At 69.9% G+C, this 110,189-nt stretch carries 107 protein-coding genes, 1 pseudogene and 1 riboswitch (2 of these 109 cut by a window edge); of the genes and pseudogenes, 43 read left to right on the top strand and 65 right to left on the bottom strand.

The window, feature by feature from the left end; translation table 11 throughout:
• The 3 genes in view from MMF98_RS20420 to MMF98_RS20410 are tightly spaced (each overlapping or abutting the next) and all read left to right on the top strand, a layout consistent with a single transcriptional unit that may run on beyond the window.
• On the top strand, positions 1–613 hold the 3' portion of the coding sequence (locus MMF98_RS20420; RefSeq protein WP_243309149.1) for a crotonase/enoyl-CoA hydratase family protein. The gene continues 173 nt to the left of window position 1, outside the view; 613 of the gene's 786 nt are visible here — the last part of the coding sequence; the start codon falls outside the window, past its left edge; it ends in the stop codon at positions 611–613.
• Positions 613–1,575 carry a Bug family tripartite tricarboxylate transporter substrate binding protein gene (locus MMF98_RS20415; RefSeq protein ID WP_243309148.1) on the top strand — a complete coding sequence of 321 codons (963 nt, stop codon included), beginning with the start codon at positions 613–615 and terminating at the stop codon, positions 1,573–1,575. The genes MMF98_RS20420 and MMF98_RS20415 overlap by 1 nt, the downstream gene beginning before the upstream one ends.
• Complete coding sequence (locus MMF98_RS20410) at positions 1,553–2,788, top strand: CaiB/BaiF CoA transferase family protein (RefSeq protein ID WP_243309146.1); 1,236 nt, start codon at positions 1,553–1,555, stop codon at positions 2,786–2,788. The genes MMF98_RS20415 and MMF98_RS20410 overlap by 23 nt, the downstream gene beginning before the upstream one ends.
• Positions 2,789–2,799: 11 nt before the next feature.
• Here MMF98_RS20410 and MMF98_RS20405 read toward each other — a convergent pair whose 3' ends face one another.
• From MMF98_RS20405 to MMF98_RS20380, 6 genes and pseudogenes are all read right to left on the bottom strand, one after another.
• Positions 2,800–3,222, bottom strand: coding sequence for a hotdog fold thioesterase (locus MMF98_RS20405; protein WP_243309145.1), 423 nt, complete (start codon positions 3,220–3,222; stop codon positions 2,800–2,802).
• 228 nt (positions 3,223–3,450) lie between these two features.
• A complete protein-coding gene (locus MMF98_RS20400) occupies positions 3,451–4,737 on the bottom strand; it encodes a solute carrier family 23 protein (RefSeq protein WP_243309144.1) in 1,287 nt (428 codons plus the stop codon).
• Between the two features lie 119 nt (positions 4,738–4,856).
• A pseudogene (locus tag MMF98_RS20395) lies at positions 4,857–5,763 on the bottom strand (alpha/beta hydrolase).
• Between the two features lie 201 nt (positions 5,764–5,964).
• The gene (locus tag MMF98_RS20390; protein ID WP_243309142.1) at positions 5,965–6,567 is read right to left on the bottom strand and encodes a TetR/AcrR family transcriptional regulator; all 603 of its coding nucleotides are present in this window, start codon (positions 6,565–6,567) and stop codon (positions 5,965–5,967) included.
• An 88-nt stretch (positions 6,568–6,655) separates the two neighbouring features.
• Positions 6,656–7,120 (bottom strand): hypothetical protein, encoded by a 465-nt coding sequence (locus MMF98_RS20385; RefSeq protein WP_243309140.1) that lies wholly within the window; start codon positions 7,118–7,120, stop codon positions 6,656–6,658.
• A gap of 108 nt (positions 7,121–7,228) precedes the next feature.
• A complete protein-coding gene (locus tag MMF98_RS20380; RefSeq protein WP_243309138.1) occupies positions 7,229–8,863 on the bottom strand; it encodes an adenylate/guanylate cyclase domain-containing protein in 1,635 nt (544 codons plus the stop codon).
• 53 nt (positions 8,864–8,916) lie between these two features.
• Between MMF98_RS20380 and MMF98_RS20375 the strand changes: the two genes are divergently transcribed.
• Complete coding sequence (locus MMF98_RS20375; protein ID WP_243309137.1) at positions 8,917–9,633, top strand: Crp/Fnr family transcriptional regulator; 717 nt, start codon at positions 8,917–8,919, stop codon at positions 9,631–9,633.
• Between the two features lie 12 nt (positions 9,634–9,645).
• On the opposite strand, the gene MMF98_RS20370 is transcribed toward MMF98_RS20375, so the two are convergent.
• From MMF98_RS20370 to MMF98_RS20270, 21 genes are all read right to left on the bottom strand, one after another.
• Complete coding sequence (locus MMF98_RS20370; RefSeq protein ID WP_243309135.1) at positions 9,646–10,122, bottom strand: DoxX family protein; 477 nt, start codon at positions 10,120–10,122, stop codon at positions 9,646–9,648.
• A gap of 208 nt (positions 10,123–10,330) precedes the next feature.
• A complete protein-coding gene (locus MMF98_RS20365) occupies positions 10,331–10,732 on the bottom strand; it encodes a phage holin family protein (protein WP_243309133.1) in 402 nt (133 codons plus the stop codon).
• 90 nt (positions 10,733–10,822) lie between these two features.
• Positions 10,823–12,166 (bottom strand): fumarylacetoacetase, encoded by a 1,344-nt coding sequence (fahA, locus tag MMF98_RS20360; RefSeq protein WP_243309131.1) that lies wholly within the window; start codon positions 12,164–12,166, stop codon positions 10,823–10,825.
• Positions 12,167–12,240: 74 nt separating this feature from the next.
• A complete protein-coding gene (locus MMF98_RS20355; protein ID WP_243309129.1) occupies positions 12,241–13,047 on the bottom strand; it encodes a cyclase family protein in 807 nt (268 codons plus the stop codon).
• 26 nt (positions 13,048–13,073) lie between these two features.
• Positions 13,074–13,859: an ABC transporter permease gene (locus tag MMF98_RS20350; RefSeq protein WP_243309127.1), complete on the bottom strand. Its 786-nt coding sequence runs from the start codon at positions 13,857–13,859 to the stop codon at positions 13,074–13,076.
• Positions 13,860–14,001: 142 nt separating this feature from the next.
• A complete protein-coding gene (locus tag MMF98_RS20345) occupies positions 14,002–14,760 on the bottom strand; it encodes an ABC transporter permease (protein WP_243309124.1) in 759 nt (252 codons plus the stop codon).
• Positions 14,761–14,762: 2 nt separating this feature from the next.
• On the bottom strand, positions 14,763–15,527 hold the full coding sequence (locus MMF98_RS20340) for an ABC transporter ATP-binding protein (RefSeq protein ID WP_243309122.1): 765 nt from the start codon (positions 15,525–15,527) through the stop codon (positions 14,763–14,765).
• A 16-nt stretch (positions 15,528–15,543) separates the two neighbouring features.
• A complete protein-coding gene (locus MMF98_RS20335; RefSeq protein WP_243309120.1) occupies positions 15,544–16,518 on the bottom strand; it encodes an ABC transporter substrate-binding protein in 975 nt (324 codons plus the stop codon).
• Entirely contained in the window at positions 16,515–17,240 is a 726-nt protein-coding gene (locus MMF98_RS20330; protein WP_243309118.1) for a TetR/AcrR family transcriptional regulator, read from the bottom strand. The genes MMF98_RS20335 and MMF98_RS20330 overlap by 4 nt, the downstream gene beginning before the upstream one ends.
• A gap of 93 nt (positions 17,241–17,333) precedes the next feature.
• Positions 17,334–18,491 (bottom strand): alpha/beta hydrolase family protein, encoded by a 1,158-nt coding sequence (locus MMF98_RS20325; protein ID WP_243309676.1) that lies wholly within the window; start codon positions 18,489–18,491, stop codon positions 17,334–17,336.
• Between the two features lie 33 nt (positions 18,492–18,524).
• On the bottom strand, positions 18,525–19,328 hold the full coding sequence (locus MMF98_RS20320; RefSeq protein WP_243309116.1) for a cyclase family protein: 804 nt from the start codon (positions 19,326–19,328) through the stop codon (positions 18,525–18,527).
• Between the two features lie 13 nt (positions 19,329–19,341).
• Positions 19,342–20,316 carry a Bug family tripartite tricarboxylate transporter substrate binding protein gene (locus tag MMF98_RS20315; RefSeq protein ID WP_243309114.1) on the bottom strand — a complete coding sequence of 325 codons (975 nt, stop codon included), beginning with the start codon at positions 20,314–20,316 and terminating at the stop codon, positions 19,342–19,344.
• A 35-nt stretch (positions 20,317–20,351) separates the two neighbouring features.
• Positions 20,352–21,356 carry a tripartite tricarboxylate transporter substrate binding protein gene (locus MMF98_RS20310; RefSeq protein WP_243309112.1) on the bottom strand — a complete coding sequence of 335 codons (1,005 nt, stop codon included), beginning with the start codon at positions 21,354–21,356 and terminating at the stop codon, positions 20,352–20,354.
• 26 nt (positions 21,357–21,382) lie between these two features.
• Positions 21,383–22,369 (bottom strand): NAD-dependent epimerase/dehydratase family protein, encoded by a 987-nt coding sequence (locus MMF98_RS20305; protein WP_243309110.1) that lies wholly within the window; start codon positions 22,367–22,369, stop codon positions 21,383–21,385.
• A complete protein-coding gene (locus MMF98_RS20300) occupies positions 22,366–23,358 on the bottom strand; it encodes a fumarylacetoacetate hydrolase family protein (protein WP_243309099.1) in 993 nt (330 codons plus the stop codon). The genes MMF98_RS20305 and MMF98_RS20300 overlap by 4 nt, the downstream gene beginning before the upstream one ends.
• Before the next feature lie 35 nt (positions 23,359–23,393).
• Positions 23,394–24,143: an SDR family NAD(P)-dependent oxidoreductase gene (locus tag MMF98_RS20295; protein WP_243309087.1), complete on the bottom strand. Its 750-nt coding sequence runs from the start codon at positions 24,141–24,143 to the stop codon at positions 23,394–23,396.
• Positions 24,140–25,429 carry a histidinol dehydrogenase gene (hisD, locus tag MMF98_RS20290; protein ID WP_243309085.1) on the bottom strand — a complete coding sequence of 430 codons (1,290 nt, stop codon included), beginning with the start codon at positions 25,427–25,429 and terminating at the stop codon, positions 24,140–24,142. Before hisD ends, MMF98_RS20295 begins: the two co-directional genes overlap by 4 nt.
• Positions 25,430–25,467: 38 nt before the next feature.
• Positions 25,468–26,412, bottom strand: a complete 945-nt coding sequence (locus tag MMF98_RS20285; protein WP_243309084.1) for an ABC transporter substrate-binding protein — start codon at positions 26,410–26,412, stop codon at positions 25,468–25,470.
• A gap of 22 nt (positions 26,413–26,434) precedes the next feature.
• The gene (locus tag MMF98_RS20280; RefSeq protein ID WP_243309082.1) at positions 26,435–27,217 is read right to left on the bottom strand and encodes an SDR family NAD(P)-dependent oxidoreductase; all 783 of its coding nucleotides are present in this window, start codon (positions 27,215–27,217) and stop codon (positions 26,435–26,437) included.
• A gap of 8 nt (positions 27,218–27,225) precedes the next feature.
• Positions 27,226–28,254: an SMP-30/gluconolactonase/LRE family protein gene (locus MMF98_RS20275; RefSeq protein WP_243309080.1), complete on the bottom strand. Its 1,029-nt coding sequence runs from the start codon at positions 28,252–28,254 to the stop codon at positions 27,226–27,228.
• Positions 28,247–29,365 carry an amidohydrolase family protein gene (locus tag MMF98_RS20270; protein ID WP_243309077.1) on the bottom strand — a complete coding sequence of 373 codons (1,119 nt, stop codon included), beginning with the start codon at positions 29,363–29,365 and terminating at the stop codon, positions 28,247–28,249. Before MMF98_RS20270 ends, MMF98_RS20275 begins: the two co-directional genes overlap by 8 nt.
• Before the next feature lie 129 nt (positions 29,366–29,494).
• Between MMF98_RS20270 and MMF98_RS20265 the strand changes: the two genes are divergently transcribed.
• The 7 genes from MMF98_RS20265 to MMF98_RS20235 all read left to right on the top strand — a co-directional run bounded on the left by MMF98_RS20265 (position 29,495) and on the right by MMF98_RS20235 (position 38,421).
• Positions 29,495–30,451, top strand: coding sequence for a LysR substrate-binding domain-containing protein (locus tag MMF98_RS20265; RefSeq protein WP_243309075.1), 957 nt, complete (start codon positions 29,495–29,497; stop codon positions 30,449–30,451).
• 50 nt (positions 30,452–30,501) lie between these two features.
• Positions 30,502–31,494: a LysR family transcriptional regulator gene (locus MMF98_RS20260; protein WP_243309073.1), complete on the top strand. Its 993-nt coding sequence runs from the start codon at positions 30,502–30,504 to the stop codon at positions 31,492–31,494.
• A gap of 108 nt (positions 31,495–31,602) precedes the next feature.
• Positions 31,603–32,628: an ornithine cyclodeaminase family protein gene (locus MMF98_RS20255; RefSeq protein ID WP_243309070.1), complete on the top strand. Its 1,026-nt coding sequence runs from the start codon at positions 31,603–31,605 to the stop codon at positions 32,626–32,628.
• Between the two features lie 42 nt (positions 32,629–32,670).
• On the top strand, positions 32,671–33,690 hold the full coding sequence (locus tag MMF98_RS20250; protein ID WP_243309068.1) for a dihydrodipicolinate synthase family protein: 1,020 nt from the start codon (positions 32,671–32,673) through the stop codon (positions 33,688–33,690).
• Complete coding sequence (locus tag MMF98_RS20245) at positions 33,684–35,168, top strand: NAD-dependent succinate-semialdehyde dehydrogenase (RefSeq protein WP_243309066.1); 1,485 nt, start codon at positions 33,684–33,686, stop codon at positions 35,166–35,168. The genes MMF98_RS20250 and MMF98_RS20245 overlap by 7 nt, the downstream gene beginning before the upstream one ends.
• Positions 35,169–35,213: 45 nt before the next feature.
• Complete coding sequence (locus MMF98_RS20240; protein WP_243309064.1) at positions 35,214–36,185, top strand: Bug family tripartite tricarboxylate transporter substrate binding protein; 972 nt, start codon at positions 35,214–35,216, stop codon at positions 36,183–36,185.
• A gap of 130 nt (positions 36,186–36,315) precedes the next feature.
• Positions 36,316–38,421: an acetoacetate--CoA ligase gene (locus MMF98_RS20235; protein ID WP_243309062.1), complete on the top strand. Its 2,106-nt coding sequence runs from the start codon at positions 36,316–36,318 to the stop codon at positions 38,419–38,421.
• Between the two features lie 24 nt (positions 38,422–38,445).
• On the opposite strand, the gene MMF98_RS20230 is transcribed toward MMF98_RS20235, so the two are convergent.
• Entirely contained in the window at positions 38,446–39,876 is a 1,431-nt protein-coding gene (locus MMF98_RS20230) for an aldehyde dehydrogenase family protein (protein ID WP_243309061.1), read from the bottom strand.
• A gap of 102 nt (positions 39,877–39,978) precedes the next feature.
• Here MMF98_RS20230 and MMF98_RS20225 point away from each other — a divergent pair, with 102 nt between their 5' ends.
• Complete coding sequence (locus MMF98_RS20225; protein WP_243309059.1) at positions 39,979–40,884, top strand: LysR family transcriptional regulator; 906 nt, start codon at positions 39,979–39,981, stop codon at positions 40,882–40,884.
• A 6-nt stretch (positions 40,885–40,890) separates the two neighbouring features.
• On the opposite strand, the gene MMF98_RS20220 is transcribed toward MMF98_RS20225, so the two are convergent.
• Positions 40,891–41,532 (bottom strand): HD domain-containing protein, encoded by a 642-nt coding sequence (locus MMF98_RS20220; RefSeq protein WP_243309057.1) that lies wholly within the window; start codon positions 41,530–41,532, stop codon positions 40,891–40,893.
• A 126-nt stretch (positions 41,533–41,658) separates the two neighbouring features.
• On the opposite strand from MMF98_RS20220, the gene MMF98_RS20215 reads away from it, so the two are divergent.
• Positions 41,659–42,642, top strand: a complete 984-nt coding sequence (locus MMF98_RS20215; RefSeq protein ID WP_243309055.1) for a GlxA family transcriptional regulator — start codon at positions 41,659–41,661, stop codon at positions 42,640–42,642.
• Between the two features lie 10 nt (positions 42,643–42,652).
• On the opposite strand, the gene MMF98_RS20210 is transcribed toward MMF98_RS20215, so the two are convergent.
• From MMF98_RS20210 to MMF98_RS20200, 3 genes are read right to left on the bottom strand one after another with little or no spacing between them, the layout of a single operon-like run.
• Positions 42,653–43,546, bottom strand: a complete 894-nt coding sequence (locus tag MMF98_RS20210; protein ID WP_243309052.1) for a DMT family transporter — start codon at positions 43,544–43,546, stop codon at positions 42,653–42,655.
• A gap of 59 nt (positions 43,547–43,605) precedes the next feature.
• Positions 43,606–44,025, bottom strand: a complete 420-nt coding sequence (locus tag MMF98_RS20205; protein WP_243309050.1) for a MarR family winged helix-turn-helix transcriptional regulator — start codon at positions 44,023–44,025, stop codon at positions 43,606–43,608.
• On the bottom strand, positions 44,022–44,465 hold the full coding sequence (locus MMF98_RS20200) for a flavin reductase family protein (protein ID WP_279343783.1): 444 nt from the start codon (positions 44,463–44,465) through the stop codon (positions 44,022–44,024). The genes MMF98_RS20205 and MMF98_RS20200 overlap by 4 nt, the downstream gene beginning before the upstream one ends.
• Before the next feature lie 116 nt (positions 44,466–44,581).
• Between MMF98_RS20200 and MMF98_RS20195 the strand changes: the two genes are divergently transcribed.
• From MMF98_RS20195 to MMF98_RS20180, 4 genes are read left to right on the top strand one after another with little or no spacing between them, the layout of a single operon-like run.
• A complete protein-coding gene (locus tag MMF98_RS20195) occupies positions 44,582–45,631 on the top strand; it encodes a 2,5-dihydroxypyridine 5,6-dioxygenase NicX family protein (RefSeq protein WP_243309047.1) in 1,050 nt (349 codons plus the stop codon).
• The gene (locus MMF98_RS20190) at positions 45,628–46,413 is read left to right on the top strand and encodes an alpha/beta fold hydrolase (protein ID WP_243309045.1); all 786 of its coding nucleotides are present in this window, start codon (positions 45,628–45,630) and stop codon (positions 46,411–46,413) included. Before MMF98_RS20195 ends, MMF98_RS20190 begins: the two co-directional genes overlap by 4 nt.
• An 8-nt stretch (positions 46,414–46,421) precedes the next feature.
• Positions 46,422–47,657 carry a serine hydrolase domain-containing protein gene (locus tag MMF98_RS20185; RefSeq protein ID WP_243309042.1) on the top strand — a complete coding sequence of 412 codons (1,236 nt, stop codon included), beginning with the start codon at positions 46,422–46,424 and terminating at the stop codon, positions 47,655–47,657.
• Positions 47,658–47,674: 17 nt separating this feature from the next.
• Positions 47,675–48,931, top strand: coding sequence for an acyl-CoA dehydrogenase family protein (locus MMF98_RS20180; protein WP_423837656.1), 1,257 nt, complete (start codon positions 47,675–47,677; stop codon positions 48,929–48,931).
• Positions 48,932–48,955: 24 nt separating this feature from the next.
• Here the strand turns inward: MMF98_RS20180 and MMF98_RS20175 are convergent, their stop codons facing one another.
• On the bottom strand, positions 48,956–49,714 hold the full coding sequence (locus tag MMF98_RS20175; RefSeq protein ID WP_243309040.1) for a zinc ribbon domain-containing protein: 759 nt from the start codon (positions 49,712–49,714) through the stop codon (positions 48,956–48,958).
• A 135-nt stretch (positions 49,715–49,849) separates the two neighbouring features.
• On the opposite strand from MMF98_RS20175, the gene MMF98_RS20170 reads away from it, so the two are divergent.
• Positions 49,850–50,575: a M14 family murein peptide amidase A gene (locus MMF98_RS20170; RefSeq protein WP_243309039.1), complete on the top strand. Its 726-nt coding sequence runs from the start codon at positions 49,850–49,852 to the stop codon at positions 50,573–50,575.
• Between the two features lie 10 nt (positions 50,576–50,585).
• Here the strand turns inward: MMF98_RS20170 and argC are convergent, their stop codons facing one another.
• Positions 50,586–51,557 carry an N-acetyl-gamma-glutamyl-phosphate reductase gene (gene argC, locus MMF98_RS20165; RefSeq protein ID WP_243309037.1) on the bottom strand — a complete coding sequence of 324 codons (972 nt, stop codon included), beginning with the start codon at positions 51,555–51,557 and terminating at the stop codon, positions 50,586–50,588.
• A 96-nt stretch (positions 51,558–51,653) separates the two neighbouring features.
• On the opposite strand from argC, the gene MMF98_RS20160 reads away from it, so the two are divergent.
• Complete coding sequence (locus MMF98_RS20160) at positions 51,654–52,538, top strand: LysR family transcriptional regulator (protein WP_243309035.1); 885 nt, start codon at positions 51,654–51,656, stop codon at positions 52,536–52,538.
• A gap of 362 nt (positions 52,539–52,900) precedes the next feature.
• A complete protein-coding gene (locus tag MMF98_RS20155; RefSeq protein ID WP_243309033.1) occupies positions 52,901–55,219 on the top strand; it encodes a xanthine dehydrogenase family protein molybdopterin-binding subunit in 2,319 nt (772 codons plus the stop codon).
• A gap of 43 nt (positions 55,220–55,262) precedes the next feature.
• Here MMF98_RS20155 and MMF98_RS20150 read toward each other — a convergent pair whose 3' ends face one another.
• Positions 55,263–55,829: an NAD(P)H-dependent oxidoreductase gene (locus tag MMF98_RS20150; protein WP_243309032.1), complete on the bottom strand. Its 567-nt coding sequence runs from the start codon at positions 55,827–55,829 to the stop codon at positions 55,263–55,265.
• Between the two features lie 155 nt (positions 55,830–55,984).
• Between MMF98_RS20150 and MMF98_RS20145 the strand changes: the two genes are divergently transcribed.
• Positions 55,985–57,646 (top strand): tannase/feruloyl esterase family alpha/beta hydrolase, encoded by a 1,662-nt coding sequence (locus tag MMF98_RS20145; protein WP_243309030.1) that lies wholly within the window; start codon positions 55,985–55,987, stop codon positions 57,644–57,646.
• Between the two features lie 28 nt (positions 57,647–57,674).
• Here the strand turns inward: MMF98_RS20145 and MMF98_RS20140 are convergent, their stop codons facing one another.
• Positions 57,675–58,982 (bottom strand): D-amino acid dehydrogenase, encoded by a 1,308-nt coding sequence (locus MMF98_RS20140; protein WP_243309028.1) that lies wholly within the window; start codon positions 58,980–58,982, stop codon positions 57,675–57,677.
• Between the two features lie 75 nt (positions 58,983–59,057).
• Here MMF98_RS20140 and MMF98_RS20135 point away from each other — a divergent pair, with 75 nt between their 5' ends.
• Positions 59,058–59,963, top strand: coding sequence for a LysR family transcriptional regulator ArgP (locus MMF98_RS20135; protein WP_243309026.1), 906 nt, complete (start codon positions 59,058–59,060; stop codon positions 59,961–59,963).
• Between the two features lie 21 nt (positions 59,964–59,984).
• On the opposite strand, the gene MMF98_RS20130 is transcribed toward MMF98_RS20135, so the two are convergent.
• Complete coding sequence (locus tag MMF98_RS20130; protein ID WP_243309025.1) at positions 59,985–60,536, bottom strand: hypothetical protein; 552 nt, start codon at positions 60,534–60,536, stop codon at positions 59,985–59,987.
• A 157-nt stretch (positions 60,537–60,693) separates the two neighbouring features.
• Between MMF98_RS20130 and MMF98_RS20125 the strand changes: the two genes are divergently transcribed.
• Entirely contained in the window at positions 60,694–61,323 is a 630-nt protein-coding gene (locus MMF98_RS20125; RefSeq protein ID WP_243309023.1) for a TetR/AcrR family transcriptional regulator, read from the top strand.
• 165 nt (positions 61,324–61,488) lie between these two features.
• On the opposite strand, the gene MMF98_RS20120 is transcribed toward MMF98_RS20125, so the two are convergent.
• Entirely contained in the window at positions 61,489–62,388 is a 900-nt protein-coding gene (locus MMF98_RS20120) for a LysR family transcriptional regulator (protein WP_243309022.1), read from the bottom strand.
• 110 nt (positions 62,389–62,498) lie between these two features.
• Here MMF98_RS20120 and MMF98_RS20115 point away from each other — a divergent pair, with 110 nt between their 5' ends.
• From MMF98_RS20115 to MMF98_RS20105, 3 genes are all read left to right on the top strand, one after another.
• Positions 62,499–63,734: an NAD(P)/FAD-dependent oxidoreductase gene (locus tag MMF98_RS20115; protein WP_243309021.1), complete on the top strand. Its 1,236-nt coding sequence runs from the start codon at positions 62,499–62,501 to the stop codon at positions 63,732–63,734.
• Between the two features lie 58 nt (positions 63,735–63,792).
• Positions 63,793–64,803, top strand: coding sequence for a tripartite tricarboxylate transporter substrate binding protein (locus MMF98_RS20110; protein WP_243309020.1), 1,011 nt, complete (start codon positions 63,793–63,795; stop codon positions 64,801–64,803).
• Positions 64,804–64,926: 123 nt separating this feature from the next.
• Positions 64,927–65,322 carry a RidA family protein gene (locus tag MMF98_RS20105; RefSeq protein WP_243309019.1) on the top strand — a complete coding sequence of 132 codons (396 nt, stop codon included), beginning with the start codon at positions 64,927–64,929 and terminating at the stop codon, positions 65,320–65,322.
• Between the two features lie 35 nt (positions 65,323–65,357).
• On the opposite strand, the gene MMF98_RS20100 is transcribed toward MMF98_RS20105, so the two are convergent.
• Positions 65,358–66,218: a metallophosphoesterase gene (locus MMF98_RS20100; protein WP_243309018.1), complete on the bottom strand. Its 861-nt coding sequence runs from the start codon at positions 66,216–66,218 to the stop codon at positions 65,358–65,360.
• Between the two features lie 154 nt (positions 66,219–66,372).
• Between MMF98_RS20100 and MMF98_RS20095 the strand changes: the two genes are divergently transcribed.
• Positions 66,373–66,549, top strand: coding sequence for a hypothetical protein (locus tag MMF98_RS20095; RefSeq protein WP_243309017.1), 177 nt, complete (start codon positions 66,373–66,375; stop codon positions 66,547–66,549).
• A 61-nt stretch (positions 66,550–66,610) separates the two neighbouring features.
• On the opposite strand, the gene MMF98_RS20090 is transcribed toward MMF98_RS20095, so the two are convergent.
• A complete protein-coding gene (locus MMF98_RS20090; RefSeq protein WP_243309015.1) occupies positions 66,611–67,582 on the bottom strand; it encodes a LysR family transcriptional regulator in 972 nt (323 codons plus the stop codon).
• 110 nt (positions 67,583–67,692) lie between these two features.
• Between MMF98_RS20090 and MMF98_RS20085 the strand changes: the two genes are divergently transcribed.
• Both MMF98_RS20085 and MMF98_RS20080 read left to right on the top strand, forming a co-directional pair.
• A complete protein-coding gene (locus MMF98_RS20085; RefSeq protein WP_243309013.1) occupies positions 67,693–68,238 on the top strand; it encodes a hypothetical protein in 546 nt (181 codons plus the stop codon).
• Positions 68,239–68,277: 39 nt separating this feature from the next.
• Positions 68,278–68,520, top strand: a complete 243-nt coding sequence (locus MMF98_RS20080; RefSeq protein ID WP_243309011.1) for a hypothetical protein — start codon at positions 68,278–68,280, stop codon at positions 68,518–68,520.
• Positions 68,521–68,624: 104 nt separating this feature from the next.
• Here the strand turns inward: MMF98_RS20080 and MMF98_RS20075 are convergent, their stop codons facing one another.
• From MMF98_RS20075 to MMF98_RS20050, 6 genes are all read right to left on the bottom strand, one after another.
• A complete protein-coding gene (locus MMF98_RS20075) occupies positions 68,625–69,722 on the bottom strand; it encodes a hypothetical protein (protein ID WP_243309009.1) in 1,098 nt (365 codons plus the stop codon).
• Positions 69,719–70,321, bottom strand: coding sequence for a hypothetical protein (locus MMF98_RS20070; RefSeq protein WP_243309007.1), 603 nt, complete (start codon positions 70,319–70,321; stop codon positions 69,719–69,721). The genes MMF98_RS20075 and MMF98_RS20070 overlap by 4 nt, the downstream gene beginning before the upstream one ends.
• Before the next feature lie 197 nt (positions 70,322–70,518).
• The gene (locus MMF98_RS20065) at positions 70,519–72,369 is read right to left on the bottom strand and encodes a phosphoenolpyruvate carboxykinase (GTP) (RefSeq protein WP_243309004.1); all 1,851 of its coding nucleotides are present in this window, start codon (positions 72,367–72,369) and stop codon (positions 70,519–70,521) included.
• A 493-nt stretch (positions 72,370–72,862) separates the two neighbouring features.
• Positions 72,863–73,003: a hypothetical protein gene (locus tag MMF98_RS20060; protein ID WP_243309001.1), complete on the bottom strand. Its 141-nt coding sequence runs from the start codon at positions 73,001–73,003 to the stop codon at positions 72,863–72,865.
• Between the two features lie 90 nt (positions 73,004–73,093).
• Positions 73,094–73,498 (bottom strand): PaaI family thioesterase, encoded by a 405-nt coding sequence (locus tag MMF98_RS20055; protein WP_243308999.1) that lies wholly within the window; start codon positions 73,496–73,498, stop codon positions 73,094–73,096.
• On the bottom strand, positions 73,495–74,697 hold the full coding sequence (locus MMF98_RS20050; RefSeq protein WP_243308998.1) for a threonine ammonia-lyase: 1,203 nt from the start codon (positions 74,695–74,697) through the stop codon (positions 73,495–73,497). Before MMF98_RS20050 ends, MMF98_RS20055 begins: the two co-directional genes overlap by 4 nt.
• A gap of 133 nt (positions 74,698–74,830) precedes the next feature.
• Here MMF98_RS20050 and MMF98_RS20045 point away from each other — a divergent pair, with 133 nt between their 5' ends.
• Positions 74,831–77,131 carry an ATP-binding protein gene (locus MMF98_RS20045; RefSeq protein WP_243308995.1) on the top strand — a complete coding sequence of 767 codons (2,301 nt, stop codon included), beginning with the start codon at positions 74,831–74,833 and terminating at the stop codon, positions 77,129–77,131.
• 55 nt (positions 77,132–77,186) lie between these two features.
• Here MMF98_RS20045 and tcuC read toward each other — a convergent pair whose 3' ends face one another.
• From tcuC to MMF98_RS20030, 3 genes are all read right to left on the bottom strand, one after another.
• Positions 77,187–78,491 carry an MFS transporter gene (tcuC, locus tag MMF98_RS20040; protein WP_243308993.1) on the bottom strand — a complete coding sequence of 435 codons (1,305 nt, stop codon included), beginning with the start codon at positions 78,489–78,491 and terminating at the stop codon, positions 77,187–77,189.
• A 95-nt stretch (positions 78,492–78,586) separates the two neighbouring features.
• A complete protein-coding gene (locus MMF98_RS20035; protein WP_243308991.1) occupies positions 78,587–80,200 on the bottom strand; it encodes an MFS transporter in 1,614 nt (537 codons plus the stop codon).
• 111 nt (positions 80,201–80,311) lie between these two features.
• On the bottom strand, positions 80,312–81,211 hold the full coding sequence (locus tag MMF98_RS20030) for a LysR family transcriptional regulator (protein WP_243308989.1): 900 nt from the start codon (positions 81,209–81,211) through the stop codon (positions 80,312–80,314).
• 416 nt (positions 81,212–81,627) lie between these two features.
• Between MMF98_RS20030 and MMF98_RS20025 the strand changes: the two genes are divergently transcribed.
• From MMF98_RS20025 to MMF98_RS19995, 7 genes are all read left to right on the top strand, one after another.
• Positions 81,628–82,116, top strand: coding sequence for a nuclear transport factor 2 family protein (locus MMF98_RS20025; protein WP_243308986.1), 489 nt, complete (start codon positions 81,628–81,630; stop codon positions 82,114–82,116).
• 19 nt (positions 82,117–82,135) lie between these two features.
• The gene (locus tag MMF98_RS20020; RefSeq protein ID WP_243308985.1) at positions 82,136–82,579 is read left to right on the top strand and encodes a nuclear transport factor 2 family protein; all 444 of its coding nucleotides are present in this window, start codon (positions 82,136–82,138) and stop codon (positions 82,577–82,579) included.
• Between the two features lie 11 nt (positions 82,580–82,590).
• Positions 82,591–84,273: a thiamine pyrophosphate-binding protein gene (locus MMF98_RS20015; RefSeq protein WP_243308982.1), complete on the top strand. Its 1,683-nt coding sequence runs from the start codon at positions 82,591–82,593 to the stop codon at positions 84,271–84,273.
• Positions 84,274–84,284: 11 nt separating this feature from the next.
• Positions 84,285–85,433 carry an amidohydrolase family protein gene (locus MMF98_RS20010; protein WP_243308980.1) on the top strand — a complete coding sequence of 383 codons (1,149 nt, stop codon included), beginning with the start codon at positions 84,285–84,287 and terminating at the stop codon, positions 85,431–85,433.
• A 27-nt stretch (positions 85,434–85,460) separates the two neighbouring features.
• The gene (locus tag MMF98_RS20005; protein ID WP_243308978.1) at positions 85,461–86,423 is read left to right on the top strand and encodes a Bug family tripartite tricarboxylate transporter substrate binding protein; all 963 of its coding nucleotides are present in this window, start codon (positions 85,461–85,463) and stop codon (positions 86,421–86,423) included.
• Positions 86,424–86,436: 13 nt separating this feature from the next.
• Complete coding sequence (locus MMF98_RS20000; RefSeq protein WP_243308976.1) at positions 86,437–87,327, top strand: isocitrate lyase/PEP mutase family protein; 891 nt, start codon at positions 86,437–86,439, stop codon at positions 87,325–87,327.
• Between the two features lie 100 nt (positions 87,328–87,427).
• Positions 87,428–88,432, top strand: coding sequence for a porin (locus MMF98_RS19995; protein ID WP_243308974.1), 1,005 nt, complete (start codon positions 87,428–87,430; stop codon positions 88,430–88,432).
• A gap of 30 nt (positions 88,433–88,462) precedes the next feature.
• Here the strand turns inward: MMF98_RS19995 and MMF98_RS19990 are convergent, their stop codons facing one another.
• Positions 88,463–90,394, bottom strand: a complete 1,932-nt coding sequence (locus tag MMF98_RS19990) for a RecQ family ATP-dependent DNA helicase (RefSeq protein WP_243308971.1) — start codon at positions 90,392–90,394, stop codon at positions 88,463–88,465.
• A gap of 60 nt (positions 90,395–90,454) precedes the next feature.
• Complete coding sequence (locus MMF98_RS19985) at positions 90,455–90,847, bottom strand: rhodanese-like domain-containing protein (protein WP_243308970.1); 393 nt, start codon at positions 90,845–90,847, stop codon at positions 90,455–90,457.
• A gap of 48 nt (positions 90,848–90,895) precedes the next feature.
• Between MMF98_RS19985 and MMF98_RS19980 the strand changes: the two genes are divergently transcribed.
• Positions 90,896–91,942: a homocysteine S-methyltransferase family protein gene (locus tag MMF98_RS19980; protein ID WP_243308968.1), complete on the top strand. Its 1,047-nt coding sequence runs from the start codon at positions 90,896–90,898 to the stop codon at positions 91,940–91,942.
• A 30-nt stretch (positions 91,943–91,972) separates the two neighbouring features.
• Here MMF98_RS19980 and MMF98_RS19975 read toward each other — a convergent pair whose 3' ends face one another.
• Positions 91,973–92,872 (bottom strand): LysR family transcriptional regulator, encoded by a 900-nt coding sequence (locus tag MMF98_RS19975; protein ID WP_243308966.1) that lies wholly within the window; start codon positions 92,870–92,872, stop codon positions 91,973–91,975.
• A gap of 100 nt (positions 92,873–92,972) precedes the next feature.
• Here MMF98_RS19975 and MMF98_RS19970 point away from each other — a divergent pair, with 100 nt between their 5' ends.
• Entirely contained in the window at positions 92,973–93,413 is a 441-nt protein-coding gene (locus MMF98_RS19970; protein WP_243308964.1) for a PACE efflux transporter, read from the top strand.
• Here the strand turns inward: MMF98_RS19970 and MMF98_RS19965 are convergent.
• From MMF98_RS19965 to MMF98_RS19940, 6 genes are all read right to left on the bottom strand, one after another.
• Positions 93,410–93,670 carry a hypothetical protein gene (locus MMF98_RS19965; RefSeq protein WP_243308962.1) on the bottom strand — a complete coding sequence of 87 codons (261 nt, stop codon included), beginning with the start codon at positions 93,668–93,670 and terminating at the stop codon, positions 93,410–93,412. The genes MMF98_RS19970 and MMF98_RS19965 overlap by 4 nt on opposite strands.
• Before the next feature lie 61 nt (positions 93,671–93,731).
• Complete coding sequence (locus tag MMF98_RS19960) at positions 93,732–93,953, bottom strand: hypothetical protein (RefSeq protein WP_243308961.1); 222 nt, start codon at positions 93,951–93,953, stop codon at positions 93,732–93,734.
• 75 nt (positions 93,954–94,028) lie between these two features.
• Complete coding sequence (locus tag MMF98_RS19955; RefSeq protein ID WP_243308959.1) at positions 94,029–94,901, bottom strand: transglutaminase-like domain-containing protein; 873 nt, start codon at positions 94,899–94,901, stop codon at positions 94,029–94,031.
• A gap of 10 nt (positions 94,902–94,911) precedes the next feature.
• A complete protein-coding gene (gene infA, locus MMF98_RS19950; protein WP_243308958.1) occupies positions 94,912–95,169 on the bottom strand; it encodes a translation initiation factor IF-1 in 258 nt (85 codons plus the stop codon).
• A gap of 47 nt (positions 95,170–95,216) precedes the next feature.
• The gene (locus tag MMF98_RS19945) at positions 95,217–95,465 is read right to left on the bottom strand and encodes a hypothetical protein (protein ID WP_243308956.1); all 249 of its coding nucleotides are present in this window, start codon (positions 95,463–95,465) and stop codon (positions 95,217–95,219) included.
• Between the two features lie 354 nt (positions 95,466–95,819).
• Positions 95,820–96,419 (bottom strand): cyclic nucleotide-binding domain-containing protein, encoded by a 600-nt coding sequence (locus tag MMF98_RS19940; protein WP_243308954.1) that lies wholly within the window; start codon positions 96,417–96,419, stop codon positions 95,820–95,822.
• A 52-nt stretch (positions 96,420–96,471) separates the two neighbouring features.
• A riboswitch (S-adenosyl-L-homocysteine riboswitch) is annotated at positions 96,472–96,555 on the top strand.
• 44 nt (positions 96,556–96,599) lie between these two features.
• Here MMF98_RS19940 and metH point away from each other — a divergent pair.
• Positions 96,600–99,314 (top strand): methionine synthase, encoded by a 2,715-nt coding sequence (metH, locus tag MMF98_RS19935; protein WP_243308952.1) that lies wholly within the window; start codon positions 96,600–96,602, stop codon positions 99,312–99,314.
• Between the two features lie 193 nt (positions 99,315–99,507).
• Entirely contained in the window at positions 99,508–100,206 is a 699-nt protein-coding gene (locus MMF98_RS19930; protein WP_243308946.1) for an outer membrane lipoprotein, read from the top strand.
• 112 nt (positions 100,207–100,318) lie between these two features.
• Here MMF98_RS19930 and MMF98_RS19925 read toward each other — a convergent pair whose 3' ends face one another.
• Positions 100,319–101,551 (bottom strand): MFS transporter, encoded by a 1,233-nt coding sequence (locus MMF98_RS19925; protein ID WP_243308945.1) that lies wholly within the window; start codon positions 101,549–101,551, stop codon positions 100,319–100,321.
• Positions 101,552–101,608: 57 nt separating this feature from the next.
• The gene (locus MMF98_RS19920; RefSeq protein WP_243308944.1) at positions 101,609–102,559 is read right to left on the bottom strand and encodes a fumarylacetoacetate hydrolase family protein; all 951 of its coding nucleotides are present in this window, start codon (positions 102,557–102,559) and stop codon (positions 101,609–101,611) included.
• An 89-nt stretch (positions 102,560–102,648) separates the two neighbouring features.
• On the opposite strand from MMF98_RS19920, the gene MMF98_RS19915 reads away from it, so the two are divergent.
• Complete coding sequence (locus MMF98_RS19915; RefSeq protein WP_243308943.1) at positions 102,649–103,440, top strand: IclR family transcriptional regulator; 792 nt, start codon at positions 102,649–102,651, stop codon at positions 103,438–103,440.
• 23 nt (positions 103,441–103,463) lie between these two features.
• Here the strand turns inward: MMF98_RS19915 and MMF98_RS19910 are convergent, their stop codons facing one another.
• The 5 genes from MMF98_RS19910 to MMF98_RS19890 form a co-directional block, all read right to left on the bottom strand.
• Positions 103,464–104,429 (bottom strand): Bug family tripartite tricarboxylate transporter substrate binding protein, encoded by a 966-nt coding sequence (locus MMF98_RS19910; protein WP_243308941.1) that lies wholly within the window; start codon positions 104,427–104,429, stop codon positions 103,464–103,466.
• A gap of 23 nt (positions 104,430–104,452) precedes the next feature.
• Entirely contained in the window at positions 104,453–105,664 is a 1,212-nt protein-coding gene (locus MMF98_RS19905) for a CaiB/BaiF CoA transferase family protein (protein WP_243308940.1), read from the bottom strand.
• A complete protein-coding gene (locus MMF98_RS19900; RefSeq protein ID WP_243308939.1) occupies positions 105,665–106,456 on the bottom strand; it encodes an enoyl-CoA hydratase/isomerase family protein in 792 nt (263 codons plus the stop codon).
• 280 nt (positions 106,457–106,736) lie between these two features.
• The gene (locus MMF98_RS19895) at positions 106,737–107,510 is read right to left on the bottom strand and encodes a ferredoxin--NADP reductase (protein ID WP_243308938.1); all 774 of its coding nucleotides are present in this window, start codon (positions 107,508–107,510) and stop codon (positions 106,737–106,739) included.
• A 256-nt stretch (positions 107,511–107,766) separates the two neighbouring features.
• Entirely contained in the window at positions 107,767–109,308 is a 1,542-nt protein-coding gene (locus MMF98_RS19890; protein ID WP_243308937.1) for a YifB family Mg chelatase-like AAA ATPase, read from the bottom strand.
• 229 nt (positions 109,309–109,537) lie between these two features.
• Between MMF98_RS19890 and MMF98_RS19885 the strand changes: the two genes are divergently transcribed.
• Positions 109,538–110,189, top strand: partial view of a TorF family putative porin gene (locus tag MMF98_RS19885; protein WP_243308936.1) — the 5' portion only. Its footprint extends 131 nt past the window's final position; 652 of the gene's 783 nt are visible here — the first part of the coding sequence; its start codon is at positions 109,538–109,540; the stop codon falls past the right edge of the window.

Here is a 110,189-nt window from a genome sequence, read left to right as displayed (position 1 = left end):
GGGCCAGGCCTTCTGCTCCGGCGGCCACGTCAAGGACCTGCGGGCGAAGAAGGGCCTGGGCGAAGGCAGCGCCCACGCCATCCAGAACCGCTACCGCGAGAGCGTGCAGCGCATGGCGCTGGCGCTCTATCGCCTGCAGGTGCCGGTCATCGCGGCCGTCAACGGCCCAGCCTACGGCGCAGGCTGCGACATCGCCACGATGTGCGACATCCGCATCGCCTCCACACGGGCGGCCTTCGCCGAGAGCTTCGTGAAGTTGGGCCTGGTGGCGGGCGACGGCGGCTCCTGGCTGCTGCCGCGCGCCATCGGCATGTCCCGCGCGGCGGAGATGACCTTCACCGCCGAGCCCATCGACGCCGCCACCGCGCGCGAGTGGGGCCTGGTCTCGCGCGTGGTCGAGCCCGAACGGCTGATGGACGAAAGCCGCGCCCTGGCCCACCGTATCGCCGCGCACCCCGGCACCGCCCTGCGCATGGCCAAGCGGCTGTTGCGCGAGGGCCAGCGCACGGGCCTGGAGACCCTGCTGGAGATGACGGCGGCCTACCAGGCCATCGCACACCACACGCCCGAACACGATGCCGCCATGCAACGGCTTTTTGAAAGGACCTCCTGATGCATCGACGCACCCTCCTGGCGGCCACCGCCGCCGCCTGGACTGTCTCGCTCCCCGCCCTGGCGCAGAGTTGGCCCGAGCGGCCGATCCGCCTCGTCATCCCCTTCGGCGCCGGCGCCGCGAGCGACATGGTGGCGCGCCGACTGGGCGAGCGCCTGCAGACCGCGCTCGCCCAGCCCGTGGTGGTCGAGAACAAGGCTGGCGCATCGGGCCAGATCGCGGCCGACCTGGTGGCCAAGGCGCCGCCGGACGGCTACACCCTGTTTCTCACCTCCAATACCACGCACTCGGCCAACCCCTTCCTGTTCAAGAAGCTCGGCTACGACCCGGTGAAGGACTTCACGCCCATTGCGCGGGTCTGCGCCTTCCCCTTCGTGCTGGTGGTCGAATCGCGGTTGCCCGTGGCCAGCGTGAAGGAGCTGGTCGCCTATGCGCGCAAGGCCGGCAACACGAGCTACGGCTATGGCAATAGCACAGGGCAGGTCGCGGGCGCGGCCTTCAGCCGCCTGATGCGCATGGACTCCGTCGCAGTGCCCTACAAGAGCGTGCCCCAGGTCGTCACGGACCTGCTGGGCGGCCAGGTGCAGTTTGCCTTCGTGGACATCGCCAACGCCCTGCCGCACATGCAGGCCGGCAAACTGAAGGCGTTGGCGGTGTCCAGCGCGGCGCGCAGCGCCTTGCGGCCCCAACTGCCCACCATCGCCGAAGAGACGGGCCTGCAGGGGTTCGATTTGACGGCCTGGGGCGCTGTCTTCGGCCCGGCCGGCATGCCTCGGCCCATCGTGGAGCGCCTGAGCGCCGAGCTGGCCCGGATCACCACCGACCCCGACTTCCGCGACAGGCTGCGCCAGGCGGGTGTCGAGGCGCAGACCAGCACGGCTGACGAGCTGCGCGCGTTTGTGGACCAGCAGCTCGTCGTCTGGGGAACGAAGGTCAAGGATGCACAGATCCAGCCCGAATGAGCGCACGGGCGGCCCGGGGCCGCTGACGGGCCGGCGCCTGATCGACTTCAGCCAGGGCGTGGCCGGCCCATCATGCGCCATGCTGCTGGCCGACCTGGGCGCGGACGTGATCAAGGTCGAGCCGCCCGAGGGCGACTGGGCGCGCGGCGTGGGCCACCAGGTGGCGCCCAGCGAAAGCAGCGCGCACCTGAGCCTCAACCGCAACAAGCGCAGCATCTGCCTGGATCTGAAGCACCCCGAGGGCCGCGCCATCGCCGCGCGGCTCGCGGCGCGCAGCGACATCGTGGTGCAGAACTTTCGTCCGGGCGTGATGGAGAAATTCGGGCTGGGCTACGACACGCTGGCCGCGGCCAACCCGAGGCTCGTCTACGCCAGCATCCACGGCTTCGGCGAAGACGGCCCGCTGGCCGGTGCGCCCGCCACCGATTCGACCATGCAGGCGTTCGGTGGCCTCATGAGCATCAACGGCGATGGCGACGGCCCGCCGCTGCGCATGGGGAACATGGTGTCGGACATGCTGGCAGGCAGCTACCTGTGCCAGGGCGTGCTGGCGGCGCTGCTGGCCCTGGTCGGCACGGGGCGCGGGCAGCGCGTGAACGTCAGCCTGCTCGATGCGCTGGTGGCCTTCCAGGCGCCGCCGGTCACGGAATACGCGCTCACGGGCATCGTCCCGCAACGCAGCGGCCGCCAGCACCCGATGATCGTGCCCTCGGGCACCTACGAGGTGCGGGACGGGTTCGTCACGCTGGTGGCCACCCAGCCGCTGTGGCGCAAGTTCTGCACCGCGATCGGCCAGGGCGCGCTGGCGGACGATGCGCGCTTTGCCACCGCGCAGGCGCGCCTGGACAACCGTGCGCAGTTGCAGGACATCATCGTTTCGTTCTTCTCCCAATTGACCCAGACTGAGGCGCTGCAACTGGCCCGGCAATACGATCTGGTGTGCGCGCCCATCAACGACTACGCGGCGCTTCTGGCGCACGAGCAGGTTGCCGCCAACCGCCTGGTGGGCCAGTGGGAACACGCTGCGCTGGGCACGGTGCCGGGCATTCGCAACCCGATCCGCTACGGCGGCATCGAGGCGCCGTGGTCGCCGCCGCCGATGCTGGGCGAACATACCCGGCAGGTGCTGGCCGCCGAGCTGGGAATGGCAGGCCATGAAATCGATGCGCTGACGGCCCGCGCGGCCGTGGTCGAAGGCGACATGCGCCGCTGATCCGGCAAAGATCAGCGCGGCAGCAGCATCGCCATCGTGATGCGCGAGACGCAGGTCATCTCGCCGGCCTCGTTGGTCAGGTCGATCTGCCAGACCTGGGTGCTGCGGCCGATGTGCACCGGGCGCGCAATGCCGGTGACCCAGCCGCTGGTGGCGCCCTTGAGGTGGTTGGCGTTGATGTCGAGCCCGACCGAGCGGTGGCCCCCGGGGCTGGCGTAGTGCGCGCCGCACGAGCCCAGCGTCTCGGCCAGCACCACCGACACGCCGCCGTGCAGCAGGCCGTAGGGCTGGCGCGTGCGGCCGTCCACCGGCACGCGCGCGCGGATGAAGTCGTCGCCGACCTCGAGGAACTCGATGCCCAGGTGCAGCACGGCGGTGTCGTCGTGCAGCCGGGTCAGTTCGTCGACGCTGATGGGTTTCTTCCAGATGGACATGGCTTGAATCTCTTGCTGGGCGGGGTGGTGGAGGCGGGCGCGCATCGGGGGCGGCCCGGCCTGGACGGGGGTCCATCGATTATGAAGGGGATCGCCATGGCCGGCAGGGGCGCGCGGCGCGGACGGCCCGCCGGGCGTCGCCGCAGCCTCCGTTTTGCCAAATTTCAATGAAAAATGGCCGGAGGTCCAGGCCCTCCGGCCGTTTCATGCTATTGATTTGGTAGCGGCTCAGCTCTTGCGGTTGAGCAGCGCGTACAGCAGGATGGCGCCGAAGGTCGCGGTGCCGATGCCGCCCAGCGCGAAGCCGCCGAACTTGAGCGTGAAGTCGCCGGTACCGAGGATCAGCGTGATGGCGGCCACGATCAAATTCTTGTTGTCGGCGAAGTTGACCTTGTTGTCGACCCAGATCTTGGCGCCGGCCACCGTGATCAGGCCGAACACCACGATGCTCACGCCGCCCATCACCGGCAGCGGAATGGCCTGGATCACCGCGCCGAACTTCGGCGAGAAACCCAGCACCACGGCGATCACGGCCGCCGTCACGAAGACCGCGGTGGAGTAGATCTTGGTGGCGGCCATCACGCCGATGTTCTCGGCGTAGGTGGTCACGCCGGTGCCGCCCGCGCTGCCGCTCACGATGGTGGCGACGCCGTCGCCGATGAAGGCGCGGCCCAGGTAGGGGTCGAGGTTGCGGCCGGTCATCGCGGTCACGGCCTTCAGGTGGCCCAGGTTCTCGGCCACCAGGATGATGGCCACCGGCGCGATCAGCAGCATGGCGTTGCCGCTGAACACCGGCGAGCTGAAGCCCGGCAGCCCGACCCAGGCCGCGCTGGCGATGCCCGAGAAATCGATCGGCTTGCCCAGGCCCATGCCGTTGGTCAGCACGCCGTAGATGATGCTGGCCAGGATCAGGCCCACCAGGATCAGCAGGCGCTGCACCATGCCGCGCGTGAACACGGCGACCGCGCCCACGCTCACGAAGGTCACCACCTGCATCCACGACTCGAAGTTGTTGGCGGCCATGTTCTTGACCGGGATGCCGGCCAGGTTCAGGCCGATCACCGCCACCACCGCGCCCGTGACCACGGGCGGCATGAAGCGCTCGATCCAGCCGGTGCCGACGGCCTGCACGATGAAGCCGATGATGGCGTACACCACGCCGCAGGCGATGATGCCGCCCAGGGCCACGCCGATGTTGGCGTTGGGCCCCTTGCCCGCATAGGCCGTGGCCGCGATCACCACGCCGATGAAGGCGAAGCTCGAACCGAGGTAGCTCGGCACCTTGCCGCCGGTGATGAAGAAGAAGATCAGCGTGCCGATGCCGCTCATCAGGATCGCGATGTTGGGGTCGAAGCCCATCAGGATCGGCGCCAGCACCGTGGCGCCGAACATCGCGATCACGTGCTGCACGCCCATCGCCGCGGTCTGCGGCCAGGGCAGGCGCTCGTCCGGCGCAATCACCCCGCCCTGGCTCAGCGTCTCCGCCGATTTTTCGGTCCAGTCAAACATTCCCATCGCTCGCTCCTTCTTGAAAGTGGAGCGATGCTACGGGCAATGGGCGTGCCGCACAAGCGGCGGTGCAGCAGGAACGAAGCCGCGGCCTCAGCAGCGTTCGAGCACGGTCGCGAGGGGGATCAGGGCTGGGCCGGGCGCGGGTCCTCGGCGAAGGCGGCGACCGCCTGCAGCACCTGCGGGTCCTTGAGGATGCGCCGGTGGCCCAGCCCCCGGGTGTCGAGCAGGCGCGCGCCGGCAATGGCCTCGCGGTAGGCCAGGCCGTCGGCGAAGCGGTTGATGCTGTCCTCGTGGTCGTGCACCACCAGCGTGGCGGCGCGGATGCGCGGGCCCACGGCCGCGGGCTCGAACTGCGGCATCAGGATGCCTTCGCGCGCCTCGATGCGCCGCTGCAGGGCGGCGCGCGTGGCTTCGCTCAGGCCGAACACATGGGCAAAGAGCCGCGTGTACTCGCGCGGCGAGGCCGGCGGGGCCAGCAGCACCAGCCGGGCCGCCGGCAGGCCGCGGCCCGCCGCATACGCGAGCGCATTGGCCGCGAGCGAGTGCGCCACCAGGGTGTCCAGCGTGTGGCCCTGTTGCTGCAGGCGGGCCGCCACGTACTCGATCGCGCGGGCGAACTGCGGCAGGTTGCTCACCGAACCCGCGCTGCGGCCGTGCGCCGGCATCTCGACGATCACGGGCCGCAGGCCGCGCGCGGCCTGCGGCCTCGGCCAGCGGCAGCATCTGCCCGGCGTGCCCGCCCCAGCCGTGGAACAGCAGCACCGTCGGGCCGTGCGGCGCCACCGGGTGGGTGTACACGGTGAGCCCGGCGTTCTCGAACGGCCAGCGCTCGATGTGCCAGCCGGCGGGCCAGGCCTTGCGGCGGCTCAGCCAGGCCGGCGGCAGCGGCGTGCCGAACAGGCGGTAGGCCGCGCGCACGGCGAGCGCGGGCCACAGGCGCTGGAAGGCGCCCAGGCCCCAGCGGAACACCCGCGTGGCGGGGCTGGCGTCATAGTAGGCCGAGGTGGCCTGTAGCGAGGTGCGTGTCATGGCGGCGCCTCAGTACCAGATCCAGTCTTGCGGATGGCGCGGCAGGCTGCGCACGGTGGAGATGATGGCGAGTACGCCGCGCACGGCGAAAAACAGGCCCAGCAGGGCGGCAAGGATCAACATGGCAGTTTCCTTTCTTCGCACGATTGTGCGAAATTGAGAGAAGCGAAAGAACGGAGAAACGCTTTCATCAGGGGCCACTCAGGTTTGGTAGCTTGCAACCAGGCGGCGCCAGCTGGCCTGGGCGCGCTCGGCAGCGCGGTGGTCGCGCAGGAAGCGCGCGTCATGCAGCAGGCCGATGGCGAGGCTGCTGATCTCGGCCACCAGCTGTTCGGGGTCGGTGTCGGGCTTGAGGTGGCCGGCTTCGACGGCCTGCATCACGGTGCGCCGCAGCGCGGCGCGCCAGCGCGTGACTTCCTGCAGCAGCAGGTCGCGCAGCTCGCCCTCGCGGTCGTCCAGCTCGAAGGCGCCGGCGGTGTAGAGGCAGCCGCTGTGGACTTCCACGTCGCGCATGCGGGTGATCCAGCGCTGCACGATGCTGTCCAGGCGCGGCAGGCCCTTGGGCAATTGCATGGAGGGCACGAACACGTCCGCCAGGAAGCGCCGGCCGAACTCCTCGATGACGGCCTTCTGCAACGTCTCGCGCGAGCCGATGCGCGAGAACACGCCGCTCTTGGACAGGCCGATGCGGTCGGCCACCGCCTGCAGCGTGATGGCTTCCAGCCCCTGCTCGGCAGCCAGATCCAGCGCCGCGCCGACGATGGCGGCGCGGGTCAGTTCGCTTTTCTGGGTCTTGGCGTCCATGCGTGCATATTAGCACGCATGTGCGAAATTGCAAGCGGCCCCGTGCGCGGCCCGCGCGGCTGCGGGCCGTGCGCTGGAGCCGGAAGCATCAATTGGCGCTCGGGACGGCAGAGGTCTCGGCGCTGGCCACGGCGTGGTTGCGCGCGCCCTCGATGCGGCGCACTTCGGCCAGGAAGGCCGGGCCGCTGCGGGCTTGCTGGTAGGCGCTCAGGCTGCGGGCGTAGGCGGGGCTGGCGAAGTCGGTGCCGTCGCCCTGGTCGTAGGCGGCCATGCCGGCCTTGTTCCACAGGCTCAGGTCGGCCAGGACTTCGGCGCGGCTCATCGTGCCGGCGGGCAGAGCTGCGCTGGCGACGGTGCCGGCCCAGGCTTCCTGCGGCGCCTGCGCGACCGAGCGGGCCTGGTTCAGGTCGGCGATGACCTGGCTGCGGCTCAGCGTGCTGACGCTGTCGGGAACCGGTGCGCCGGCCCATTCTTCGGCCGGGACGGGGCGGGCCGACGCGATGCCGGCAACGAGGAGGAGGGCGGACAAGCCGAGAAGCTGCTTGGTTTGCATGATGAATTTCCTTTGAACTGCGGTGTGTGACGGCTGGGATCGCTGTCATCACGGCCTCCAGTGTGGGCGCGCGGCGCGGTTCAGGATGTGCGTTTGCGCACAGATTCCTCAAGCTGGCGGCGGGGCCAGGTGCAGCACCTCGAGCGGCTCGGTGCGCCCGCGCACCGTGATCGTCTGCGCCTCGCCGAACCGGTGTTCGAGGCCAGCCTGGCGGGCCGCGAACACCGAGATGACCAGCCGCGCCGCGGCCACCTTGGAGTGGTCCTGCAGCCGGCTCGCGGTGTTGACCACCTCGCCGATCGCGGTGAAGCTGGTGGTGTCTTGGTAGCCCACCTCACCCACGGCGGCGCGCCCCGCGTGCAGGCCCATGCCGAAGTCCAGGCGCTGGCCGAACTGGGCCTGGAAGCCTTGGTTCCAGGCGTCCATGCGCTCGCCGATCAGCTCGGTGGCGCGCACCGCCTGGCGGCAGGCCGCGGGCAGGTCGGTGTCGAGGCCGAAGATCGCCATCACGCTGTCGCCGATGAACTGGTTGGGCAAGCCGCCGGCCTCGCGCACCGCGGCGCCCACCAGGGCGAAATAGCGATCGAGCACATAGGCCAGGTCGACCGGCCACTGGCGCTCCGACAGGCCCGACCAGCGCCGCAGGTCGACGAACAGGATGGCCACGTCGCGCTCGCGGCCCAGGCGGCGGGCCTGGCCGGGCGCGCTGGGCGCGAACAACGGCGTGACCGCCAGGTCGCCGCGCGGGCGCAGCTGGCAGGCCAGCCGCACGTCCTGCGGCGCGCGCACGCGCTCGAGCGTGCGGCGCTCGTCGCGGCCCGGGCGGTCCATGAGCGACGCGGGGCCGAGCACCTGCACGCGGCAGGTGGAGCAACGCGCGCGGCCGCCGCACATCGACAGATGGGCGATGCCGTGCGCCCGGCTGGCTTCGAGCACGCTCCAGCCGCGCGGCACGCGCACCGTGCGCTGCGGGTAGCGCAGCTCGATCGAGGGCCGGCCCGACAGGCGCTCGTACCAGCCGCGGCCGAAGCGCGCCGCGAGCAGCGCCGCCAGGGCCAGCGCGTAAAGCCAGCGCGCGCCGCGCTCGGTGGCGTCGAGCGCCAGGCCCTGCGCTTCGGACGGCGGGCGCAGCGGCGCCACGGCGGTCCATTGCAGCTCGCGGCCCATCGCCAGAAAGCCGAGCGCGGCCAGCGCCGGCAGCAGCAGCGCCGCGGCGAACAGCCAGTGGAACTGGCGCCGGTAGCCCGGGCGGGCGCGCAGCGCCAGGTGCAGGCCGAGGCAGCCATGGGCCCAGGCGGCGCACATCATGGTGAGCTGGAAGGCCGAGCCCTCCAGACTCCACAGGCCCCGCACCACGCGGGCGTACGAGGGATCGATGCCGTAAGCCTGGTAGGCCCAGCGCATCGCCGTGAGGTGCGCCGCCAGCAGCAGCGGCAGCGAGAAGCCCAGCAGCAGCCGCAGGGCCTCCATCGGGGGCATGCGCAGGCTGCGGCGCTCCCACAGGGCCAGCGCTGCCAGCCCCACGTGCACGGCGGCTGCGCCGTACAGCAGCACGCTGCCGGCCAGGCTGTGCCAGACAGCGGCCGCGGCGCGCAGCGCGGCTTCAGCGGTTGCCAGCGACACCAGGCCGAGCGCATGGTTCACGAGATGCGCCGCCGCGTAGGCCAGCAGGATGACGCCGCTGCCCCACCGCAGGTCGCGCCGCGAAGGCAGGCTCAATCGGAGTGGGGAACGGCGGTCCATGGGCGGGCTCAAAGCACGAGCCCCAGTGTAATTGGCGTACTCTTTGGATCCGTATGACCGAGCTTCCTCCACACCGTTCCAGTCTCGCCCTGCGCAGGGTCCCGCTGCTGCAGGGCCTGTCCGAGCCGCGCCTCGACCAGCTCGCCCAGGCCTGCGGCTGGCACAGCGTGGCGGCGGACCAGCCGCTGTTCGTGCGTTCGCAGGACCGGGGCGAGGTTTATTTCCTGCTGTCGGGCCAGGTGCGCATCACCACCTACTCGGCCAACGGGCGCCAGGTCACCTTCCGGGATTTCGGCGAGGGCGAGCATTTCGGTGACATCGCCGCCATCGACGGCGGGCCGCGCTCGGCCGACGTGGTGACGCTCTCGCCCTGCGTGGTGGCCAGCCTGGAGCGCGCCGCCTTCCTGGCGCTCTTGCGCGAGGAGCCGCTGGTGGCCGAGCGCGTACTGCGCGACCTGGCCTCGCTGGTGCGCCAATTGTCGGAGCGCGTGATCGACCTCAGCACCCTGGGCGTGCAGAACCGCCTGCACGCCGAGCTGCTGCGCATGGCGCGCGCGGCGGGCATCAGCGGCAACCGCGCGCGGCTGGAGCCGGCCCCGCGCCATGCGGCGCTGGCCGGCCAGATCAGCACCAACCGCGAGCAGGTCACGCGCGAGCTCAATGTGCTGGTGCGCGACGGCGTGCTGGCCAAGGACGGCAAGGCGCTGGTGGTGGCCGACGCCGAGCGGCTGGCCCGCATGGTGGCCGAGGTGCGCGGCGGCGCGGCCTGAGGGGGCTGGGGCTCAGTTCCAGCGGCCGGCCCGGCCGCCCAGGCTGTAGCGGCCCGCGCCCAGCAGGGCCGTGGCCAGCGCGCCGAACAGGTACAGGCCCTGCAGCTCCAGCGCCCAGCCGCCCTGCTTGCCCAGGGAGAACAGCGCACCCAGGTGCACCAGCCCGAACGCCACCAGCATGTTGAAGGCGATCACGCCGGCCGCTGCGCGCGTCCAGACGCCGGCAATCACCAGCAGCGGCGCCAGCACCTCGCCCACGTAGACCAGGTAGCCAAGGCCGCCCGGCAGGCCGGCGCGCTGCAGCGCGCCCACCACGAAGCCGGGCCCGGTGCCCAGCTTGTCGAGGCCGTGCAGCAGCACGAGAAAAGCCACCGAGACGCGCAGCAGCAGCTTGCCGGCGTCATCGAGCAGGGTGGCGGAGAGGCTGCTGGTGGATCGGGCGGCCGCCAGAGGGCGGGAGGCGCTGGCGGCGAGCGCGGAGGTGTTCATTCGTCGGTCCTTTCGGGGCGGTGGAGGGCCGGCCGCCAAGGGGCGCCGGTCAGGCACCGAGTCTGCAAGGGCCGAGGGCGCGGGTCGGTGCGTTTACGCACATTTTGGAGCGATGGATCGTCCTGGCGGGAGGTGGCTGTGGGACGAGGTTGCTATCAATTCAATAGCTAGCGAGGACCGCTGGACGCGGACTCGGGTCCGCTGGGGCTTACAACCAGACGCCGTCGTGCGGCATCTGGATCGTGGTGGCCGGGTCGCTGCCGCCCAGCAGCGAGCCGATCACGATGCTCAGCAGCGAGATGAAGATGCTCGCGAAGAACGCGGTCCAGAAGCCCGAAACCTTGAAGCCGCGCACCAGCGCTGCCACGAGCATGATCATCAGCGCGTTGATCACCAGCAGGAACAAGCCGAAGGTCAGCAGCGTCAGCGGCAGCGTGAGCACGATCAGCAGCGGCTTGACGATGGCGTTGGCAAAGCCCAGCAGCAGCGCGGAAACCACCAGCGAGGCGGTGCTGTCGAACTTCAGGCCGCTGAAAAGGTAGCTCGCGACCCAGAGGGACAGGGCGGTGATGGCCCAGTGCGTCAGGAAGGGGGCGAGGTTGTTCAGCATGATGGTGAGGTGCGGCAGTGTGATGGCCTGTCCATCATACGGGCAGGCGCTGTCTCTGCGTCACTCTGCGCGCACCTTTCGGGGCGCGGCTCAGCCGATCGCCGGCAGCACCTGGCCCCGGCTCTCGCCGAAGCCGATGCGCGCGAAGCCCGGCTTCTCGCACCAGCCGCGCAGGATCACGGCGTCGCCGTCGTGCAGGAAGGCGCGCTGCTCGCCGCTGCCGGCCAGCGTGATCGGCTCGCGCCCGCCCTTGGTGAGTTCGATGATGGCGCCAGCCTGCTCGGGTGTCGGGCCCGAGATGGTGCCGCTGCCGAACAGGTCGCCGCTCTGCAGGTTGCAGCCGCCCATGGCGTGCTGTGCCACCATCTGCGCCACCGTCCAGTACTGGTGGCGGAAGTTGGTGTGCGACACGCGCGCCGGCGCCAGGCCTTTCTCGCGCAGGGCGGCCGATTCGATCAGCACCTCCAGCTCGATGCTCAAGGCGCCCTGGGCGCGGTTGCCGGCATCGTCGAGGTAGACCAGCGGCTGCGGCTCGTCGGCCGGCCGCGTGAACGGCAGGCGGTAGGGCGCCAGCGCCTCCTGCGTGACGATCCAGGGCGAGATCGTGGTGCAGAAGTTCTTGCCGAGGAAGGGGCCGAGCGGCGCCATCTCCCAGAACTGGATGTCGCGCGCCGACCAGTCGTTGAGCAGGCCATAGCCAAAGATGTGGTCCTCGGCCTGCGCCAGCGGAATCGGCGTGCCCTGGGCGTTGCCCTGGCCGATCCAGATCGCCAGCTCCAGCTCGTAGTCCAGGCGCGCGCAGGGGCCGTAGACGGGCGCGGCGGCGCCGGGCGCCATGGCCTGGCCCATGGGCCGGCGGAACGGCTGGCTTTGCGAGCCCGAGCCCACGCCGATGCTGGAGGCGCGGCCGTGATAGGCGATGGGGATCCACTGGAAGTTGGGCGTGAGCGGGTCGTCCGGCCGCGCGATGCGGCCGACGTTGCGCGCATGGTGGATCGAGGTGTAGAAGTCGGTGTAGTCGCCGATGCGCGTGGGCACCGTGTGCTCGATGTCCTGCAGCGGAATCAGCGCGGCCTTCACCGCATCGGCGGCGGCGCCGCTGGCGCCGGCCTTGAGCGCGCCGAACAGCGCATGGCGCAGCGCGCTCCAGGCTTTGGGGCCGAGCGCCATGAAGCCGTTGAGCGTGGATTGCGCGGCGGCCTGGACCGCTTCACCGGCGAGGCCGGGCAACGCGCCGCTGGCGGCCACCGCGCCCAGGCAGATCACCTGGTCGCCAATGGCGACGCCGCCGCGGAAGGCTTCCGGGCTTCCCTGGCGGCGGAACACCGAGAACGGCAGGTTCTGGATCGGGAAATCGGCGCCCGGGGCGTTGGCTGATTCAAGCCAGCTGCGGGCGTTGGCGTCGTGGGTGGCGTTGAGAGGGGTGGTGCTCATGGAAGTCGATGCTCTTGAATTGATAGCAAACAATGACCGCCCCACCTGGACGTTGGGCGGATTGGATTCAAAAATCAGGCCGAGGCCATCAGCGCGTCGTCAAAAATGGCCACGGCGCGCGTCCAGCCGGCCGAGGCGCCGCGGATCTTGTGCGGAAAGCAGCTGATGAAGAAGCCGTCGGGCGGCAGCGCCTCCAGGTTGTGCAGCTTCTCGATATGGCAGTAGCCGATGTCGCGGCCGGCCTTGTGGCCTTCCCAGATCAGGCCGGCGTCGTGCGTCTGGCCGTATTTCTGCGCCGTGTGCACGAAGGGGGCGTCCCAGCTCCAGCCGTCGGTGCCGGTCAGGCGCACGCCGCGCTCCAGCAGGTACATGGTGGCCTCATAGCCCATGCCGCAGCCGGCCGACACGTAGTCGGGCTGGCCGTAGCGCTCGCCGGCGCGGGTGTTCACCACCACGATCTCCAGGGGCTTCAGGGTGTGGCCGATGCGCTTCAGTTCGGCCTCCACGTCGGCGGCCGTGACCACGTAGCCGTCGGCGAAGCGGCGGAAGTCCAGCTTCACCGCGGGCTGGAAGCACCATTCCAGCGGCACCTCGTGGATGGCGATGGCGGGTTTCTTCTCGCCCAGCGCCTTGTCCATCGTGGAGTGGAAGTGGTAAGGCGCGTCCAGGTGCGTGCCGTTGTGGGTGGTCAGCTGCACCTTCTCCACGGCCCAGCCTTCGCCGTCGGGCAGGTCCTCTTTTTTAAGGCCGGGGAAGAACGGCGTGATCTGGTCCACCGTGTTCTCGTGCGTGAAGTACTCAATCTTCGGCGCGAAGGGCGGCGGGTCCGACAGCACGTCGTTTTCCAGGAAGATCGACAGATCGACGAAGGTGCGGGGCATGGTTTTCTCTCCAGGATGAATAGGGCTCAGGGGTTTTGCCAGCGAAGCAGTTTCTTCTCGGCCACGGCCAGCAGCGCATTGCTCAGGAAGCCGATGGCACCCAGCAGCACGATGCCGGCGAACAGCTCGCTGGCGCGGAACGAGCGCGCGGCCAGCAGGATGGCCTGGCCCAGGCCGCTTTGCGAGGCAATCATCTCGCCCACCACGGCCACGATCAGCGAGACCGTCATCGACAGCCGCATGCCCGAGAGGATGTCGGGCATGGCGCTGGGCAGGCCGATCTTCCAGATGAAGGCGCCGCGCGACATCTGCAGCGCGCCGGCCACCTCGCGCAGCCGCGCCTCCACGCTGGCGAAGCCGTGGATGGTGGCCAGCAGCACCGGCCACATGGCGCCGAAGGCCACCACGAACAGCACCATCGCGGGGTTGAGCCCGAAGATCGAAATCGCCAGCGGCATGATGGCCGAGGCCGGCAGCGGCCGGATGAATTCCAGCGTGGGCAGCACCCAGGCGCGCGCCGTGGCCGAGATGCCCACCAGCGCGCCCAGCGCCATGCCGGCCAGCGAGGCCAGCAGCCAGCCCAGCAGCATGCGCTGCACCGTGCTAGCCGTGAAGCCGCCGAGCTCGCCCGGCGCGTCCGAGGGCACGAGGTTGAGGCCCTGCGCCAGGCTGGCCAGCGTGGCCTCGGGCGTGGGCAGGAACACCTTGCTCACCCATTGCTGGTGGCTGGCCAGCCACCACAGCGCCAGCAGCGCGAGCAGCACGGCGGCCGATTCGAGCGTACCGCGCAAGCGTGAGACGGATGCGTTCATACCCGCTCCTCCGTTCGAAGGGCCGCAGAGCAGGCCATGCCAGGGCACCCGCGGAACGGGCTTGGCCCGGCCGCTGGGTGCGCCCCCTTCGCGTAGCGGAAGGGGGTTGGCGTAGCGCGCAGCGCGTAGCCTGGGGGTTGTTTCATATCACCACTCCCATGCGCCGGGCTACTGCTGTTTGCAGACGCAGCGCCAGCGCGTTGACGAGAAAGCCCACCACGCCGATCCAGAACAGCCAGGCCAGCATCAGCGCGGGCTCCAGGCTCTGCTGCGCGATCATGATGGCGTAGCCCATGCCGTTGGGGTTGGCCGCGATCTCCACCGTCACCGCCACCACCAGCGCGATCGCCACGCCCAGGCGCAGCGCCACGAACAGGCGCGGCACCATGGCCGGCACGATGATCTTGCACACGCGCGCCGCGGGCGACAGGCCGAGCGCCGTTGCCACTTCCAGCAGCCGCGGCTCGACCTGGCGCGCGGCGGCCTGCGACAGCACCAGCATCGGCCAGAAGGTGGCGAAGGCCACCACGCTCACTTCCAGCGCCAGCCCGAAGCCGAACACCAGCATGGCCAGCGGAATCAGTGCCACCGAAGGCACGGGCCGCAGCAGCTCCACCGACAGGAAGCTCATGCGCGCCGCGCGCGGCGACAGGCCGAAGGCGATGCCCAGCAGCAGCCCGCCGGCGGCGCCGATCAGCAGGCCCAGCGCGGCGCTGCCCAGCGTGAAGCCCGTGGCGAGCCACAGGCTGCCGTCGGCCGCGGCCTTCCAGAAGGCCTGCAGCGCGGCGCTGGGCGGCGCCAGCGCATCGCTGCCGGCGCCCACGGTGCGCGTGTAGGCCTCGAACGCGCCCAGCAGCACGGCGGGGAACACCCAGGGACGCAGGAGTTTCAGCGCGCCCATCGTCAGTGGTGTCCTAAAAATTGGTACAGCTCGCGCCGCAGCCGCAGGAAGTCCGGGTGCTCCTTGGTCGAGAGCTGCTCGCGCGGGCGCGGGATCGGCACGTCGATCATGGCCGCCAGGCTCGGGTGTTCGGGCGTCGGGTTGGCTCGCAGCGCGATCACGCGGTCGCCCAGGTAGATCGCCTCCTCCAGGTCGTGCGTGACGAACAGCACCGTGAGGCCGCTGTCGCGCACCAGCCGCGCCAGCTCGTCCTGCAGGCCCTCGCGGGTCATCGCGTCGAGCGCGCCGAAGGGCTCGTCCATCATCATCAGCTCGGGCTGCTGCGCCAGGCAGCGCGCGATCTGCACGCGCTGCTGCATGCCGCCCGACAGCTGCACCGGGAACTTGTGCGCATGCGCGGCCAGGCCCACGGTCTTGAGCACCTGCGCGATGCGCGCGGGCCGCTCGGCGGCCGGCACGCCCGCGGCCTCCAGCGCCAGGCTGATGTTGCCTTCCACCGTGCGCCAGGGCAGCAGCGCGCGGCCGTAGTCCTGGAACACGAAGGCCACCTCGCGCGAGGGGCCGGTGATCGGCCTGCCGTGGCGCAGCGCGGCACCCGCGCTGGGCGTGACGAAGCCGGCCGCGGCGCGCAGCAGCGTGGTCTTGCCGCAGCCCGAGGGGCCGATGATGCACACGAACTCGCCCCGGCCGACCTCGAAGCTGGTGGGCGACAGGATCTCGCGGCCGCCCAGGTGAATGGCGACGCCGTCAAAACGCAGCAGGCTCATCGGGATGTCTTCTTCCTCACTTGGCGATGAGCTGCGCCACGTTGACCGGGCTCTTGAGCATGTTCTGCTCCTTCATCATGTCGACCCAGTAGGTGAGCTGCTTCTCGTTGATCAGCGGGCCGGGCGGGCCGATCTGGATGGTGGCCAGCACCTCGGGCGGCAGCTTGATGTACTTGCCGAGGTGCTCGCGCACCTTCGCGTTGTTCTTGGGGTTGTTGATGAAGGCCGCGGCCTCCACCGTGGCCTCGCGGAAGGCCTTGACCGCCGCCATGTTCTTCTGCGCCCAGTCGCGCCGCGCGGTGTAGAGGATGGTGGGCATGCCGTCGGGCTGGAAGGTGGTGTAGTACGAGACCACGGAGCCCGCGCCGCTGGAGAGGATGCGCGCCATGAACGGGTCGGCCGTCACCACCGCGTCGAGCGAGCCGCCGCGCAGCAGGTCGCCATGCTGCGGGAACGAGGCCTCGACGAAGCTGACCTTGGCGGCGTCCACGCCGTTGGCCTTGAGCCAGGCGCGGAAGGTCACGTGCAGGTAGGCGCCCAGGCCGGGCACGCCGATCTTCTTGCCCAGGCAGTCCTGCGCGTTCTTGATGCCGCTGCCGGCGCGCGCCACCAGGCCCACGCCGGTCATGTTCTTGGCGGTGGTGCCGCCGCCGCCGACCACCACGTGGTCCAGGCCGCCGTCCACCGACTGCAGGTAGACCGAGGGCGTGGGGCCGCCCATCTGCAGCGAGTCCGACTGCACGGCCGCGGGAATGGACGGGTTCAGCGGAATGAACTTGGGCTCCACGTCCAGGCCGCGCTTGCCGAAGTAGCCCTCCTCCTTGGCCACGAACAGCGTGGCGAAGTCGGTCACGGCGGTGTAGCCGAACACGATCTTGGTGCTGCTGCCCTGCGCGCGCAGCGGCAGCGCGGCGGCGGCCGCCAGGGCGCCGGCCAGCACGGTGCGGCGGCGCAGCGCGGGGGCATGGGAACGGGGGAACAGGGGGGTCATGAAGGTCTCCTTTTTTCTCGTGATCGGGGGGTGGCTCGGGGGGAGGGGGCGGGCGCCGGCAGCGCGGCCAGCACGCCGCGGATGCCGTGCACGATGAACTCGACCAGCAGCGGCGCGGCCTGCGGGTCGTTGGGCCGGCAGGCGTCGTGCGACAGCCGCGCCACGCGCCGGTCGCTCAGATGGTGCGACAGCGCGCCCAGCGCGAACTGGTAGCACCAGGCCACGGCGGCGCGGTCGGCCTGCGGCGCCTCGTGGCGCAGCGTGTCGTGCAGGGCCGTGATGAAGGCGTCGGCCAGCGGGTCGAAGAACTCGCGCAGCACGCGGTCGGCCTCGTCCTGCTGGCTGCCCAGGCCCTGGGTGATCAGCAGCGCGTAGTACTCGCCCTCGGGGCTGGCGCGCAGCCGGATCACCGGGCGGATGAAGGCCTGCACGATGCGGCGCAGCTTGTCCATGTCGTGCGGCTCGCGCTCGACCGCGCGCAGCCCCGCCAGCCGCTCCTCGATGGTGCCGGACCAGTGCGTGAAGATGGCGTGGAACAGGTCGTGCTTCTGGCCGAAGTAGTAGGCCACCAGCGCCGGAGGCACTCCGGCTTCTTCCGCGATCTGGCGCACCGACACCGCGTGGTAGCCGCGCTGCGCGAACAGCTTTTCCGCGGCCAGCAGGATGGCCCCGCGCCGGTCGGGGCGGGAGGGGGCGGGCGGGCGGCGGACAGGTGGCTCCATGCCTGGAATTGGACAGTTGATAAAAGATTTGAGCATCCGGTAAAACCCTGATCGGGTATTCCGGCACCGCCGCCGTCCGTGCCGCCTGTGGCGTCATCCAGTGCGGCCGCCCAGGCGCTCGGCCACCCAGTCGGCGATGTAGGCACCGGCGTTGGCCATGTTGTCCAGGCTCACGTGGTGCACGCCGCCTTCGCGCTCGGTGAAGATCTTGAGTTCGCGGTCGGGGCTGTTGACGAGCTGCTCGTAGCTGCGGTGCGCGTACTCCAGCGGAATCTGTTTGTCCTGCTCGCCGTGGGTCACCAGGAAGGGCACGCGCACGCGGTCCAGCACGCCGTCCAGGTGCATGCGCTCGGCGATGGCCATGAAGTCGTCCATGTCCCGGGCGCCGAACACCCAGCGCACATGCTCCCAGTAGTGCGGCACCGGGTTTTCGCCCTCGCGCCGCAGGCGGCGCTTCTGCACCTCGCGCCAGTCGTGGTTGGCGCCCCAGACCACGCCGAGCGCGAAGCGCGGCTCGAAGGCCACGGCGCGCGGGCAGTAGTAGCCGCCCAGCGAGACGCCGGCCAGGCCGATGCGCTCCGGGTCGATGTCGCCCCGCTGCTGCAGCCAGTCCATCACCGGCGTGGCCCACTGCTCCGTCTCGGGCACGGCGGCGAGGCCGTGCAGGCGCAGCGCCTCGCCGCTGCCGGGCTGGTCCAGGTAGAGCACCGAGATGCCGCGCTGCGTGAGCTGCTGGGTGATCGCGTTGGGGTAGATCATCTCCTTGGTGCTGTCCAGGCCGTTGAGCATCACCAGCAGCGGCGAGCGTGCCGGCGCCGAAGGGGCGCGCACCAGCAGGCCCGCGATGTGCGCGTGGGCATAGGGGATCTCGATGCGCGTGCAGGAGGACTGCATGAGCACCTGCGCCCGCTGGAAGCAGTCGAGCAGCTGCCGGTACATGGCCTTGCGCGGCGCGAAGCCGTGCGCCTGCAGCCGCTCGGCGGTCTGCAGGTACAGCGCGGCGCGCTGCAGCTTCTCGCCGGCGGAAAAGCGCCGGCCGCGCGCCTCGTCTTCTTCGGCCAGAACGATCAGCTTGTCGGCCATTGACTGCCAGGCATGGAAGAAGGCCTCGGTGCCCGGGTCGTCGCCCTGGCGCGCCACGTCGAGCAGCGGGCGGCAAGCCTCGTCGATCTCGCCGATCTTGGCGCCGGCCTCGAGCGCGCCGCAGACGGCGAGGCTCCAGACGTAGTTGGTGGGGAAATACTGGAACATGGACATGGTGAGACGTTTTCCTTTTTCTTCTTTCTATTCAGCCGCGTCGGGGTCGCCGAAGATGGCGACGGCGCGCGTCCAGCCCGCGGACGCGCCGCGGATCTTGTGCGGGAAGCAGCTGATGATGAAGCCGTCGCCCGGCAGGGCCTCCAGGTTGTGCAGCTTCTCCAGGTGGCAGTAGCCGATGTCGCGCCCGGCCTTGTGGCCCTCCCACAGCAACGAGGTGTCGCCGGTCTCGGCGAACTTCTGCGCGGTGTACTGGAACGGCGCGTCCCAGCTCCAGGCGTCGGTGCCGGTCAGGCGCACGCCGCGCTCCAGCAGGTACATGGTGGCCTCGTAGCCCATGCCGCAGCCGGCGCTCACGAAGTCGTTGTGGCCGTAGCGCGAGCCGGCGCGGGTGTTGACCACCACGATGTCCAGCGGCTTGAGCACGTGGCCGATGCGCCTGAGCTCGGCCTCCACGTCGGCGGCGCCGGCCACGTAGCCATCGGGGAAGTGGCGGAAGTCCAGCTTCACGCCGGGGCGGAAACACCAGTCCAGCGGCACTTCGTCGATGGTCATGGAGCGGCGCGCGCCGCCGGCCTTCTCGTCCATGGTGGAGTGGAAGTGCCAGGGCGCGTCCAGGTGCGTGCCGTTGTGCGTGGTCAGCGTCACCCACTCCGCGGCAGCGGCCTCGCCGCCGGGGAAGTCCTCGGCCTTCGTGCCGGGCAGCATCTGCAGGAATTCGGGCAGCGTGTCGGCGTGCTGCTGGTAGGTGATCTTCGGCGCCAGCGGCGGCGGATCGGACAGCACGTCGTTTTCGAGGTAGATCGACAGATCGACGAAGCGGCGGGGCATGGCGGGCTCCTCGTCAATCGAGCCTGATGCCGGTGCGCTGCACCACCGGAATCCACTTGGCCTGCTCGGACCTGATGAAGGCCGCGTACTCGTCGGGCGTGTTGCCCACGGGCGCGCCGCCCAGCGCCTTGTAGCGCTCGATGGACTCGGGCATCTTCGCCACCTGCGCGCAGGCGGCGGAAACGCGCTGCACGATGGCCGCGGGCGTGCCGGTGGGCGCCATCAGCCCGAACCAGGTGAAGGGCTCGAAGTTGGCGATGCCCTGCTCGCGGTAGGTCGGCACCTCGGGCAGCAGCGGCTGGCGCTGTGCGCCGGTCACGGCCAGGGCCTTGAGCTTGCCGCCCTGGATGTTGGTCATGGAGGCGGGCAGCGCGTCGAAGATGAGCTGCGTGTCGCCGGCCAGCACGCTCGCGAACGGGCTGGAGGTGTTGTAGGGAATGAACTCGACCGAGGCGCCCGTGGCCATCACGAACCACTCGCCCACCATGTGCGAGAAGCTGCCCACGCCCTGCGTGGCCGCGCGAATGGTGCCGGGCCTGGCCTTGGACAGCGCCACCAGTTCGGCGGCGTTCTTCACCGGCAGCTGCGGGTTGGCGATCAGCGCGCCCTGCAGCAGCGCGAGCTGGCTCACAGCCGTGAAGTCGCCGAGCTTGTAGTTGAGCCGGGTGTAGAGCTGCGGGATGTAGGACAGCGCGCTGGTCGAGCCCATGTAGAGCGTGTAGCCGTCGGCCGCCTGCTTGGCAGCGTAGTCGGTGCCGATGGTGCCGGCGGCGCCGGGGCGGTTCTCGATCACGATGGGCTGGCCCAGCAGGACCGACAGGCGCGCGGTGAAGAAGCGCGAGTCCACATCGAGCCCGGTGCCGGCCGGAAAGGGCACGATCACGCGCACGGGCTTGTTCGGGTAGTCCTGTGCGAAGGCGCCGCGTGCGGCGGTGCCCAGCAGCGCGGCCGTGCCCAGGGCCAGGCCCTGGCGGCGGTTGATGTTCATGGGAAGGTCTCCTCGGGTGGGGTGAAAGGGGCTCGTCAGCTGTCCAGCGACAGCTGGGCGGCTCGGATCACGCGCGCATAGCGCTCGATCTCGCCGTGGGTGAAGGCCGCGAACTGCGCGGGCGAGGTGGGCGCCAATGCACCCGTGCCCAGCACGGCCAGCTTGTCCATGACTTCGGGCAGGTTCATCGCGCGCAGGGTCTCGGCGTTGAGCCGCGCCACGATGTCGGCCGGCGTGCCGGCGGGCGCGTACAGGCCGTACCAGCTCGTGGCCTCGTAGCCGGGCAGGCCCGACTCGCTGACCGTGGGCAGGTCGGGCAGGGCGGCCGAGCGCTTGAGCCCGGTCTGCGCGATCAGGCGCAGCTTGCCTTCCTTGACGAAGGACTGCACCGCCAGCGGGCTGTTGAACATCATCTTGATCTGGCCGCCGACCAAGTCGTTGACGATGGGCGCCGCGCCCTTGTAGGGCACATGCAGCAGCCGGATGCCGGCCGCCTGCGCCAGCATCTCGCCGGCCAGGTGCAGCCCGTTGCCGATGCCGGCCGAGCCGTAGCTCACGGTGTCGGGATGGACCCGGGCGTAGTCGATCAGCTCGCGCAGGTTGCGCGCGGGCAGCGAGGGGTGCACCGCGATCACGAAGACGCCTGGCGCCACCACCGGCGCCACCGCGGTGAAGGCGCGCTCGGTGTCGTAGGGCAGCTTCTTGTACAGGCTCGCGTTGATCGCATGGGCCGAGCTGTGCAGCAGCAGCGTGGCGCCGTCGGGGGCGGCCTTGGCCACCGCGTCGGCGCCGATGATGCCGTTGGCGCCGGCCTTGGCATCCACCACCACGGGCTGGCCCAGGCGCTCGGACAGCACGTTGGCCAGCAGCCGCGCCACCAGGTCGGCCGTGCCGCCGGAGGCGAAGGGGATCACCAGCCGGATCGGCTTGTCGGGCCAGGCGGGGCGCTGGGCGAAGGCGGATTTTGCTACTAAATTCATAGCAAACAATGACGATGCAACGAGGACGTTGCGGCGATTCGGCTTGAAATTCGGGTTCATGATGTCTCCTGAGGGGGTGTGGGGCGCTACCCGGCCGCCAGGGCGCGCTCGACCAGTGCGTCGATGTCGCCGTCGTCGGCCAGGCCGAGCGCGCGCGCGGCGTCGCTCACGAGCGGCGGCTGGCGGCCGAACTGGGCCTCGACGGCGGGCTCGGGCCGCCAGCGCACCAGGGCGCGCCGGTCGTCGCCGAAGCGGCGCGCCAGCGCGTCCACCAGCTCGGCCATCGAGTGGCGCAGCACCGGCATGGCCCAGACGCGCGGCGCGCCCGCGGGCGGCGCGCTCATGCGCGCGAGCTGCAGTAGGTTGTCGACGCAGCGCTGGCGCGACATCCACCAGCAGGTGGCCTCGGCCGACACCGGGCAGTCGAACGGCTGGCCCGCCGCCAGCGCGTGGAAGATGTTGCTCATGAAGGCCGAGACGTGGCCGCCGGCTTGCGCCGGGCGCGCCACGATGCCGGGCAGGCGCACGGCGCGGCCGTCCAGCGTGCCGCGCCGCGACAGGTCCGACAGCAGGATCTCGGTCATCAGCTTGTGCGCGCCGTAGCTGGTGGCGGGGCGCAGCAGCGTGGCCTCGTCCACCTGCGCCGGCAGTGCGGCGCCGTACACCGCCACCGTGCTCGTGAATACCAGCACCGGCGGCGCGCGGCGCGCCTGCTGGCGCTGCGGCGTCTGCGCGGCCAGGCCCAGCAGCAGCCGCGTGGCCGCGTGCAGGTTGGCGGCGGTGCCCAGGGCGCTGTCGCGCTCGGCCTGCCCGCCGGGCACGCTGGCGAGGTGGAACACGAGGTCGAAGTCCTCGGCGATCAGCGCGTCCAGGTAGGCCGGGTCGGCGATGTCGCCGCGGGCCTGGCGCACGCGCGCCGCGCCGGGGCCGCTCGTGGCCGGGCCGGGAAAGCCCAGGTCGGCCAGCGCCAACTCTTGCACCGGGCCGGGACCCAGGGCCTGCGGGTCGGCGGCGATGCGCGCCGCCAGCGCCGCGCCCACGAAGCCGGCCGCGCCGGTGACCAGGACCTTCATGCGCCCGCCTTGAACGGCACGAAGCGCACGTCGATGGCGCCGAACACCGAGGTGCCGTCCGCACCCGCCACCTCGAAGCGCAGCGTTTCGCCAAACTTCAGGAAGTCGGTCTGCGCTGCGCCGTGGTCCAGCGTCTCCACCGCGCGGCGCTCGGCCAGGCAGGCCGAGCCGACTTCGCGGTAGCCCTTGTTGGACACCGTGCCCGAGCCGAGCACGAAGCCAGCGCCCAGCTTCCGGTTGTAGGCCATGTGGGCGATCATCTCGCCGAAGCCCCAGTCCATCTCGCGGCCATTGGGGTGGCCGAACCACTCGCCGTTGCGCGTGACCTTCATGTCCAGGTGCACGCGCCCGTCCTGCCAGGCGGGGCCCAGCTCGTCGGGCGTGACGGCCACCGGCGCGAAGATGGTGGCCGGCTTGGCCTGCACCAGGCCGAAGCCCATCTGCAGTTCGCGCGTGAGGTGGCCGCGCATGCTCACGTCGTTGAGGAGGGTGACCAGCTTGATGTGCCTGGCCGCCTCGGCGGCGCTCACGCCCATGGGCACGTCGTCGGTGATGACGGCGAACTCGCCCTCGAAGTCGCACTGGTCGGCCTCGGCGGGGAATTCGTAGTCGTCGTGCGGGCCGCGGAAGTCGTCGCCCTGGCGCGGCACGAGGATCGGGATGCCGGGCGTCTTCTTCACCGTGAGCTTGTAGGCGCGCTCCATGATGTCGCCGTGGTTGAGGAACGCCGAGGCATCCACGAACTGGTGGCTGCGCGGCAGCGGCGCCAGGGCCTGGCGCGGGTCGAAGGCGAAGGCGCCGGCGGCCGTGCCGGCGTTGAGGGCGCCGTAGAGTGCCTGCAGCCGGGGCGCGCGGGCGTCCCAGTCTTCGAGCAGTTCGCGCATCGTGGCGGCCACGGGTGCGGCGTCCACGGCACGCGCGAGGTCGCGCGAGACGACGATGAGGCGGCCGTCGCGCGTGCTGCCGGTCTTGAGGGAGGCGAGTTTCATGGGGAGGGTCTCCAGGGTGCTGTGGCGAATCGGTTTCAGGCCAGCGGCCGTCCGCCGTCCACGGGGATCACGGCGCCGGTGGTGAAGGTGAGCTGGGTGGCGCAGGCCACGACGGCACGGCCGACTTCCTCGGGCGCGGCCAGCCGCGCTAGCGGGGTGCGCGCGGCCTGCTCGTCGCGCCAGGCGCGGTCCATGGACTTGACGAAATCGGTGTCGGCCAGGCCGGGCGAGACCGACAGCACGCGCACCGCCGGCGCCAGGGCGCGCGCCAGCGAGCGCGTCATGTTGTCCAGCGCGGCCTTGGAGGCGCAGTAGGCGACGTTGCTGCCCATGGCGGTGACGGCAGCGATCGACGACACGTTGACCACCAGGCCGTGGCCGCTGTCGCGCAGCAGCGGCAGCAGCGCGCGCACCACGGCGAAGGGGCCGCGCACGTTGGTGGCCAGCACCTCGTCGAACAGGGCGTCGTCCAGCGCGTCGAGTTCGGCGTGCGGCACGAAGCGCGTGGTGCCGGCGCAGTTGACCACCAGGTCGCAGCGGCCCCAGCGCGCGCGGATGTCCTGCGCCGTCCGGGCCAGGGCGGCGCTGTCGGTCACGGGCGCGGCCACGGCGGCATGCGCGGCGCCGGGAAGCCCGGCGGCCAGCGAATGCGCCGCATCGGCCGAGCGGTGGTAGCCCACGGCCACGCCGGCGCCGGCTTCGGCCAGCGCCGTGCAGACCGCGCGGCCGATGCCGCCGGCGCCGCCGGTGACCAGGGCCACGCGGCCCGCGAGGGGCAGGGTCATGCCGCCACCGCCCTGGACAGCCGGCGCACGCGGATGTCGGCCTGCTCCTTGTGGCCGCTCATGTGCTCGTAGCCGCACAGGCGCGAGCAGTATTCGCCCACCAGCACGCTGGCCGCGTCGGTCAGCACGCGCTGGTAGGTGTGGGTCTTGATGAACTTGCCGACCCACAGCCCGCCGGTGTAGCGGCCCGCGCCCTGCGTGGGCAGCGTGTGGTTGGTGCCGATCACCTTGTCGCCGTAGCTCACGTTGGTGCGGTGGCCCAGGAACAGCGCGCCGTAGCGCGTCATGCGCCGCAGGTACCAGTCGGGGTCCTTCGTCATCACCTGCACGTGCTCGGAGCACAGGCGCTCGGCCACTTCGAGCGCCTCTTCGTCGCTGTCGCACAGGTGGATCTCGCCATAGTCCAGCCAGGCGGTGCGCGCCACCGGCGCGGTGTCCAGCCGCGCCAGCACGGCCTCGATGGCGGCGGGCAGTTCGGCCGCGATCTTTGGGCTGGTGGTGACGCAGTAGGCCGGCGAGGTGGGGCCGTGCTCGGCCTGGCCCAGCAGGTCCACGGCCACCAGTTCGGCATCCACCGTGTCGTCGCAGATCACCATCGTCTCGGTCGGGCCGGCGAACAGGTCGATGCCCACGCGGCCGAACAGCTGGCGCTTGGCTTCGGCCACGTAGGCGTTGCCGGGGCCGACGATCATGTCCACGCCGGGGATCGTGTCGGTGCCCAGCGCCATCGCGGCCACGGCCTGCACGCCGCCCAGGCAGTAGATCTCGTCGGCGCCGGCCAGGTGCATGGCGGCCACGATCTCGGGGCAGGGCCGGCCCTCGAACGGCGGGGCGCAGGCGATCACGCGCGGCACGCCCGCCACCTTGGCCGTGAGCACGCTCATGTGGGCCGAGGCGATCAGCGGGTACTTGCCGCCGGGGATGTAGCAGCCGACCGAATTGACCGGGATGTGGCGGTGGCCGAGGATGACGCCGGGCAGCGTTTCCACCTCCACGTCCTTCATCGAGTCGCGCTGGATCTGCGCAAAGCGGCGGATCTGCGCCTGCGCGAAGCGGATGTCGTCGAGCGTGCGCGGGCTGAGCTGTGCGATGCAGGCCGCGATCTCCTCAGCCGAGAGGCGGAAGCTGGCGGGCGACCAGCGGTCGAACTGCTGGCTGTAGGCGCGCACGGCGGCGTCGCCGCGCGCCTCGATGTCGGCCAGGATGGCTTCGACGGTGGCGCGCACCTGCGCGCCCAGGCCGGCCTTGGCCTCGGGCGGGCGGCCGTGCTTGAGGGTCTGGATCATGGGGAAAAGTCCTTGGGACGAGGAAGATGAAACCGGAATCAGCGCACGATGAAATCGGCGCTGCGCAAAGAGGTCTTGAGCATGCCCTGTGCCTTCATGGCATCGGCCCAGAAACGAATCTGCGGCTCGGTCACCACGGTGGACAGCGGCGGCACCGCCAGCGTGGCCAGCACGTCGGGCGGCAGGCGCAGGTACTTGCCCATGCTGGCGCGCGAGGCCTCGGGGTTCTTCGCATGGAAGGCGATGCCCTCGTCCAGCGCCTCACGGAAGGCGCGGGCGGCCGTTGCGTTCCTGGCCAGCCACTCGGCCGTGGCGCCATAGACGATGGGCAGCACGCCCGACTCGGGAAAATCATCGCTGACGTAGCCGTAGGCGGTGGCCACGCCCGCCTGCAGGATGCGGGTGGCGAAGGGCTCGGCGGGCACGGCCACGTCGATGGTGCCGCCGCGCAGCAGGTCCAGCGTCTGCGGCAGCGACACCTCGACGAAGTTCACCTTCTTCGCATCGACGCCATGGTCGGCCAGCCACTTGCGGAACAGCACGTGCAGCGTGGCGCCGAAGCCGGCCACGCCCACGCGCTTGCCCACGAAGTCCTGCGGGCCCTTGATCTCCACGCCCTTGCGCACCACGATCGCGGGCACCTTGCCGTCGCGCGTGAGCAGGCTGCCGCCGGCGATGACCTTGAGCGCCAGGCCGCTGTCGGCGGCTTGCATCAGCACCGAGGGCGTGACCGTGCCGATCTGGATCGAGTTCGACTGCAGCGCCGGCGGGATGTTGGGGTTGATCGGGATGGTCTGCAGCGTCACGTCCAGTCCCCGCTTGTCGAAGAAGCCCTGCTCCTTGGCCACGTACAGCGGCGTCAGGTCGGGGATGGCGACGTAGCCGACGGTGATCCTGGTTTGCGCGAACGCGCCGCAGGCGGCGCCTAGCGCGAGCGGCAGGGCCAGGGCGAAAGCCGCGAGGCGGCGTGAGATGAAAGGCATGTCGTGTCTCCTGGAGTTGAAATCAGTTGCCATCGCTGATGGTGGTGCCACCGTCGACGACGAGGTTGTGGCCGGTCGTGAAGCCGCCGGCCGCCGAGGCCAGGAACAGCACGGCGCCCGCGATCTCCTCGGGCTCGGCGATGCGGCGCAGCGGCGTGAGGGCGATGCGCCGCTGCATCACCTCGGGCTGGTCCGTGAGCGGTCGTGCAAACTCGGTGCGCGTGACGCCGGGCGAGACGGCATTGACGCGCACGCCCGACGGCCCCCACTCGACGGCCAGGTTGCGCGCCAGCCCGGCGAGCGCCGCCTTCGACAGGCCGTACAGGCCCAGCCCCTTGTTGCCGCGCAGGCCCGCGATGCTGGACATCAGCATCACGCTGCCGCTGCGCCGTTCGGCCATGTGCGCGATGACGGCCGACGTGAGCCAGAGCACGCTGCGCAGGTTGAGCGTCATGGTCAGCTCCCAATCGGCGTCGCTGGCGGTGGCGATCGGACCCATGTGCGGCGCGGCGCCCGCGTTGCACACCAGCGTGTCGATGCGGCCGTGCGACGCCAGCACCTGGGCTACCAGGGCATCGACCTGCGGGCGCTGCACGAGGTCGGCCACCACCACCTGCGCATCGAGCCCTTCGGCGCGCAGCGCGCCGGCAGCCGCCTCGCACTCGGCGGCCTCATGGCTGCACAGCACCACCTGCGCGCCGGCCTGCGCCAGGGCGCGTGCGCTCGCCAGGCCGATGCCGCGGCTCGCGCCGGTGACCAGTGCCACCTGGCCCGCGAGGTCGAACAGCGGATGGGTTGTCGTCATGCCCGCGCTCACCAGTGGATCAGCGGCAGCCCGGCCACCGGCGACGTGAAGTACGGAATCGTCGTCCCGCGCAGGCTGCCCAGGTACACCGTCTTCAAGTCCGGCCCACCGAAGGTGAGGCTGGCCATCCACGGTGCCAGCGTGCCGTGCGTGGCGGCCATGATCTCGGGCGTGAGCGTGCGGGCCTGGTAGTGGCGGTTCAGCTCGGCCGTGGCGGCAGGATTGGAGTCGTCCAGCAGCGTGAGCAGCTCGCCCTCGGGCGTGATGGCCACGAGCTGGTCGCTCATGATCAGCGTGACCCAGAGGTTGCCATAGGCGTCGAAGGCGAAGCCGTCGGGAAAGCCCGGCAGGTGGTAGGGGCCGTAGACCTCTCGGTCGCCCAGCGAGCCGTCGGGCCGGATGCGCAGGCGCGAGATGCGGCGCGCGTTGCTCTCCACCACGTAGAGCCATTCTTCCTTCGCGTCCAGCCGCACCTCGTTCGTGCCGCCGAAGCCCTCGGCCACGATGCGGATGCCGCGCTCGTCGATCAGCGCGATGTAGCCGTCCAGCACGCCGGCGTTGATCGAGCCGGTCCAGGGCTGCATGAGCGTGGTCACGGTGAGCCAGATGCGGCCCTTGGAATCGCGCGCCACGAAGTTGGTCTTGCCCATGGGCTTGCCGTCGATCTCGGTGAACAGCGTGCGCAGCTGGCCTTCGCGCGTCATCACCTCGACGTGGTCGGTGCCCCAGTTGGCGATCAGGATGTCGCCGTTGGCCAGGAAGCACATGCCGTTGGGCAGCGAGCCCTGGGCCTGCACGTAGCGGTCGTCGAACGAGGCGTTGAGCGCTTCGGCCTGCTGGCGCTCCACGCGCGGCGTGATGAGCGTCTGCGTGCCGTCGGGCGCGATGCGCATGGCGCCGCCGCGTGCGTCGGCCGCCCACACCGTGCCGTCGCGCTCGGCCAGGATGCATTCGGGGCGCTGCAGGTCGTGGCCCAGCGTGCGGATGGCGGCGCGGTCGACCTGCCAGCCTTGGAGGGGGTTGCGGGAATCAGGCATGAGTCTGGATGGTGTTGGAGGAAGGGGAAGGCACGCAAAGGCCCAGCAGGGCCGCCGCGTTGAGGCCGAGGATCGCGTCCGCGTCGGCGCGCGAGAGGCCCGGCACGGCGTCCACCAGGCCCTGCGGGTCGTAGTGGCCCATGTCGAACGGGTAGTCGGTGCCGACCACGAGCTGCGCGGCGCCGACCACCTCGACCAGGTGGCGCAGCACCTCGGGCTCATACACCAGCGTGTCGAACCAGATGCGGCGCAGGTAGTCGCGCGGCGCGTGCTGCATGGCCTGCGCCTCGGGCCGCACTTGGTGCGCGTGCTGGCTGCGGCCGAAGTAGGCGGGCAGGTAGCCGCCGCCGTGCGCGGCCACGAGCTTGACGCCCGTGTGCCGGTCGAGCACGCCGCCGAAGATCAGCTCCGAGAGCGCGATGGTGGTTTCCAGCGGCTGGCCGATGGTGTTGGCCAGGTAGTGGCGGTTGACGCGCTCGCCCAGCGAGGTGCCCAGCGGGTGGATGAACACCAGCGCGCCCAGTTCGCTGGCGCGGGCCCAGAACGGTTCGAGCGAGGGGTCGGCGAGTTCGCGGCCGTTCACGCTGGCCGAGATCTCCACGCCCTTGAGGCCCAGTTCGCGCATGGCGTGCGCCAGCTGCTCGGCCGCGAGGCGCGGGTGCTGCAGCGCCACCGTGCCGAGGCCGGCCAGGCGCTCGGGGTGGCGCGCGCATTCGGCGGCGATGTGTTCGTTCTGCAGCCGCACCACGTCCTGCGCGAGGTCGGGGTCGGCCCAGTAGTAGTACTGCGTGGGCGAGGGGCTGAGCACCTGCACGTCCACGCCCATCGCGTCCATGTCGGCCAGCCGCTCGGCCAGGTTCGTCATGCGGCGCAGCGCGGGCGGCAGCATGTGAGCCAGGTTATGAGCAACAGAGGCCTCGCCCTGCGTGGCCCGCATCAGCGCGGGCTCGGCCTGCTTTTCGGGCCGGCCGGCCACCAGCGGCTCCACGGCCAGGGTCAGCGCATGGGCGTGCAGGTCCACCGTGAAGCGGTGGCCGGCAGGCCCGACGGGGCCGGGCGAGGCGTGGGCGCAGCCGGCCGGGCAGGCAAGCGTGCAGGTGTGCAGCAGCATGTGAACGAGCGTCTCCTCCGGCCCTTGGGCGGCAGGGGCCCCAGGCATCGGTGGCGCCACTGTAGAAAGTCGCTTGGTATCTGTAAAATCGATTTTTCGGATTCGATCTATCCAGGAAACGGATGCTTCGTGCGCTTCAACCGCCTCGACCTGAATCTGCTGGTTGCGCTCGACGCGCTGCTGGCCGAGAAGAACATCACGCGCGCGGCGCGGCGCCTGAACCTCAGCCAGCCGGCCACCAGCGGCGTGCTGGCGCGGCTGCGCGACTACTTCGGTGATGCGCTGCTGATCCAGGTCGGCCGCGCCATGGTGCCCACGCCGATGGCGGCCAGCCTGGAGGGCGCGGTGCGCGACGTGCTGCAGCGCATCCAGTCCACCATCGCGGTGCAGCCGGCGTTCGATCCCGCCACCTCCACGCGGCATTTCCGCGTGATCGCGTCGGACTATCCGGTCAGCGTGGTGCTGGCCGGCGCGGCGCGGCGCATGGCGCGCGAAGCGCCGGGCGCGACGCTGGAGATCATGATGCCCGGCGACCAGATTCCGGGCGCCATCGAGCGCGGCGAGGTCGACATGCTCATCATGCCGCGCCAGTACCTGGCCGAGGGCCACCCGAGCGAGCCGCTGTACGAGGAGACCTACAGCTGCGTGGTCTGGTCCGGCAACCGCCAGGTGGGCGACGGCCTCACGCTGGCGCAGTACATGGCGCTGGGCCACGTGACCACGCTGTTCGGCAACAACCGCCATCCGAGCCTGGAGGAATGGTTCCTCAAGAGCAGCGCGCTGTCGCGCCGCATCGAGGTCACGACCAACAACTTCAACACGCTGCCGCTGCTGGTGATCGGCACCGAGCGCGTGGCCACCATGCACACGCGGCTGGCGCGCATGTTCGCGCGCACGCTGCCGCTGCGCGTCGTGCCGGTGCCGGTGGAGTTCCCCACCATGATCTGGGCCATGCAGTGGCCGCGCCACCTGAACGGCGATCCGGCCCATGCCTGGTTCCGCGAGCGCGTGCTGGCGGGGGCTGCCGATGACGACGTCGGCGTGCCCGACCCGCTGTGGGGCGAGCTGGCGGCGGACCGGGCCTGAGGCCCACGTTCCGCATCGCCTCTACACTGCGCGCGGAGCATTCCACTGCCATGACGCGCCCCAAAACTGACACCCCCCGACCCGTCCAACGGCCGGCCCGCGAAGCCGAGCCCTGGTCCCTGCTGGATGCCCGCTGGCGCATCTTCCTGCAGATCGCGCAGGCGGGCAGCCTGACGCGGGCCGCGCTCGAGTCGGGCTCTGCGCAGTCGCTGCTGAGCCGCCAGCTGGCGGCGCTGGAGGCTGAATGCGGCGCGCGCCTGTTCCGCCGCACCGGGCGCGGCGTGGTGCTGTCCGAGTTCGGCGAGCGCGTGCTGCCGCGCGTGCAGGCCATGCTGGACGAGGCCCGCCGTCTGGGCGACGAGGTGCAGCAGGCACGCGGCCAGCCGCTGGGCGACGTGCACGTGGGGCTGCTGCCGGCGGCCGTGCCCTGGCTGGCCGAGCGCCTGTACCGCGCGGTGCGCACCGACTTTCCCCAGGTGCGGCTGCACATGACCGAGGGCACCAGCACCCAGCTGTCGGAGATGGTGCTGGCGGGCCGGCTGGACATGGCGCTGCTGTTGCGCGAAGGGCCCGACACGCCGCAGGGCGCGGACTCGGGCGCGGACATCACCCTGCGGCGCATGGCGCTGCACCTGATCGGCGCCGAGGGCGATGCCCTGGTGCGGCGCGCCACCCTGCCGTTCGCCCGCCTGGACGGCCTGCCGCTCGTGCTTCCCCCGCACCCGCACGCACTGCGCGCGCACCTGGCGGAAATCGCCGCAGAGCGCGGCGTGCGGCTCCACGTGGCGGTGGAGGCCAACTCCATCGCGCTGCAGCGCGAGATCGCCGCCGCCGGCGACTGCTACGCCATCGTTGCCAGCGTCGCCGTCGTCAGCCACATGCAGGCGCACCGGCTGGGCGCCGCCCGGCTGGTGGCGCCCGTGCTGTGGCGCCGCGTGGTGCTGACCAGCACGCCGCTGCGCCCCGACACGCTGGCCACGCGCGAGGTGCGCGCGCTGGTGGCCCGGCTCTCCAGACTTCACATGCCCGAAGAAGAGAAATGACGGTCCCGTCATAGCCGCTTTGCCGCCCGCGCGGCTGGGCGCGACGCCAGGGCGCTGATAACTTCCGCTCCGCATCGATGCGCGGTGACGCATCGCAAACGGAGACACATGCAGGTTGTTCAGACTTCCCCGGCGCCGCCCCCGCCACCCCTGCGGGCCACGCGCTTCCTCACGGATGCCGACGTCGGCAGCCTGGCCGACTGGCCGGCCGCCATCCAGGCCCTGGCCGCGGCCTATGCGCAGCCCATCGACCCGGCCTGCGTGCCGCCACGCGCCATGGCGCGCGGCGACGGCATCTGGCTGCGCAGCCTGACGGCGGTGGTGCCCGGCGGCTACCTCGGCTGCAAGCTCATCAGCGCCTCGCCGCGCGCGGCCCGCGCCAGCTACCTGATCGCACTGTTCGACGCCGGCACGATGGCGCTGGCGGGCCTGATCGACGGCAACCAGATCACCGGGCTGCGCACGGCGGCGACGGCCACGGTGGCCGTGGACCACCTGGCGCCACGGCGGGCGCTGCGGGTGGCCGTGCTGGGGTCGGGCTTCGAGGCGCGGGCGCAGCTGCACGCGCTGGCCGCGCAGCGCGCGATCGCCTCGGTGGCGGTGTACAGCCCCAACCCGGCCAGCCGCGAAGCCTTCGCGGCGCTGTTCGAGCACCGCGGCTGGCCGGTGCAGGCCGCGGCACAGCCGCAGGACGCGGTGCAGGGCGCCGACGTCGTGCTCTGCGCCGCGCGCGCCCGCGGCGAGCAGCCCATCCTGCGCGCCGGCTGGCTGGCGCCCGGCGCCACCGTGGTATCCATCGGCTCCACGCTGCCCGAGCAGCGCGAGCTGGACGTGGACGTGCTGGCGCGGGCGCACAGCATCGTGGCCGACATGCCCGACGAGGTGCTGCACGACACCGGCGACCTGATTGCCGCGCAGGCGGCGGGCCTGTCGCTGGCGCCGCGCCTGGTGGCGCTGTCGCGGCTCGTCGGCGGCAAGGCCGTGGCGCGGGCGGAGCCCGGCGACATCGCGGTCTACAAATCGGTCGGCTCGGCGCTGCAGGACGTGGTGCTGGCCGGCATGCTGCTCGACCGCGCGCTGGCGCGCGGCGTGGGCACGGACCTGCCGGTTTCCATCGCGCCGGTGGCCAAGTAGCAGCGGTTTTCCCGATTTCTTTTTTTCAACTCTGGAGTTTCCATGCCTGCCTACAAGAAAAGCGATGCCCGCGCCTGGGCGCGCGAGCAGCTGACCGGCTGTTCCGCCGTCACCATCCCGAGCTACAGCGCCGACCTCAAGCGCCTGAACGAAGCCGGCATCCGCCACGACATCGCGCTGGCGCAGACGCTGGGCTACCGCTACACGCTGCTGTGCTCCGAAGTGGCGATCACGCCCGAGGAGAATGCGCAGTTCACCGCCTGGGCCAGGGACACGGCGGGCGGTCAGCTCGGCCTGTTCTTCCACGCCGCCTGGGGCACGCTGGCCGACAACATCGAGGCCGCGAAGCTGGCCGGGAAGGCTGGCGCCGACATCGTGCTGCTGTCCTACCCGCCCCAGTTCTGGCCCACCAGCGAGCAGCAGATCTACGACTACACTCGCGTCTTCTGCGACGCGACCGATCTGGCCGTGATGCTGTTCCCGATCCCGCTGTGGGGCTTCGAGCGGGTGCATCCAGCGGGCATGTCCGTACCGCTGGTGCGCCGGCTGCTGCAGGACTGCCCCAACATCGTGGCCATCAAGTCCGAGCAGGGCTTCCCGCTGCCCGCGGGCCTGTGCGAGATGTACCACCACTTCCGCGACGAGGTGGTCATCAGCTGCCCGATCGAGGGCGACGCGATCCCGCTCATGAGCGTGATGCAGCTGCAGTTTTCGGGCACCAGCAACACGCAGTGGATGAGCGACTACTACCCGCGCGCCTTCGAGCTGGCGCGCCACGGCCGCTTCGAGGAAGCGATGGCGTTGTACTGGCAGGTCAACCCGGCGCGCAGCGCCAACGGCGCGGCCGCGCAGTCGTATGCCGGTGGCACCGGCGTGCTGAACCGCACGATGTGGAAATACCAGGACTGGCTGGCCGGCTTCAACGGCGGCCCGCTGCGCGCGCCGAGCATGCGCGTGCCGGACCGCTTCATGAAGAGCCTGCGCGCCGGCCTGCAGGCCTCGGGCCTGCCGGTCACGGCGGACCCGGACGCGCAGTTCATGGTGGGGCGCCACCCATGCTGAGCGGGGCCGCCCGGCACCTGCAGGACCCCGGCCTGTGCAAGGCCGGCGCCTGGATCGGCGGCCGCTGGGTGGAGCACGGCCCGCTGGGGCGCTTCAAGGTGGTGGACCCGGCCACCGGCGAGCCGCTGGCCTCGCTGCCGCGCCTGGGCGAGGCCGAGGCGCTGGCGGCCGTGGCCGCGGCCCACGCGGCCTTCGCGTCCTGGCGCGAGCAGACGGCGGGGCACCGGGCCGAGCGGCTGCGCCGCTGGTTCGAGCTGATGACGGTGCACGCCGAAGACCTGGCCCGGCTGATCACGCTGGAAGAGGGCAAGCCGCTGGCCGAGGCGCGTGCCGAAGTGCGCTACGCCGCGTCGTTCGTGCAGTGGTTCGCCGAGGAGGCGCGGCGCACGTATGGCGAGATCGTGCCCGCGCCGGCGGCCGGGCAACGCATCCTCGTCACGCGCGAGCCGGTGGGCGTGGCGGCCGCCATCACGCCCTGGAACTTCCCCGCGGCGATGATCACGCGCAAGGCCGCACCCGCACTGGCGGCCGGCTGCACGATGGTGGTCAAGCCGGCCGAGCAGACGCCGCTGACGGCATTGGCGCTGGCCGAGCTGGCGCACCGCGCCGGCATTCCGCCTGGCGTGTTCAACGTGCTGACCACGCACGCCGACGAGGCGCCGGCCGTCGGCCGGGTGCTGACGCAGGACCCGCGCGTGCGCAAGATCAGCTTCACCGGCTCCACCGCCGTGGGCAAGATCCTGCTGCGCCAGGGCGCCGACGGCGTGAAGAAGGCCTCGATGGAGTTGGGCGGCAACGCGCCCTTCATCGTCTTCGACGACGCGGATCTGGACGCCGCCGTTGCCGGGGCGATGGCCTGCAAGTTCCGCAACACGGGGCAGGCCTGCATCAGCGCCAACCGCTTTCTGGTGCACGAGCGTGTGCACGACGCGTTCGTCGAACGGCTGACCGCGGGCGTGCAGGCGCTGAAGCTGGGGCACGGCCTGGAGGAGGGCGTGCAGCAGGGGCCGCTGATCGACGATGATGCCGTCGCCAAGGTGGCGGCGCATGTGGCCGATGCCGTGGGCCAGGGCGCGCGCGTCCACACCGGCGGGCGCCCGCATGCGCTGGGTGGCCGCTTCTACGAGCCGACGGTGATCAGCGGCGTCACGCCGGCCATGCGCCTTGCCACCGAGGAAACCTTCGGCCCGGTCGCGGCGGTCATGCGCTTTGCCGGCGAGGACGAGGCCGTTGCCCTGGCCAACGATACGCCGTACGGGCTGGCCGCCTACCTCTACAGCCGCGACGCGGCGCGCCTGTGGCGCGTCAGCGCGCGGCTGGAGAGCGGCATGGTCGGGATCAACACCGGCCTGATCTCGAACGAGGTGGCACCGTTCGGCGGCGTCAAGGAAAGCGGGCTCGGGCGCGAAGGCTCGCGCCACGGCATCGAGGACTATCTGGAAATGAAATACCTGTGCTGGGACGGGCTGCAAGGCTAGCGCGCCCGGACCCGGAGACAGACACTGCATCAGGAGACACAGACCATGAACATCGTCAGTACCAAGAAGAAATACCTCATCGCCCTGTGCCTGGGCCTCGCCGCGTGCGGCGTCCAGGCGCAGCCGGGCTACCCCCTCAAGCCGGTGCGCGTGATCGTGCCCTTCCCCGCAGGCGGCGTGACCGACATCGGCGCCCGCGTGGTAACCGAGCGCCTGGGCCAGCTGCTGGGCCAGCCCTTCGTCATCGAGAACCGGCCCGGCGCCGGCACCAAGCTCGGCACCGAGGTGGCAGTCAAGGCGCCCAAGGACGGCTACACGCTGTACCTGAGCAACGCGAGCTACGCCATCCTGCCCGTCGTCGACCCGGCGGCCAGCTACGACCCGGAGAAGGACTTGGTGCCTGTGCGCACCATCGCCACCTACGGCCTGTCCATCGTGGTCAACCCCGCGCTGCCCGTGAAGAGCCTGGGCGAGTTCATCGACTACGCGCGCAAGCACCCCGGCCGCGTCAACTACGGCAGCGCGGGCGCGGGCAGCGGCGTGCACTTCGCGGGCGAGTGGCTCAGGCAGATGACGGGCATTACCATGACCCACATCCCGTACCGCTCCACCTCGCTGGCGGTGCAGGACGTGGCCGGCGGCCGGCTCGACATGACGATGGACGGCGCCGTCAAGCCCTACGTCGATGCGGGCAAGGTGCGGCTGCTGGCCGTGACCGACACGCGCCGCGACCCGCGCTTTCCCGACACGCCCACCGTCGCCGAGGCCGGCCTGCCGGGCTACGAGCAGGTGTCGTGGCTGGGCCTGTTCGCGCCCGTGGGCACGCCGGCCGAGGTGGTGGCGCGGCTGAGCCAGGCCGTGGGCGAGCTGGTGAAGGAGGACGCGGTGCGCCGGCGCCTCGCAGACCTCGGCATGTCGCCCGTGGCGGGCCCCGCCGACGACCTGGCGCGCCGGGTGGGCAGCGACCTGCGCCTGTACCGCCGCATCGCCAAGGAGACCGGGCTCAAGTTCGACTGAGCGCGGGCGGGGCAAGGGGGCGCCGCGCCATGGCGCGGTCCCGGGGGATTGGGAAGGTCCCTATGGTGGGCGGCGGTTTTCCCCTGTAGCGTCGAAAGCAACGACGCAACTCCCGGTCCGATCCCGCGCCATGCCGACTCCTCCGCACATTCCCCAGATCCGCCTCTACCAGGACTGGCTGAAGGCCGAACACGGCCTGCACTTCGACAGCTACGACGCGCTGTGGCGCTGGTCGGTGAGCGACCTCGACGCCTTCTGGCAAAGCATCTGGGACTACTTCAAACTGCAGTCGCCCACGCCGCACAGCGCCGTGCTGGCCGACGAGCGCATGCCGGGCGCGCAGTGGTTTCCCGGCGCGCAGGTGAACTACGCGCGCCAGGTGTTCCGCCATGTGGCGCCGGCGCACGCGGCGGGCTTTGCCGCCCTGATCGGCCGCAACGAGAAGGGGCAGCACAGTGAGCTGTCCTGGCCCGAGCTGCGGCGCCAGGTGGCCTCGCTCGCGCTGCACCTGAAGGCGCAGGGCCTGCAGCCGGGCGACCGTGTGGCGGCCTACCTGCCCAACATTCCCGAGGCCATGGTGGCCTTCCTCGCCTCGGTGAGCTTAGGGTGCGTGTGGAGCATCTGCGCGCCCGACATGGGCACGGCGGCGGTGCTCGACCGCTTCCGCCAGATCGAGCCCAAGGTGCTGATCGCCTGCGACGGCGTGACCTACGGCGGGCGCGATTTCGACCGCACCGGCGTGGTGGCCGAGCTCTGCGCGGCGCTGCCCAGCGTGCAGCACCTGGTGGTGCACGAGAACCTGGGCGTACCGCTCGATGCTCTCGATTCGATAGCAAACAAAGACCATCTGGCGAGGACATTGGCCCGAAATGATGCCGAAACAGCAGCTTTCGAGCCACTCTGGCTGCCGTTCGACCATCCGCTGTGGATCGTCTACTCCAGCGGCACCACCGGCCTGCCCAAGCCCATCGTGCACGGCCATGGCGGCACCCTCGTGGTGGCGCTGGCGCTCAAGGTGCTGCACAACGACGTGGGCTGCAGCTACCACCCCAACTCCTGGGGCGAGCGCTACCACTGGTACAGCTCTACCGGCTGGGTGATGTGGAACGCGCAGATGAGCGGCCTGCTCAACGGCACCACCTGCTGCCTGTTCGACGGCAACCCCGGCGGCCCCAAGGACCGGCCCGACTGGACCACGCTGTGGCGCTTCGGTGCCGAACTCGGCGTCACCTTCTTCGGCGCCGGCGCGGCCTTCTTCGCCAACTGCATGAAGGCCGGCGTGGACCTGGCCGCGCTGCCGGGCCTGAAGACCGTGCGCGCGCTCGGCACCACCGGCTCGCCGCTCAGTGAAGAGGCGCAGCGCTGGGGCACCGAGCAGTTCCGCAGGCTGAGGCCAACCGACGACCATCCGCCGCCGGGCCGCCCCAAGGCGGATGCGGCCCCCTCGGGGGACAGCGACCCACACGCAGTGGGGGAGCGTGGGGGCGACATCTGGTGGTGCAACATCTCGGGCGGCACCGACTTTGCGGGTGCTTTCATCGGCGGCAACCGCGAGCTGCCCCAGGTGCCTGGCGAGATGCAGTGCCGGCTGCTGGGCTGCGCCGTCGAGGCCTGGAACGAGCAGGGCCAGCCCGTGGTCGGCGAGGTGGGCGAGCTGGTGTGCACGCGGCCGATTCCGTCGATGCCGCTGTACTTCTGGGGCGACGAAGGCCACAAACGCTACCTGTCGAGCTACTTCGACATGTACCCCAACGTCTGGCGCCACGGCGACTGGCTCAAGGTCACGTCTGCCGGCGGCTGCATCATCTACGGCCGCAGCGACGCCACCATCAACCGCCACGGCCTGCGCATGGGCACCAGCGAGCTGTACAGCGCGGTGGAGGCCTTGCCCGAGGTGCTGGACAGCCTGGTGGTGGACCTGGAATACCTGGGCCGCGAGAGCTGGATGCCGCTGTTCGTGGTGCTGCGCGAGGGCGCGGTGCTGGACGATGCCCTGCGCGCGCGCCTCAACGGCGCCATCCGCACCGCGCTGTCGCCGCGCTTCGTGCCCGACCAGATCTACCCGGTGGCCGAGATTCCGCGCACGCTCTCGGGCAAGAAGCAGGAGCTGCCGATCAAGAAGCTGCTGCTCGGCCAGCCGCTGGAGAAGGTGGTCAACCAGGACGCCATGGCCAACCCCGGCTGCCTGGGCTGGTACGTGGCGCTGGCGCGCGAGCGGCTGGGCGCGGCGGCCTGAGCCGGCGGGCGCTGCATTTCTGCGTCACGGCGCGGACGGCGCCGCCAGCAGCGTCTTGGGCTCCAGGTAGGCACTGAGTCCCCAGCGGCCCATCTCGCGCCCCAGCCCCGAATGCTTGAAGCCGCCGAACGGCGCGCGCGGCTCATGGGCCAGGGTGTTGATGAGCACGCGGCCCGCGTCGATCTGGCGCGCCACGCGCTCGCAGCGCGCCGGGTCCGCGCCGAGCACCAGGGCGCTCAGGCCGTAGCGCGTGTCGTTGGCGATGGCGACCGCGTCGGCCTCGTCGTCGTAGGCGATGACGGTGAGCACGGGGCCGAAGATCTCTTCGCGCGCAATGCGCATCTGGTTGGTCGCGCGGGTGAAGATCGTGGGCTTCACGAACCAGCCCGTGTCCAGGCCCTGCGGCCGCCCCGCGCCGCCGGCCAGCAGCGTCGCGCCTTCTTCCTGGCCGATGCGGATGTAGCTTTGCACGCGCTCCCATTGCTTCGCGCTCACCATCGGGCCGATGTCGGTGCCGGGCTCGCGCGGGTCGCCGGCCTTGACGTGCGACACCGCCTCCTTCGCCGCCTGCTCGAACTCGGCCAGCCGATGGCGCGGCACCAGGATGCGCGTGCCCGCGATGCAGGCCTGCCCGCTGTTCATGAACCCGGCCTGCAGCACGAGCGGCATGACGGCCGTGAAGTCCGCGTCGTCGAGCACCACCGTGGGCGACTTGCCGCCCAGCTCCAGCGTCACGCGCTTCAGGGTGGCGGCGCCGGCGCTCACCAGGTGCTGGCCCACGGCGGAGGAGCCGGTGAACGAGATCTTGGCGATGTCGGGATGGCGCGCGATCTCCTCGCCCACCACGTCGCCGCGGCCATTGACGATGTTGAACACGCCCGGGGGCAGGCCGGCTGCGTGCAGCGCCTCGGCCACGATCTGCGTCTGCATCGCGCTCATCTCGCTGGGCTTGATGACGGCGGTGCAGCCCGCCGCCAGCGCGGTGGCGAGCTTGTTGCAGATGAAGCCCGCGTTGCTGTTCCACGGGGTGATCAGGCCGGCCACACCGATCGGCGTCAGCATCACCCGCGCGCTGCCGGCCTGCTCCTCGAACGCGAAGGATTGCAGCGCCTCGATGGCCTGGGCGATGACGTCGGCCGGATAGGTCGCCATCCAGCGTCCGCGCACCGACGGCGCGCCGTACTCGGCCACGATGGCCTCCAGCAGGTCGTCCTCGCGCGCGGCGATGGCCTGCTGCATGCGCTGCAGGGCGGCAATGCGTTCCTCGCGCGTCGTGCGCGACCAGGCGGGGAACGCCGCCTTGGCCGCCGCGATGGCGCGCCGCGCGTCCTGCTCGTCGCCCAGGCGCACCTGGCCGATGACCTGTTCGGTGCTCGGGTTGTGCAGGTCGAACCATTCCTGGCCGTGCGGCGTGACGAATTCGCCGTTGATGTAGAGCTGCTCGATGCGTTGCATGTCGATTCCTTTCGTGATGGGATGCACGCAGTCTAGGAATGGATTTCTGTTCTGATAAGCCGTCTAATGGCGGATGGCATATCCCAGAAATCAGGACAATCCATGCACCGCACCGGAATGACCGAGCTCGAAGTGGTTCTGGCCGTCGCGCGCCGGCGCAGCTTTCGCGGCGCGGCGCTGGCGCTCGGCATGTCCACCACGGCCGTGAGCAGCGCCGTGGCCGGGCTGGAGGCGCGCCTGAAGGTGCGCCTGTTCAACCGCTCCACGCGCAGCGTGGCGCTCACCGATGCGGGGCAGCGCTATGTCGAGCGCATCGCGCCGGCGCTGGCCGAAATCCAGAGCGCCGGCGAAGAGGCCGCCACCGGCCCCGGCGTGCCCAGCGGCACGCTGCGCATCAACGCGCCGCAGGGCGCGGCTTTCCTGCTGCTGGAGCCTTTGTTCAGTGAGTACGCGCAGCGCCACCCGCAGGTGCGCATCGACCTCGTGAGCGAGTCGCGCATGATCGACATCGTGGCCGAAGGCTTCGACGCGGGCATCCGTCTCGCCGAGTCCGTGCCGCAGGACATGATCGCGGTGCCGCTCTCGCGCGACATCCGCATGCTCGTGGTGGCCACGCCCGAGTACCTGCAGCGCCACGGCACGCCCCGGCATCCGCGCGACCTGCTCCGGCACCAGAGCATCGGCATGCGCCTGTCGCACGGCGGCATCTACCACTGGGAGCTGGAGCGCAAGGGCCAGAAGCTGCAGATGGACCTGCCCGTGCGCCTGGCGTTCAACGAGTTGCCGGCCATCAGGCAGGCGGTGCTGCTCGGGCTCGGCATCGGCTTCATCTCCGAGTGGTTCATCGAGGAAGAACTGGCCTCCGGTGCGCTGGTGCCGGTGCTGGCCTCGTGGTGCCCATCGTTCGGCGGCCTCAGGCTCTACTACTCGGGCCACCGCTTCGTGCCCGCGCGGTTGCGCGCGCTCATCGACCTGGCGCGCGAGCTGCGCCTGGACGCCGTCGGCTGACCGCGCTCAGCCCGGCCACGGCGAGCGGCGGATCACGCTGCAGAAGTTCATCGGCTGGAACGCCGGGTCCTTGTCGGCCAGCACGTCGGCCTTCACATTGCCGAAGGTGGTCTGCGGCTTGTGCTGGATGCCATCGTGGAAGGCCTGGAGGATGTCTTCCTTGAAGTGCGGGCCGCGCGGGTGCGCGGCCACCACGGCCTCGCGTTCGGCATCGCTGTAGTCGGCGTAGGTCAGCCCCAGCACGTCCATCTCCACGCCCGCGGTCACCAGCGCGATGACGGGGTGCATGAACTCGGGAATGCCCGGCGTGGTGTGCAGCGCGATCGCAGTCCAGACCAGGTCGATGTCCTGCTGCGCGATGCCGTGGCCGTGCAGGAAGTTGCGCGCCGCGTTGGCGCCGTCCACCTCGAAGCGGCAGCACGCGCTGCTGTGCCGGTGCGTCAGGCCCATGTCGTGGAACATGCAGCCGCAGTACAGCAGCTCGGGATCGAACTTGAGCCCGCGCTTCTTGCCGGCCAGGGCGCCGAAGTAGTAGACGCGGCTGGAATGGTGGAACAGCAGCGGCGAGGCCGTGTCGCGAACCAGCTCGGTGATCTCGCGCGCCAGCTGGCTTTGGGGGATGGCGATGCCATCGAGGTCGAGGCTCATGTCGGGGCTCCTTTCAAAGTGATCCGATCGATTCTGGAGATACACTGGCCTGTCTTCAATGGACGTATAACGTCTGTTTCTGCCATTTCACGCGAGATGGCGACACCGGTGGACAGGAGCCATTCCATGACCAAGACCATCGCGATCCTGGCCCTGCCGGGCGTGCAGCTGCTGGACGTGTCGGGGCCGCTGGACGTGTTCGCGCAGGCCAACGCCGAGCTGGGCCGCGAGCTCTACACACTGCGCGTGGTGGGCCGGGATTCCGCGCCGATCCGCAGTTCCTCGGGCGTGCGCCTGGTACCCGACGCCGTGGTGGGCGGGCCGCCCGAGCGCCTGGACACGCTGCTGGTTGCCGGCGCGCCGAACGCTGCAAACACCCTTTTAAACGAGCCGACGGTGCAATGGCTGCGCGCCACGGCCCGGCGCGCCCGGCGCTTTGGTTCGGTCTGCTCCGGCGCGCTGTTCCTGGCCGCTGCCGGCCTGCTTGATGGCCGGCGGGTGACGACCCACTGGGCGGTGGCGAACGATTTGAAGCAGGCCTATCCGCGCATCACGGTGGAAGAGGACGCGCTGCATGTGCGCGACGGCAGGCTGCGCACCTCGGCAGGCGTCACCGCGGGGCTGGACCTGGCGCTATCGCTGGTCGAGGAGGACTGCGGGCGCGAGGTGGCGGCGCGCGTCGCGTCCCAGCTCGTGATGTTCTTCAAGCGTCCCGGCGGGCAGCTGCAGTTCAGCCGCAACGGCCATACCGGCGTGGCCGGGCGCTCCGTGCTGCAGGAGGTGCAGCGCTGGGCCGCGGCCCACCCGGCGCAGAACCTGTCGGTCGATGCGCTGGCCGGGCGTGCCGGCCTCAGCCCCAGGCATTTCGCGCGCCTGTTCCACGCCGAGGTCGGCAGCACGCCCGCGGTATGGGTTGAGAGGATGCGCGTGTCGGCCGCCCGCGCGTTGCTGGAGGCGGGCGCGGAGGCGCCCAAGCAGGTCGCGGCCCGGTGCGGTTTTGCCAACGCCGACACGCTGCGCCGCAGCTTCGTCAGGCACGTGGGCATTTCGCCGGCGATGTACCGGCGGCACCAGGGTGGAACGGGTCGCCAGCAAGAGGCGCAGGACTGAGCCGGCGCGCTCAGGCCTTGCGGTTCACCAGCACGATACCCGCCGCCACGCCGGCCAGCGCCAGCACCAGCTGCAGCGTGAGCGGCTCGCCCAGCACCGCCACGCCCAGCACCAGCGCGAACACCGGCGTGAGGAAGGTGAACGACGACATCTGCGTGGCCGGGTAGTGCCGCAGCATCCACATCCAGGCCAGGTAGCTGGCGAAGGCGCCAATGGCGGTCTGCAGCCCGATCGAGGTCCAGGCCCAGGCCGAGTACGAGAACGACCAGGTTTCGCCCAGCGCCAGCGACAGCAGCGGCGCGGCCGCGGCGGTCACCGCCACCTGGTAGAACAGCGTCTTCTCGGGGCTCACGGTCATCATCTTGCTGCTGCGGATCACCAGCGTGGTCAGGCCCCAGAAGATGCCCGCGGCCAGCGCCAGCGCGTCGCCGCGCACTTGCCGCGCCGTGGTGTGCGAGAAGCCCTCGCTGAAGGCGAAGGCCACGGCCACGAACGCAATCACCAGCCCCACCCACTGCACGCCGCGCAGCCGCTCGGACGGCACGAAGCGCGGCAGCAGCAGCGCCACCACGAACGGCGAGGTGTAGAGGAACACCGTGAGCCGCGAGGCCGTGGTGTCGCGCAGGCCCAGGTAGATGCACGCGAACTCGGCCATGAACAGCAGGCCGGCCAGCAGCCCCGCGGGCAGCGTGCCGTCGCGCTCGAACAGCCGGATGCCGCGCCAGGCGCACCAGCCCAGCAGCAGCACGGTGGCGCCCACGAAGCGCAGCGAGGCCTGCCACAGCGGCGGCACCTCGCCCACGGTGGTCTTGATGAGAATCTGCTGGAAGCCCCAGAACGCGCAGCAGGCCAACAGCAGCGAGACGGCGAGGGCGTCGAGGTGGTTTTTTCTTGTCGGGGTCATGGGCCCCGATGGTAGGGCAGAGCGGCGCCGCGTGCAGCGGGGCGCCCGGCCTCGGCCGCTCAGGCCAGCCGGGCCAGCAGGCGCTTGAGCGCTTCGCGCTCGCCGGCGTCCAGCGCCTGCAGCACATGGGTCTCGTGCTGTCGGGCCTTGCCGACCAGCGGCTTCACCAGCCGCTTGCCTGCCGCGGTGGCCGCCACCAGCGTGCGGCGCTGGTCGGCGGGGTCGGCCTGCAGCGCCACCCAGCCTTGCTCGCCCATGCGCTGCACCAGCTTGGTCACGGTGGGCTGCTTGCTCAGCACCTCGTGCGCGAGCTGGCTCACCGTGAGCGGCGCGCCGTCGTGCAGCGTGACCAGCACGCGCCACTCGATCGAGCTCAGGCCGGCGGCGCGCACCTCGGGCTCGAAGCCTTTGAACAGCGTGTGGTTGGCCTGCCCCAGCAGGTAGCCGAGGTAGCCGTCGACGAAGCGCGGCTCGCTCATAGGGCGTGCTCGGTGAAGAAGCGCCCGCCGTGGAACAGCAGGGGCGATGCGCCGCCGCGGTGCGTGCAGCGCTCCACCTCGCCCACGAAGATCACGTGGTCGCCTTCCTCGTAGCGGCTGCGGTTGTAGCACTCGAAGCTGGCCGCGGCGCCGGCCAGCAGCGGCGCGCCGCCCGCGCCCTCGGCAAAGCCCACGCCGCCCCAGCGGTCGGCGCCCTTGAGCGCAAAGCGCTCGGCCAGGTCCTTCTGGTCGGCCGCGAGGATGTTGATGGCGTAGTGCGAGCCGGTGCTGAAGGCTGGCAGCGAGCCCGCCGCGCGTGCCAGGCTCCACAGCACCAGCGGCGGGTCGAGCGAGACGGAGTTGAACGAGTTGGCCGTGAGGCCCACCAGCTCGCCTTGCGCGGTGCGCGCGGTGACGATGGTCACGCCGGTGGCGAACATGCCCAGCGCCGCGCGGAATTCACGCGCGGAGAATGACGGAGGCTGCGCCTTGCGGGGAGGGTTCACGATGATGAATTACATGAAATTTCATGTATTATGGATTGAACGGAAAAACCATGCTGCAGGAAATCATTGAACCCGCCTGGATCGATGCCTTCGAGGCCGTGCTGCACCGTTGCGCGCTGCAGCCGGGGGACACGGTCGCCATTCTCTGCGAAAGCCAGAGCCGCCCGGTGCTGCCCCAGCTTGCGCGGCTGGCGGCGGCGCGCCTGGGCGCGCAGGCCTTCACGCTGCTGTTGCCCACGGTTTTTGAATCAAATCGGCCGGTGGTCCGCTCCACTGGGTCATCTTGTGCTATCCAAAACATAGCGCCCGTGGTCTCGGCGCTGGCCGGCAGCACGCTGGTGGTGGACTGCACGGTGGAAGGCCTGATGCACGCGCCCGAGCTGCCGGCCATCCTCAAGGGTGGCGCCCGAGTGGTCTACGTGAGCAACGAGCACCCCGAGGCGCTGGCCCGCCTGCTGCCCGGCGACGAGCTGGAGCCGCTGGTCAAGGCCCACGTCAAGCGCCTGCGCGCGGCCCGGGCCATGCGCGTGACCTCGCCCGCTGGCACCGACCTGGCCATCTCGCTGCAGGGCGCGGTGGCGGGCGGCAACTGGGGCTTCACCACCCGGCCCGGCACCATGACGCACTGGCCCGGCGGGCTGGCGCTGGCCTTCCCCGCGGCCGGCAGCGTCAACGGCACCCTGGTGCTGGCCGAGGGCGACGTCAACCTCACATTCAAGCGCTACATCGAGCGGCCCGTCACGCTGACCATCGAGCACGACTACGTGACGAAGATCGAGGGCGCCGGCGTCGATGCCGAGCTGATGCGCAGCTACATCGCGGCCTGGAGCGAGCGTGAAGGCGACCGCGAGGCCTACGCCGTCAGCCACGTCGGCTACGGCCTGAACGCCGCGGCGCGCTGGGACAGCATGGCGCTGTATGACAAGCGCGACTTCAACGGCACCGAGCTGCGCGCCTTTGCCGGCAACTTCCTCTACAGCACCGGCGCCAACGAGGTGGCCGGGCGCCACACGCTGGGGCATTTCGACCTGCCGCTGCGCCACTGCACGGTGCAGCTCGATGGCGTGGCCGTGGTCGAGCAGGGCCGGGTAGTCGCATGAGCACGATGCCCACCTTCAGCACCCTGGGCGCGGGCCCGACGATCCTCATGCTGCACGGCATCGGCGGCGGCAACCTCGCTTTCGCGCCGCAGGTCGAGACCTTCGCCGGCTCGGGCTACCGCGCCGTGGCCTGGGACATGCCAGGCTACGGCCGCAGCGCGCCGATCGAGCCCTACACCTTCAAGGGCCTGGCGCAGAGCTGCATCGCGCTGATCGAAGGCCTGCAGTGCGGCAGCGTGATCCTGCTGGGCCACAGCATGGGCGGCATGGTGGCGCAGGAGGTGGTGGCGCGCCGGCCCGAACTCGTGAACAAGCTGATTCTTTGCGGCACCTCGCCCGCCTTCGGCAAGCCCGATGGGGACTGGCAGCGCCGCTTCGTCGCCGAGCGCACCGCGCCGCTGGATGCGGGCCGCACCATGGCCGAGCTGGCCGAAACGCTGGTGCCGCAGATGATCGGCCCCGGCGCGTTGCCCGAGGGCGTGAAGCTGGCCACGCACTGCATGGCGCAGGTCAGCCCGGCCACCTACCGCCGCGCGCTGGAGGCGCTGGTCAGCTTCGACCGCAAGGCCAACCTGCCCAACATCCACGTGCCCACGTTGCTGGTGGCCGGCGAGCATGACAAGAACGCGCCGCCGGCCGTCATGAAGAAGATGGCCGAGCAGATCGCCGGCAGCAGCTACATCGAGATGAAGGGCATCGGCCACCTGCAGAACCTGGAGGCGCCCGAAGACTTCGACGGCCTGGTGCTCAACTTCCTGGCGTTGCCGCGCGTGCTTCACTGAGCCGATCCATGAAACGCCTGTTGCTGTCCTTCGGCCTGCTGGGTTGTGTGCTGCTGGCGCGGGCCGAGCCCGATGCCGCGCTGCTGGGTCAGGCCCAGGGCTACCCCGTGGGCAACCTCGCCACCTGGTACTCGCAGCCCTACCGCGTGGGCTCCTGGTCGGCGCTGGACCAGGTGCGGGGTCTGCCGACGCGCACCGTGGCGCGCAGCGGCCCCGTGTCGCCGCTGCCGGCAGCGGCGCAGCCGGCCGCCATCCACTACCGCTACCGCAACCTCGGCTACACGCTGGACGACTACCTGGAGCGCAACCGCGTCACTGGCCTGCTGATTCTCAAGAACGGCGAGATCGTGGCCGAGCGCTATCGCTACGGCCGCACGCCCGACGCGCGCTTTCTCTCGTTCTCCATGGCCAAGAGCGTGACCTCGCTGCTGGTCGGCATCGCCGTGTCCAAGGGCGTGATCGCCTCGCTCGACGACCCCGCCGAAACCTACGCCCAGGCGCTGGCCGGCAGCCCCTATGGCGCCACCACCGTGCGCCAGCTGCTGCGCATGAGCTCGGGCCTGACCTTCACCGAGCACTACGACGGGCGCGACGACATCGCCCGCCTGTCGCGCGCCGCCGCCACCGGCCGCCCGACGGTGGTCGAGGTGCTGCGCTCCATCGAGCAGCGGCACGACCCGGCCGGCCGCAAGTTCGTCTACGCCAGCGCCGAGACCGAGGTGCTGGGCCTGGTGCTGGCCGGCGCCAGCGGGCGCAGCGTGGCCGAGCTCACCCACGAATGGCTGTGGCAGCCGCTGGGCGCCGAGCGCGATGCCTTCTGGGGCCTGAACCACGAAGGCCAGGAGCGCAGCTCCGCCATGTTCAACGCCAGCCTGCGCGACTGGGGCCGCCTGGGGCTGATGCTGGCGCGCGATGGCCGCGTGGGCGAGCAGCAGGTGGTGCCGCTGGACTATTTGCTCGACGCCACCGACGCGGCGCGCCAGCCCGCGGCTTTCAAGCCGCGCAGCGCCACGCCGTACTTCGGCTACGGCTACCAGTTCTGGCTGTTCCCGATGCGCGAGCGCAGCTTCGCCCTCCAGGGCGTGCACGGCCAGGCCGTCTTCGTGCAGCCTGCCAGCGGCATCGTGATGGTGCAGACGGCGGTGTACGAATCCGCCAGCGGCCAGCAGGACCCGCAGCCCGGCCAGGAGCGCGACGCCTTCTGGCGCGGCGTGCTGCAGTCGCTGGGCGGCAGCACCGATTGATATTCAGAGGAACGACCATGGATGCCTTGCCCGCACTGAGTTTCACGCCCGCCGTGGGCGACCTGCCGTTCACGCCGAAGCAGCGCTCGCTGCTAGCGCTGGCGAACGAGCTGGGCCGCACCAGGTTTGCGCCGCGCGCCGCGCAGTGGGACGAGAGCGCGAGCTTTCCGTTCGCCAACTACGACGACTTGCGCGAGGCCGGCCTGCTGCGCCTGTGCGTGCCCGAATCGCACGGCGGCCTGGGCGCCGACTTCGCCACCTACATGATGGTGGCGGCCGAGATCGGCCGCTTCTGCGGCGCCACCGCGCTCACATGGAACATGCACATCTGCTCCACGATGTGGACCGGCGTGCTGGCCGACGGCATCCCCATGACCGACGCGCAGCGCGCCGAGCACGCGAAGCGGCGCGAGCTGCACTTCGCGCGCATCGTGAACGACGGCGCGATCTACGCCCAGCCTTTCAGCGAGGGCAGCGCCGCCGCCGCGGGCCGCGCGCCCTTCGGCACCACCGCGAAGAAGGTGGACGGCGGCTGGCTCATCAACGGCCGCAAGATCTTCGCCTCGCTCTCGGGCGCGGCCGACTACTACGGCGTGCTGTGCACCGAGGACAAGGGCGACGAGCACCCTGACGCGCGCGACACGCTCTACATCGCCGTGCCCGCCACCAGCGCCGGCTTCACCATCAGCGGCGAGTGGAACCCGCTGGGCATGCGCGGCACCGTGAGCCGCAACCTCGTGTTCAAGGACGTGTTCGTGAGCGACGACGAGCAGCTCATGCCGCGCGGCATCTACTTCAAAGGTGCGCAGACCTGGCCCGCGATGTTCTTCACCCTCGCGCCCACCTACCTTGGCATCGCCAACGCGGCTTACGACTTCACGGTGCAGTACCTGCGCGGCGAGGTGCCGGGCGAGCCGCCCGTCAAGCGCCGCCAGTACCCGACCAAGCAGATCGCCGTGGCGCAGATGCGCATCCAGCTCGAGGCCATGAAAAGCCTGTTTGGCCGCGCCATCGCCGAGGCCCGGCCCAACCCGGGCAAGGACGAGAAGCTGCGCCTCTATGCCGCACACTACAGCGTGATGGAAGGCGCCAACGACATCGCGCGCCTGGCGATCCGCACCTGCGGCGGCCAGAGCATGATGAAGCACTTGCCGCTGGAGCGCCTGTACCGCGACAGCCGCTGCGGCTCGCTGATGCTGCCCTGGACGGCCGAGCTGATCCTCGACCGCATGGGGCGCGAGACGCTGTACGAGGCGGGCGAGCGCGACGAGTGAGACGCGCTCGCCGGGCCTCCGGGGTCAGGCCCCGGACTCGGCCAGCCGCGCGCGCTGCAGCCGCAGTACCCAGGCGCCCCACACCAGCGACAGCGCCACCACCAGCGCGCCGAGCGTGTGCACGGCCGCGCCGATGCGCTGCGCCCGGGCCAGCAGGTCGAGCGACGAGAACAGGTAGATCCAGTCGTGGCCGCCCTGTTCGCCGGTCGTGCCGGACAGCAGCATCAGCTGCGGGTGCAGGGCGTCGTACATGTAGGGCGCCAGGTCCAGCAGCGACACGCCGGCCAGCCAGGTGCCGATGGCCGCGCCGAACGGGTCCTGCTTCTTCACCAGCAGCGCACCTGCCAGAATCAGGGGCATGAGCAACTGCGACAGGCTGCCGCCCAACACCCCCATCCATTCGCCGAGCAGCCTGAAGATCACATGCCCCGCTTCATGAAACACCAGCAGCGGAATGTGCAGGAACGCGCCCGCGATCTCGCCATCTTGGTAGTCCAGGCCGATCAGCACCCCGCCCCAGACGGCGAAGCCCGCGAGCAGTACCACGCGCAGCCACCAGCCCAGGCCGTCCACCCGCTCGGGCACGTGCAGCAGCAGGGCCCGCGCCTGCCCGCGCAGGGACTCGGCCTCGTCCGCGTCGTCCTGCGGCGCCTGTTCGCGGCGGCGGGCCGGCAGCGGCTGGCCCACCTTGGCGAGGATCACGCCGCAGGCCGGGCAGGCGGCCGGGAAAGCCTGGTCTTCGGGCAGCGGCAGGTGGCCGCACTTGGGGCAGCGCGTGTACATGGCGCGCAGTGTAGGGCGGCCGGCGGCCGGTGGCCCTGGCGGGCGCTGGCCGGTGTGCTGCCGGCCCTGTTTTCAATCGCCGCCATCGCACAAGGCACAGGCGTTTGCGGCGATTTCGTCAAGAGGCTGCCGAACGTGAGTGCCGCCCTGTGCGCCGGCGCCCGGCTCGAGCCCAGCGCGGGGCGCTCGGTCCAGGGCCGCACGCTGTACGTGCGCGACATCCGGCCCGACGGCGAGAAGCTGCGCGTGCTGGTGATCGGCGGCATCCATGGCGACGAGCTGTCCTCCGCCTCGGTGGCCCTGCACTGGATCCGGCTGGCCGAAGACCCGGCCGTGCAGATGCCGCAGCCGGTGCACTGGCGCTTCGTGCCCGCGGTCAACCCCGACGGCCTGTTCGGCCAGCCGCCGCGCCGCATGAACGCCAGCGGCGTGGACCTGAACCGCAACTTCCCCACGCCCCAGTGGGAGCGCGACGCGCCGGTCTACTGGGCCAAGCGCACCGGCAAGGACCCGCGCCGCTGGCCCGGGCCGAAGCCGCTGTCCGAGCCCGAGACCCAGTTCCTGCACGACGAGATGCAGCGTTTCAAGCCGCACCTGATCGTGAGCATCCACGCGCCCTATGGCGTGCTCGACTTCGACGGCCCCTCGGTGCCGCCGAGCAAGCTCGGCCGGCTGTATCTCGACCAGGTCGGCATCTTCCCCGGGTCGCTGGGCAACTACGGCGGCGTGCACAAGGGCGTGCCGGTGGTCACCATCGAGCTGCCCAACGCGCAGCGCACGCCGCTGGACGCCGAGATGCGCCAGATGTGGCTGGACCTGCTGCGCTGGATGAGCGAGCGCCTGGCCGCGCCGGGCAAGTAGGCGCCGGCCCTTAGGCGGCGACGGCCTCGGCCGCCCGCGCCGGGGCCGTCGCCGTCCCGGGCCGGCCCAGCATCAGATCCAGGTTCTGCACCGCGGCGCCCGAAGCGCCCTTGCCCAGGTTGTCGAACACCGCCGCCAGCAGCACCTGGCCATGCCGGGCGTTCTCGAACACGGCCAGGCGCAGGCTGTTGGTGCCGTTCAGGGCCTGCGGGTCCAGCTGCTCCAGCGCCTGCGCGTCGGCCAGCGGCAGGACCTCGACCTGCGGCTGCCCCGCGAAGTGCCGCTGCAGGCAGGCATGCAGCCGGGTGCCGTCCACCCCGGCCGGCAGCAGGCGCAGCTGCAGCGGAACCGTGAGCACGATGCCCTGGCGGAACGCGCCATAGGCGGGCACGAAAAAGGGCCGCCCCGTCAAGCCGGCGTGGGCTTGGATTTCGGGTGCGTGCTTGTGGTCCAGGCGCAGGCCGTAGACCTGGAAGGCCGGGGCGCTGGCGGCGGCGGGGCCTTCGTGCTGTTCCACCCCGGCGCGCCCGCGCCCCGAGTAGCCCGACACCGCATGGACCGTGACCGGGTAGTCGACGGGCAGCAGCGCCGCTTCCACCAGCGGGCGCAGCAGCGCGACCGCGCCAGTCGGGTAGCAGCCCGGGTTGCTGACGCGCCGTGCCGCGGCGATCCGGCCGGCCTGGCCCGCGGTCATTTCGGGGAAGCCATAGACCCATTGCGGGTCGGTGCGGTGCGCCGAACTGGCGTCGATGACGCGCACGGCCGGGTTGGTGACGGACGCCGCGGCCTCGCGTGCCGGCCCGTCGGGCAGGCACAGGATGGCGACGTCGCAGGCGTTGATGGCTTCGGCGCGGCGGCGCAGGTCCTTGCGCTCGGCTTCGGGCAGGGTCAGCAGGGCCAGGTCCTGGCGCGTGCGCAGGCGCTCATGGATCTGCAGGCCGGTCGTGCCTTGGTCGCCGTCGATGAAGACAATCGGTTTCATGAAGGGGCTCCTGTGATGGGAGCGCCATCTTGGCGCGGGGCGTAAACTAAGAAAAGTTGAATTTCATGAAGGTCGGATTCAGTTTTTCTGAACACCATGCGCGAACTCAGCCTCGATCGACTGCGCACCCTGGTCGCCATTGCCGACCTGGGCTCCTTCGCCGCCGCCGCGCGCGCGCTGAACCTGGCGCCGCCCACGGTGAGCCTGCATGTGGCCGAGCTGGAGGCGCGCATCGGTGCCCCGCTGCTGCTGCGCACGCGCGGGCAGGTCGGCCCTTCGGCCATTGGCGAAGCCCTGATCGAACGTGCACGGCGCCTGCTGGCCGATGCCGATGAGGCGCTGGACGATGTGCAGCGCCAGGTGCAGGGCCGCACCGGGCGGGTGCGCCTGGGGGCTTCCACCGGCGCCATTGCGCACCTGCTGCCGCAGGCGCTGCAGGTGCTGGGCGCCGAGCACCCGGGCATCGACGTGCAGGTGGCGGTGCTCACCTCGCAGGAAACGCTGGCGCGCCTGGCCGGCGGCACGCTGGACATCGGCCTGGTGGCCCTGCCCCAGCCCGCGGCACCGGGCCTGCGCGTGCTGCCCTGGCGGCGCGACCCGGTCATGGCCTTCGTGCCCGCCGCCTGGCCGGCTCCCCGGCGAGCTACCGCGGCCTGGCTGGCGGCGCGGCCGCTGATCCTCAACGACACCAGCACGCGGCTCGCGCGGCTGACCGCGGAATGGTTCGCGGCCGCGGGTGAACAGCCCAAGGCGCGGATCCAGCTCAACTACAACGACGCCATCAAGAGCCTGGTGGCCGCCGGCTACGGCGCCACGCTGCTGCCGCATGAGGCCTCGGCCCCGCTGCCCGACCCGCGCATCGCCATGCTGCCGCTGCGCCCGGCCTTGTGGCGGCCGCTGGGCATTGCGCACCGCTCGGGCACGCCCGAGCTGGCCACCCGGCAGGTGCTGGATGTGCTGGGGCGCTTTCGCCAGGCCTGAGAACGTGTTTGCGATCTGTATGGGGTCGCGCAAGTGTCTTTTCGGGATGGGCTGCAAGGCGCGCTGCACCGCCAATAGCTGGCTATTGGCCAGCAGCGCAACGCCGCAGACCGCCCGAAAAGGCACTTGCCCTTCGGGTTGGGACGAAATCGGGCGATTTGTCCACCAAATCCCTTGCATGGGCATCAGCCCATGCGGCGTGATCTTGGCGGCCAACTCATCCCGATTGCGTCCCAACGCGACCCCATACAGATCGCAAACACGTTCTGAACGGGCGGCATGCGCAGGGATCGCCGGAATTCGCTAAAGTCGATTCCGGTAAACCTGCCGCACCCCCCCCCATTGCACGACGAGGTTCCTCCTTGACCACCGACACCTCCTACCCCCGATTCGGCAGCGGCCAGGCCGTGCGCCGCATCGAAGACGACAGCCTGCTGCGGGGCGCGGGCCGCTACACCGACGATGCCGCGCCCGAGGGCCAGCTGCGCCTGTGCTTCGTGCGCTCGCCCTATCCGCATGCGCGCATCGTGGGCATCGACACCGCCGCCGCGCGCGCCTTGCCCGGCGTGCGGGCGGTCTGGACCGGCGCCGAGCTGGCGCAGGCGGGAGTCAAACCCATGCCCGGTCCGGGCTTCCAGCGCGCCGACGGTGCACCGGGGGCCTCGCCGCCGCGCCGCGCGCTGGCGCACGAGCGCGTGCGCTTCGTCGGCGAGCCGGTGGCCGCCGTGGTGGCCGAGACGATGCAGCAGGCGCGCGATGCGGCCGAGGCGGTCTTCGTGGACTACGAGGAGCTGCCCGCCGTGGTGGACGCCCGGCAGGCCACCGCCGCCGGCGCCTCCGCGCTGTGCCCCGAGGCGCCCGACAACCTCGCGGCCGAGATGCGCCACGGCGATGCCGCCGTCACGGCCGCGGCGTTCGCCCGCGCGCGCCATGTGGTGGCGCTGGACATCACCAACCAGCGGGTGGCCGCGGTGACGCTGGAGCCGCGCTCGGTGCTGGCCTGCCTCGATCCGGCCGACCAGCGCCTCACGGTGCGCATGAGCACGCAGATGCCCTCGGGCGTGCGCAACGCCATCTGCGACGCACTGGGCCTGCCCAGGGAGCAGGTGCGCGTGCGGGTGGGCGACGTGGGCGGCGGCTTCGGCATGAAGACCGGCGCCTACCCCGAGGACCTGGTGGTGGCCTGGGCCGCGCAGCAGCTGCGCCGGCCCGTCAAGTGGGTGGCCGACCGCAGCGAGGAGTTCCTCGCCACCACCCACGGGCGCGACCTGCAGAGCCATGCCGAGCTCGCGCTCGACGAGAGCGGCCGCATCCTCGCGCTGCGCATCCATTCGCTGGCCAACGTGGGCGCCTACGCCACCGGCACCGGCGTGGCGATCCAGCTCTTGATCGGGCCCTGGGTGCAGACCAGCGTCTACGACATCCAGACCATCGACTTCCACTTCCAGGCCGTGCTGACGAACTGCGCGCCCACCGGCGCCTACCGCGGCGCGGGCCGGCCCGAGGCCATCTTCATCATGGAGCGGCTGATGGACGAGGCCGCGCGCGCCACCGGCATCGACCGCGTGGCGCTGCGCCGGCGCAACTTCATCCGGCCCGAGCAGATGCCTTACAAGAACCCCATGGGCCAGGTCTACGACACGGGCCGCTTCGAGCATGTGATGGACCAGGGCCTGGCGCTGGCCGACTGGGACGGCTTTGCCGCGCGCGAGGCCGCCTCGCGGCGCGCCGGCAAACTGCGCGGCCTGGGCCTGGCCACCTTCCTCGAATGGACCGGCGGCAACGTGTTCGAGGAGCGCGTCACCGTCACCGTGCTGTCCGACGGCACGGTGGAAGTGTTCTCGGCCGTCAACGCCATGGGCCAGGGCATCGCCACCACGCTGGCGCAGCTCGTGGTGGACGCCTTCGGCATCCCGATCGGGCGCGTGCGCGTGGTGCTGGGCGACACCGACCGCGGCGACGGCTTCGGCAGCGCCGGCTCGCGCTCGCTGTTCACCGGCGGCTCGGCCGTGCGCGTGGGCGCCGAGCGCGCCATCGCTGCGGCCAAGGAACTGGCCGCCAAGGAGTTCGAGGCCGCGGTGGATGACGTTCGCTACGAGGCCGGCGCCTTCAGCGTCGCCGGCACCGACCTCACGCTGGGCCTGGCCGAGCTGGCGCAGCGCCAGCCCGAGGGCCGCATCTTCATGGACAGCACCAGCAGCGTCTCGGGCCCGACCTGGCCCAACGGCTGCCACGTGAGCGAGGTCGAGATCGACCCGCAGACCGGCGAGGTGCAGGTGGTGGCCTACGCCAGCGTCAACGACGTGGGCCGCGTGGTCAACCCGCTGATCGTGCGCGGCCAGCTCGACGGCGGCGCGGTGCAGGGCATCGGCCAGGCGCTGCACGAGCGCATCGTCTACGACCGCGAGACCGGCCAGCTGGTGACCGGCAGCTTCATGGACTACGCGCTGCCGCACGCCGACCAGGCGCCGCCGTTCCGCACCGAGATGGACGAGACCACGCCGTGCAAGAACAACCCGCTGGGCGTCAAGGGCGTGGGCGAGCTCGGCACCATCGGGGCCACGCCCAGCGTGGTCAACGCGGTGGCCGATGCCTTCGCGCGCGCCGGCCAGGGCGCGCAGTCACCGCGGCTGCAGATGCCGCTGAGCCCGGCGCGCGTCTGGCAGGCGCTGCAGCCCTGATTTTTGAATCAAAACGGGCGGATGTCCTTGTCCCGTGGACATTTTACGCTATTAAAAACGTAGCAGCCTGGTCGCGCGCGCCGGCATCGGCCTGCACCGCGTCGGGCGGCCCGCCCTTGCCCCAGAGCGCGCCGCCCCAGGCCATGGGGAAGAACTCGGCGCACAGCTTCACCGAGTCGATCATCGGCTGCGCCTTGGCGCGGTCGCCGCTGGTGGCGACGAGGCGCAGCGTCTTCTGCGCCATCGTCTCCTTGAACGACAGGCCGGGCACGCGCAGCCAGGCGCTCCAGTGGTCGAGGTAGGCCTTGAGCGGGGCCGGAATGCTGAACCAGTAGACCGGCGAGACCAGCACGATGTCGGTGGCCGCCAGCGTGGCGTCGAGCAGGGCCTTGAGCGCGCCCTCGGGCATCGGGTACTGGCCTGCGGTGTGGCGCTGGTCCACGAACGGCGGCAGCTGCGGCTGCAGCGGCGCGAGCTGCAGCCAGGTCTGCGCCGTGCCCGCCGGCAGGGCCGCGGCGGCCTGCCGCGCCAGCCATTCGGTGTTGCCCAGGTGGCCGGGCTCGCGGGTCGAGGTGACGAGAAAGAGAAAGTGTCGGGGTGCTTCAGCCATGCCGTGATCGTAGCGGCTGGGAGCCGCCCGTGGCGCGCGCCGATGCTCAGCAGCGTTGAACAGGCGCCCGGGCGGGGCCGGCCATGGGCACAATGCCGACACGGCCCTGCCATCGCAGCGGGCACGCTACCCATCCAGAGACACAGGAGTCCTTCATGAAGAACAAGAGACAACCCGCCACCGGCCGCCGCCCGGCCGCCCGGCTGGCGCTGTTCGCGGCGGCCCAGCTCGCAGCTTTGAGCTGCGGTAGCGCCTACGCCACCTCGCCCGACGCCTGTTCGACGCTCGCGGGTTTTTCCTTGCCGGCCTCGCTCATCGGCAAGCCGAGTTCGGGCGCGGTGGTGCAGTCGGCGGTCTTCGTGTCGGGCGAGGCGCCGGGCAACCCCCATGGCGCGTACTGCGCGGTCAAGGGCGTGGTCAAGCCGGCCAGCGCGGGCGCGCCCGATCTGGAATTCCAGGTCAACCTGCCGGCGAACTGGAACGCCCGCGCGCTGCAGATGGGCGGGGGCGGCTACGACGGCACGCTGGTGACCGGCCTTGGTCCGTTCACGATGCAGCCGGCCGCGCTGGCCCATCCGCTGAAGCAGGGCTATGTGACGCTCGGCAGCGACGGCGGCCACAAGGGCCAGGGTTCGTTCGATGGCACTTTCGCGCTCAACGCCGAAGCGCTGGCCAACTACGGCCAGCTCTCGGTGAAGAAGGCGCACGACGTGGCCCTGGCACTGATCCGGCAGTACTACAACGCGGTGCCGAAGTACTTCTATTTCATTGGCGGCTCGCAGGGCGGCCACGAGGCGCTGGACGCGGCCGCGCGCTACCCCGAGGACTATGACGGCGTGATCGCCAACTACCCGGCCTACAACATCACGCTGCTGCAGCTGGCCTCGCTCAACGCCGGGCGCGCGATGTACTCGGGCGGTGGCGCGGGCTGGCTCGGCAAGGCCAAGGTCAAGCTGCTGACCGACGCGGTCTACGCGGCCTGCGACACCGTGGCGCTGGACGGCGCGAAGGACGGCATCATCAGCAACGTGGCCGGCTGCAACGCGGCGTTCAACCTCGACACCGTGAAGGCCACGCTGCGCTGCCCCGGCGGCGCCGACAGCGGCGACGGCTGCCTGTCGGACGCGCAGATCGCCACGGTGCAGGCCATCGCCTCGCCCTACGACGCCGGCTTCGAGATCGCCGGCCAGCGCGTCTTTCCGCGCTGGCCGCTGCTGGAGGGGGCGCTGTTCAACGTGTCCTCGTTCGGCGCTGCCGCCCAGCCCGCCAATCCGCCGGCGCCCACCGACGCGCTGCTCTACGCGATCGGCGCGGCGCATGCCAAGTACCTGGTCACGCAGGACCCGGCGCTCGACGCGATGCGCTACGACCCTGCGGCCTGGAAGCCGCGGCTGCAGCAGCTCGGCACGATCACCGACGTGACGGCCGTGAGCCTCGCCGCCTTCCGCGCCAAGGGCGGCAAGCTGATCCTCACGCATGGCACGGCCGACGACTTCATCAGCCCGCACAACACGGCCGACTACTACCGTGCCCAGGTGGCCGCGCTGGGCCAGGACGCGGTGGACGGCTTCGTGCGCTACTACGTGGTCCCGGGCTTCGGCCACGGCTTCGGGCCGTTCAAGGCGGCCTACGATGGCCTGGCCGTGCTCGATCGCTGGGTGGCGCAGGGCGAGGCGCCCGAGACGCTGAGCGCCTCGGACAACAACACCGGCGCCAGCCGCACGCGGCCGATGTGCCGCTACCCGGCCTGGCCGAAGTTCACGGGTGCGGCAGGCGCTTCGGCCGACAGCGCGGCCGGCTTCAGCTGCGTGCGCTGAGCCCGCTGCCGCGGGCGCCGGGGGGGCGTCAGGCGGCCTGGGGCGCGAGCCCGGCCGGGTCGCCGGCGAAGCCGTGGAAGCCGAAGTTCATGGCCGGGCGTTCGCCGCTGATCAGTTCGGCCAGCGCCTTGCCCGAGCCCGCGCCGTGCGTCCAGCCCAGGGTGCCGTGGCCGGCATTGACCCAGAGCCGGCCGACCCGCGTCTTGCCGATGTAGGGAATGTTGGTGGGCGTGGCCGGGCGCAGGCCGGCCCAGAAATGGGGCTCGGCGGTGTCGCACACGCCGGGCAGCACCTCCTCGATGCGGTCCACCAGCATCTGGCAGCGCGCGCGGGCCAGCGGCGTGTCGAGCGACAGGTCGTAGCCGCCGACCTCGATGGTGCCGGCCACGCGCAGGGTGTCACCCAGACGGCTCATCGCGCATTTGACTTCGTCGTCGATGGTCGAGACGAAGGGCGCGAGCGCGGGCTGCTTCAACTTGAAGGTGGCGCTGTAGCCCTTGCCCGGGTAGATCGGCAGGTTCACGCCCACGGTGCGCAGCAGCGGTGCGGTCCAGGAGCCGCAGGCGGCCACATAGGCGTCGGCGCGCAGGCGCCGCAGGCCGCCGGTGGCGCGGTCGCGCGCCGCGACGGCTTCGAGGGCGCCGCCGGCGGTGTCCAGCCGCTCGATGTCATGGCCGTAGAGGAACTGCGCGCCGCGCGCCGCACAGCGCCGGGCCAGCGCCTGGGTGAACACGCGGGCATCGCCGCTCTCGTCGCTGGCGGTGTAGGTGCCGCCCACGATGCGGTGCGCGAACGACTTGAAGGCGGGCTCGATCTGCAGCAGCTCGTCGCGGCTCACCACCTTGCGCGCCACGCCGTAGCGCTGCATCAGCGCGGCGGCGCCGGCCGCGGCGTCGAACGATTTGGCGTCGGTGAAGTAGTGCGCGATGCCGCGCTCGAGCCGCTGGTAGTCGATGCCGGTGGCGCGCACCACGTCCTTGAGTGCCGTGTGGCTGTAGGCGCCCAGCGCCACCAGCTGCTGCACGTTGCGCTCGAACGCGGCATCGCTGCACTGGGCCAGGAACTGCAGGCCCCAGCGCCATTGCTGCCAGTCCAGCTGCGGGCGGAACAGCAGCGGCGCATCGTTGCGGAACATCCATTGCAGCAGCTTGAGCGGCGCGTGCCTGTTGGCCCAGGGCTCGCAATAGCTCACCGAGATCTGCGCCGCGTTGGCGAAGCTGGTTTCAAGAGCCGCGTCGGCCTGCCGCTCGACCACGGTGACTTCATGCCCGCGCTCCAGCAGATGCCAGGCGGTGCTTGTGCCGATGATGCCGGCGCCCAGGACGGTGACTTTCATGCTGCCAGTGTGGAGGATGTTGCCGGCTAATAAAAGAAAAATTAAACTCTTAGTGAAAACATCAATACAACTTATATGAGCACGTTCGATCCCGATGCCCTGGAATGCCTGGCCGCCATTGTGGAAGAGGGCGGCTTCGAGCGCGCGGCGCAGCGCCTGTCAATCACCCAGTCGGCGGTGTCGCAGCGGCTGCGCGCGCTGGAGGCGCAGGTGGGCACGGTGCTGATCGTGCGCAGCCGGCCGCTCAAGGCCACGGCCGCCGGGCAGCTGCTGCTCAAGCACACCAAGCAGCTGCGCCTGCTGCGCGCCGACCTGGAGCGCGACCTCAAGGAGCTGGCGCCCAGCTCGATCGGCGGCGCGCGCGAGGAAGAGCGCATCTCGATCGCCATCAACGCCGACAGCATCGCCACCTGGGCGCTGCCGGCGCTGGGCGAGTTGGCCCGCCAGGGCCTGCCGCTGGAGATCATCACCGACGACCAGGACTTCACCCACGAATGGCTGCGCGAGGGCCAGGTGCTGGGCTGCGTGACCACGCTCAAGCAGGCGCTGCGCGGCTGCCGCGTGGTGCCGCTGGGCGCGATGAACTACGTGGCCGTGGCCGCGCCGGCGTATGCGCAGCAGCATTGCCCGCAGGGCCTGACGCCGCACAACTTCCGCGAGCTGGCGTTCCTGGCCTTCAACCGCAAGGACGACGGGCAGACCGAATTCGTGGCCAAGGCCTTCGGCCTGAAGCGCGTCACGCTGAACCAGCTGTTCGTGCCCAGCTCGGAGGGCCAGGTGCGCGCGGTGCTGGCGGGCTGGGGCGTGAGCGTGGTGCCCGAGCTGCTGGCGCGCGGCCTGCTCGAGCAGGGGCAGCTGGTCAATATCGCGCCCGGCCATGTGCTGCCGATCCAGCTCTACTGGCACTGCTGGAACCTCGAGTCGGATGTGCTCGAAAGCCTGAGCGCGGCCCTGACCTCGGCCGCCGCCGCGATGCTTTGACGTTCAACGCGAACCGTTACGTTACAGGCCGCGCTGCTGCAGCGTCTCGCGCAGGGCCTGGGCCTTGCGCTCGTCGAACTGGCCTTCGACGCGAGCCAGCACCTCGCCTTGCCGGTTGATGACCACGGCGTAGACCTGCTCGGTGCTGCCCAGCCCGGCCGAGCGGACGAAGGCGGCGCGGTCGGTGAACACGGGCATCAGGTTGGCGCGGTCGCCATCGCTGGGGTAGCGCGCCATCAGGTGGTTTTCGAGCGCCGTGCGGCCGGCGGCGTTGCCGGGGTCATTGAGCACCGGCATCCGGACCCAGGAAATCGAGGGGTTGTCGCGCAGCTGCAGGCCGTTGATCCAGCTCTCGACATCCTTGCGGTGGCCGCCATGGAAGGCGATGAGGGCGAGCGTGCGGTCGGCCGGCAGGCCCTGGGGCAGGGCAACGGGCTGTCGGCCCAGGCGCTGGCCGATCAGCGAGGGCAGGCGGCCCATGATGCTGGTTTCATCGGGGCCGGCAAAGGACAGGGTCAGCGCCGCCATCACCGCGGCAACCCAGGCCAAAGTGTTCATCCAGACCTTGTTCATGGCGAACTCTCCCGCAATAGAAGCCTTTGAAGACTAAACAACAAGCAAGATATATGCAATGAGGAAGTGTTTCATACTGTTGAGTTGCACCGTGACCCCCCGGTTGTAAAGTAGACCAACGATATGTATCTGAATGTAGCAAACCTAGAATGACAGTATGAACAGCAGCAAGGTGGCCAAGGTTTCGTTCAAGGAGCAGATGCTCCAGGCGCGCGAAGACGCCATTGTGCAAACCGCCAACCGCTTCCTGGCCGAGAAGGGCTTCGAGGCGATGACGGTGGATGAGGTTGCCGCGGCCGTGGGCATCGCCAAGGCCAGCCTGTACAAGCATTTCACCAGCAAGGAAGACCTTGCCGCCGCGGCCATGCTGCGCATCCTGAAGCAGGCGCAAGAGTTCGTGCTCACTCTGCCGGCCACCGATGCGCCGCTGGACAAGCTGCGGGCGGTGGTGCGCTGGTCCATGCGGATGCAGCTGGCCAGCGACATGCCCGCGCTGCCGCGCCAGAACTCCTGCCTGCGCGCCGCGCTGATGGCCAACCCGGACTACCTGGACCGGCTGATGGCGTTCAGCCAGCTACTGGGCGGCTGGATCGAGTCGGCCCAGCAGCAGGGCGTGCTCAATCCCGAACTGCCGGCCACCGCCGTGCTGTACACGCTGTACGCCCGCGCCTGCGACCCGGTGCTCGAATTCCTCAAGGCCGGCGGCCAGTACAGCGACGAGCAGATCGTCGAGCTGGTGCTCGGCACCTGTTTCGACGGCCTGCGGACCCGCGCGCCAGCGAAGTAATTTCGATTGCTATCGTTTTGATAGCTATCGATGACCGCTGCGTGCGGACCTGGGGCTGATTTCTATCCAAAAATCGGCTGAAACCCCGGTTTCACCGTTTTGGGGCGACGCCCCACCAAGGGGCGCCACTTTGTCCCGCTTTTGGTGCCCGCGCGGTCCATCCCTTCAATCGCGCGCCGGTGCGCGCGCATGGCGGCGCATCATGCGGGCAAAGGCTTCGGCCGCGGGCGACAGCGCCATGCCGCGGCGCTGGTAGATGAAGAACTGGCGCCGCAGCTCGGGCCCGCGCAGCGGCACGAAGCGCAGCCCGAAGTTGCCGGCGAAGCGCCGTGCGTAGTCGGGCACGGCGGCCAGCCCGGTGCCCACGCCGACCAGGGCCAGCGCGGTCGTGAGGTAGTCGACCTCGGTCGCCGTCTGGATCGACAGCGAGGCATCGTGCGCCTGCAGCATGTGCTCCAGGTAGCGGTTGAACTCGCTCGAGTAGAGCACCCAGCGCTCGTCGCGCAGCTCGCGCCAGGACACGGTGCGCCGCTGGGCCAGCCGGTGGTGGGCGGGGCAGACCATGCGGATCGGCACGTCCATCAGGAAGCTGCGCGTCACGTCGTCGCCGGTGGCGCGCTCGGGGCCGACGCCCAGCTCGACCTCGCCGCGGCGCACCACGCCCACCACGTCGTCGGTGGTGGCGTCGGTGATGCGCAGGCTGATGTCGGGGTGCGCGGCCTCGAACTCGCCCACCACCGCGCAGACCCAGGTGCAGGCCAGCATCTGCGGCGCCACCACGCGCAGCACGCCGCTGCGCAGCGAGCGCAGGTCGCTGGCGCCTTCCACCACCTGGTTCATGTCGTCGAGGATGCGGCGCGCCAGCGGCAGCAGCTTCTGCCCGGCCTCGGTCAGCGTGACGCTGGCGCCGCGGTCGAACAGCTGCACGCCGAGTTCCGCCTCGAGCTGCTGCACCAGCATGCTCACCGCCGACTGGGTGAGGTGCAGCTGCCGCCCCGCCGCGGTGAAGCTGCCGGCGCGCGCAACGGCAGCGAAGGCGCGCATCTGTCGAAAACTGATGTTCATGGCGTGCCTCCCGTTTGAGCCGGTCGATGGCCGATTATGAGCAAACCTGATGCCTGAATCAAAAAAATTGGTTTGCCTGATGGCCGGGCGCTTTCCACAATCGGCCCATCATGCACATCGCCGTCATCGGAACCGGGGTCGTGGGTGTCTGCAGCGCCGCCTGGCTGCAGCGCGACGGCCACCAGGTCACATTCATCGACCCGCTGGAGGCCGGCGAGGCCTGCTCCTTCGGCAACGCCGGCTCGCTCTCGCCCAGCGCCTGCCTGCCGGTGGGCATGCCCGGCATGTGGAAGCGCGTGCCGCGCTGGCTGCTCGACCCGCTGGGCCCGCTGACCGTGCGCTGGCAGCATGCGCCGCTGGTGCTGCCCTGGCTGCTGCGCATGCTGCGGCATTCCTCGCGCGAAGAGGTCACGCGCATCGCGGGCGCGCTGCGCAGCCTGCTGGCGCCGATCTTCGAGTGCTACGAGCCGCTGCTGGCGCGCGCCGGCGCGCAGGCGCTGGTGCAGCGCAGCGGCTGCCTCTACGTGTATTCGTCGCGCGCGGTGGCGGCGCAATGGCAGTGGGGCATGGACCTGCGGCGCTCGCTGGGCGTGCGCCTGCTCGACGTCGAGCGCGACGAGCTGGAGAGCCTGGAGCCCGAGCTCAAGGGGCGCTTTCGCTTCGGTATCCTGGCGCCCGAGAACGGCGCCACGCTCGACCCCTCGGCGCTGGTCAAGGCGCTGCATGCGCAGTGCCTGGCCGACGGCGCGCAAAGCCTGCGCCGGCGCGCCAGCGGCTTCGAGTTCCAGGGCCGGCGCGTGAGCGCCGTGCAGATCGAGGGCGGCGAGGCCCTGCCGGTGGACGGCGTGGTGGTGGCGGCCGGCGCCTGGTCGCGCCCGCTGGCCGCCGCGCTGGGCGCGCGCGTGCCGCTGGAGACGCAGCGCGGCTACCACGTCACGGTGCGCAGCGCCAACCTGCAGCTGCGCCACACCGTGATGGCGGTGGAGCACAACCTGATGGTCAACCCCATGGCCATGGGCCTGCGGCTGGCCGGCACGGTGGAGTTCGCGGGGCTGCGCGCCGCGCCCGACTACGCGCGCGCCGATGCGCTGCTGGCGCAGGGGCGCACGCTCTTTCCGCGGCTCGACACCTCCGAGGTCACGCGCTGGATGGGCCACCGGCCCTGCCTGCCCGACAGCCTGCCGGTGATCGGCGCCGCGCGCGGCGCCGACAATGCCTGGCTCGCCTTCGGCCACGGCCACATGGGCATGTGCATGGGCGCGAGCACCGGCCGCGAGATCGCGCACCTGGCGGCCGGCCGGCCGGCGCAGGTGGATCTGGCGCCGTTCCGGCCCGACCGTTTCTGAGCCGGGCGCTGCAGACCGCGACGCCTTTTTCCATGGAAGCCAAGCAAGGAGTGATCCGATGACGACATCCCCCATCGCAACGACCAGCCGCCGCCGGCTGCTGCTGGGCAGCGGCAGCGCCCTGGCCGCGGCCGCATTGCTCGGCCCCGGCGGCGCGGCGCGCGCGCAGAGCTGGCCGGGCCGGCCGGTGCACATCGTGGTGCCGTTCCCGCCCGGCGGCAGCACCGACCTGCTGGCGCGGCGCATCGGCGAGAAGCTGGCCGTGGCCTGGGGCCAGCCGGTGATCGTGGACAACCGCGCCGGCGCCGGCGGCACGCTGGGCGCCGACGTCGTGGCCAAGTCCGCGCCCGACGGCTACACGCTGCTGCTGGGCGTGACCGGCACCAACGCGATCAGCGGCGCGCTCTACCCCAAGCTGCCCTACCACGTGGAGAAGGACTTCGCGCCGGTGTCGCTCGTGGTGTCGTCGCCGCTGGTGCTGGTGCGCGGCCCGGGCTTCCAGGCCGCCAGCCTGCAGGACGTGGTGGCCGCGGCCCGAGCGCGGCCGGGCTCGGTGAGCTTCGGCTCGCCGGGCAACGGGACCTCGATGCACCTGACGGGCGAGATGTTCAAGCTCGCGGCCAAGGTGTCGATGCTGCACATTCCCTACCGCGGCAGCGCCGGCGCGCTGCAGGACCTGATGGGCGGGCAGATCAACACCATGTGGGGCGACTTCCTGGTGGTCTGGCCCCAGATCGAGGCGGGCAAGCTGGTGCCGCTGGCCGTCACCTCGCGGCAGCGCCACCGCATGCTGCCCAGCGTGCCGACCGTGGCGGAGAGCGGCTACCCGGGCTTCGAGGCGCTGTCCTGGCAGGGGCTGTTCGCGCCGGCCGGCACGCCGCCGGCGATCGTGGAGCAGATCAACCGCGAGGTGAACAAGGCGCTGGCCAGCCCGGACATCCAGGAGTACTTCGGCTCGCGCGGCTTCGCCCTGGGCGGCAGCAGCGCGGCCGAGTTCCGGACCTTCGTCCAGGGCGAGGTGCAGAAGTGGTCGCGCATCGTCAAGGCTTCGGGGGCCAAGGCTGATTGAGATGAGCCCACCCCCGAAGCGCCTGCGGCACTTCCCCCTCGAGGGGGCGCCACCGGCGGCCCGGCAAAGCCGGTTCCGCGGTGGCCCTGGCATGGGGCACGCAGCGCCCGCTGAGGTGCGGCGATGAACGGCATCACCCGGATCGGGCCGCCCGTGGTGCGGGGCGGCCAGGTGCAGCCGATCTCGCCGGCGGTGCAGGCCGACGGCCCGCTGGTGTTCGTGTCGGGCCAGGTGCCGATGCGCGAGGGCCGGCCCGCCGCGCCCGACATCGCGGGGCAGACCCATGCGGCCATCGACCAGATCGAGGCCATCCTGGCGCGCGCCGGCTGCCGCCTGTCCGACGTGGTGAAGACCACCGTCTGGCTGGTCGACGCCGCCGACTACCCGGCCTTCAATGCCGCCTACGGCGAACGCTTCGCGCCCGGCGCGGCGCCTGCGCGCTCGACCGTGGTCGCGGGGCTGATCGCGCCGGTGCGCGTCGAGATCGAGGCCGTGGCGCTGCGGCCGCCGCGGGGCTGAGGCCGTTGCCGGGTGGGGGCTTGATCCTTAGGTTGCTATTGTTTTGATAGCTGCTCAAGACCATTGCGCGAGGACCTTGGGGCGATTTCGATCAGAAAATCGGGCCGGAAGGCGTCCTGCTCGCCTTTCTGGGCATAGCCGAGCGGGTTGGCCACGACGCGGCAGCCGTGCTTCACGTAGTGGCTCGGGCAGTGCAGGTGGCCGTGCAGCCAGAGCTGCGCCTGCGGCAGCAGGGCATCCAGCGCGTTGCAGAAGCCCGCGGTGCCGGGGCTGAGGCCGTAGCGCGGGTCGGCGCTGTCCAGGCTGGGCGCGAAATGCGTCACCACCACCGTGGGGCCGTCGAACGGCACGGCCAGCGCCTCGCGCAGCCAGGCCTGGCACAGCAGGGCCTGCTCGCGCACCTGCTCGGCCAGCAGGGGCTGGCCATGGCGCAGGGAGTGCGCTTTCTGCAGGTAGAAGTTGGCGGCGCGAAACGCCTTCTCGCGCATCTTGAGGCTGTGCGCCAGGGAGCTGCTCTGGCCCTCGGGGCCCTGGCCCAGCGCGTCGAAGTCGCTCCACAGCGTGGTGCCGATGAAGCGCACGCCCTCGAGCACGAGCGACTCGCGCTCCAGCCAGACCATGCCCAGCCGCTCGCAGGTGGCGCGCAGCCGCGCATGGGTGAGGTCGAAATCCAGCCCGTCGTACTCGTGGTTGCCCGGCACGTAGAGCACCGGCACGGGCCAGCCGTGGCGCGGCGAGAAGCGCGCGAGCCCGAAATCCTCGTCGGCGAGGCGCGAGCCCCGCTGGTACGAGCCGATGTCGCCGGCCAGCACCAGCAGGTCGGCGCCCGGCGCGGGCCGGAAGGTGAAGTCGGGCTGGGTTTCGAGGTGCAGGTCGGACAGCAGTTGGATCTTCATGGAGTCAGCAGTCTAAATCGCCTGGAAATCAGCGTCTTATGCCCGGCTGCCGAGCGCCTCATGCAGGAAAGGCATGCGCAAGGGTTTGAAATCCTAGGGAAAACCCTTACTCTTGATTCATCGCAACTCTTCACCGCCAAGCGGTGAGCCTCTCATGTTTAACTTGTTGACCCAGGTCACCCGTTTGATTCCCACGACCCGGCCCGTCACGGCGGCCGATGGCGTCGCCCGCAACCTGATGGAGCGCGCCGAAGCGCGCGCCGGCCTCAGCCCCTACCAGGCCGAGGAACTGCGGCTGGCGGCCCGCGCCTACCTGAGCGTGGTGCGCTGAGCCCGGCGCTTCGCTGAACTGCTATTGAAACCGTAGCATTGCAGTGAGACAGTGCCTGGACTCAGGCCGGGTTGGGCCCCGAAAACGCCTTGCCGCCCGAGCGCGCGATGGTCTGGCGCAGCCACTGGTGGGCGCTGCGCTGCTGCATGCGGCTGTGCCACAGCGCATCCACGTGCACCACCGGCACGTCGAACGGCAGCTCGTGCAGCACCAGTTCGTCGGCCACGCCGGTCACGCGCACGAAGTGGCGCGGCAGCACCGTCAGCAGGTCGGACGCCGCCACCACGCGGCCGGCCGTGAAGAACTGGTTGACCGTGAACACGATGCGCCGTTCGCGCCCGAGCGAGGCCAGCGCTTCGTCGATGAAGCCATAGGGCCGGCCCGAGAAGCTCACCAGCAGGTGGCGCGCCGCGCAGTAGCGCTCGAGCGTGAGCGGCTCCTGCGCCAGCGGATGGCCGCGCCGCATCGCGCACACGTACTGGCCGTCATAGAGCCGCTGGTGCGCGAAGGCCACCACCTCGCCGGTCTGGGCGCGCGAGGTCAGGTCGGCCAGCACGGCGGGGAAGTAGCCGATCGCGAGGTCGGCCGCCTCCTGCTCCAGCAGCCGGCGCGGGTCGCGCGTGGTCAGCGGAATCACCCGCACCGAGACGCCGGGCGCCTCGCGCTCGAGGATCTCGCCCAGGCGCGGCACCAGCTCGTTGGCCGTGGCGTCGGCCATCGCGAGCACGAAGGTGGTGCTGGCCTCCTCCGGCACGAAGGCGCTGGGCGCCAGCGTCTCCTGGAGCTGGCGCAGCGAATCGCGCACCGCGGGCCACAGCGCCAGCGCGCGCGGCGTCGGCTCCACGCCCTGGCCGCTGCGGCGCACCAGCTCGTCGCCCAGCGTCTCGCGCAGCCGGCGCAGCGCATTGCTCACGGCCGGCTGGGTCAGCGACAGGTTGCGCGCGGCGCGCGTCAGGCTGCGCTCGGACATCACCTCGTCGAAAACGCGCAGCAGATTCAGGTCCAGGGTACGGAAGTTGAGCTGATTAATCATTTTGGTGAATATATGTAATCACAAATATAAACTTGAATAACACTAGTATTAACCCTAATATTGCTCCATCCCCTGGATTCATTCGTCCCGGGGCTTTGAGGAAAGAAATCATGACCAGCTTCGTCCATACCCACTATCCGCTGCAACACCCCGGCGTCGCCCGGATGGAATCCGCTGTCGGCACGGTTCGGCAGATGGGGCAACGCTTCGACAGCGCCAAGGGCCTCGCCGCCATGCTGCTGGCAGCCATCGTGTCGGCCCTGCTGGTGGTGGCCAGCCGCCTGGTCGACACCTGGACCGACGGCCACCTGCTGGCGGCCTGGGTCCTGCTGTGGGCCGTGGGCTTTGCCGCGCTGGCGCTGTTCGCCGGCACCGCGCGCCTGATCGCCCGGCGCCTCGTGACCTCGCTCGACGCCTGGTCGCACCGCGTGGCGCAGCAGCGTGCCGACAAGCGCCTGTGGGCCATCGCCCGCAACGACCCGCGCGTGATGGCCGACCTGCAGGCCGCCCGGCTGCGCAGCGAAGCCGAGGCCGAGATCGAGGAAGCCGCGGTGGCCAGCCGCCTGCAGGCTTCGGTGAGCGAAGCCCTGGGTGCCCGCCTGCTGCGTGCCGCCACGCCCGACGGCCGCCCCAGCCAGGCCGCCTACTACGCCTGAGTCTCGAGTCGTCCCCGTTCAACCAGAAGGAGAAAGACCATGAGTTCCTTTGTCCATGTCACCTACCCCGCGCAACACCCCGGCGTGGCCCGTGCCGAGCATTTGCTCGAAGCCCTGAAGCAGGGCGTGGTTCGCCGCTACCAGGCCTGGATCGCCCGCCGCAAGCAGGCCGTCGCCGATGAACAGATGCTGGCGCTGGCGCATGCGGACGCCCGCGTGATGGCCGACATCAGCCGCGGCATGACCCGCGAAGCCGAGCGCGATGTGCGGGGCTACTACTGATCCGCTATCGATTCAGTAGCAAGCAATGACCGAAAGCCGTGGACCTCCGCGGCTTTTTTGTTTGAAAAACCGGTTAGGGCGAAGCGCAGCGGCCTCTACCCGTGTCAGGGGCAGGCCACCGCACCCTGCGCACGGTCCAGCCCCGCCGCGAGCTGGCGCAGCAGGGCCTGCTCCCAGTCGGGCAGGGCGGGCTGCCGCAGCGCCGAGCGCAGCGTGCAGGCCAGCGCCTGCTGGCGCGTCTCGATGCGCTGTTGCATCTCGGGGCTGAAGCTGGCGTTCGCGGCCCAGACGCTGGAGACGGCGCTCAGGTGCAGCATCGAGAAGACGCTCAGCAGGCTGGCCGACAGGGCGCTCTCGGCCGCATCCCGGTGGGCCAGCACGCGAAACGCCGCCATGTCGGCGGCGAGTTCCTGCTGCGCCGCCTGGGCCGGCAGGGCCGCGTTCCAGACGTCGCCATGCATGATGTGGGCCGCCTCGTGCAGCACCACGAAGTCGAACAGCAGGCTGGCCACCTCCTTGCCCGTCTCCTCGGCCAGCGCGAAGTACAGCGTGTTGTCGGCCAGCTGCTCGGGGGCGATGTTCATCTGGCGCGCCAGCGAGCGGATGCGCGGCCACATGAAGTCCTTCACCGTGCGCGGTTGCAGGCCCCAGCAGTCCTTCGCGGCCAGGCCGTTGAGGTGCACGTACGCCCGGTAGGCCGGCGTGCAGGTGAAGCCGGACGCGTTGCCGTCCTTCCAGCCCTCGAACAGCGACACCGTCATCTGGGCGCCGCTGAGCAGGGCGTCCGTCAGGGCGCGGGCCAGCCGGTCTTGGTCCTGCTCCGCCGCCATGGCGATGAGAAAGGCGGTGGTGATGGCTTGCCCGGCGGCGATCAGGCTTTGCCGGCACAGGAACAGCAGGGCCCCGGTGCGGCCCGGCACGGACTCGGCGCCGCCCAGGTCGAACGGCAGGTTGCAGTGCAGCGTGTCGTCCGAGTCGCGCAGCGCGAAGGCGAGAAAGCGCTGCTGGAAGCGCTCCGCGTCGGCCGCCGGCAGTTCCGTCAGCGTGCGCTTCACGGCCGCGAAGGCCGAGGCCTGGTCCTGCAGCGCCGGGGCCACGGTCTTCACATAGGTCTGCCAGGGTTGGCCCGCGGCCAGGGCCGCCCACAGCAGCAGGCCAAGCCCCGCGGCGGCCCGCCGAAGCCGGGCCGGCGTGAGGCTCACTCGAGCACTCCGGCCCTCAGCTGTTCCATGATCGCGATGGTGCTGCGCATCGACGCCACCTGCCCGTCATCGGTGAGCTGCCGCTTCTGCTGCTCCAGCGAGGCCAGGGCCAGGGTCAGGGCGGCCCGGATGTCGCCCTGGCTCAGGGGCGGCTGGCCGGCATACAGGCGCCGCGTCTTGACCTGGATGGTGCAGTCGGGCGCCGGCTTCGGCGCGGCGGCCGCGGGCGCGGGTGCAGTCGCCTGCACCCGGATCAGGGCCGCGCCGGCCGCATGGCCGGCCAGCGGCTGCTGGTGGGTCGGGGCTTTGCCGGGCGCCAGCGTGGCGCCGCCGCTGCTTTGCGACAGGTCCACCTGCTGGTTCACGATGGTGTGCAGCAGGTAGGCGCCGAACAGGGCCAGGAAGACGCCGGGCCCGGTGGCCGTCAGCGCGACCCGGACCGATTTGTAGGAGAACTCGCCGCTGGTTTTCGAGATGACCGCATCGCGGTAGAGCTTCCAGCCCAGGTAGATGACGAAGGTGCCGGCCAGCATGCCCAGCACCAGGACCGAGATGCGGCCCAGGGCCAGGATGGTGTCGATGAGGTCGTCGCAGTTCATGCATGTTCTCCGGAAGGGCAGGGACCAGGGAAGCCGGGCGTGCGCCGGGCGGCGATCCCGCGATTAGGCGCCGAGGCCGCGGCCGGGCGCATCCTGCAAATGGGGGAGAACAGGCGCCCCATAAAAAAACCGCCCCGGTTTGTGGCCGGGGCGGCTGGGTGGGTGCGGGCCGGTCGGGCCCGCAGCACCTTTTGGGGTCAGGCGGCCAGACGTTGTTCGATCCGGGCCTTTGTCTCTTCGAGTTCTTTCGGCAGGTGGTAAGCGAGTTGCTGGAACAGCTCTTCGTGCAGCTTCAGCTCGGCGGTCCAGGCCGCCTTGTCGATGCTGGTCACGGTCTTGAACTGCTCGGCCGTGAAGTTCAGGCCGGTCCAGTTGAGTTCTTCGTAGGCGGGGCTCACGCCGAAGACATGCTCATGGCCCTGGGCCGTGCCTTCGATGCGGTCGATCATCCACTTGAGCACGCGCATGTTCTCGCCGTAGCCGGGCCAGACGAACTTGCCGTCCTCGCCCTTGCGGAACCAGTTGGTGGTGTAGATCCTGGGCAGCTTCGCGCCGGCCTGGGCGAGCTGGTTGCCCAGGCTCAGCCAGTGCTGGAAGTAGTCGCTCATGTTGTAGCCGGTGAAGGGCAGCATGGCGAACGGATCGCGCCGCACCACGCCCTGCTGGCCGGCGGCCGCGGCGGTGGTCTCGCTGCCCATGGTGGCGGCCATGTAGACGCCTTCGACCCAGTTGCGCGCCTCGGTGACCAGCGGCACGGTGGTCGAGCGGCGGCCGCCGAAGATGAAGGCGTCGATCGCCACGCCCTTGGGGTCGTCCCAGGCTTCGTCGAGCGCCGGGTTGTTGAGGGCGGCCACGGTGAAGCGCGCGTTCGGGTGGGCGGCCTTGGCGCCGGTTTCCTTGGCGATCTGCGGCGTCCAGTCCTTGCCCTGCCAGTCGATCGCGTGCGCCGGGGCCTCGCCCATGCCTTCCCACCAGACGTCGCCGTCATCGGTCAGCGCCACGTTGGTGAAGATCACGTTCTTGTCCAGGCTGGCCATGCAGTTCGGGTTGGTCAGCTGGTTGGTGCCGGGGGCCACGCCGAAGTAGCCGGCTTCGGGGTTGATGGCGCGCAGCGTGCCGTCGGCCTGGGGCTTGATCCAGGCGATGTCGTCGCCGATGGTGGTGACCTTCCAGCCGTCGAAGCCCGCGGGCGGGATCAGCATCGCGAAGTTGGTCTTGCCGCAGGCACTGGGGAAGGCGGCGGCCACGTGGTACTTCTGGCCCTTGGGGTTGGTCACACCGAGGATCAGCATGTGCTCGGCCAGCCAGCCTTCGTCGCGGCCCATGTTCGAGGCGATGCGCAGCGCGAAGCACTTCTTGCCCAGCAGCGCGTTGCCGCCGTAGCCCGAGCCGTAGCTCCAGATCTCGCGCGTCTCGGGGTAGTGCACGATGTACTTGGTCTTGTTGCAGGGCCACTTCACGTCGGCCTGGCCGGCCGCCAGCGGCGCGCCCACGGTGTGCACGCAGGGCACGAACTCGCCGTCCACGCCCAGCACGTCGTACACCGCCTTGCCCATGCGCGTCATGATGCGCATGTTGACGGCCACGTAGGGGCTGTCGGACAGCTCGATGCCGATGTGCGCGATCGGCGAGCCCAGCGGCCCCATGGAGAACGGCACCACGTACATCGTGCGGCCGGCCATGCAGCCATCGAACAGCGGCTGCAGCGTGGCGCGCATCTCGGCCGGGGCCATCCAGTTGTTGGTCGGGCCGGCGTCTTCCTTCTTCGCGGAGCAGATGTAGGTGCGGTCTTCCACGCGCGCCACGTCGCTCGGGTCGGAGCAGGCGAGGTAGCTGTTGGGGCGCTTGGCTTCGTTGAGCTTCTTGAAGGTGCCGGCGTCGACCAGCTGCTGGCACAGGCGGTTGTATTCCTCTTCGCTGCCGTCGCACCACTCGATGGCCTCGGGCTTGCACAGCGCGGCCATGTCGGCCACCCAGGCGATCAGTTTCGCGTTCTTCACGTAGGCGGGGGCGTTGAGATTCAGGCCCTGCATCACGGGAGAGTTCATCGGTAAAGCTCCTAAGTTGAAAATCGTCTTTTCGAAAGAAGCTCGGGCGCAAATCGCTGAGAGCGGCCTTGAAAAAAACGGCTGGGCTGCTCAGTCGGCTCTCGGGGCTGCCGCTGGGGCAGCAAGGGGATGTGAAGCAGGTTTCACGGCCCGCGGGTCGGCTGGGATGTCAATTTTATGAAGCCCTGTTGCCAGTTACCTGTCAATTCCATGCAAAACATGCATAGGTTTATGCATGAAAATATGGTGTGCCCGAACCGGGCACAAGGGGCGGGCGCAAAGCCGTCTCGGGCGCCGGCGCGCCCATGGCGCGGGATCGGCGGGAGGCCGTCGGGAACGGGGATGGAGGGGCCGGGAAGGCTGTCCGGCGGCAGGGCGCCGGAGGGCGGGGCCGCCGCGGGCAACGCGAACGGCTGGCGCGCCAGGGCGGCGCGGCCGAAATGCTATGAATTGATGAGCAAGAAATCCCCGCGCGACGGGGACTTCAGGCCGCTCAGGCCATGCTGACGGCGATGAAGGCCAGCAGGAACATCAGCACGCCGCCGACGATGGGCAGCACCAGCGGGATGGACGGCATGATGGACTCGATCGGGTCTTGTTCGGCCGGCTTGTGGGAGGTGTCGGGAGCGGACATGGCGTTTCCTTGGGAATCTTGCGTAACTGGGGTCTTCCCCAATTTTACCCGCACGCCCCGGCTGCCGCGAGGCCAGGGCCGGGCGGCGGGCTACAGCAGCGCGTAGGTGGTGCTGGCGCGGCTCACGCTCTTGCCGTCGGCCGCGCCGCGGATGTCGATCTCGCCGAAGGCCAGCGTCTTGCCGGCGCGCAGGACGCGGGCCTCGACCAGCGCGTCCTGGTTCGACAGCGGCTTGAGGAAGCTGCTGCTGAGCTGCACCGTGGTGCAGGGGCGGAACTCGCCGAAGTGGCGGATCAACGCCAGCACCATGGCCGTGTCGGCAGCCGCCATCATGGCCTGGCCGCACAGCATGCCGCCCACGCGCGACAGCTGGTCGCTCTGCGGCAGCCGTAGCGTCACGCCGTCGGCGCCCAGCGGCTCGACCCGCAGCGCGAGCGCCTGGACCCAGGGCGCAAAGTATTCGGACAGTGCCGCTTGAAGCTTGTCGGTGTTCATTTCTGTTCCTCTGCCGGAAAACCTGCCGCATGCAGGGCCTCGAGCACCAGCGCGATGTGGGCGCGGCCGCGCGTCTGCAGCACCAGCTCGATCTCCACATTCTGCGCCGCCAGCGTGGTGAAGGCGCGCTGGTGATGCACCTCGTCGATGTTGGCGCCGGCATCGGCCACGGTGGCCGTGATGCGCGCGAGCGACCCCGGCACGTCGCGCGTGCTCACGCGGATGCGCGCCAGCCGCCCGGCGCGCACCATGCCGCGCTCGATGATGGCGGCCAGCAGCAGCGGGTCGATGTTGCCGCCGCACAGCACCAGGCCGATCTTGCGGCCGTGAAAGCGCGCCGGGTCCTTGAGCAGCGCGGCCAGGCCGGCGGCGCCGGCGCCTTCCACCAGCGTCTTCTCGATTTCCAGCAGCATCACGATGGCCTGCTCGATGTCGCCCTCGTCCACCAGCACCAGGTCGTCCACGCGCTGCGCGATGATGGCCTGCGTGACCTGGCCCGGCGTGCCCACCGCGATGCCCTCGGCGATGGTGCTGCCGCCTTGCGGATGGTGCGTGCCCTTGATGGCGTTGACCATGGCCGGAAAGCGCGCGGTCTGCACGCCGATGACCTCGATGCGCGGGTTCAGCGACTTGGCCGCGGTGGCGATGCCCGCGATCAGGCCGCCGCCGCCCACCGCGATCACCAGCGTGTCGAGGTCCGGCACGGCCTGCAGCATCTCCAGCCCCACCGTGCCCTGGCCCGCGACGATGGCCTCGTCGTCATAGGGGTGCACGAAGGTGAGCTGCTGCGCCTGGGCGAGCTGCAGGGCGTGGCTGCGCGCCTCGTCCAGCGTGTCGCCGTGCAGCACCACCTCGGCGCCGAAGCCGCGCGTGCGCTCGATCTTCACGCCGGGGGTGAAGCGCGGCATCACGATCACGGCGCGCAGGCCCAGGCGCTGCGCGTGGTAGGCCACGCCCTGCGCGTGGTTGCCCGCGCTCATGGCCACCACGCCGCGCTGCTTCTCGGCATCGCTGAGCTGGGCCAGCTTGTTGCAGGCGCCGCGCTCCTTGAACGAGGCGGTGAACTGCAGGTTCTCGAATTTCAGGAACACCTGCGCGCCCACGATCTGCGATAGCGTGCGGGATTCCACGCAGGGCGTGTTGAGCACCTGTCCCTGCAGGCGGGCGGCGGCCTGGTTGATGTCGGCGAGCTGGATCATGGCTGGCATTGTGGGCCGTAAAGCCCCGCAAAGGTGGCGTAAATGTGGTGGTTTTCACACCATCAGCGTCTTCCATAAGCGGTAAGTCTGCGTTATCGTGGAATCAAAGCACGTCGTTGCCGGAGGCTCTTCAATGGCCAAGCGTTTACAGGACCTGCAGGTGCTCCCCTCTCCCGGGCTGAAAGACGCGCCGGTGCTGGACCTGATGTGCTCGCATTTTGTGCTGACGCTCGCGGCCAAGCAGGGCGGCAAGTTCAATGTGCGGCGCGACCTCAACGGCCTCCTGTCGCTGGCCGGGCGGCACCTGGTGTGGCCGGTGCCGGTGCTGGGCCGCATCCGCGAGTTCCTGCTGCGCCGCTGCAGCGGCAACGAGTTCTGGCGCGGCCACGAAAGCCTGGACACGCGCGAGTTCCTGGCGCGCCACGCCGTCTGGCGCGGTCCCTACGAGGAGGGCACGCTGTTCTTCTACCTCGACGAGTACGCCAAGGACCAGCCCAAGGACCTGCTGTCGGTGCTGGGCGTCACCGGCGACTGGCTGACGCAGGCGCTCAAGAAGCAGTCCACCCTGGTGGAGAAGAACATCGACGCGCTGTCCAGCCTGCTGCAGCTCAACAAGGCCGAGCGCGCGCTGCTGCTGTACGGCACGCTGGCGCGCTACCAGCGCGACCTGCGCTCGATCCTGGTGGAGTTCAAGGTCAACAACGCGCCCGAGGCCTACGCCGCCATCGCCGAGGTGGCCGGCGTCAAGGCCGCCGAGGTCGGCGAGGCGCTGCGCGCGGGCTCGCGGCTGGAGCGCATCGGCCTGGTCGAGAACCTGATCTCCGAGCACAACATCACCGACCTGGCCGATCTCATGAAGGTCAGCGAGAAGCTGCCGCCGGTGCTGATGCGCGAGTACCGCGACCAGAACGAGCTGATGGCGGTGTTCACCCGGCCCTCGGCCAAGAGCGCGCTGGCCCTGGGCGATTTCAGCTTCGTCGAGGACGACGCGCAGGTGCTGTGCGCGCTGCTGCGCAACGCCGTGGCGCGCAAGGAGCCCGGCGTCAACGTGCTGCTGTACGGCCCGCCCGGCACCGGCAAGACCGAGCTGGCCAAGGTGGTGGCGCAGGCCGCGGGGCTGGAGCTGTTCGAGGTCGAGTACGCCGACCGCGACGGCAACTCGCTCAGCGGGCGCGACCGCTACCGCTCGCTGCAGATCGCGCAGGTGTTCCTCAAGGGCAGCGCGCAGGCGGCGCTGTTGTTCGACGAGGTGGAGGACGTGTTCCCGCCGATCTCCAGCGAGGCGGCGCAGCTCATGGCGCGCGCCGAGCAGGTGGTGGCGCCCGGCAACGGCAGCGTGAGCGGCAAGGCCTGGGTCAACCAGATTCTCGAATCCAACGCCGTGCCCACGCTGTGGGTGACCAACCGCATCGAGCAGATCGACCCGGCCTTTCGCCGCCGCTTCGCCTACCACCTCGAGCTCAAGAGCCCGCCGCCGGGCGCGCGCGAAGGCCTGGTGCGCAAGACGCTCGAAGGCGTGGCCGTGTCCGAGGCCTTCGTCGCCAAGCTCACCGGGCGCAAGGGCCTGACGCCCGCGCAGATCCGCACCGCCGTGCGGTTTGCCGGGCTGGCGCAGTCCGACGGCGGCCACCTCGAAGGCCTGATCGAGCGCCAGCTCAGGAACGCCGACCTGGCCCTGGGCAACCGCGCCGGCGAGCTGCAGGGCCGGCGCAACGTGACCACCTACGACCTGGACATGCTCAACGTCGAGTCGCGCTTCGAGGTGCCGCGCATCGTGCAGGCCCTGAAGGCGCGCGGCCACGGCACGCTGTGCTTCTACGGCGCGCCCGGCACCGGCAAGACCGCGCTGGCCGAGCACATCGCGCGCGAGCTGGACCGGCCGCTGATCATCAAGCAGGCCAGCGACCTGATGAGCAAGTTCGTCGGCGAGACCGAGCAGAACATGGCCGCGATGTTCCAGGAGGCCGAGAGCGAGAAGGCCGTGCTGCTGCTGGACGAGGCCGACAGCTTCCTGCAGGACCGGCGCGGCGCGCAGCGCACCTACGAGGTGACCGAGGTCAACGAGATGCTGCAGGGCATGGAACGCTTCGCCGGCATCTTCGTCTGTACCACCAACCTGCTGGACCGCATCGACCAGGCCGCGCTCAGGCGCTTCACCTTCAAGATCCGGTTCAAGCCGCTGACCGCCGCGCAGCGCGAGAAGATGTTCGTCACCGAGGCGCTGGCCGGCGAGGGCGCGCGGCTGACGGGCGAGCTGCTGGCGCGCCTGGCCCGGCTCGATCAGCTGTGCCCCGGCGATTTCGCGGCCGTCAAGCGCCAGACCGACATCCTGGCGGTCGAGTTCGATGCCGACGAGTTCCTGGCCCAGCTCGAAGCCGAGCACCGCATCAAGCCCGAGGTGCGCGAGGCGCGCGGCATCGGGTTTTTGCAATGAAAAGTGCCAGAGGTCCTTGTCCCGTGGTCATTGTTAGCTATAAATTAAATAGCATTCACGCGAGCGCGCCAAGCGCCGGCGTGCGCCCCGCGCCGCGCCGGTAGAGCAGCAGCGTCGCGATCAGGCCGCAGGTGGCGGCGGCCGTCATCCACCAGCCCGGGGCGGCCTTGTCGCCGGTCCACTCGATCAGCCCGGTGGCGATGGCGGGCGTGAAGCCGCCGAAGATCGCGGTGGCCAGGCTGTAGGCCAGCGAGAAGCCCGCGGTGCGCACGTTCACTGGCATCACCTCGGTCAGCGCCACCACCATCGCGCCGTTGTAGCTCGCGTAGAGGAACGACAGCCACAGCTCCACCTCGAGCATGCGGCCGAAGTCGGGCGCGGCGACCAGCCACTTGAGCGCCGGGTAGGCCGTGAGCACGGTGAGCACGGTGAACACGACCAGCAGCGGCTTGCGGCCCACGCGGTCCGACAGCGCGCCCATGACGGGCAGCCAGAAGAAGTTGGAGACCGCCACGCACAGCGTCACCACCAGCGCGTCGGTGGTCGAGAGGTGCAGCACGTTCTTGCCGAAGGTCGGGGTGTAGACCGTGATCAGGTAGAACGAGACGGTGGTCATCGACACCAGCATCATCCCGGCAATCACCAGCCCCCAGTTGCTGACCATCGAGCGGAAGATCTCGCGCGCGTCGGGCCGGTGCTTGCGCGCCATGAATTCCTCGGTCTCCTGCAGCGAGCGGCGGATGATGAACAGCACCGGCACGATCAGGCAGCCGACGAAGAACGGGATGCGCCAGTAGAAGTCGGAAATCTCGGCGGGGCTGAAGGTCACGTTGAGCCAGTAGCCCAGCGCCGCCGCCACGATGATGGCGACCTGCTGGCTGGCCGACTGCCAGCTCACGTAGAAGCCCTTGTGCCCGGGCGTGGCCATCTCCGACAGGTAGACCGACACGCCGCCCAGCTCGACGCCGGCCGAGAAGCCCTGCAGCAGCCGCCCGATCAGCACCAAGAGCGGCGCCGCCAGGCCAATGGTGGCGTAGGACGGCACGCAGGCAATCAGCAGCGTGCCGACGGCCATCAGCGCGAGTGTCACGATCAGGCCCTTGCGGCGGCCCACGCGGTCGACGTAGGCGCCGAGGAAGATCGCGCCCAGCGGCCGCATCAGGAAGCCCGCGCCGAAGGTCATGAAGGTCAGCATCAGCGAGGCGAACTCGTTGCCCGCGGGGAAGAAAGCCTTGGAGATCTGCGTGGCATAGAAGCCGAACAGGAAGAAATCGAACATCTCCATGAAGTTGCCGCCGGTCACGCGCAGGACGGTGGCGAACTTGGACGAGGCCGGCTGGGTGGCGAGGGCGGGCTTCATGGCGGGGCCTCCGATGGCAGAGTTGTCATCGGACTGTAGGCTTGCGCGCTTTTAAGCAACCTGACCAGCCGGGCTGCTGAATCTAGGTAAAAACCCTAGGATGTTTGGCTCGTTTGATGCGGCTGCGTGAGCAGGATCCGCACGCGCGGCTTGCCGGGGCACATATGCAGCGCGTGCCGGCGGTCGCGCAGTGCCTTGTCATGCGCCACCGAGCGCTGCATGCGGCGCCGCATCTCGGTCCACGACACGTCCGAGAAGGCTTCCACGAAATGGGTGCTGTCGGCCGCATCGCGCAGCAGCTTCCAGCCGAGGGCGCCGGAGCGCAGCCGTGACTTGCGTGTCGCCTGCATCAGGCCGCAGAACTCGGCATGGTCCCGCGCGGCCACGCGGTATTCGATGGTGGTGAAGACGCGGCCGCTGGCCGCCGTGGCCACCGGGCCGCCGGCAACGGGCTGAAACGCATCGGGTGTGATGTCCTCCTCGAGCGACGCGCGGTCCGTCACGGCGATCAGCACGACCAGCGCCGCAGTCGCCACTGCGGCGCAAAGCAGGCTGGTGCGCAGGCCGGTGGTGTCGGCCAGCCGTCCCCACAGAAGCGCTCCGCCCGCGTTCCCGGCCATGAGGACCGTGTGGTAGCAGGAGACGCCCCGCGCCCGCACCCAGGACGGCAGGATGGACTGCAGTTCGGTGATGAACTGGTTGCTGGCCAGCATCCAGGCAGCGCCCGCGAGGGCCAGGGCAGGCGCGGCCTGCCATGGCTGAGGCGCGATAGCCACGATCGCCAGGGCCGCCGCATACCCCAGCACGGCAGCGGCCAGCAGCTGCTGGTCGCTGGCGCGCGCGCGCAGGCGGGGCAGCAGCCAGGTGACGGCGATCGCACCCGCTCCGATCACCGCGAACATGGCGGTGTAGGTGCCCGCTCCGCCCATCCACCGGCCTTTCACCACGGCTGGCAGCAGCGCCAGCAAGCCCACGGCCGCAAGGTAGAAAGCCAGCACTCGCAGCAGGATCATCTTCACCCTGTCGGTGTGGGCGGCGTACTGCAACCCGACCCGCAAGGCCGTGAAGAACGGCTCTCTGGGCAAGGCTTGCGCATCCAGGGCGCGCACGGGCTTCAGGCCGCGCAGACGCCACAGCGACACCGCGGTGAGCATCGCAATGGCGGCGTTGAGCGCGAAGACGGCACCCGCACCCGCAGCCCCGATCACGAGGCCGGCCACGATGGGCCCGACGATGCGCGCCCCATGCGATGCCACGCCGGTCAGCGCGAACGCTTTCGGCCATTCGGCCCGGTTGACGATGTCCGGCACGGTGGCCACGAAGGCCGGGCCTCGCATTGCCAGGGCCGCCCCGTTGGCGAACACCAGCGCCAGCAGGAGGTGCGGCTCCAGGTGGCCGGTGGAGGCGGCAGCGGCCAGCACCAGCGCGGCCGCGGCGGCCCACACCTGCGTCGCAATCAGGATGGCCCGCCTCTCGAACAGGTCGGCCAGCACGCCGCTGGGCATGCTGAGCATGAAGACCGGCAGGGTGGCGGCCGTCTGCACCAGGGCAATCATGGTGGCCGACGTGGTGAGCGAGGTCATCAGCCAGGCGGCGGCCATGTCATTCATCCACATGCAGACATTCGCCGCCGCCCAGGTCAGCCACAGCAGGCGGAACGCGGGTTGGCGCAGCGGGGTCAGCACGTCAGGAAGGGAGAGTGGCTTCATCGGTCGCGGAGAGTGCCACCGAGTTTGGCATGCTGCGCCCCCCGAGGGGCGTTCCTGAAGGCCCTCATAAGCAACATCGACGGCATTCATACAGCCGCCGCAGGACGCGCTTCAGGCCGGGAACAGTTCCAGCAGGCGGGCGCGCAGCCAGCCGTTGGCGACGTTCGCGTCGAACCGGCGGCTCCAGTAGAGCGACACATTGCATGAGACCGGCGTGATGGCCGTCGGCACCACCTGGCAGCCGTCCAGCGCGCCCAGTGCCTGCGAGCAACGCAACGCGACGATGCCCGCCAGCCCGCTCTCGCGCACGATGGACGGCACAGCGGCCTCCTGCGAGGTCGTCACACGCACGCGGCTTGCGGCGCCCAACTGCTCCAGCACCCGCAAGCCATGCGCGTGCGCTTTGCTCACCACGAACTCCAGCTTCAGCAAGGGTTCGACCGAACCCGGCGACGCCGCGAGCTCGTCCAGCACCGGATGGCCCGTGCGCACCACGAGGCCGTAGGTGTCTTCCAGCAGGAGGTGCGAATGGCAGCCAACCAACTGCGGCAGATACCCGATGGCGTAATGGATCGCCCCCTCGTGCAGGGCGCTCTCGATCTCGGCATCGGGGAACTGAAACGATGCCAGGGTGATGTTGGGCGTCGCGGTTTCCAGCGCCCGGGACAGGCGCGGCAGGAACGCGCGCTCGCCGACGTCGCTCAAGTGGAAGCGGAAGGTCTTGTGAGACAGGGCGGGGTCGAACTGTTCACTTTCCTCCACCGCGCGCTCCAGCGTGGCCAGCGCCATCTGCACTGCGACGGCCAGCCGATCCGCCTTCGGCGTCGGCTTGACCCCGCTGGGCACGCGCAGGAACAGCGGACTTTTGAGGATGACGCGAAGCTGCCCGATCCGATGGCTGACCGCGGACTGCGTCAGGCCCAGCGCATCGGCGGCACGGCTGACGCTTCGCAGCCGGTACACGGCATCGAACACCTTCAACAGGTTGAGATCGAGATCCCGGAGGTGCATAGGCGTGTGCTGGAAGGAGAGCCGGCCCGCCGCGCGTCGCCGCGGGCCGATGGTTGAGCAGTTGAATCATTCTAGGGACTGGTGCGCCACCGTTCGCGCGCATGCCTTGCATGGCCAATCCTTCGCACGGCCGCAAATCCGCCCGCACGCCAGTAATCTACTTGAAATCCGCCATCCCCATTCCAGGCGGACCTCCTGCCCAACGCTCGGAGCGGACGGCGCAAGCCCTTTACTGCGTGGCAGCCCCAGCCGCCGTGTGCGCGCCAAGGGCCTGCCACCGGCCGACATCCCGGCAAACGCCAGGCCGCCCCGGCAGAGCGTATGAACACGGCTCATATCGCATAGTCCCGGCGCGCGGTTGTGCGGCACCAGGGCGGCCTGGATACTGCGATGCACTGTCTTGCATCGAACACACCATGTCACTCGAACCCATCGACATCCTGAGCGCCAAAGCCGAACTTTCGGAGCTGATGTCGCGTGTCAACCGGCACTATGAGCTGCACGAATACACCGAGATGGTGGCGCTCTACACCGAAGACGCCCACTATGCCAACTGGCGCGGCGATGTTTGCGGGCGCGCCGCCATCCTGCAGCTGATGCGCGACCGTGAGCCCGATCGACTGGTCCGCCACGTCCTGAGCAACACCGTCATCGATCTGCTGAACCGGGACAGCGCCCAGGGCCTGTGCTACGTGACCGCCTACATCAACCACCACGGCCACCCGGTCACGCGCGCCGTTGCGCAGGTGGGCCCGCCCGCCTTCGCCGAATACCACTTTGCCTTCCGGCGCGTCGATGGCCGCTGGCTGATTTCACGCAAGCGGACCGTGGAGATTTTCTCCGGCCAGGTCCTGCAGCATGCAGAAGACGGCGGCCCGCTACACACCCTCTTCATCCAACCTTGAAACCACGAAAGCACCAAGAATGAGCCCGTCATACCTAGAAGCCAAGACCGAGATCGAGCAATTGATCTACCGCATGACGCGGTACTACGACTACCAGGACTACGCCAGCATGCTCGCGCTGTTTTCGCAGGACTGCCTGTACAAGAGCCCGTCCCGTGGCGAACTGCGCGGCAAGGACGCAGTCCTGGCCGGCATTTCCATGCGGCCGAAGGACCGCCTGGTGCGGCATCTGATCACCAACATCATCTTCGAGCTGCACGACGAGAACAACGCGTCCACCACCTGCTATCTCGTGGGGGCGATCAACGACGGCGGCCATCCGCTGCGGGGGCCGGTGCCTTCGATCGGCGCTCCTGCGATCGGCGAGTACCACATGAAGTTCAGGCGCGAGAACGGCGTCTGGATGATCGCCGAGAAGGTCACGGTGGAGGTGTTCTTCGGCCAGGTCCTGGCGGTGCGTTGAGGAGCCGGCCCATGTACGGCTTCGAACTGATCGCGAGCACGGTGGCCGAGCTGGGGTTCCGCCAGGTATTCGGGTTGATGGGCGCCGGCAATCTGCCCTGGCTCTGCCACGGCGTCGATCGCGCGCTCTTCGAGTATGTGTCGGTGCGCCACGAAGCGAGCGCCGTGAACGCCGCCGCGGGCTACGCCCGGGCCTCGGGCCGCGTCGGCCTGGCCACCACCACCCACGGCCCCGGCATCGGCAACGCATTCACCGCGCTGGCGGCAGCCGCACGGGACAACTCGCCGGTCGTGCTGCTGATCGGGATTCCGGCCTTGTCCAATCCGACGGCCCCGCAGCGCATGGACCATCGCAGCTTCGTGGAGCTCACGGGCGCCGCCTTTCACCAGGTCGAGCAGCCGGAAAAAATCGCGAGCACGCTCGTGCGGGCCACGAAGCTGGCCTACCAGACGCGCCAGCCCCAGGTGGTGGGCATCTACAACGACCATCAGGAAAAGGAACTCGCCAGCCATGACGCGCCCTGGGGCCCGGGTCTGCTGGACTTGCCGCGCGCTGCGCCCGCCCCAACGGACATCGCGCGCGCCGTGGACTTGCTGAGCCGGGCCCGCATGCCGGCCATCCTGGTCGGCCAGGGCGCGGTGCATTCGGAGGCGAAAGAGGCCATCCAGTCGCTGGGACAGCACCTGGGCGCGGCCTTCTGCCACAGCATGCTGGCCCAGAATTTCTTCGACCGCGACCAGCCGGACGTGGGCCTGGTCGGGGTCTGCTCCCATCCTCAGACGGACCTCTGGCTGCGCGACGCGGACTGCGTGCTGGTGTTCGGCGCCTCCTTGAACAACCTGCAGACGAAGCGGCAGAAGCTCTTCGAAGGCAAGCCGGTGATCCACGTGGACAGCCATCTGCTCAACACGCCCGATTTCCATCGCGTGGACGTCTCCGTGATCGGCGACGCGCGGCTGACCGCGCAGGCGCTGCTCGCCGAACTGTGCGCCCGGGACATCCCGGCAAGGCCGCCCGCCGCCGCCTTGAGCGCGCAGATCGCCAGCTTCTACCCGCACCGTGCCAGCGACGACGTGAGCGACAGCACCGGAATCGATCCACGCACGCTGTTCCAGCGCCTGCACCGCGATCTCCCTGAAGACAGGATGGTCGTCACTGACGGGGGGCGCTGCATCGAGACCCTGCACCATTTGCTGCCGGCGCGCGATGCGCGCAGCTACCTCTACACATCGGGGTTCGCCTCGATCGGCCTGGGGATCGGGGCGGCGCTCGGAGCGGGCTACGCGGCGCAGGACCGGCCGCTGGTGCTGGTGTGCGGCGATGGCGGCTTCCTGATGAACGCGCAGGAGCTCGATACGGTCACCCGCTACCACCGCCAGATGCTGGTCATCGTGATGAACGATGCGCAGTACGGCTCCGAGTCGCGCCACCTGAGCCACCTCCGCAGGGACGGCCACACCATGAGCATGGCCGCCGCGCAGTGGGAGTACCGCTCGTATGAGGCGCTTGCCCGCGCCGTTGGCGGCGCCGGCGAGACCCTGCGCACCAAGGAGGATCTCGACAACTTCCGGATCACGCCAGAAAAGCTGCGCGGCCTCTACCTCGTGGATGTGCGTACCAGGCCCGACTTCGACGTCTGGGTGGAATGGGCGCCCAAGAAACTCGGCCTCGCGGCCGCTCCCGCCTCCCACTGACAAGGTAATCCATGAAACAACGCTGCATTTCCGCCGATTCGCACATCGACATGTCCTGGCTGCCGCCGGAACTGTTCACCGAGAACGCTCCCGCGGCATTCCGCGACCGCATGCCGTTCCAGGAACCTACCGCCCAGGGCCCCCGCTGGACCACCCGTTCGGGCCTGCACCTGGGCTTCGCCTGCGCGCTCGGCGCAACGGGCCGGCCCTATGAGCCGGGCAAGATCCAGCGGGCGGACCGGATGGCTGAGCACGGCCTGTTTTCCGACGGGGCCAAGGGCATCCGGCGGATCTCGACCCCCGAACTGCGGGTCAGGGACCAGGCGCTGGACGGCGTCGACGGCGAGGTCCTGTACGGCATCCTGGGCATGTCGGACCGGCTGAAGGACGACGAGGCCTCGGTCGTGATGCTCAGGATCTACAACGACTGGCTGCGCACCTTCTGCGCCTATGCGCCCAGCCGGCTGCTCGGACTGGCGAACATTCCCTGCCACACGCCCGAGATGGCGCTGCAGGAAGCCATGCGCATCGCCGCTGCGGGAGGCTACCGCGGGCTGGACATGGCCGCGGCCGCGCCGACCGCGAAACCGTACTACCACCCCGACTGGAATCCGTTCTGGGCGTTCGCCAATGAAACGCGGATGCCGGTGCACTTCCACACCTTCGGGCCGGAGATGCCGGACATGACGGGCTGGGACGCCGTGACCAGGGAAGGTGCGCGCGGCGCGGCCTTTGCCTGCGGCCAGATCTTCCGCGCCGCGCGCGTGCTGACCGGGCTGGTGATGGGCGGGGTGCTGGAGCGCTTCCCGCAGGTGCGCATCGTGTTCGCCGAATCGGGCATCGGCTGGATTCCCTACATCCTCGACCGGCTCAACTGGAGCTACGACGAGGAGTTTCGCCACACCATCAAGCTGTCCCTGCGGCCGTCCGACTATTGGTACCGCCAGTGCCATGCGTCCTTTCAGACCGAGGAGTCGGCCATCCCCGTGCTCCAGCACGCCGGGTACGACAACATCCTCTGGGCATCGGACTTCCCGCATCCCGATGGCATCTGGCCGGACTCGCAGTCCTACATCCACAAGCTGTTCGACCACCTGCCCCAGGCCGAGCGCCACAAGATCATTTACGGCAACGCGGCGAGACTGTACGGATTGTCCTGAGCCGCCACCTCGAGGAAACAACACAACATGAAACGTAGACATTTCTGCGGCGCGGCCGCGGCCGCCGCCTTCGCTCCACTCACCAGCGAGGCGCAGGGCAACTCCGCGCGCATCGTGGTGGGTTTCGCGGCCGGTGGACAGGGCGATGTGCTGGCCCGGCGCTTGGCCGACCTCCTGCGGTCGACCGGCTATGCCGAGACGGCCATCGTCGAGAACCGGCCGGGCGCCGGCGGACTGGTGGCGCTGCAGTATGTGAAGGCCGCGCCTGCCGACGGCATGACCATGCTGCTGGGGCCTGCCTCGGTCATGACCATCCTGCCTCATGCCTTTGCGAAGCCGCTGTTCGATCCTTTCGGCGACTTCTCTGCCGCGGGCGCGATCAGCGACCTCGACTACGTGTTCACGGTGCATGCCGGGCTCCCCGCTGCGACCTTCGCCCAGTACCTGGAGCTGGCACGCAAGGACCCGGGCGTCGCGCGCTACGGCACCGGAGGCATCGGCTCGGGCCCGCACATCGTGGGCTACATGCTGGCACGCGCCACGAAGACCCAGATCGACCATGTTCCCTACCGCGGCGGGCCGGCCGCATTCCAGGACCTGATGGGCGCCCAGATCCCCGCCACCATCGGCGCGCTCAACGAAGCCGTGGTGCGCAACCACAAGGAAGGCCGCCTGCGCGCCCTGGCGACCTCGGGCCGCAAGCGCTCGGTCTTCCTGCCGGACGTGCCGACGTTCCTCGAGCTGGGCTACCCGGACCTGGTGATGACGGACATGAACGGCGTCTGGGTGCCTGCCAAGACACCCGCCGCCCAGACCGAACGGCTTGCCGGCGTGGTCCAGGAACTGGCCAGGGACAGCGCGTTTCTGTCGAAGTTCAGCATGGAGTCCCTGCCCCTCAACCCGGAGGCGTTCACGCGCCGCCTGAAGTCCGAGTACCACGCGATGCGCGCCCATGTGAAGGCGATTGGCTTCACCGCCGCCACCCCCTGAATCCGGAGAATCCATGAACGCCGTCACCCGTCTGCGGGAGCTGCTCGCACGCCCCGACACACACTTCATCCCCGCCTGCTATGACGCCCTGTCCACCCGGATGATCGCCCATGCGGGCTACCCGCTGGCGTTCCTCAGCGGCTACGGGGTGTCCGCCTCGCGCCTGGGCCTTCCCGACATCGGCTACAGCACCCAGACCGAGGTTGCAGCGCAGGTGCGCGACATCTGCGGCCCGTTGCCCGGCTTCCCGCTCATCGCGGACGCGGACACGGGTTATGGGAACGCCATGAACGCGCGGCGCACGGTCACCGAATTCGCCCGCGCCGGCGCCGCCGGGCTGCTGCTGGAAGACCAGATCACACCCAAGAGATGTGGCCACATCGGCCCGCGCGCCGTGGTTTCACGGCAGGAAGCCCGCATGAAGATCCGGGCCGCCGTCGATGCGCGCCGCGAGAGCGGCCTCGACATCGTGATCCTCGCGCGCACGGACGCCCGGCGCCTGCTGGGCTTCGAGGAGGCGCTCGCGCGCTGCCTGGACTTCCAGGCGGAGGGCGCCGACATCGTCTTCATGGAGGCGCTGCAGGACGTCGGCGAGATGCGCCGCTTCGTGCGCGCCATGGAGGTGGCGACCTGGGGCAACAACTCGCGGGGCCAGGAGAACCACATGGCCTACCTCAGCCGCGCCGAAGTGCGTGACATCGGCTTTCGGATCGTCACCGACCCGACCCTGCTGTTCAGCGTCGCCCATGCGATCGAACAGCACCTGGCGGCGCACCGCGCCGACGATGAAGCGGCCTACCCGCCCCAGGTCACCTTCGGGCAGATGAACACCATTCTCGATCTCGGCCGCCACACATCGGTCGAGGCGCGCTACGCGGCAGCCGAAGGCCCGGGCGCCGCATGAGCGGCACTCATAACCGATAGCCGGGATTTGCGATTGCGGCAGGGGCCACCGCGCCGCAGACTGGCGCCCGTCCATGACGCTACATAACGAGGAGACAGACATGAACAATTGGAAACTTGCGCCGCTCGCTCTCGCGGCCGTCTGCGGCTGCGCACAGGCGCAATCGTCCGTGACGATCTTCGGCCGCATCGACCTGAGCCTGCGCAAGACGGCAGGCAACTCGACCCAGTCCGGGCCGGGCGGCATGTCGACCAACGACGCCCTGCTGATGGTGCCCGCATCGCGCAACCGCTGGGGCATCCGGGTCGACGAGGATCTGGGCGGCGGATGGCGTGGCCACGTCTTCCTGGATGCGACCTTCAACGGGGATGACGGAACCGCTGCGCTCACCTACTTCGATGGACGCTCCACCGTCGGGATCTCCAATCCCGCCTATGGGCGCATCGACTTCGGCCGCATCGACCAGCCCGCGCTGTACATCACCCTGGATTTCGATCCATGGCAGGGCGACACCATGGGCCAGGCCGGCCCCTGGTCGTATCTGCGCGTCAACCCGACAGGAGCGCCGGCGCCGGCGGGACTGCCGGCCGCCCCCCAGGACTTCTACAGCTTCAAGTCCAGCAACAGCATCACCTATGCGTCGCCGGTGCTCGGCGGTTTTCAGGCGCGGGCCCAGTACGCCCTGTCCGAAACGCCCGGCACGGCGGACTCCAAAGGCGGCAGCCTCACCTACACCAGCGGCCCGTTCTACGCGGGCATTGCACACCAGCGCTGGAACGACCGCCACTACTCCACGCCCATCGGCGCCTGGTACAACTTCGGCTTCATCAAGCCCATGTTCTCCTATGTCAGCGGCAAGCGCCTGGGCAACAAGGAAAGCAACCTCCTGCTGGGCTTCACGGCGGTGCTGGGCGGGGGCGAGCTGCGCGGGCTGATCGAACGCTACACGTTGGCCAACGGGAGCCAGCATGATCGCAAGTGGTCGACCGGTTATTTCTACCCGCTGTCCAAGCGCACCACCTTGTATGGCAACTATGCCAACGTCCGTTTCAACGACAGTACCAAACGCACCGGCGTCGAGCTGGGAGTCCGGCACAGCTTCTGATGAATCGCCACCGCGGGGCGGGCTGCGTTCCTAGAACGGCCCCTCGCACACCCGCAGCACCTCGCCGCCATAGGCTTCGAGCTTCTTGGCGCCGATGCCGCTCACGCCTTGCAGGTCGTCCAGCGTGCGCGGCGCCAGCGCGGCGATGGCGGCCAGCGTGGCGTCGTGGAAGATCACGTAGGCTGGCAGGTTGTGGGCGCGCGCCACCTCGGCGCGCCAGGCCTTGAGCGCGGCGAAGCGGGCCTGGGCCTCCTCGCCGAGCGCGGCGGCCACGGCCGGCGGGGCCTTGTCGCGGCGCGTGCGGGTGCGCGCGGGCGCCGCGGTCGACTCGCGCAGCATCACCGGCAGTTCGCCCTTGAGCACGGCGCGCGAGCCGTCGGTGAGCTGCAGCGTGTTGAAGGCCTGGGCATTGACGGCCAGCGCGCCGGTGGCGATCAGCTGGCGCAGCACGCCGCGCAGCTGCTGCTCGCTGAACTCCGCGCCGAGGCCGAAGGTGCTGAGGCGCTCATGCCCGAACTGAGTCACCTTCTCGGTGGTCTTGCCGCGCAGGATGTCCATGATGTGGCCCGCGCCGAAGCTGATGCCGCTGTGCTGCTGCACGCGGTAGATGGTGGACAGCAGCTTGCGCGCGGCGTCCGTCCCATCCCACACCTGCGGCGGCGTCAGGCAGTTGTCGCAATTGCCGCATGTGGCCCCCACGCTCGGCACTTCGTGTCCTCGCTGCCCCCCGAGGGGGCCGCGCCCGCCTTGGGGCGGCCCGGCGTCGGGCGAGGCGTGCGGATATGTCTCGCCGAAGTAGCCCAGCAGCCGCACGCGCCGGCAGTCGATGGCCTCGGCCAGCGCCAGCAGCGCGTCGAGCTTGCCGACCATGACCTGCTTGAAGTCCTCGCCGGCCGGGCTCTCGTCGATCATGCGGCGCTGGTTCACCACGTCCTGCAGGCCGTAGGCCATCCAGGCGTCGGCCGGCTGGCCGTCGCGCCCGGCCCGGCCGGTCTCCTGGTAGTAGCCCTCGATGTTCTTGGGCATGTCCACGTGCGCGACGAAGCGCACGTCGGGTTTGTCGATGCCCATGCCGAAGGCGATGGTGGCCACCATCACGATGCCGTCCTCGCGCAGGAAGCGGTCCTGGTGCTTCTGGCGCACCGCGGCGTCAAGCCCGGCGTGGTAGGGCAGGGCGGCGACGCCGGCTTCGCTCAGCGTCTGCGCCAGCTCCTCGACGCGCTTGCGCGACTGGCAATAGACCACGCCGGCCTCGCCCGCGTGCTCGCGCTCGATGAAGCGCAGCAGCTGCGTGGTCACGTCCTTCTTCTCGACGATGGTGTAGCGGATGTTGGGCCGGTCGAAGCTGCTGACGAACTGGCGCGCCTCCTCGAGCTGCAGCCGCTCCACGATGTCGGCGCGCGTGAGCGCGTCGGCCGTGGCGGTGAGCGCGATGCGCGGCACGCCGGCATAGCGCTCGTGCAGCACCGTGAGCGCGCGGTACTCGGGCCGGAAGTCGTGGCCCCACTGGCTCACGCAGTGCGCTTCGTCGATCGCGAACAGGCTGAGCTGGCAGCGCTCGTGCAGCGCGTCGAGCTGGGCCAGGAAGCGCGGCGTGGTCACGCGCTCGGGCGCGGCGTACAGCAGCGTCACCTCGCCGCGCAGCAGGCGCTTCTCGACCGCGTTGGCCTCCTCGCCGCTGAGCGTGGAGTTGAGGAAGGCCGCTTCCACGCCGGCCTCGTGCAGCGCGCCGACCTGGTCGTGCATCAGCGCGATCAGCGGCGAGACCACGATGGCCACGCCCTGTCCCGCGCGCTGGCGCGCGATGGCCGGGATCTGGTAGCACAGCGACTTGCCGCCGCCGGTGGGCATGAGCACCAGCGCGTCGCCGCCGGCGATCACGTGGTCGACGATGGCGGCCTGCGGGCCGCGGAACTGCGCGTAGCCGAAGACTTCGTGCAGGATGGATTCGGGGAGGGTCAAAATGCTATGAATTTAATAGCTGAAAACGACCGCGGGACGCGGACATTTGGCCGATTTGACTTACATTTGCTCCCAGGGAAGCCCGTCGTGGCGCCAGCCGTTGACGGTGGAGCGGTGAAAGCCGTGGTCCAGGTCGCCCTCGAAGCCGTGCACCACGTTCACCACGTCGGTGAAGCCGGCGGCCTCGAGCGCCCGGCCCGCGTCGGTGGTGCGCTTGCCGCTGCGGCAGATCAGCACCACGGTGCGGTCCTTGCGGCCGGCCTCGCGCTCGACGGCCCTGGCGAAGGCCGCCGGGTCGGGCGTCAGGTCCGGGTATTCGTACCAGGGGATGTTCTCCACGCCGGGCGGGCGGCCCACGTACAACGATTCGATCTCCATGCGCACGTCCACGAACAAGGCGTCGGGCTGCTGCTGGATCAGGGCCCAGGCCTCTGGGGGGAGCAGGTTCTTCATGCCCTCTATTGTCCGGGGAAAAGCGGGGCTTCCTACAATACGGGGACCATGAAGCCCATCGCCTACACCCGCGCCCAGGCCTTGCCGGCCATTCTCGCCAGCCGCATCGCCATTCTCGACGGTGCCATGGGCACCATGATCCAGCGCTTCAAGCTCAACGAGGCGCAGTACCGCGGCGAACGCTTCAAGGACTTTCACAAGGACGTCAAGGGCAACAACGAGCTGCTCTCGCTGACGCGCCCCGACGTCATCGCCGACATCCACGAAGGCTACCTCGCGGCCGGCGCCGACCTGATCGAGACCAACACCTTCGGCGCCACCACCGTCGCCCAGGCCGACTACGACATGGCCGAGCTGGCGCGCGAGATGAACCTGCAGTCGGCCCGGCTCGCCCGTGCCGCCTGCGACAAGTTCAGCACGCCGGACCACCCGCGCTACGTGGCCGGCGCGCTTGGCCCCACGCCCAAGACCGCCAGCATCAGCCCCGACGTGAACGACCCGGGCGCGCGCAACGTGAGCTTCGAGGAGCTGCGCGCGGCCTACTACGAGCAGGTCGAGGCGCTGGTCGAGGGCGGCAGCGACGTGCTGCTGGTGGAAACCATCTTCGACACCCTCAACGCCAAGGCCGCGCTGTTCGCCATCGACGAATTCTTCGAGGCCAGCGGCGAGCGCCTGCCGCTGATCATCAGCGGCACCGTGACCGACGCCTCCGGCCGCATCCTCTCGGGCCAGACCGTCACCGCCTTCTGGCACAGCGTGCGCCATGCCCAGCCGCTGGCCATCGGCCTGAACTGCGCCCTGGGCGCGGCGCTGATGCGGCCCTACATCCAGGAACTCAACAAGGTCGCGGGCGACACCTTCATCAGCTGCTACCCGAACGCCGGCCTGCCCAACCCGATGAGCGACACCGGCTTCGACGAGACGCCCGAGGTCACCTCGCGCCTAGTGCGCGAGTTCGCAGCCGAGGGCCTGGTCAACATCGTGGGCGGCTGCTGCGGCACCACGCCCGAGCACATCGGCGCCATCCGCGAGGCCGTGGCGCCGCTGCCGGCACGCTCGCTGCAGCGCGAGTTCTTCTACAAGGAAGCCGCGTAGCCGCCCGCCGGCGCTCAGCCGGCGGCTCGCTCAACCGGGCGCCGGGTCCGGCCGGCCGGCCTTCATGTGCTCGATGAAGCGCCGCGCCGCCAGCCCCAGCGGCCGCTCCTTGGACCACACCACGTCAACCCAGAGTTCGAGCTGGTTGGTCAGGTTCTTCAGCGGAATCTCCACCAGCGTGCCGGCCGCGATGTGCGGCTGCACCAGGCCGCGCGGCAGCCAGCCCCAGCCCAGCCCGGCACGGATCAGGCTGAGCGCGGCGATGTGGTTGTCGGTGCGCCAGTGCTGGCGCGAGAACACGAAGCGCGGGTCGGTCTGGCCGATGTCGCGGCCGGCCACCACCACCTGGCGCGTGGTGGTCAGGTGCTCGGCGCCCAGCACGGCCGTGGTCTGCAGCAGCGGGTGCGTGGGCGCCATCACCGCCACCAGCGTCTCGCTGCCGAGCTCCTGGAAATCCTCCCGGCCATCCAGGCTCGGGCGCTCGAACACCAGCGCGAGCTGCACGCAGCCCTCGTGCAGCAGGCGCAGCGCGTCGGCCTGCGGCGCCACCAGCACCTCCACCTCGAGCAGCGGGTAGTCCTGCGCCAGCGCGGCCAGCGGCTCGCTCCAGGGCGCCGACAGCAGCTCGGGCGCGATGGCCAGCGCCAGCCGCGTCTCCAGCCCCTGCGTCAGCGCCAGCGCCTCGGCCCTTAGCTGCCGGAGCTGGCCGGCCAGCAGCCGGGCCTGCGGCTCCAGCGCGCGGGCGGCCTCGGTGGGGCGCGGCTCGCGGCCGCTGCGATCGAACAGAGGCAGGTCGAGCTCGGCTTCGATCTGGGCGATGGCCATGCTCACGGCCGAGGGCACGCGCCGCAGCGCGCGCGCCGCGGCGGAGAACGAGCCGTGGTCGAGCACGGCGAGAAACAGTTCGACGTCGTCGCTGTTGAGGCTCATTTATCAGAAAAACTGAAAGTATCTGACTTTATGTATCAGATTATTAGCCATACAGTCACCTCAAGTCATTCGTTTTTACGGTTTTGAAAGGACAACAGCCGTGCAAGGGATCAAACGCAAAGTGGTGTACGTGGCGCTGTACGAGGCGATCGCGATCGCGGTGTGCAGCGTGGCGCTGGCGGCGGCCTCGGGCCAGGGGGTGGCCCATGCGAGCGTGCTGTCGGCGGCGGCTTCGGCCGTGGCCGTGGCCTGGAACCTGGTGTTCAACCACCTGTTCGAGGCCTGGGAGGCCCGGCAGGCGGTGCGCGGGCGCAGCCTGGGCCGGCGCGTGGCGCACGCCATCGGCTTCGAGGGCGGGCTGGTGCTGTTCCTGGTGCCGCTGATCGCCTGGTGGCTGAACGTGAGCCTGTGGCAGGCCCTGGTGATGGACCTGGGGCTGGTGGTGTTCTTCCTGATCTACACCTTCGTGTTCAGCTGGGCGTTCGACCGCGTGTTCGGTCTGCCGGCCTCGGCGTCGGGCGGCGTGGGGCAGGCGGCCTAAGCCTTGAAGTCATACATCTCGCGCAAGGCGTCGAGCTGCCGCCGGGCCGGCCGGGAGAGCGGCCGGGGGAACTCGGCGCAGGTGTCCCGGCAGTTCCAGTTCCGGCCATGGGTGTCGCGCTGGGTGGCGTTCAGGCCGACGAAGTAGATGGCCGCGCCGGCATGGCGGCGGCGGTAGTCGATCACTTCGGGCAGCGCCTCGAGCGAGTCCTGCAGCAGCAGGCTCAGCTGCGCCTTGGTCCGGAGGGGTTTGGGCATGGCGCCATCCAGTCGTCTTGGCCGGGCCATCCATGCTGCGCTCGCGCGGCGGGTCCGCCGGCTACCCGTAGTGCCCGATCCATTCGATGCCGCGTTTCTGGGCGGCATCGATGGCTTCCGCGGCGGTCGGGAAGTCGCACCGGTCGACGGCGATCTGCCGCGGCCGGGTGGGCCAGACCTGTTTGACGATCACCAGTGCCGGGGTGAACGTCCCACCGTCGAGGGCCTTGGCGCTGCACAGCAGTTCGTACTGCTGGTGCCGGAAGACCGAGGTTTGATCCATGGCTGCTTTCTTGACCTGAAGCCGACAGTATGCGCTTCTTGCGTGTCGGGGTGATGCCTCTTTGCGCCAAGGGGCTCAGTGGGCGCCCGCGTCCGTGGACAGCGCTTCGGCGCGGTGCCGGGGCAGCACCAGATGGCCTTCGTCGTCGGGCACGGCGTCGATGCGGATCCGCGGTGCATGGCTCTCGACCCGGCCGAAGATGGTGGCAAAGGCCGCGTCGGCCGCATCGCGGCCGGTGGCGAAGCGGACGAAGCCCATGGGAATGGCGGTGCCCGAGGGATCGAAGATGTACCAGCGGTTGCCGAGATAGGCTTCCACATAGGCGTGGAAGTCGGTTGGCCCCAGTGCCGGGTCGGCGCCGTAGTCGATGCCCGTCGCGAAGCGGGCGGGGATGTTCACGGCGCGGCACAGCGCGATCATGAGGTGCGCGAAGTCGCGGCACACGCCTTCGCGCCCGGCCAGGGTGTCGACCGCGGAGGTGTGGCTGTCGGAGGTGTTCGAGCGGAAGGCCACATGCCCGGCCACCCAGTCGCGGATGGCCATGACGCGGCCGTAGCCTTGCCACAGGCCGCCGAAATGCTGCAGGGCAAAGCCCTGCAGCCGGTCGGACTCGCAGTAGCGGCTCGGATACAGGTAGGGCAGGACGGCGCCCGGCAGGTTGGCCACCCACACCTCGCCCACCAGTTCGGGGGCCACCGCGTGGTGGGCCAGGTCCACCGTCGCGTCATAGCGCACGCGCAGCGCGCCGGGGTGCGCCTGCAGGCGCAGGTAGCGGTTGTGCGTGATCGGGTCCACGTGCGCCTGCGGCACCAGCGTCTGGCTGATGCTCAGGTGTTCCGCCAGCACGCGCTGGTGGTGCGTGCGCGCGGCCTCGATGTTGAAAACGAAGTCCGTGCCGGGCGCGGTGACCTCGTAGGCGAGCTCAACCGAGAACTGCAGGCGGACCATGGGGCAACGCTCAGCGGGTGCGGCGCACGGCGGGCGCCTGGCTCCGGCCCTCGATGTGGCGGAACTTGATGCGTCCCTTGGTCAGGTCGTACGGGGAGAGCTCCAGCGACACCTTGTCGCCCGCCAGGATGCGGATGTGGTGCTTGCGCATCCGCCCGGCGGTGTAGGCCACCAGCTGGTGGCCGTTGTCCAGTGTCACACGGAAGCGGGAGTCGGGCAGGACTTCCGCCACCACGCCGCTCATTTCAATCAGATCTTCTTTGGCCATCGTGTGCTCCGTTAATACTCAAATGAAGGGGTGCCAGGGGCTGGCGCTCAGGACGGCCGCGCGCCTGCGGGGCGCTGGGCTTCGAGCACCCAGATCAGCCCCTGCTCGCTGGCGTACCGGTGCGCTGCGTCCTGGGTGTGAAAAGCCTCTCCGAAGCGCATGACGCGGTCGGTGGACGCGCTGCCGCGGCCGCTGCTGATGGAAACGCTGGCGGCGTAGAGGCCGTCTTCCCGTTGCCTGGACAGTGGCGAAACGCGGTACTTGCCGACGGAGATCGTATTGTTGATGAAATTCAATGCAGAACGATGGCGGGTTGGCCGCCATCCGAAGAAGAAAGACAAGGCACGCCCGAATGCCAGGGGTTCCGGGGCTGTCCGCTCAGGCCACATCCCCAACAGGGGCAGGTCGCATGACACCGCAGCAGCAGTGTCTGAAAGGGCAGGTAGGAGGGAGATCGGGGCTATCTGCGCGTCAAAGGCGCAACCCTCGCGATTACAGGGCCTGACTAGCGGGTTCTGCTGCCGAGAACCCTGCTTCGCCCGAAGAGGCGAAGTGGACAAAGTCGCAAACGCGATGTGTCCAATATACCACAGGCCGCCTGTCGCTGCTGCCCTGGCGGCGCAAGGCCCCAGGCGCGGCAGGCCTGGCGCTCACAGCGGCATCAGCTGGTTGATTTCTTCCTGCATGGCCTGGGTGAGCTGGGCGTAGAGCTTGAGCTTTTCCGCACTCTCGCGCATGCGTTCGGCGATCCGCAGCGAGATCGCCATCATCAGCTTGGCCGCGGTGCGCGGGTCGTCGTTCAGCAGTTCGGCCAGCGCGTCGCGCGTCAGGATGGCGCAGCGCAGATGGGTCATGGCGGTGCAGGAGGCCGAGCGCGGCTCGCCGTCGAGCAGGCCCATCTCGCCGATCAGGCTGCCGGGGCCGAGCACGGTCACGGTGATGGGCTCGGTGCGGCTGACCACGATCGACTCGATTGTGACCTCGCCGTCCAGCACCAGCAGCATGAAGTCGGTCTCGCGGGTGTCGCCTTCCTTGATGAAGGTGGTGCCCACGGCGATCTTGCGCGGCTGCATGTAGCTCACCACCGCGCGCGCTTCCTCGTGCGTGAGCTGCATCAGGGCGCTGGGCGCGGTGAGCATGTCGGCCGCGAGATCGGCGCTGGACGAGCCTTCGATCGCGCGCAGCCGCTCCTGCGGCAGACGGGACTCGGACGCATCGGCGGTTCTTCGGCCAAATAACTTCTGGAACATGGGTGAATGAAGCGGCCATGGCGGCCGGGGCAATGAGCAATTAAAATCATGGTAACCCAAGGAGCGTTGCAGCGGAGCCTGTTCATGGCAGGTCCGTCAGGCTTGGGTGGGTTTACCGCAACGACGCTCACCTTCCTTTACGCAGGGTGAGCCATGTCAGATTCCGCCATTGTTCCTTTCATGAAGCTATCGGGCCTCGAGCCCGTGAGCATCGGTCCCGGGACGCTGTTCGTCAACATCGGCGAGCGCACCAATGTCACCGGCTCCAAGGCCTTCGCGCGCATGATCCTCAACAACCAGTTCGAGGAAGCGCTGGCCGTGGCGCGCCAGCAGGTGGAGAACGGCGCCCAGGTGATCGACATCAACATGGACGAGGCCATGCTCGACAGCAAGGCCGCGATGGTGCGCTTCCTGAACCTGATCGCCTCCGAGCCCGACATCGCGCGCGTGCCGATCATGGTGGACAGCTCCAAGTGGGAGGTGATCGAGGCCGGCCTGCGTTGCATCCAGGGCAAGGGCATCGTCAATTCGATCTCCATGAAGGAGGGCGTCGATGCCTTCAAGCGCCAGGCCCGGCTGCTGCGCCGCTACGGCGCGGCCGCAGTGGTGATGGCCTTCGACGAGAAGGGCCAGGCCGACACCTACGAGCGCAAGATCGAGATCTGCGAGCGCGCCTACCGCATCCTGGTGGATGAGATCGATTTCCCGCCCGAGGACATCATCTTCGACCCCAACATCTTCGCCATTGCCACCGGCATCGAGGAACACAACAACTACGCGGTCGATTTCATCAACGCCGTGCGCTGGATCAAGCAGAACCTGCCGGGCGCCAAGGTCTCGGGCGGCGTGTCCAACGTGAGCTTCAGCTTCCGCGGCAACGACCCGGTGCGCGAAGCGATCCACACGGTGTTCCTGTACCACGCGATCCAGGCCGGCATGGACATGGGCATCGTCAACGCCGGCATGGTCGGCGTCTATGATGACCTGGCGCCCGAGCTGCGCGAGCGTGTCGAGGACGTGGTGCTGAACCGCCGGCCCGACGCGGGCGAGCGCCTGGTGGAGATTGCCGAAACGGCCAAGAGCGGCGCCAAGGACGAGAGCAAGAAGCTCGAATGGCGCGGCACGCCCGAGCAGCCCGTGCACGTGAACCAGCGGCTGTCGCACGCCATGGTGCACGGCATCACCGATTTCATCATCGAGGACACCGAGGAGGCCTACCGGGCCATCCTGGCCACTGGCGGGCGACCGCTGCACGTGATCGAAGGCCCGCTGATGGACGGCATGAACATCGTCGGCGACCTGTTCGGCGCCGGCAAGATGTTCCTGCCCCAGGTGGTGAAGTCGGCGCGGGTGATGAAGTCCGCCGTGGCCCACCTGATTCCCTACATCGAGGAAGAAAAGCGCCAGGACGAGGCCGCCGGCCGCGACGTGCGCACCAAGGGCAAGATCGTCATCGCCACCGTCAAGGGCGACGTGCACGACATCGGCAAGAACATCGTGACGGTGGTCCTGCAGTGCAACAACTTCGAGGTGGTGAACATGGGCGTGATGGTGCCGTGCCACGAGATCCTTGCGAAGGCCAAGGTCGAGGGCGCGGACATCGTGGGCCTGTCGGGCCTGATCACGCCGTCGCTGGAAGAGATGCAGTACGTGGCCGGCGAGATGCAGAAGGACGACCACTTCCGCATCAGGAAGATCCCGCTCCTGATCGGCGGTGCCACCACGTCGCGCGTGCACACGGCTGTGAAGATCGCGCCGCACTACGAAGGCCCGGTGGTCTACGTGCCCGATGCCTCGCGCAGCGTGAGCGTGGCGCAGAGCCTGCTGTCCGACCAGGCCGCGAAGTACATCGACGAGATCAATGCCGACTACGACAAGGTGCGGCACCAGCACGCCAACAAGAAGCAGGTGCCGCTGTGGCCGCTGGCCCAGGCGCGCGCCAACAAGACGCCGATCGAGTGGCCGGGCTACCAGCCGCCCCGGCCGAAATTCCTGGGCCGCCGCGTGTTCAAGAACTTCGATCTCACCGAACTCGCCAGCTACATCGACTGGGGCCCGTTCTTCCAGACCTGGGACCTGGCCGGGCCGTTCCCGGCCATTCTCAAGGACGAGATCGTCGGCGCCGAAGCCGTGCGCGTCTTCAGCGACGGGCAGCGCATGCTCAAGCGGCTCATCGAAGGCCGCTGGCTGACCGCCAACGCCGTGATCGGCCTGTACCCGGCGAACAGCGTGAACGACGACGACATCGAGTTCTATGCCGACGAGTCGCGCAGCCAGCCCGTGCTCACCTGGTACGGCCTGCGCCAGCAGACCGAGAAGCAGGCCATCGAGGGCGTGATGCGCCCAAGCCGCTGCCTGGCCGATTTCGTGGCGCCCAGGGCCAGCGGCGTGGCCGACTACGCGGGGGTGTTCGCCGTGACGGCGGGCATCGGCGCAGAGAAGAAGGAGAAGTACTTCCTCGACGATCTCGACGACTACTCCGCCATCATGTTCAAGGCGCTGGCCGACCGGCTGGCCGAGGCGCTGGCCGAATGCCTGCACCACCGCGTGCGCACCGACCTGTGGGGCTATGCGGCGCAGGAGGGCCTGAGCAACGACGAGCTGATCGCCGAGAAGTACACCGGCATCCGGCCGGCGCCGGGCTACCCGGCCTGCCCGGACCACAGCGTCAAGGGCCCGATGTTCGACCTGCTGCAATGCGCGGAGATCGGCATGGGGCTGACCGAATCGCTGGCCATGACGCCGGCCGCCAGCGTCAGCGGCTTCTACCTGAGCCACCCGCAGAGCACCTATTTCAACGTGGGCCGGATCGGCGAGGACCAGCTGCAGGACCTGGCCCGCCGGCGCGGTGCCAGCGAGCAGGCGCTGCAGCGCCTGCTCGCGCCCAACCTCTGAGGCGCGGCGTAAGGCGCGACGCCGCCGTGAAATAGTTGACAGTCCGAGGGGCCGGGGAGTACCGTCCTTCACGACGAGTTACAAACTGACATCGTGCGTTGCACGGTCTTGTGTATCTTTTGGGGCCAGTCGCGCGTTAGAGAGCGTGACACACGAGGGCCGCGGATGGTCTGCGGCAGAAAGGGAATCCATCATGAGCACGACGTTCGATCAAACCGCCCCGGCGGCTTCCAGCACCAAACCCCTGTGGGCCGCCGTGGGCGCCCTGGCCGTGGTGGTGGTCGGCCTGGCCGGTACGCTGATCTACACACAGACCAAAACCCCGCAGGCCAGCGCACCCGCGCCCGTCGCGGCCCTGACCCCGCCCAGCGTGGCGCCGGTCGTCACCGCGCCGGCGGCGGCCGAGAAGCCCGCCGACGAGGTGGCTCCGCCCAAGCCGGTGGCCAAACCCGTGGTGACGGCGCCCAAGCCGGCGCCGGTCCATGTCGCGCGCAAGCCCGTACCGGCGCCGACGGTGGTGGGCGAGGCCACGCCGGCACCGGCTCCCGCGCCGGCGCGTGTGGTGTGCGCCAACTGCGGCACCATTGAATCCGTGACCCCGGTGGAGCACAAGGGATCGGGCAGCGGCCTGGGTGCCGTGGCCGGCGGCGTGCTGGGCGCGGTGGTCGGCAACCAGGTCGGCGGCGGCACGGGCCGCACGGTGGCGACGGTGCTGGGCGCGGTTGGCGGCGGCTATGCCGGCAACGCGGTCGAGAAGAACATGAAGAAGACCACGGCCTACCAGGTCCAGGTCCGCATGGAAGACGGCTCGGTGCGCACCATCGAGCAGGCCACGGCGCCGGCCGTCGGCGCCCGCGTCGTGGTGGACGGCAACGGCCTGCGCGCGCAGTAAGTTGCCGCGGGGGCTGCGCCGCAACGGCGCCGCTCCCGCCAGGGTTGCCGGTCACGCCAGCCCGATTTCTTCTTTTTCTCTTGCTTCCCATCCGCCGCCTGCGGCTGGTGGGTCATGCGCTTTCGGCCTGCTGTCGCGCCGGCAGCAGCGCCCGGCGCTGCGCCTGCAGCAGGGCCAGCACCGCCACCACGCTGGCGGCCAGCAGCACCCACAGGCCCGGGGCGTAGCCGCGCTCCCGGCTCCACAGCAGGCCCAGCATCAGCGGCGCTACCGCGCGCGCGAGGGCCATCGGCAGGCCCAGGGCGCCATTGAGGGCGGCCACATGGTCGCGGTTCACGTACTGTGCGATCGCCGTGCCCTTGACGATGGTCAGCATGCCGTTGCCCATGCCGTAGAGCAACACGAACAGCAGCGCCGCCCCGCCGTGGCCGCCGCCCGCGAGCAGCGCGGCCAGGCCCAGCGGGATCAGGCAGGGGATCAGCCGGTTGGCCAGATGCAGGTCGAAGCGGTGCTCGAAGAAATACAGCAGCAACCGCCCCAGCACCTGGATCAGGCCGATGCTGGCCGGAATGGCGATGACCCAGGCCTCGGCCAGGCCGTTTTCGCGCAGCAGGCTCACCATGTGGGCGGGCAGCGCCGCCGTGATCGCCATCATCAGCACCACGAACACGCCGATCAGCAGGAACGGCGCGCTGCGCAGGCTGCGCGCCAGCGAAGCCGCCGGCGTTCCCGCCGCGGTGCCGGCCCCGGCGGGAGCCACCGGGGCGCCGCGCAGCAGGCGCGCATGCAGCGGCACGCAGACCAGCAGGTGCAGGCCGGCCAGCACCCACAGCGTGCGGCGCCAGCCGAGCTGCTCGATCAGCCAGGCGGTCAGCGGGATGAACACCGTGCTGGCCAGCCCGCCGAGGAAGGTCAGCGTGATGATGGCGCGGCGGAAGTCGTGGGGAAAGCGCCGCGTGACGACGGCGAAGGCCGGGTTGTAGAGCGTGGCGGCCATGGCCGCGCCCAGGCCGATCCAGGCGGCGTAGAAGCCGGCCAGGCTGTGCACCGCGCTGTGCAGCAGCAGGCAGGCGGCCACCAGCAGCGAGCCGCCGGTCATCACCGCGCGCTCGTGGCCGCGGTCGATCCAGCGGCCCATCGGGTAGGCCAGCAGGCCTTCGGTCAGCAGCGCCAGGCTGAAGGCCAGCGAGGACTGGGAGCGGCTCAGGCCGAGTTCGCGCTCGACCGGCTCCATCAGCAGGGCGAAGGTGTAGAACACGCTGCCCCAGGTGATGAGCTGGCCCAGCGACAGCCAGCCCACCAGCCGCCGGTCGTAGGGGTGGTCGGGGGCGGCTGGCGCTGTCATTCCAAAATTATCGCAGAATGAGGCTCCAGTCCAGGCCCGGCATATGATGAGTGCTATCTATTTGATAGCGTCAGGCTGAACGGCTTCGACGGTGTTGACGAGCCGGCCGATGCCGTCGATGCGGCATTCGATCACGTCGCCGCCTGTCAGGAAGCGGCGCGGGTTCATCGCGTAGCCCACGCCCGAGGGCGTGCCGGTGGCGATCACGTCGCCGGGCTCCAGCGTCAGCCCGGCCGAGAGCGACTCGATGATTTGCGGAATCTTGAAGATCATGTCGCCGGTGCTGGCGTGCTGGCGCGGCTCGCCGTTGACGTCCAGCGCGATCGCGAGCGCGTGCGGGTCGGCGATCTCGTCGGCGCTCACGATCCACGGCCCCATGGGGCAGCTGGTGTCCAGCGCTTTGCCCTTGAACCACTGGTCGTGGCGGCGCTGCAGGTCGCGCGCGGTGATGTCGTTGACGATGGTGTAGCCGAACACGTGGCGCATCGCGTCCGCCGCCGCGATGTCGCGCCCACCGGTGCCGATGACGACGGCCAGCTCCACCTCGTAGTCCAGCCGGCGCGTGACGCGCTCGTCGTAGCGGATGGCGGCACCGTCGCCGACGATGGCGCTGGCGGGCTTGGTGAAGAACTGCGGATGCTCGGGCAGCGGCGTCGCCTTGTCGCGCGAGAGGTTGTCCTCCTGGATATGGTCCGCATAGTTGCGGCCCAGGCAGAACACGTTGCGCGGCGTGCGGGGCAGCGGTGCGAGCAGGCGCACCTGGGCCGGCGCGATCCGCGCGACGGCGAAGGCATGCGGCTGCTGCGCCACCTGGCGGCACAGCGCATGCGCACGCTCGCCGGCGGCGACCAGGTCGAGCATGGACAGCGGGCCGGCGGCGGCACCGCCAAAGCCGTGGCGCTGGCCGGTGGGCAGCACCGCCAGCACCACCTGCAGGTCGAACACGCCAGCGGCGTCGAACAGGGCGGGGACGGCGCGGCCGTCACGGGCAAGGGTGGCCAGTTTCATGGGGAAAAGACTCCGGAGTTGAAATTCATGGATGAGAAAACACGGGGCAGGCGCCTGGGCCCGCGCGGCGTGGGCGTTAGGATCGCCGCATGGCTCCCCCCGTCAAATCCGCGCAGCGCGTGGTCGAGGTGTTCGAATATTTCGCGCAGCGGCGCGCGCCGGCCACGCTGACCCAGGTCTGCGCGGCGCTCGGCTACCCGGCGTCCAGCACCTTCGCGCTGCTCAACACCCTGCGCGATCTGGGCTACCTGGACTATTCGCGCGAGGAGCGCACCTTCGTGCCCACCGTGCGCGCGGCACTGCTGGGCATCTGGGTCAACGACGCGCTGCTGAGCGACGGCACCATCGTGCGGCTCATGTACCGGCTGCGCGACGACACCGGCTGCACCGCGGTGCTGGGCATCCAGAGCGGCTTCCAGATGCAGTACATCCACGTGGTGAAAGGCAACGACGCCACGGGGCGCACCGACGTCAGCACCGGCGCGCTGCGTCCGCTGCTGCGCTCGGCCATGGGCGAGGTGGTGCTGGCGCTCAAGCCGCGCGCCGAGCTGCGCGCCCTGGTCAGCCGCATCAACGCCCAGGAGGCGCCGGCCCGCCAGGTGCGGCTGTCGGAGCTGCAGGCCCGGCTCGACCTGTGCCGCGAGCGCGGCTGGTCGTACAGCGAAGGCGTGTCCACGCCGGGCTCGGGCATCATCACCATGCTGCTGGCCGCGCCACAGCACCAGCCGCCCATGGTGCTGGGCCTGGGCGGGCGCATCGCGGCGCTGCGTGCGAACAAGGAGCGCTTTCTCGACGCGCTGCGCGGCGTGGTGGCCGCGCATCGCGAACACATGGAAGCGCTGCCGCAGACCTTCGCGGCGTCGGGCCGCCCGCGCGCCTGAGAGGCGCTGAGCAAGCTCCAGGCTCATTCGGGCTTCATGCCGGCCGCCTCGGCCACGCGGCGCAGCGTCTCGATCTGCTCGACCTGGTACTTGCGCATCTCGCTGGTGCCGCGCAGCAGCAGCTCCGAGCCCACGCGCTGTGCAAACGCCTTGCCTTCGGGTGAGGCCATGATGGCCTGCACGGTCGCGGCCAGCCGCGCGGTGATCTCGTCCGGCACCTCCGCGCGCACCATCAATGCCGACCAGCCGTAGACCGAGAACTCGGGGTAGGTTTCCTTGATGGTCGGCACCTCGGGGAATTCCGGGTGGCGCTGCTCGCCGGTCACGGCCAGCAGCCGCAACTGGCCCGACTTGACCAGCGGCGTGAGCGAGGTCACGCCGTCCATGCCCGCGTCGATCTGCGAGCCGGCCAGGTCGGTGTTCATCTGGCTGGTGGTCTTGTACGGTACATGGGTGAACTGCGCGCCCGACAGGCTGGACAGCCACTCCGCGGCCAGCCGGTAGCCGGTGCCGAAGTTGCCGAAGTTCACCGCCCGCGGCCGGCTCCTGGCGGCATCGAGCAGGTCGGCCAGCGTCTTGCGCGGCGAATTGCCCGGCACCGCGATGCCCAGCATGCTGCGCCCGATGCCGGCCACCGGCTTGAAGTCCTTGAGCGGGTCGTAGGGCAGCGCCTTGATCAGGATGGGATTCACCGCGAGGTTGGTCCAGCTGCCCAGTACCAGTGTGTAGCCATCGGGCGCGGCGTTCCTGGCCGCCATCATGCCGATGCGGCCGTCCGCGCCGGGCTGGTTGTCCACCACCACGCTCTGCTTGAGTGCCACCGCCATGTACTGCGCGATGAAGCGCGCCGACGTATCGCTGGTGCTGCCCGCGGCGAACGGTGCGATCAGGCGGACGGCGTGGTCCGGGTAGCGCTGCTGCGCCGAGGTGGGGAGGGCCGCGGCCACCGGGGTGGCGGCCAGCAGCCGCAGGAAATGTCTTTTGTCCATGGTGTCTCCTTTTTTTTGGGGGGTCAGGTGGCGTCTGGTGCCGTGGCGCCCAGCAGGGCGTCCACCTGCGCGGGCGGGTAGCCGAGCTCCTGCAGCACCTCGCGGGTGTGCTCGCCCAGGGCCGGCGGCGGGCGGCGCGTGCCGCCCGGGTCGCTAGCGAGCAGGAAGCCGGTGTTCAGGATGCGCGCCGGGTCGCCGCCGGGCGGCTGCACGGGCAGGGTCAGCCCGCGGTGCGCGAAGTGGGGGTGCGCCAGCGCCTCGTGCAGCTCGCGCACCGCCCCGGCCGCGACGCCGGCCTGATTGAGCAGTTCTTCCCATTCGAGCGCCGTGCGCGCGGCCAGCGCACGGACCACCTCCGCGCGCAGCGCCGCGGCGTTCTGCTGGCGCGAGCGCCGGTCGGCGAAGCGCGCGTCGGCCACGAGGTCGGGGCGCTGCAGCACGGCGCACAGCTGCTCGAACTGGTCCTGCCGCACGGCGCCGATGGTGATGTCGCCCCGCGCGGTGGGAAAGGTGTCGGCCGTGGGCGACATGCTGTAGCCCAGGTTGCCCTGCTTCTTTGGCTGGATGCCCGCGGCCAGGTAGGGGCCCGCCACCGACACCATCATCACCATGGCCGCGTCCATCATGGCCACGTCGATGTACTGGCCCTCGCCGCTTTTCTCGCGCCGCAGCAGCGCCGACACGATGGCCAGCGCCGCCAGCATGCCGGTGAAGGTGTCCACCACCGGAAAGCCGATGCGCATGGGCCCGCTGCCGGGCTCGCCCGACAGGTTCATCAGGCCCGACATGCTCTGGATGATCTGGTCGATGGCCGGGTTGGCGCGCAGCGGCCCCGACTGGCCGAAGCCCGAGACCGAGCAGAACACGATGTCCGGCCGGATCGCCTTGCAGGCCTCGTAGCCCAGGCCCAGCCGGTCCATCACGCCGGGGCGGAAGTTCTCGATCACCACGTCGGCCCAGGCCACCAGGCGCCGCGCCACCGCCAGGTGCCGCTCGTTCTTGAGGTCCAGCACCATGGAGCGCTTGCCGCTGTTGACCGACACGAAGGACGGGCCCATGCCCGCGTTGCCGGGCTGGCCCGGTGTCAGCCCGCCATAGTTGCGCATGGTGTCGCCCTGCGCGGACTCGACCTTGACCACGTCCGCGCCCTGCAGGCACAGGTAGTTGGTGGCGATGGGGCCGGCCAGCACGTGCGTGAAGTCCAGCACCTTGCAGCCTTGGAGTGCCTGGGTCATTCAGCGGTCCTCGGCGGCCTGGGGGAAGGCGCCGGTGAAGCGCGGCTTGCGGCGTTCGTTGAAGGCGCGCTTGGCCTCGCGCCCGTCGGGGCTCAGGCTCAGGTAGCGCTGCATCGGCGCACTGGCCTCGGAATGCGTGGAGAAGCCGGCCGAATCGAGCAGCAGGTTGGTGGCGCTCTTGGTGTAGCGGATGGCCAGCGGCGGCAGCTCCAGCAGCGCATGGACGTAGTCGTCCACCGCGGCGTCGAACCCGTCGGCCGGCACGCTGCGGTTGATCAGGCCCCAGGCCTCGGCTTGCGGCGCGCTGACGCGCCGGCCCAGCAGCGACATCTCCAGCGAGCGGGCGCGGCCCACGGTGAACAGGAAGGCGCCGCCGCTGTGATTGCCGGCCTGGATCTCGCGCATCTGGAAGTACGCGCTGTCGACCGACACCACCAGGTCGCAGGCCGTGGCCAGGTAGACGCCGCCGCCGATGGCCGGGCCGTTGACCGCGGCGACCACGGGCTTGAAATTGCGCTGGATGCGCTGGCGCGCCGCGACGTTGAAGCGGCCGTAGGCGTCGATCGCCTGGGCATCGGCCGAGCGCGTGAAACGCAGGTCCTGGCCAGCGCTGAACATGTCGCCCGCGCCGGTGAGCACGGCGCAGCGGCATGCGGGGTCGTTCTCGACCTCGTCGAAAGCCGCGACCAGCTCCTTGAACATGTCCAGGTCGTGCGCGTTGCGCACTTCGGGGCGGTTGAGCACCACGCGCCAGACGCTGCCCTGCTTGTCGATTCGGATGGATGTGTACATGACTTCACCTTTGAGTGGGTGAAGTATGGGAAACAAGGCATCCTGCGCACAATGGGCTGGGGTCTATATTTCACATTCATGAAACAGATTTCTCATCCGTGAAATAAGAATCGGCCGCCCGGCAAGCGGGGGTTGCGGCACGCGATGCCGTCGATCATCGCCATGCCGCTGGCCAGAATCTCACCGGCCAGCCGCCTCGATCATGGCGATGGAGGGTCTTGCTTGCGGCCGAAGCCGCGGGAGACCGTCAGGCCGCATGGCCTGACGGCGGCGCAGCCTTCTATTTCTCGGCGAAGGCGCGCTCGATGACGAAGTCGCCCGGCGTGGAGGTGTTGCCTTCCTTGAAGCCGCGCGCTTCCAGCAGGTGCTTGAGGTCGACCAGCATGCCGGGGCTGCCGCAGATCATCACGCGGTCCTGCTCGCGGTCGATCTCGGGCAGGTGCAGGTCCTTGAACAGCTTGCCCTTTTCCATGAGGTCGGTCACGCGGCCCATGTTGCGGTAGAGCTCGCGCGTCACGGTGGGGTAGTACAGCAGCTTCTGCTTGACCATCTCGCCCAGGAATTCGTGCTGCGGCAGGTGGTCCACCATGAGGTCGTGGTACGCCAGCTCGTCGACCTGGCGCACGCCGTGCACCAGCACGATCTGCTCGAAGCGCTCGTAGGTCTCCGGGTCGCGGATGATGCTCATGAATGGCGCCAGCCCGGTGCCGGTGGACAGCAGGTACAGGCGCTTGCCGGGCAGCAGGTAGTCGATCAGCAGCGTGCCGGTGGGCTTGCGGCCGACGATGATGGTGTCGTCCACCTGGATGTGCTGCAGCCGCGAGGTCAGCGGCCCTTCTTCCACCTTGATGCTCAGGAACTCGAGGTGCTCCTCGTAGTTGGCGCTCACGATGCTGTAGGCGCGCAGCAGCGGCTTGTCGTTGACGCGCAGGCCGATCATGGTGAAGTGGCCGTTGGAGAAGCGCAGCGACGGGTCGCGCGTGGTGGTGAAGGTGAACAGGCGGTCCGTCCAGTGGTGGACGCTCAGCACGCGTTCCTCGTTGAAAGCACTCATGGTTCAGGAAAGATCAGGCGTTGTAGAAAGGGGCAGGCCGTTCGTGGCGCCAGGGCCCGGTGTCGCGCGGCCTGGGCGGGCGATACACCCCATGCCTCACAGTTTATCCATTCCCTTACTACATTTAGGTATAAGTCAACAGACGGCCCCGGTTTCGGGCTGTACGGCCGGGGTGGCGCCGTATTTGGCAAGGAAATCGCGCAGATGTCCTTGTCCCCTGGTCATTGTTTGCTATTGATTTGGTAGCAATTGGCGCTCAGGCCGGGCGCAGCGCGCGCCGGTACTGCACGGCTTCGGCGATGTGCGCCACCTGCGTCGTGCCGGCGCCGGCCAGGTCGGCGATGGTGCGCGCCACCTTGAGCGCGCGGTGGGTCGAGCGCGCGCTCCAGCCCAGCCGCGCGGCGGCGGTGTTGAGAAACTTCGCGGCGGCATCTTCCAGCGCCAGGTGGTCGTCGATCTCCTGGCCGGCCAGCGCCTGGTTCGGCTTGCCCTGGCGCTGCAGCGCGCGCTCCCGCGCCGCCGTGCAGCGCTCGCGGATGGGGCCGGTGGATTCGCCCGCGCCCGCCTGCAGCAGGTCGGCGGGCGGCAGGGCCGGCACTTCCACGTGCAGGTCGATGCGGTCGAGCAGCGGGCCGCTGAGCCGGCCCTGGTAGCGCGACACCTGGTCGGGCGTGCAGCGGCAGGCCTTGAGCGGCGAGCCCAGGTAGCCGCAAGGGCAGGGGTTCATGGCCGCGATCATCTGGAAGCGCGCCGGAAATTCGGCGCGCCGCGCCGCGCGCGAAATCGTGATGGTGCCGGTTTCCAGCGGCTCGCGCAGCGCCTCCAGGGCGGCGCGCGGAAATTCGGGCAGTTCGTCCAGAAAAAGGACGCCATGGTGGGCCAGCGAGATTTCGCCGGGCCGCGGCGGCGAACCGCCCCCCACCAGCGCTACCGCGCTGGCCGAGTGGTGCGGGCTGCAGGTCGGCCGGGTGGCCCAGTGCTCCAGCGAGAAGCGCCCGCCCAGGCTGGCCACGGCCGCGCTTTGCAGCGCCTCGTCCACGCTCATGGCCGGCAGCAGGCCGGCAAAGCGCTGGGCCAGCATCGACTTGCCCGAGCCCGGCGGGCCCACCATCAGCACGCTGTGGCCGCCAGCCGCCGCGATCTCCAGCGCGCGCTTGGCGGCGGCCTGGCCCTTGACGTCGGCCAGGTCGGCATAGCGCGCCGCGGGCGGCCGGGCCCGCCGCGGCGGCACGCGCACCCAGCCGCCGGTGTCGTCCTCGGCGGGCGCGGCCTCCTTCGGCGCGGGCAGGAACTGGCGCACCACGTCGAGCAGGTGGCGGGCGCCATAGACCTGCATGCCGGGCACCAGCGCGGCTTCTTCGGCGCTGGCGGCCGGCAGCACCAGCCGGGGCTGGGCCTGCTGCGCCCGCAGGGCCAGGCTCATGGCCAGCGCGCCGCGCACCGGCCGCAGCTCGCCCGACAGCGACAACTCGCCCGCGAACTCGTGGCCGGCCAGCCGCGCGGCGTCGATCTGGCCGCTGGCGGCCAGGATGCCGAGTGCGATCGGCAGGTCGAAGCGGCCCGAATCCTTGGGCAGGTCGGCCGGCGCCAGATTCACGGTGATGCGCTTGTTGTGGGGAAACTCGAGGCCCGAGTTCTGGAGCGCGCTGCGCACCCGCTCGCGCGCCTCCTTAACCTCCACCTCGGCCAGCCCCACCAGCGTGAAGCTCGGCAGGCCATTGGCCAGATGCACCTCGACGGTGACGGCCGCCGCTTCCAGCCCCAGCAGGGCACGGCTTTGCACCAAAGACAAGCTCATGAGAACCAACTCCCCAATTGAGTGCGCACTGTACCTGTGCGGCGAGGCGGACGCGAAGGCGCACCAAAAACGTGCTCGGCAGGTGCTTTCGTTTTTCTATGACTGAAAGGAGTAACGCGGCAGCCCCCTGTTGCGAGGACGCAGAAAGAGACAGGCGTTCATGGGACGTTAACTTTGGCACGCTCCCTGCTTAGCACCGGTGTCCCTTTTTTCTTGTTAGGAGAACCTCGTGAAATTGAAAGCTACTCAAACGATGCTGTTGTCCCTGCTGGCCGTGTCCGGTGCTGCCTTTGCCCAGACCGCGGCGCCTGCCGCAGAGCCGGACTACACCCTGTCCTACAACATCGGCGCCGTGACCGAATACCGCTACCGCGGCATCTCCCAGACCGGCAAGAAGCCGGCGCTGCAGGGCGGCATCGACTTCGCGCACAAGAGCGGCTTCTACCTGGGCACCTGGGGCTCCACCATTTCCTGGATCAAGGACAGCACGGCCAACCCCAACACCACCAAGGGCCCGATCGAGATCGACCTGTACGGCGGCTACAAGGGCTCGATCACCGACTCCGTCTCGTTCGACGTCGGCGGCCTGCAATACTGGTACGCCGGCAACAACCTGGGCAACACGGCCGGCTTTGCCAACGCCAACACCTTCGAGCTGTACGGCGCCCTGTCGTTCGGCCCGGTCACGGCCAAGTACTCGCAGAGCACGACCAACCTGTTCGGCACGCCCAACAGCAAGGGCAGCGGCTACTTCGACCTGAGCGCCACGTTCGACCTGGGCAACGGCTTCTCCATCGTGCCGCACATCGGCAGCCAGACCATCAAGAACGCCACCTCCTACACCGACTACTCGCTGGCCCTGAACAAGGACTTCGACGGCC

The organism is Variovorax terrae (assembly GCF_022809125.1).
GTDB classification, from domain to species: Bacteria; Pseudomonadota; Gammaproteobacteria; order Burkholderiales; family Burkholderiaceae_C; genus Variovorax_A; species Variovorax_A terrae.
Note: the sequence above shows the minus strand (reverse complement) of the source record. Positions and strands in the feature narration are given on the sequence as shown.

Bases quoted from the DNA above. Each gene is read 5' to 3' on its own strand.
- MMF98_RS20230 (WP_243309061.1), bottom strand. From the start codon at position 39,876: ATGCAACGCATCGAGCAGCTCTACATCAACGGCGAATTCGTCACGCCG.
- MMF98_RS20210 (WP_243309052.1), bottom strand. From the start codon at position 43,546: ATGACCCCGACAAGAAAAAACCACCTCGACGCCCTCGCCGTCTCGCTG.
- fahA (WP_243309131.1), bottom strand. From the start codon at position 12,166: ATGAGCACCACCCCTCTCAACGCCACCCACGACGCCAACGCCCGCAGC.
- MMF98_RS20280 (WP_243309082.1), bottom strand. From the start codon at position 27,217: ATGACGACAACCCATCCGCTGTTCGACCTCGCGGGCCAGGTGGCACTG.
- MMF98_RS20315 (WP_243309114.1), bottom strand. From the start codon at position 20,316: ATGAACATCAACCGCCGCCAGGGCCTGGCCCTGGGCACGGCCGCGCTG.
- MMF98_RS20330 (WP_243309118.1), bottom strand. From the start codon at position 17,240: ATGGAGCCACCTGTCCGCCGCCCGCCCGCCCCCTCCCGCCCCGACCGG.
- MMF98_RS20255 (WP_243309070.1), top strand. From the start codon at position 31,603: ATGCAGGTTGTTCAGACTTCCCCGGCGCCGCCCCCGCCACCCCTGCGG.
- MMF98_RS20090 (WP_243309015.1), bottom strand. From the start codon at position 67,582: ATGATTAATCAGCTCAACTTCCGTACCCTGGACCTGAATCTGCTGCGC.
- infA (WP_243308958.1), bottom strand. From the start codon at position 95,169: ATGGCCAAAGAAGATCTGATTGAAATGAGCGGCGTGGTGGCGGAAGTC.
- MMF98_RS20150 (WP_243309032.1), bottom strand. From the start codon at position 55,829: ATGGCTGAAGCACCCCGACACTTTCTCTTTCTCGTCACCTCGACCCGC.
- MMF98_RS20110 (WP_243309020.1), top strand. From the start codon at position 63,793: ATGACGACATCCCCCATCGCAACGACCAGCCGCCGCCGGCTGCTGCTG.
- MMF98_RS20080 (WP_243309011.1), top strand. From the start codon at position 68,278: ATGAGTTCCTTTGTCCATGTCACCTACCCCGCGCAACACCCCGGCGTG.
- MMF98_RS20300 (WP_243309099.1), bottom strand. From the start codon at position 23,358: ATGAAACTCGCCTCCCTCAAGACCGGCAGCACGCGCGACGGCCGCCTC.
- MMF98_RS20020 (WP_243308985.1), top strand. From the start codon at position 82,136: ATGAGCCCGTCATACCTAGAAGCCAAGACCGAGATCGAGCAATTGATC.
- MMF98_RS20070 (WP_243309007.1), bottom strand. From the start codon at position 70,321: ATGAACTGCGACGACCTCATCGACACCATCCTGGCCCTGGGCCGCATC.
- MMF98_RS20065 (WP_243309004.1), bottom strand. From the start codon at position 72,369: ATGAACTCTCCCGTGATGCAGGGCCTGAATCTCAACGCCCCCGCCTAC.
- MMF98_RS19905 (WP_243308940.1), bottom strand. From the start codon at position 105,664: ATGACCCAGGCACTCCAAGGCTGCAAGGTGCTGGACTTCACGCACGTG.
- MMF98_RS20180 (WP_423837656.1), top strand. From the start codon at position 47,675: ATGGATGCCTTGCCCGCACTGAGTTTCACGCCCGCCGTGGGCGACCTG.
- MMF98_RS20190 (WP_243309045.1), top strand. From the start codon at position 45,628: ATGAGCACGATGCCCACCTTCAGCACCCTGGGCGCGGGCCCGACGATC.
- MMF98_RS20100 (WP_243309018.1), bottom strand. From the start codon at position 66,218: ATGAAGATCCAACTGCTGTCCGACCTGCACCTCGAAACCCAGCCCGAC.
- MMF98_RS19965 (WP_243308962.1), bottom strand. From the start codon at position 93,670: ATGCCCAAACCCCTCCGGACCAAGGCGCAGCTGAGCCTGCTGCTGCAG.
- MMF98_RS20135 (WP_243309026.1), top strand. From the start codon at position 59,058: ATGAGCACGTTCGATCCCGATGCCCTGGAATGCCTGGCCGCCATTGTG.
- MMF98_RS19960 (WP_243308961.1), bottom strand. From the start codon at position 93,953: ATGGATCAAACCTCGGTCTTCCGGCACCAGCAGTACGAACTGCTGTGC.
- MMF98_RS19925 (WP_243308945.1), bottom strand. From the start codon at position 101,551: ATGACAGCGCCAGCCGCCCCCGACCACCCCTACGACCGGCGGCTGGTG.
- MMF98_RS20400 (WP_243309144.1), bottom strand. From the start codon at position 4,737: ATGGGAATGTTTGACTGGACCGAAAAATCGGCGGAGACGCTGAGCCAG.
- MMF98_RS19910 (WP_243308941.1), bottom strand. From the start codon at position 104,429: ATGGACAAAAGACATTTCCTGCGGCTGCTGGCCGCCACCCCGGTGGCC.
- MMF98_RS20060 (WP_243309001.1), bottom strand. From the start codon at position 73,003: ATGTCCGCTCCCGACACCTCCCACAAGCCGGCCGAACAAGACCCGATC.
- MMF98_RS20385 (WP_243309140.1), bottom strand. From the start codon at position 7,120: ATGCAAACCAAGCAGCTTCTCGGCTTGTCCGCCCTCCTCCTCGTTGCC.
- MMF98_RS20320 (WP_243309116.1), bottom strand. From the start codon at position 19,328: ATGCCCCGCCGCTTCGTCGATCTGTCGATCTACCTCGAAAACGACGTG.
- MMF98_RS20335 (WP_243309120.1), bottom strand. From the start codon at position 16,518: ATGACCCCCCTGTTCCCCCGTTCCCATGCCCCCGCGCTGCGCCGCCGC.
- MMF98_RS20375 (WP_243309137.1), top strand. From the start codon at position 8,917: ATGACCGAGCTTCCTCCACACCGTTCCAGTCTCGCCCTGCGCAGGGTC.
- MMF98_RS20010 (WP_243308980.1), top strand. From the start codon at position 84,285: ATGAAACAACGCTGCATTTCCGCCGATTCGCACATCGACATGTCCTGG.
- MMF98_RS20105 (WP_243309019.1), top strand. From the start codon at position 64,927: ATGAACGGCATCACCCGGATCGGGCCGCCCGTGGTGCGGGGCGGCCAG.
- MMF98_RS20140 (WP_243309028.1), bottom strand. From the start codon at position 58,982: ATGAAAGTCACCGTCCTGGGCGCCGGCATCATCGGCACAAGCACCGCC.
- MMF98_RS20185 (WP_243309042.1), top strand. From the start codon at position 46,422: ATGAAACGCCTGTTGCTGTCCTTCGGCCTGCTGGGTTGTGTGCTGCTG.
- MMF98_RS20390 (WP_243309142.1), bottom strand. From the start codon at position 6,567: ATGGACGCCAAGACCCAGAAAAGCGAACTGACCCGCGCCGCCATCGTC.
- MMF98_RS20175 (WP_243309040.1), bottom strand. From the start codon at position 49,714: ATGTACACGCGCTGCCCCAAGTGCGGCCACCTGCCGCTGCCCGAAGAC.
- MMF98_RS20245 (WP_243309066.1), top strand. From the start codon at position 33,684: ATGCTGAGCGGGGCCGCCCGGCACCTGCAGGACCCCGGCCTGTGCAAG.
- MMF98_RS20285 (WP_243309084.1), bottom strand. From the start codon at position 26,412: ATGCCTTTCATCTCACGCCGCCTCGCGGCTTTCGCCCTGGCCCTGCCG.
- MMF98_RS20130 (WP_243309025.1), bottom strand. From the start codon at position 60,536: ATGAACAAGGTCTGGATGAACACTTTGGCCTGGGTTGCCGCGGTGATG.
- MMF98_RS20015 (WP_243308982.1), top strand. From the start codon at position 82,591: ATGTACGGCTTCGAACTGATCGCGAGCACGGTGGCCGAGCTGGGGTTC.
- MMF98_RS20095 (WP_243309017.1), top strand. From the start codon at position 66,373: ATGTTTAACTTGTTGACCCAGGTCACCCGTTTGATTCCCACGACCCGG.
- MMF98_RS20305 (WP_243309110.1), bottom strand. From the start codon at position 22,369: ATGAAGGTCCTGGTCACCGGCGCGGCCGGCTTCGTGGGCGCGGCGCTG.
- MMF98_RS20145 (WP_243309030.1), top strand. From the start codon at position 55,985: ATGAAGAACAAGAGACAACCCGCCACCGGCCGCCGCCCGGCCGCCCGG.
- MMF98_RS20045 (WP_243308995.1), top strand. From the start codon at position 74,831: ATGGCCAAGCGTTTACAGGACCTGCAGGTGCTCCCCTCTCCCGGGCTG.
- MMF98_RS20325 (WP_243309676.1), bottom strand. From the start codon at position 18,491: ATGTTCCAGTATTTCCCCACCAACTACGTCTGGAGCCTCGCCGTCTGC.
- MMF98_RS20025 (WP_243308986.1), top strand. From the start codon at position 81,628: ATGTCACTCGAACCCATCGACATCCTGAGCGCCAAAGCCGAACTTTCG.
- MMF98_RS20405 (WP_243309145.1), bottom strand. From the start codon at position 3,222: ATGTCCATCTGGAAGAAACCCATCAGCGTCGACGAACTGACCCGGCTG.
- MMF98_RS20270 (WP_243309077.1), bottom strand. From the start codon at position 29,365: ATGCTGCTGCACACCTGCACGCTTGCCTGCCCGGCCGGCTGCGCCCAC.
- MMF98_RS20205 (WP_243309050.1), bottom strand. From the start codon at position 44,025: ATGAGCGAGCCGCGCTTCGTCGACGGCTACCTCGGCTACCTGCTGGGG.
- argC (WP_243309037.1), bottom strand. From the start codon at position 51,557: ATGAAACCGATTGTCTTCATCGACGGCGACCAAGGCACGACCGGCCTG.
- MMF98_RS19890 (WP_243308937.1), bottom strand. From the start codon at position 109,308: ATGAGCTTGTCTTTGGTGCAAAGCCGTGCCCTGCTGGGGCTGGAAGCG.
- MMF98_RS20295 (WP_243309087.1), bottom strand. From the start codon at position 24,143: ATGACCCTGCCCCTCGCGGGCCGCGTGGCCCTGGTCACCGGCGGCGCC.
- MMF98_RS20160 (WP_243309035.1), top strand. From the start codon at position 51,654: ATGCGCGAACTCAGCCTCGATCGACTGCGCACCCTGGTCGCCATTGCC.
- MMF98_RS20055 (WP_243308999.1), bottom strand. From the start codon at position 73,498: ATGAACACCGACAAGCTTCAAGCGGCACTGTCCGAATACTTTGCGCCC.
- MMF98_RS20215 (WP_243309055.1), top strand. From the start codon at position 41,659: ATGACCAAGACCATCGCGATCCTGGCCCTGCCGGGCGTGCAGCTGCTG.
- MMF98_RS19915 (WP_243308943.1), top strand. From the start codon at position 102,649: ATGGCTCCCCCCGTCAAATCCGCGCAGCGCGTGGTCGAGGTGTTCGAA.
- MMF98_RS20000 (WP_243308976.1), top strand. From the start codon at position 86,437: ATGAACGCCGTCACCCGTCTGCGGGAGCTGCTCGCACGCCCCGACACA.
- MMF98_RS20370 (WP_243309135.1), bottom strand. From the start codon at position 10,122: ATGAACACCTCCGCGCTCGCCGCCAGCGCCTCCCGCCCTCTGGCGGCC.
- MMF98_RS20240 (WP_243309064.1), top strand. From the start codon at position 35,214: ATGAACATCGTCAGTACCAAGAAGAAATACCTCATCGCCCTGTGCCTG.
- MMF98_RS20380 (WP_243309138.1), bottom strand. From the start codon at position 8,863: ATGGACCGCCGTTCCCCACTCCGATTGAGCCTGCCTTCGCGGCGCGAC.
- MMF98_RS19920 (WP_243308944.1), bottom strand. From the start codon at position 102,559: ATGAAACTGGCCACCCTTGCCCGTGACGGCCGCGCCGTCCCCGCCCTG.
- MMF98_RS20410 (WP_243309146.1), top strand. From the start codon at position 1,553: ATGCACAGATCCAGCCCGAATGAGCGCACGGGCGGCCCGGGGCCGCTG.
- MMF98_RS19980 (WP_243308968.1), top strand. From the start codon at position 90,896: ATGAAGCCCATCGCCTACACCCGCGCCCAGGCCTTGCCGGCCATTCTC.
- MMF98_RS19900 (WP_243308939.1), bottom strand. From the start codon at position 106,456: ATGTACACATCCATCCGAATCGACAAGCAGGGCAGCGTCTGGCGCGTG.
- MMF98_RS20365 (WP_243309133.1), bottom strand. From the start codon at position 10,732: ATGCTGAACAACCTCGCCCCCTTCCTGACGCACTGGGCCATCACCGCC.
- MMF98_RS20225 (WP_243309059.1), top strand. From the start codon at position 39,979: ATGCACCGCACCGGAATGACCGAGCTCGAAGTGGTTCTGGCCGTCGCG.
- MMF98_RS20355 (WP_243309129.1), bottom strand. From the start codon at position 13,047: ATGCCCCGCACCTTCGTCGATCTGTCGATCTTCCTGGAAAACGACGTG.
- MMF98_RS20085 (WP_243309013.1), top strand. From the start codon at position 67,693: ATGACCAGCTTCGTCCATACCCACTATCCGCTGCAACACCCCGGCGTC.
- MMF98_RS20120 (WP_243309022.1), bottom strand. From the start codon at position 62,388: ATGAACATCAGTTTTCGACAGATGCGCGCCTTCGCTGCCGTTGCGCGC.
- MMF98_RS20350 (WP_243309127.1), bottom strand. From the start codon at position 13,859: ATGAACGCATCCGTCTCACGCTTGCGCGGTACGCTCGAATCGGCCGCC.
- MMF98_RS20345 (WP_243309124.1), bottom strand. From the start codon at position 14,760: ATGGGCGCGCTGAAACTCCTGCGTCCCTGGGTGTTCCCCGCCGTGCTG.
- MMF98_RS20235 (WP_243309062.1), top strand. From the start codon at position 36,316: ATGCCGACTCCTCCGCACATTCCCCAGATCCGCCTCTACCAGGACTGG.
- MMF98_RS20030 (WP_243308989.1), bottom strand. From the start codon at position 81,211: ATGCACCTCCGGGATCTCGATCTCAACCTGTTGAAGGTGTTCGATGCC.
- MMF98_RS20415 (WP_243309148.1), top strand. From the start codon at position 613: ATGCATCGACGCACCCTCCTGGCGGCCACCGCCGCCGCCTGGACTGTC.
- MMF98_RS20035 (WP_243308991.1), bottom strand. From the start codon at position 80,200: ATGAAGCCACTCTCCCTTCCTGACGTGCTGACCCCGCTGCGCCAACCC.
- MMF98_RS19955 (WP_243308959.1), bottom strand. From the start codon at position 94,901: ATGGTCCGCCTGCAGTTCTCGGTTGAGCTCGCCTACGAGGTCACCGCG.
- MMF98_RS20260 (WP_243309073.1), top strand. From the start codon at position 30,502: ATGACGCGCCCCAAAACTGACACCCCCCGACCCGTCCAACGGCCGGCC.
- MMF98_RS20310 (WP_243309112.1), bottom strand. From the start codon at position 21,356: ATGAACCCGAATTTCAAGCCGAATCGCCGCAACGTCCTCGTTGCATCG.
- MMF98_RS19930 (WP_243308946.1), top strand. From the start codon at position 99,508: ATGAGCACGACGTTCGATCAAACCGCCCCGGCGGCTTCCAGCACCAAA.
- MMF98_RS19975 (WP_243308966.1), bottom strand. From the start codon at position 92,872: ATGAGCCTCAACAGCGACGACGTCGAACTGTTTCTCGCCGTGCTCGAC.
- MMF98_RS20050 (WP_243308998.1), bottom strand. From the start codon at position 74,697: ATGATCCAGCTCGCCGACATCAACCAGGCCGCCGCCCGCCTGCAGGGA.
- MMF98_RS19895 (WP_243308938.1), bottom strand. From the start codon at position 107,510: ATGAGTGCTTTCAACGAGGAACGCGTGCTGAGCGTCCACCACTGGACG.
- MMF98_RS19940 (WP_243308954.1), bottom strand. From the start codon at position 96,419: ATGTTCCAGAAGTTATTTGGCCGAAGAACCGCCGATGCGTCCGAGTCC.
- tcuC (WP_243308993.1), bottom strand. From the start codon at position 78,491: ATGAAGCCCGCCCTCGCCACCCAGCCGGCCTCGTCCAAGTTCGCCACC.
- hisD (WP_243309085.1), bottom strand. From the start codon at position 25,429: ATGATCCAGACCCTCAAGCACGGCCGCCCGCCCGAGGCCAAGGCCGGC.
- MMF98_RS20200 (WP_279343783.1), bottom strand. From the start codon at position 44,465: ATGTTCGCCACCGGCGTGACCATCGTCACCGCGCGCACCGCGCAAGGC.
- MMF98_RS20005 (WP_243308978.1), top strand. From the start codon at position 85,461: ATGAAACGTAGACATTTCTGCGGCGCGGCCGCGGCCGCCGCCTTCGCT.
- MMF98_RS19995 (WP_243308974.1), top strand. From the start codon at position 87,428: ATGAACAATTGGAAACTTGCGCCGCTCGCTCTCGCGGCCGTCTGCGGC.
- MMF98_RS20340 (WP_243309122.1), bottom strand. From the start codon at position 15,527: ATGAGCCTGCTGCGTTTTGACGGCGTCGCCATTCACCTGGGCGGCCGC.
- MMF98_RS20250 (WP_243309068.1), top strand. From the start codon at position 32,671: ATGCCTGCCTACAAGAAAAGCGATGCCCGCGCCTGGGCGCGCGAGCAG.
- MMF98_RS20195 (WP_243309047.1), top strand. From the start codon at position 44,582: ATGCTGCAGGAAATCATTGAACCCGCCTGGATCGATGCCTTCGAGGCC.
- MMF98_RS19985 (WP_243308970.1), bottom strand. From the start codon at position 90,847: ATGAAGAACCTGCTCCCCCCAGAGGCCTGGGCCCTGATCCAGCAGCAG.
- MMF98_RS20115 (WP_243309021.1), top strand. From the start codon at position 62,499: ATGCACATCGCCGTCATCGGAACCGGGGTCGTGGGTGTCTGCAGCGCC.
- metH (WP_243308952.1), top strand. From the start codon at position 96,600: ATGAAGCTATCGGGCCTCGAGCCCGTGAGCATCGGTCCCGGGACGCTG.
- MMF98_RS20125 (WP_243309023.1), top strand. From the start codon at position 60,694: ATGAACAGCAGCAAGGTGGCCAAGGTTTCGTTCAAGGAGCAGATGCTC.
- MMF98_RS20220 (WP_243309057.1), bottom strand. From the start codon at position 41,532: ATGAGCCTCGACCTCGATGGCATCGCCATCCCCCAAAGCCAGCTGGCG.
- MMF98_RS20275 (WP_243309080.1), bottom strand. From the start codon at position 28,254: ATGCCTGATTCCCGCAACCCCCTCCAAGGCTGGCAGGTCGACCGCGCC.